This is a genomic window from Peribacillus aracenensis (genome assembly GCF_025175645.1).
In the GTDB taxonomy this organism is placed as follows: domain Bacteria; phylum Bacillota; class Bacilli; order Bacillales; family DSM-1321; genus Peribacillus; species Peribacillus aracenensis.
In genome coordinates this window covers 173,015-256,017 of the sequence record NZ_JANZMJ010000004.1, presented here as the reverse complement: position 1 = coordinate 256,017, position 83,003 = coordinate 173,015, and the positions used below count along the sequence as shown (strand labels likewise).

Sequence of the window (83,003 nt, the reverse complement as noted above, 5' to 3'; positions counted from 1 at the left end):
ATATTGTTTTGTATATGAAATACTTAATATGGAAAAATTATGATTTTGCAGAATATATCGATGTATAATTCTTTATTTGTTTTCATTTGTAATATTCGTTATATTTGGTTGTATCGAGCTTTTCTATTGATACGTCAATTAAGCTAGACTTCCACATAGTTTTATATATGTAAATATGCTTTAATTGACACATATACACTATTCTATTTTAAACAAATGATCTTCCAGAACTTCCAGAAAAAAATGTACATATACTGCAAGTTCTTCTTTGTAGGTATGAAGAAAGCTTTAATGAATGGGTTATATTCAGGAGGAAATGAGATTTATTTACAACGGGGGGAATTCTCGAATGGCAAGCGAAGAAAAAGAGAAAGAGAAATATAGCGCTAATTCATTGGTTAGAGGATTGGAAATCATAAAGCTCTTTAATGAAGTACAGCCGAGTTTGTCTCTTTCAGAAATTGCAAAACAACTGGGAGTAAGCAGAACGGTACCATATCGTTTATTATTCACATTACAAAATATCGGTTATTTGTCTCAGGATGAACATACCAAACGTTATAGTTTAACCCCAAAGGTTCTTGAATTGGGATTCAGCTATTTGAATAGCTTGAAGTTCCAGGAAATTGTCCAACCATATATGGAGAGCTTGCGTGATGAAATCGGAGCCTCCTGCCATCTATCCATTTTGGATGGGCAGGAAGTTGTTTATGTTGGAAGTGCCCCAATCAGAGGTGTATCCGCTGTCAATGTGAACATAGGTTTACGGCTGCCGGCACATGCATTGGCCAATGGAAAATTACTTTTGGCATATCAACCGAAAGAAATGTTAATGCAAATGTTCAAAATTTCAAACCTGACACCTTATACAGACAAAACACTCACCGCGCCGGGTGAATTTCAAAAACAGCTGGATTCAATCCGGCAGAATGGTTATTCGATGACAAGCGGGGAATTCCACCCTGGCATCCGTTCTGTTGCCGCTCCGATTTTTGACCGGACTGGGAAAGTATTAGCTGCCTTGAATGTCGTGGCAACTGAGTCTGCTTACCAGGAGGATTTCATCGATAAAATTGCCTTGCCGAAACTTTTGGAAGTTTCTCGGCAGTTATCCGTTTATATGGGATATAGCGGGGTAAAGCCGTATCAACACGAAGATGTCTGACCTTACCTGAGGCCCAATCTATTAATAAGTTAATAACCTTTTTCGAAAGTGTGGATCTCCCAATAGGGTATCCACACTTTTTTTTGTTTAAGAAAAGCGAATATTAGATTAAATCGTTATACGTTTATCCCGAAGCGCCAAGCGTTCGAATTATAAAAATAGTTTTAAATATTCTAAAAATTAATTGACATTGAAGCGGTTTCATTTTAGACTTAATTCATAGACAAAACATTGTTTTGCTTGTAAAACATGATTCGTTTTAGTAACAACCAATAAGGGAGGAATTTTAAAATGACAAAAGAAGCTTTTTCAGTGAAGGATTTTGAAAAAAAATATGTTGCCCGATTGAAAGACCGTTCGCTTGATTGGGATGTCTTGAAGTTCCAGGAAGAAATCGATCCCGCTTATCGACGCGCACAGATGAGATATATCGGACGTGGTGCCACTGCCAATAACGATACGAATGTAATTGCAGGTGAACATTTCACTTTAAGTACAATGGTGCTGCCTCCGGGATGTATCGGTCCTTTGCACCTTCACGACGATGTTGAGGAAGTGTTTTTCATTCTAGAGGGTGAAGTCACGGCATTAATTCAAGAGGATAGCTACAGCGAAGTGCATGAAATTAAATTAAGTGCGAGAGATTGCATCAGCAGCCCACCAGGGGTTTATCGGGGAATTAGAAATGACGGGGATGTGGAGGCGCGCATGCTCGTGATGTTAGGGGCAGTGAAGCCTAACTTACCGACATATCCTGAAGGCAGTGACCTGGAAGAACTGCGTAAACAGCGCGCTAAAGAAAGAGAAGCCATTATTAAAGACTGATTATTTAGCCGAAAAGGGCACCTGCATTATGAAAATTAATGAGGCGCCCTTTTCGATTAGATTGTTAAATATGGCCCATGCAATTTATCTAAGGGCCAATCTAAATTATGGGAGGTATAAAAAATGCTTGGGATTACTCATTTACGGCATATAAGCATGATAACTCCGAATTTCGATGATCAAGCAAAGTTTTATGAAAAGGTTTGGGGACTGGATAGAGTGGATGTTCCGGAAGAGGAGAATACGGTTTATTTCCGCGGGGCTGGACCGGAACATCATATTTTAAGCCTTCACAAGGGAGAAAAACGTGGTTTGCATCATATAGCTTTTGGGATGGTCGATAAAAATGCGGTGGATCGTGCAGCAGGGATATTACAGTCGAAGGGCGTTCGAATTATTGAACCGCCTGGATATTTGGATGAAGCAGGTGCCGGTTATGGCCTGCGGTTTATTGATCCGGAAAACCGCGTAATAGAGCTTTCGGCTTGGGTGGAAGTACAAACGTCTATATGGAGCAAGAAAAATGTTGATCCAGTGAAACTGAACCACGTTGTAATGAACACGAAGAACTTGGATATGATCGTCGAGTTTTACACGGATGTACTTGGGTTTAAAGTTACTGATTGGAGTGAGCACCAAATGTCATTCCTGCGATGCAACAGGAAACATCATTCCATTGCCTTCAATCAAGATGAGCATGCGTCAGTCAATCATATCGCATACGAGGTCGATTCCGTGGATGAACTGATGCGGGGAATAAGCAATGTGCGAAAAGCGGGCTTGTCAGAACTTTGGGGACCTGGACGTCATGGGCCTGGAGACAATATATTCTGTTATTTTCAAGACCCAGGCGGTTTTGTTATGGAGTATACATGTTATCTGGAAACGATCGAAGATGAATCGGAGTGGAGAGCACGTGTATGGAAACGGGTTCCGCATTTAATGGATCAATGGGGGATTGCAGGTCCGCCGAAACCAGAAGCCCGCAAAGCAATGGGAGGAGATCCCGATCCAGGCTGGGTTGATTCTCGGATAAATGATTCAATCATGGCGGAAAAATGAGGAAGATATTGATTTCCTCCCATTATTCTTGTGTGTAGTTAGGAAAAGCGTTTAAGGAAAATGGTTTAGAAAAGGAGTGACGAGAGTGGATTTAGGATTGCAAGGGAAAGTGGCTGTCATAATGGGCGGCACGTCGGGCGTGGGATTAAAAACAGCAGAAATGTTTCTGGCTGAGGGAGCGAAAGTGGCTATATGCGGCAGAAGTGCAGAGCGTATGGAGAGTGCACAAACACAATTGCTTTCATTTGGTGAAAAGGCAGATATTTTTGCATCAACATGTGATGTTACCTCAAAATCGGATGTGGATTCTTTCATTAATGGTACCGCTGAGAGGTTTGGCGGAATCGATATATTGGTGAATGCAGCCGGTCAAAGCGTGATGGGTCACTTTTTTGACATAACGGATGAGCAGTGGGAAGAACAGATTCAGTTAAAGTTCTTTGCCATCATATATGCCGTTCGTGCATCGCATCCTCATTTATTGAAAAGGGGAGGAGGGCGAATCATTAATATTAATGCAACGCTTGCTAAAGAACCTGAACGTCATATGGTAGCGACTGCAGCAGCAAGGGCTGGTCTCCTTAATTTAAGCAAAACCTTGTCTCAGGAATTGGCTTTTGACAATATATTGGTTAATTCAGTGAGTCTTGGATTGATCCGGACGGATCAATGGGAGCGAAGAAGATTGAAAAATGCGCCTGATATGGACCCGGATGAGTATTACGGAGACCTTGCGAAAAAACGGAACATCCCTCTTGGCCGCGTTGGTGAAGCGGAAGAAGTTGCAAGTGTCATCGTTTTCCTTGCTTCAGACAAAGCAAGTTATGTAGCGGGTTCGACGATTGAGACGGCAGGAGCGATCGGAAAGGCACTATAAATATATTACTAAAAAAGGTAGGATAACGAGATGAAAATACAAGAAGAACTAGAGTTTACGACCGCCGATTCCATCGTAAAGGAGCTTGTTCATGCAGGAGTGGAAGCTGCTTTCGGGATTGTCAGTATTCACAATATGCCGATCTATGATGCAATTCTTAGAGAAGGGAGCATCAAACTCATTTGTTCACGCGGTGAGAGCGGTGCCGTAAATATGGCTGATGGATATGCCCGCGCCACAGGGAAATTGGGTGTAGTGATTACAAGTACCGGAACAGGGGCAGGAAATGCTGCTGGTTCACTAGTGGAAGCATGGGCAGCTGGTGTCCCCCTTCTTCATCTTACCGGTGAGGTGGCTTCTTCTTATCTTGGTACAGGCAAAGGATACATACATGAGTGTAAAGACCAGCTTTCAATGATGAGAGGAGCTTGTAAAAATGCAGTGAGGCTTAGAAACCCTGACCAATCTGCAGCAGTGGTAAGGAAGGCGATCCAAGAAGCCTTAACTGCACCAACGGGTCCGGTTACATTGGAAATCCCGATTGACTTTCAATCGGCAATCATAGAAGATCTTTCACTCGAGGGGCTACGGGCCTCAACATCTGAAACAAATGCATTGCCATTTATTCCTGAAAAAGCCGTGCAAAAAATCGTAGGCGCACGCCGTCCTGTAATATGGGCAGGTGGTGGAGTCATTAGTGCCAATGCATCGCAAGAGCTGCAAAAATTAGCGGAACTCCTTGGTGCAGCGGTTATAACAAGTCAGTCAGGAAAAGGGTCGATTCCAGAAAACCACGAACAATGCATCGGACATTTTGCAGCATATGAAACAACAAAAGAGTTTTTAAGAAATGCAGATTTATTGATTAGCGTAGGTGTAAGGTTTAGGGGGAATGAAACATCCAACTGGAAAGTGCCGGTGCCACAAGAACATATAGCGATCGATGCGGATTGGCAGGCCATTAACAGGAACTATAAAGCCACGTTAGGATTGGTTGGTGATGCAAAAGGCATGTTAGCTGCCATCATTCAAAAACTCGAAGAACAATCAGTTCATGCGGAGCCTTCTTATTTAAAAGAAGTTCTTTCGCTTAGAAATGAAGTTCGCGCTCAACTCAGGGAAACGCTTGGACCTTTTGAGCAATTTGTAGATGGCATGAGGGAGATATTACCAGACGATACCATTTTAGTTCGTGATGTAACCGTACAGGCAAACGTTTGGGGCAGCCGTTTATTTGAAATCTATGAACCGAGAACATCCATTCATGCATCAGGCGGCGGAATTGGTCAAGGTCTTCCAACAGCAATCGGTGCCCAAATGGGGTGTCCGGATAAAACCGTTGTTCTTATGGCTGGAGACGGTGGATTTATGGTGAATGTCGGGGAAATGGTTACTGCAGCCGAAGAAAACTTACCAGTTATCATCGTATTGTTCGATGACTCAGGCTATGGGGTTCTTCGCAATATTCAATCAGCCGCATATGGTCGGCAGGTAGCCGTGGATTTATTGAGTCCTGATTTTGTGAAACTGGCTGAGTCCATGCATTTTGATGCTGTCCGTATTGGTTCTGGAGATGAATTCATATCCCAACTGAAAAAGGCGAAGGAAAGACGTAAACCCTCAATGATCGTTGTTGATATGGAAGCTGTGGGCCCTATGGCCAAGCCATTTGGCGGACCTCCAGGAGCTGCGGAAGCGTTCAAGCCCAAAAAACTATAAGGAGGATTGACAATGATTTCGACATACCCATTTGTTTCAGGAAAATACCTAGTTAATGGAGAATGGAAAGAATCGGCGGATAAAGTCGATGTAGTAAATCCGGCATATACATTGGAAGTAGTTGGCCAGGTGGCGAAATGCTCTGAAGAAATCGTGAATGACGCGATTGAAGCGGCAGAAAATGCTTTTGAAACGTGGTCTCGCTCTGATATCGGGGAACGGGCCAATCGGATGAACACTGCGGCAGAAGAACTCTCAAAAGTTATTGAGGAAAATGTTACAGTGTTTGTACGTGAAAATGGCAAAACACTTGTTGAAGCTAAAAAGGATTTACTGCGCTGTGTTGAAGTCATGAAGGGCTGTGCAGCAGAGTTACTTGATTGGTGGAAGCCTGAAGCGCTCCCTGGAAAACAAAAAGTCCAGATCCGAAGAAGGGCAAGAGGTGTCACGGCAATTATCACACCGTGGAACTCTCCAATGATATTAACCTTTAAACGGGTCATACCTGCTGTTTTGGCAGGCAATGCCGTTGTTGTAAAACCTGCAACGAATTGCCCGTTAACGATAATGACCTGTTTAAAAGTAGTTGCTGAACATTTTCCTCCAGGGGTCATCAATATAATCTCGGGATCAGGAAAAGCGATCGGCGACAAACTATGTTCCGATTCACGCGTACGGACTTTGGCGTTTGTCGGAAGTACGGAAACCGGAAAAGATATCATGCAGAAATCAGCTGGAAATCTGCAAAAGGTATATATGGAACTGGGCGGAAATGATCCTGCCATCATTTTGGAAGATGCCAATATGGATGAAGCAGCCATCAAACGTTTGAGGATGGGGATATTACGAGCAGCGGGTCAAGTCTGTTCTGCAGTAAAAAGAGTGTACGTCCATGAATCACGTTATGATGAGGTTGTGGAAAAGCTGACCAAAGAGTTTAGCCGGATGGTAATTGGTGATGGCATTCAGCCTGACGTGACAATGGGTCCATTGAATAATAAAGCACAATATGACTTTGTGAATGGCTTGATCGAACGTACCGCTAAATCAGGAGGAAATATAATCACGACTGGCATCCAGCTGAATCCGGAAACTTGGGATAAAGGTTATTATATGTGTCCTTCCATTATTACAGGCGTCGATCAGCAGAGCGAATTAGTTCGAGTGGAGCAATTTGGACCCATCATTCCAATTTTACCTTTCAATGGTATTGATGAAGCTGTAAAATTAGCGAATGATAGTGAGTTTGCCTTGCGTGCTTCTGTTTGGACCGAGAATGAAGATATCGCTGTCGAAATGGCAGATCGCCTTGAAGCTGGTGCTGTTTTCCATAATAATCATACCGTATTCAGCGACTTGGCTCTGGATTTCCCAGGATTAAAAGAAAGTGGTGTTTCCCGGGAAACAAGACATTGCGGGCTGGAATTTTTTGCGGACTCATACGGGTTTGCTGATTGAGGAAGGATGAAACTACATGAAATTAGGTTTAATCGGGTGCGGTAATATCGGTAAATTTCTGCTTCAGGCCATTAATAAGGACGGGCTTCTTCCAGGTGGGAAAATCGTTGCGATTTATGCCCGCCGTGAAGAAATCGCGGCACAACTAGCTGAAGAATTCAGGACTCAGCCATATAGTGATGTCGATGAACTCCTTCAATCCGATGTAGAATTAGTCATAGAGGCTGCAACGATCGAAGCAGCTGAAGAGTATGCATTGAAAGTGCTTAAAAGCGGGAAGGATCTCTTGCTGAGCAGCATTGGCGTGATGGCGAATCGTGCCTTTGAAGAACAATCAAATCAGATTTGCAAAATGAATAACGTGAATATTCTCCTTCCGTCTGGTGCGATTGGAGGTCTCGATGTACTTAAGTCGGCAAAGGCGGTGAATGGCCTTGAATCTGTTTGCATCACCACAAGAAAACCGCCAAACGCATTGCCTGCAGGTTCTACAGTGACAGAAGAAACGGTATTATTTGAAGGGTCTGCTGCAGAAGCGATCAAACAGTTTCCGAGAAACATTAATGTTGCGATTGTGCTGTCCATGGCTGGTCTTGGATCTGAAAAGACGAAAGTGAAAATCATTGCCGATCCGAATGTGTTAAAAAACAATCACCTGATAGAAGCGTCAGGTTCGTTCGGGAAACTGAAATTGGAAGTGGAAAATGATCCGATGCCAAATAATCCGAAAACGAGTTATCTAGCGGCATTAAGTGTTTTGGCTACTCTGCAAAATAAGGAAAAGAGCGTTCAAATCGGGTAAAGACTTATGGTGTAAAGCTTGGAAGGGAGAGAAAAAGTATGCTTAAAACTGATAAATCCTTAGAAGAAATGTCGAAACAGCAAGTTATTGACTATCTGAATGAAACGGTTAAACCAGAGGAAGGCGCTATACCTGCATACCTCCTTGGAGACCCAAAGGTTTATGATATAGAACATGAAAAAGTGTTTCTGAAAACATGGGTTTTTATCGGTCATGATTCTGAAGTACCCAACAAAGGAGACTTCATGACCCGTGAACTGGCTGGCTACTCGCTCATCATCACTCGTGATGGTGAAGGGGAAATCAGGGCGTTTTATAATATGTGCACACATCGCGGAATGAAACTATGCCGTGCAGATAAAGGAAACAAGTCATTATTTACGTGTCCCTACCATGGGTTTAATTTCAAAAACACTGGTGAGCTCGTAGGGGTGCCATTACAAAAGGACATATACGGGGGAAACCTTGACCGGTCGGAAATGGGCCTTCACAAAGTGAAGCTTGAATCCTATAAAGGTCTTTTATTTGGAACTTGGAATGAAGATGCAGAGCCGCTTGAAGAGTTTCTTGGAGACATTAAATGGTATTTGGATATACTCGTAGGTCGTGCAGAAATGGAAGTAATCGGGGTTCCGCAAAGATTCGTTGTCAATTCCAACTGGAAAGTTGGTTCCGATAACTTTGTTGGTGATTCCTATCACACGATGGTCACACACGGTTCCATTGCCAAACTGGGCATGGTTCCAAATGCTACCTATTCAAAGCGCGGTTTTCAAATCCATACAGATAACGGGCATGGACTGAACTTAGGGACACCTAACCCTGAATTCGCTTTCCCGGAAGAATTGAAAGAAGAATTTAAAACTAATTTGTCTGAAGAACAATATGGAGTGTTATCAAACTTAAAGAATATGATTGGGAACGTTTTCCCCAATTTATCATTTTTAATATCCCATACAAAAATCAAGGACCAATTCATCTCCAACACTTCAATTAGAATGTGGCGGCCAATCGGTCACAATAAAATGGAAGTGATCGCTTGGATGCTCGTGGAAAAGAACGCCTCCCAAGATTGGAAAGATAGATCAAGAGATTCATTTATATTGACCTTTAGCCCATCCGGTATTTTCGAACAGGATGATACGGAAGTGTTTACGGATATTACTGAAGCAGCCCAAGGCCCAATGCCTTTCCTAAAGAATTTAACCTACAATTATACAATGGGCCTTCATCGTGAACCAGTTGATTTTATAGGACCGGGTGTTGCTTACGATGATAAATTCACTGAAGCGAGCCAAAGGAATTTTTACAAATACTGGCTTGAGTTAATGACGAAATGATAAGCGGGAGGGGGAACGGAAATGAATGTGGAGAAAATGTTGCTCAAATGTGAATTTGAACAGTGGCTGTATGATGAAGCTCAACTATTGGATGATATTGAATTTGATGACTGGTTCGATTTAATGCACTCGAGCTTGCGTTATCAAATGCCTGTACGTGTAAATAAAGAAGGTGTGGAACGCCCGGATTATTCAACGGAAATGTTTACATTTAATGATGATATTGAGCTGCTTAAACTGCGCGTGGATCGTTTGAAAACGGATTATGCTTGGGCGGAAATACCGCCGTCAAGAACACGGCGTTTTGTCTCTAATGTACGCGTTAAAGACTATGTTGAAGGTGAAAAGGCAGTTGTAAAGAGCTATTTGCTTATCTATCGAAGCCGCAGCACGGATATTCAACATGATTTGATTTCGGGGGAACGAAATGATGAATTCATTTTCGAAGAAGGTAAATGGAAACTTTCCAAACGGATATTCATTGTTGATCAATCAACGATAAATACCAGAAATCTTGCTATCTTCGTATAATATTGACTTGGGTAAAAAGAGATAACAAGGAGGCTGGTTTCAATGGCAATGGCGTTAAAGGATAAAGTAGTGTTGATTACCGGGGGCAATTCAGGTATCGGAGAGGCTGTCACTAGACGTTTTATACAAGAAGGGGCAAAAGTCAGCATCATCGGCCGCTCGATAGAAACGCTAAAGAAAATGAAAGAGGAATTTGGTGAAGAGATTCTCATTAACCAAGGCGATGTAAGCAAATATGAAGACAATGAGAGGGCTGTACAGGCCACAGTCGAGCAATTTGGAAAGCTGGACGTTTTCGTTGCTAATGCAGGTGTCTTTGATGGATTTGCTAAATTTGCCGATGTAACTCCAGATGCACTTTCCGAAGCATATGATTTTTTGATCGATATTAACGTTAAAGGATCTTTTTTCGGTGCTAAAGCCGCTCTTGAAGAATTGCAAAAAACGAATGGCAATATTATTTTCACCGTATCCGGTGCCAGTTTTTATCCGGATGGCGGCGGGGTGTGGTACACAGCAAGCAAGCATGCCCAAATTGGATTGATGCGCCAACTTGCCTTTGAACTTGCTCCTAACATCAGGGTGAATGCTGTAGCGCCTGGCGGCACTCTGACAGCATTATCGGTCATTCCTCCCCTGCGTCCATTCGTTAAAATCGTGGATAATGAAACGAAGGCAAATAGCATTAAAAAAAGAAACCCTCTTCAGCTTGCACAGATGCCCGAAGATCATGTAGCCGCATATGTCCTGTTAGCATCGGACGCAGCGCGTGCAATTACCGGCGAAGTCATCTCCAGTGATGGAGGATTGTCAGTTCGCGGATTGGGTTGAGTTCATTTCAAAATAAACTATGGGAAGAAGGTTTATAAGTATGGCTGAATCACTATTGGGCAATAGGAAGATTAATCAACTCGCATTTGTTGTAAAAGATATTGAGGCTGCTAATCTAGCTTTCACAAGACTGCTGGGCATAAAGAAGGCAGAACCATTTCTAACCGGTGACAGTTCTGTTTCGAAAGTCACTTTTAGAGGTGTACCAACGGGATCACAATCCAAACTGGCTTTTCTGAATACACCAACCGTACAATTCGAACTTATACAACCCGATAAAAATCCAGGAACGATGCGAGAGTTCCTGGATGAAGTAGGTGAGGGGATTCACCATATAGCGTTTGATGTAGACTCTATCCAAAAGAGGCTGGCAATCATGGAGAATAGCGGCTACCCAGCTTTGCAAACAGGTGAATTCACTTCAAGTGACGGCCGATATGTATATGTGGATACACTGGATGATCACAAAACATTAGTTGAACTGCTTGAAAGTGCAGAGCCAAGAAAAACGGCATGGGAGAGACCGGAGGATGCAAGCGTTCAGCCGCTATTAGGGACCAACAAAGTGGAACAGCTAGCCTTAGTTGTAAAAGACCTGGATGCGGCTGCAAAGGCGTATTGTAAGTTATTAGGTATTGAAAGACCTCCCATCATTCATTCTTGTTCAACCGATATTACAAACGTGATATACAAAGGGAAGCCCACTGAAGGGAAATCAAAATATATGTTCATCGATACCCCGTTAATTCAAATTGAATTGATCGAGCCGGGCGAATCACCTAGTACGTGGAAAGATCATCTTGAAACATATGGTGAGGGTGTTCACCATATCTCTTTTGTCGTTAAAGACATGGAGGATAAAATGAAGATGTTAGAAGAAATGGGCTATCCGGTCATACAGACAGGTAACTTTTTTAACGGAAAAGGCCGATATGCCTATATGGATACCACATCGACCTATAAAGTCATTATTGAATTGTTAGAACGTTTTGATGAGTAAACATGTAACGATGGATCAATCAAAAGGTTTCAGCAGAGCACTTGTAAAGAAATAACGAACTCCAGTGGACATTAAATCGAAATCCTAGCCATTTACCCTCCTATTCAGCTGATTAACTTACTGTACTAGTGAAACCGTAAAAAGCATATACAAGGCAATGGGCAGGAAGTGGACTTCAACCATGGCCTTGTACGGTTGGCATAATAGTGACAAATTTAACAACAAAACGGAAAAAAATAATTGACAAACAATTCAGAATATAAATATTATTGAAAGGAGTTATTGGCTTTGAATTTTTTTAAATTAAGATGTATACATGTATGCAGATGGAAATGTTATTTTTTCTAGGGAGCAAAAAGTTAAAAAGATTTGTAAAAATTGGGGGCTGGAAAAATGGAGATATCCGGAAAAATAAACTTTGATTATAGCGCAGAAGTGATTTGGGAAGCCATGCATAATCCGGAATTGCTGAAGAATGCCATTCCAGGATGTCAAAACCTTTCATTGGTTGCAGCTGGCGAATATGATGTTGAACTTAAGCTTGGTGTTGCAGCTGTAAAAGGTGACTACACGGGAAAGGTGAAATTGAAGGACTTGGAAGTTCCTTATCAGTATATTTTAAATGCTGAAGGCAGCGGGAAGCCAGGTTTTGTTTCTGCTGAAATGGACTGTAAAATCATTCCTGATGGTGATGGTTGTCAATTGATTTGGGAATGCAACGCAGATATAGGTGGAATGATCGCTGGTGTGGGAAGCAGGGTTATTGGTGGTATTGCAAAATTCATGGCAGGTAAATTCTTTAAAGATATGGAGAAACAGTTAAAAACTCATCAAAGAATTTAATGCCGGTCATTCAAAGCATTTAAACGGTGTATCACGAATGGAGGGGTTCCTATCAAACCAGCTAAGTTTAATTACCTTCGGCCTTCGAGTTTGGAAGAAGCTGTACACTATTTATCAGAATACGGGGAAGATGCGAAGATTTTATCCGGCGGACAAAGTTTGATCCCATTATTGAATATGAGACTTTCAACGCCAAAATACCTTATTGATATAGGCAGGGCTGAGGGGTTGAGCTATATTCAAGAAGAAGGTGAATCACTGGTCATCGGTGCTTTGACGAAACACAGGGAAATTGAAAAATCAGAGTTGGTTAAGGAGAAGTGTCCATTGTTATCGGAAGCAATACGGTGGGTAGGCCATGAACAAATACGCAATCGGGGAACTGTTGGTGGCAGTATCGCCCATGGTGATCCATCTGCGGAGCTACCATGCGTTTTAACCGCTTTAAGAGGAGAAGTAGTCATTGCCGATGTAAACGGCGAAGAAAAAGTAAGCCCTGAAGATTTCTTCCTAACCTATATGCTTACATCCTTACAGCCGGATCAATTGGTTAAAGAGATTCGGTTCCCGATATTAAGGCCGACTAGTGGATCGGCATTTGTTGAAGTGGCCAGAAGGCATGGGGATTTTGGTTTGGTCGAGGTGGCTGCAGTAGTTGATCTAAGTGAAGATGGAAGTTTTTCTGAGGTTAAATTAGCCATAGGTGGCGTGAATTCTGTTCCTACAGCTTTAGGGGATGTAGAAAGGCTTTTGGTTGGAAAGGAACCGACTGAGGAAATATATAAGGATGCGAGTGTTTTAACAATGGAGATGATCGAACCTGAATCCGATCTCCATGGTACTGCTGAATATAGAAGGGAACTATCTGGTACGATGGTCATCCGGGCCTTAAAACAAGCGACCATTCGTGCACAAGGGGGCAGGGTGATGTGATGGATGGAGTTAAGATAAATCTAAAAGTAAACGGACAAGATATATCGAGGGAAGTAGACTCTAGATTGCTATTATCGGATTTTATCAGGGAGAGCCTGTACCTTACTGGAACACATATTGGCTGTGAACATGGAGTTTGCGGAGCTTGTACAATCCATGTTAACGGTGATCCCGTCCGCTCATGTTTAATGCTTGCAGTCCAAGCGGATGGATGTGAAGTCAAGACGGTGGAGTCACTTATCCAGGATAATGGGAAGCTTAATCACCTTCAGCAAGCATTTTCGGATAATCATGCCCTGCAATGCGGATTTTGTACACCTGGATTTTTGATGACGGTTTCAAGGTTCCTGGAAGAAAATTCAAATCCGGGTGAAGAAGAAATAAGAACATGCATTTCAGGAAATTTATGTCGATGCACCGGTTACTCCAACATTATTAAAGCTGTGAAGCAGGCTGCCCAAACTGTGTCCAATTAAGGGGGGAATAGGCATGACAAAATACGTTGGTCAAAGTGTTAAGCGGAGGGAAGATTATCGTTTGGTTACTGGTACAGGGCAATTCGTGGGAGATATCCGAATGGCCAATATGGTTGAAGCGGTCTTTGTCCGCAGCACACATGCACATGCCACAATAAAAGGGATTGATATCTCCGAAGCTCAGGCATTGGAGGGGGTGCATGCCATTCTCACCGGAATGGATATTGATGGAATCATAAAGCCTCTTGTCCAATTTGAATCACATTGTGCTTTGCCGCCAAATCTAGAGGAAGCGATCAATCCCACTATCCATTTTTGTTATGAAGATGTCCTGGCAAAGAATAAGGTGATGTATGTAGGGCAACCCATTGCAGTCGTCGTTGCAGATAACAGGTATGTGGCCGAAGATGCAGCAGATTTAATAAAAGTGGAATATGAAACGTTACCAGTGGTTGTCGATCCATTCAAGTCATTGGAAAAAGGCGCACCATTGATTCAAGAGCATTTACAGAATAACGTCCAGTCAGACTTCCATCTTACGACTGGAAATGTTCAACAGTCGCTTAAAGATGCAGATCATATTCTTAAGGCAAGAATCCGAACGCCTAGAGTTTCTTCCAACCCGCTTGAAACGAGGGGGGTCGTTTCCACCTATGAAAACCGTACAGACCAATTTCATGTTTATTCTTCCACTCAACTTCCTTTTGAAGTTAGAACATATATTGCTAGATCATTGGATTTGGTTGAACAGCAAATCAGGGTGACCGCACCTGACGTAGGGGGTGGTTTTGGCCCAAAAGGTGGTGTTCACCCAGAAGAAATCCTAGTTCCATATCTTTCGAAGTTATTGAAGAGACCTGTCAAGTGGGTTGAAGACCGTCTAGAACATATGACAAGTGCCCGCCATTCACGGGATCAAATCCATGATGTTGAGGTTGCTTATAATTTGGATGGCACTATTTTGGGAATTAAAGATCACTTCATTATAGATAGTGGTGCTGTAAATTATTTTGGATTAACATGTGCCTACAATAGTGCCTACCATTTAAGGGGAGCATATAAGATTCCAAATTATGATGTTACTTGCCAGATTGTCTTAACGAATAAAACACCAAATGTTCCATTCCGGGGGGCAGGAAGACCAGAGGTGGTTTTCGTAATGGATCGAATTATCGATATGGTCGCTAGAAGATTGAAAAAAGATCCAGTGGAAGTAATGCGAAAGAACATGATTCAAGCGGAGGATATGCCTTATGACCAAGGGATATTGGTTAAAGATGGTGCGAAGCTGATTTATGATAGCGGGGACTATCCCGCTGCATTGGATCAAGGGTTGAAAATGGTTGATTACGAAGGATTCAGAGAGCAGCAAAAAGAGTTGAAGAAGCAAGGAAAGCTAGTCGGTGTCGGCATTTCCACTTATGTAGAAGGAACCGGTGCTGGTCCTTTCGAAAGTGCCTATGTCACGATTGATGGTAGCGGTCAGGTCGTGGCATACCTTGGATCATCTCCGCAGGGGCAGGGTCACGAAACGGTATTCTCCCAAATCTGTGCGGATGAATTAATGCTTAGTCCAAATGATATTACAATAAGGGTCGGCGATACAACGAACTTGGCCTTTGGGGCCGGAACATATGCAAGCCGGAGTGCAGTGAATGCTGGATCGGCCATTCAAATTGCTTCAGCGAAATTAAGGGGAAAAGTATTGGCCGTCGCAGCTGCCATGCTTGAAGTTGAATCCTCGGATTTACAAATGGAAAATGGCAAAGTCTTTGTTAAGACCAATCCTGAAAAATGTGTGACCTATAAGGAAATTACTAAAGCGGCTCGTCCAGGAAACGGATGCAAGGTGCCTGTTGGAATGGAGCCAGGCCTGCAAGTCACACATTATTTCGTTCCGCCTACTGTTACTTTTTCATCTTCCGTACACATAGCCATGGTGGAAGTGGATAAGGAAACAGGTTTAGTCGAGTTGAAAGGATATAGTCTTGTTCATGACGCAGGAAAGGTCATCAATCCAATGATCGTGGATGGTCAAGTGCAGGGTGGCATAGCCCAGGGAATTGGTGCAGCTCTATATGAAGAAGTCGTTTACGATGAGAAAGGCCAACTTTTGACCGGATCTTATATGGATTATTTATTGCCGACATCCATGGAAATCCCGACTGTAGAAAAGTCCCATCAAGAATTCCTCTCTACCAGGAATCCACTTGGCATCAAGGGAGTAGGTGAAGGTGGAGCCATTTCCCCGCCTGCAGCCATTGCGAATGCGGTTGTTGATGCGCTTGATCCATTAGAAATCACGATCAATCAATTGCCCATTAGCCCAAGCAAACTCCGTAATTGGATTAAGGAAGCGGAAAGTAAAAAGTTCAAAATCGAAATAGGTTAAAAAATTCGTTTAGCAGTTCAGATTCATTGTTGATGGATTACACCCTATACCATGACAGAAAGACAGACAAGCATGAAAATGGAAGGTGTAAATAGGGGATTACACTAGTTACGAAAATTTTCATGATAATAGGGGCTGATTTTTTTGAATAATTTAAATCCACAACTGCATGATCCATCGGGCAAAATGACGAATACCCGTTGGTTCTTCACGGCTTTTCCTTTGCTTGTTCTTTTCACTGTTTCCATGATGGATAAGGCAAATATTAATATTTTGCTTGCCAACAAGCCTTTTCTAACTGATTTGGGTATTGACGGTAATTTAGTGAAAGGAACACTTAGCAGCATATTTTTAGTGACTTATGCTTTTGGTCAATTGGCTTGGGGCTTTATCGTTGATAAGATAGGTGCACTGCGCAGCGGTTTCATCGGGATAGCTCTGTGGGCATTTGCGATGGTTTTAGGTGGAATGGCCGATTCCATCAGTGCGATTTTATGGTCCAGGGCCATATTGGGAATCGGTGAAGGAGTCCTGTATCCAATGGCATTGAAATTGACCTCAAGCTGGTTCCCGCAGAATGAACAAGCAAAGGCACAGACAACTTGGTATAACGGAAATGCGATAGGACCGGTTCTTGGGCTTCCGCTAATAGCAATCATAGCCTCCACATATGGCTGGCGGGAAAGCTACTTCATACTTGCGTCATTATCTGTCGTTTGTTTGATTTTATTCTTGATCATGACAAGAGATAATCCGGCTAAGCATTATGCGGTTAATTCAATGGAATTAAACTATATTCAAAGTAATCAAAAAGTGGGGGGAACTCCAACAGCAAGTAAAGATAATGTTAAAGCGGTTCTTGCGAGTCCGATGTTCTGGATCTTAACGATTGTTTATTCTTGCATTTCCATTGCCTACTATGGGATTTCGACCTTTTTACCAAGTTATTTGACAGAAGAAAAAGGGATTGCTTTTGTAAATTCCGCTGTTATAAATGCCGGTGGATTCGCATTAGCCATTGTTGTACAAGTGGTGGCTGGGTTTCTATCCGATCGATTCATGAAGAGGGCGATTTTTGTAGGCGGGGCATGTGGGCTTATCATCATTTTCATGCTTTTCTCCCTTTTCACTGCTAACAGCACAGTTGCTGCCGTCTTGAGCATTTTATTGATTGGTCTTTTGTTTATGCCAGCTGCGCTGACCATGACCATGCTTCACCGTGTCGCATCACCCGAGGTAATGGGGAGCATCAGTGGGGTTTTCGGCTGTGTATCTTATTTAATTGCAGCTCTTGGACCCATGGTTGTCGGTTTATTCAGTCAAATGAGCGGTTCATATAATGGCGGGTTTATTGCCCTTTTATGTTTTGTTGCCCTCTCCCTTTTTTTAAGTGTTTTCTTAGTCAGAAAAGGATATTAGTGCTCTGATTTAAATCATTGAAAATGAATGGGGAAGAGAGACAAATACGGCATTTTCGATTTGTCTCCCTTTTTCTGCTTCCCAATATGTGAATACCAGATTTAGAGGAGGGGTTAAGGATGTCAAGGTTACAAGAATTAAAAGACGTGCTGGAAAATATAAGTTCCGCATGGGAGCGGCACGAAAAAGCAGCAATGGTCATGCAGATAGGTGTCAAGGGTTCAGCATATAGACTTCCAGGTGCAAAAATGATGATGGCATCGGACGGCCGTATGTTTGGTACGATAAGTGGCGGATGTTTGGAAAGCGATTTATATGGCTGGGCGGAAAAAGCCATGGAATCCAACACTTGCGTTATACACCAATATGACTTGAGCGAGAATGAAATTTGGGGGTTGGGAATAGGTTGCAAAGGTAAATTGGATATATTTATCCTCCCTATTGACCCAGATGACGAATTCTGGATGATGACATATCAAATTGTCCAAAAAGGTCAGAGTTTCACCATGATATTGGATGTATCCTCCGGTAATGGTTTAATCGTCGATAAATATGGTAACCTCATTGGAAATCATGGAAGTGTGCCATCTGAAGTCGTTGAAAAAGCAAGGATGGTAATGGATACACAAACTCGGGCAGAATTGGTGAATCTGGAGGGAAAACGATATCTAATTGATGCTATTAAGCCCAGTGAACAATTGATTATTGCCGGGGCTGGCATGGATGCTGTTCCAGTTGTCGAATTGGCAGCAAAAGCAGGCTTTTCCGTAACGGTATTGGATTCACGCAAGAGTTTCAATAATGAGCGGTTGTTTCCATTGGCTTCGAATTTGCAAAAATGCCCAGATGAAATAGACCCTTCTGAATTTACTGGATCATGGTGGGTAGTCATGAATCATATCCAGTCAATAGATGAGAAAACCCTACAAGTGGCTTTGAAAAGTGCCCCACGATATATTGGGGTGCTTGGCCCAATATCCCGTACAACGGAAATGCTTAATACAATTGGAGCAGACTTCAACAGCGGTCCAATCCACTCACCAATTGGTTTGGATATCGGTGCTGAAACGATGGAAGAAGTTGCACTAAGTATTGTGTCGGAATTGATGTCTGTTAGAAATGGAAGATTTCCTGCACCCTTGCATGGCAAAGTGAAGATTCATGCTTAAAGTAGGCGCAATCATACTTGCGGCAGGCATGTCGATTCGAATGGGTGAACCTAAACTTTTACTTCCTTTGCGGGGCCAACCTCTATTTCGTCATGCCATTGATTCTATCCTTGGCAGCCCCGTGCAGCCCATTTATTTGGTTGCCGGTAAATATATAGAAGAAATCCGTCAATATAGTGAAGACTATCCAGAAATGAAGATTATTCATAATCCGAATTATGCTGATGGAATGTCCACTTCTCTAAAACTTGGAGTTCAATCCATAAAAGAACATGTGGATGCAGTCATGATCTTCCTTGCGGATCAGCCCCTTATTTCCCGTGTCATCATACAATCTTTAATAGATAAATATATTGAGTGTAAAGATGAAGGAGTGCGGATCGTTCGACCAAAATATAAAGGGGAAGTAGGACATCCGATACTAGTGGATGAAGTATTACTCAGTGAATTCCATTCAATAAATGGTGATCAAGGCGGTAAAAGCATCATCAAAAAATATGAGGCGGTGACAGAGACCGTTTCTTTTGACAATTCGATGTGGGGATTTGACATTGACACGCCTGAAGACTTCCAAAAAGTGAAATTGCATTTGGATTCATAATGCAAAACAGTTGATATGAAATAAATGATCCTGAATGGAATACCAAGTTCGGACGAATGCATCATTGGAAGGTTGGAAAAAGCAGCGGAACAGCCGGAAAAAGTGAGGGAAGGCCGATATAATCCCAGAATCGTTCGCAATGTTGCCTTGAAGAGTTATATATTAAAAGGGTTCCTACAATTGCGGACTGAATACTCGCAATTAGGCACCCTTTAATGTTAATTTTTATTCGGATACATGTTTTATGTAATCAAGATAATAATCATAGTTTTTTTGGATATGGATCGTGTTGACCTTTATTGCTTTTTCTACATCTTTGTCACGAATGGCATGGATTAGTTGTAAGTGCTCATTGTTTCGTTCCTCATACCAAGATTTATCAACCATTGTAACTTCTTCATTACGGGCCGATAAAAAGGAAATTCGAAAAGATAACCATAACGAATCCGTAGTTTTTTGGAGAAAGGTATTTCTCGAGTAGGAATATAATAAGCGGTGAAATTCAATGTTTGCTCGACTTGCCGCTATTCGGTCATTACTATTAATTGCTTGTTGCAGTTTATCCGTTGCCCATTCCAGTTTTTTTAATTCCTCTTCCGTAATTCCTTCACAAGCTTTTTGTATCGAATAGTTTTCGAGCATTTTCCTGATTTCCAATTCCTGCTGTAAAAGTTCAATATCCACATTGGAAATGACCATCCCTATACCAGGTTTCACCTGAAGCAAATTTTCCTGTTCCAATTTCCTCAAAGATTCACGAACCGGTGTACGGCTACAATTGAATTGTTGAGCGATATCATCTTCCGTTAAACGGTCTCCAGGCAAAAAAATCCCTTCAATGATCGCATTTTTTATAACAAAAAATATAGCTTCCCTTAAGGGCTTAGAAGAATAATGTTCTATTTGTTCTGTAATATATTGATAGTGATTGGTTTCCATGGTGCTCCTTTCTACAATCCAATTATATACAAGTATATTTATTTTATCTTAAAAAACGATTGAAGTCATTGCAATGCTTCAGACTTTTAATTATTTATACTATTCAATCGGAGGGTCCGTTTCTGTTTTGGCACAACAAAATGATTTAGAGTTTTAGTTCATATAAAAATGTGGTTTAAATGATCTATGAAACAATTATAACCAAACACGCTCACAAGGCTATCTTTCCTCATTGGCAAGGTATAAAATTCGGAAACCCCACCCGTCCTGAAACTGGGGAACTGCCTGATAATATTAGGGGAAACAAGGGTGTCATAGAATAAGCGGAAGCAAACTTACAGTGAAAATCGGTTTTGATATGTGTCACTTTGCCGCGATGATTGTTGTATATGGAGAATTCTATCCTGCTAGAAGTGCATTGAATTTGCTCGATTACCCAAAGATGCTATGATGGAAAAGGAACATTTGCTATTATTTATTATCTAAAGTAAAGAGAACATCAGATTGATATTCTTTTTTTCTTTGTACAACAGAGAATACAGGAGGAGTTTTTGAATGAATTTAGCACAATTTCCCAGAAAGCGATATACACCAACAAATACACCGATTGAAAGGTTAGATCATTTTTCTGAAGTTCTTGGGGGCCCATCCATTTATGTTAAACGCGATGATATGCTTGGTTTGACGGCTGGGGGAAATAAAACAAGAAAACTGGAATTCCTTGTTGCCGATGCATTGGAAAAAGGCGCGGATACGTTGATTACATGTGGAGGCATTCAATCCAATCATTGCCGCTTGACACTAGCTGCTGCCGTTAAAGAGAAAATGAAATGCATCCTTGTGTTGGAAGAGGGACTTTCAAAAAATTCAGAGCCGGATTTTAACGGGAACTATTTTCTCTATCATTTATTGGGGGCTGACCAAATTATAGTTGTCCCTAATGGTGCGGATTTAATGAAAGAAATGCAGAAAGTGGCTAAAGAGGTATCAGAGAAAGGTCAGCGACCTTACTTCATTCCAGTTGGGGGATCGAATGTCATTGGTGCAACGGGATATGTGGCTTGCGCACAGGAGATCTTGGCACAGTCCTTTGACCAAGGGATTGATTTGAAAGCAGTTGTTTGTGTAAGCGGCAGCGGAGGAATGCATGCTGGTTTGGCCGCAGGATTTCATGGAAATCAAAGTGGAATATCAGTGATCGGGATAAACGTAAGCAGAGGAAAAGCCGAACAAGAAGAGAAAGTTCATCAGCTAGTTAACGAAACGTTAGCACACATCGGGATTCCACATTCAATTCCTCGTGAGGAGATTACTTGTTTTGATGAGTATGTCGGACCGGGTTATGCTTTGCCTACACCTGAAATGGTGGAAGCAGTCAAGTTAATGGCAAGAACGGAAGGGATTTTGCTGGATCCGGTATATACGGGTAAAGCGGCAGCGGGACTCATCGATTTAATACAAAAAGGCACCTTTAAGCCTGAGGATAACATTCTATTTGTTCACTCTGGTGGAGCTTCATCGTTATACGCCAATACTTCTCTCTTTAATGGATAAAATCTTGAGAAATTCGTTAAGAAATTTCTCACAGTTATTTTATGTGTGTTTCACATTATATAATGTACTTTAAGTAATTATCTATCGAAATAGGGGAGGCATTATATGTATATTACCGTTGCGGATTTTATTAAAGAATGGAATAAAGAAGCCATACTGACTCAAAATGTTTTGGATGGTTTGACTGATGATTCATTAGATCAACAAGTTTATCCTGAAGGTCGCACTTTAGGAAGAATTGCATGGCATTTCACCACGAACATTCCAGATTATCTAGCCCATTTCGGTTTAAAGATAGAACGGATAGAAAGTTCGGAAAACGTTCCATCTTCAGCTCGGGAAATTGCCATCACTTTTAAAAATGTAAGTTCTCACGTAGCAAAAATAATTGAACAGCAATGGACAGACGAATCCCTGGAACAAATACAAGAAGCGTTTGGAAGACAGGAAACAAATGCTTCCATTCTTATGGGGCTAATCAAGCATATTGTTCATCATCGCGGACAAGTTACGGTTCTGATGCGTCAGGCAGGAATAAAACCTTCTGGGGTTTATGGGCCGCCAAAAGAAGATTGGATTCATCTAGGTGTGCAAAATCCACCACTTTAAAACATGTGCTACCTTAAAGAGTTAGAGCAACAGACAGGCTCTAAATTTTATTAATATCCCAATTTCTCATTTATATCACTGAGAGATTGGGATATTTAATTTTTGCTTTCTTTTCCTTATAATTAATTCAGCATAGATAGACGAGCAAATAAAACCCTATCGGTAAGGGTAAAGAGACGAGAAGAATTACAAATATTCTATGGAATCTTAAAACGTTGTTATCACAAATATTGGTGTAGATGATTTTAATTATTTTCAGAAAAGAACGATATAATGAAATGAAATATCGATAAAGTCTTTTCTTTGATTAAAAAAGGGGAGATTACTGGATTTCTTAATTTCGCTAAATTGTAATAAACTAGGAGTTGAACGATGTTAATGGGTAACGCTAATGATACAATCTAGTTAACAGCAGCAATGAATAGAGAGAGGAGCTTTAATAAGTGCTCAAAAATAGAAAAGTAATCGTAACAGGCGCAGCTTCTGGAATAGGAAAAGAAATAGTGAAACAATGCTTATTTGAGGGGGCTTCAGTACTTGCATGCGATATTAATGAACATTCTTTAAATGATTTAATGCTGTCACTGGACAATCGATATCCCCTGCATACATATCAGTTAGATGTAAGTAATCATGAAGAGGTGGTTAAATTTTTTGTATATGTTGAAGCAGAACATGCTGATGTAGATGGTTTAGTAAATAATGCTGGAATTTATTTGGCGAAAAATATACTGGATTATCAAGTAAATGAAATTGATAAAGTCCTGGATATAAACGTTAAAGGGTTTATTTATCTCTCACAAATGTTCGGTAAAAGATTGTTCCAAAGCCAAAGTGAGGGAGTTATCGTTAATATGTCTTCAGTGTCAGGAATAGAGGGCAGTTCAGATGCAATCTATGGGTTATCAAAAGCTGCCATATTAGGTTTAACGAAAAGCTGTGCCATGAATTTTTCACCATACATCCGAGTTAATGCTGTTGCCCCAACGATGGTTAATACTCCCATGATGGGTACCATACCTGAATGGAGAAAAGAGGAGTATGTAAGTCACCAACTTATCCATACACCTGTCCTGCCTGGAGATGTGGCCGATACTGTTGTCTTCTTATTATCAGATAAAGCCAAGCATTATACAGGCGCAACGTTTGATATTAATAATGGGGGGTATCTAAGATAGTTCTGTTTCCTTGTTCGTTGCCCTTTGTAGTAGTTTTAAATTGATTTTAACATGTATAAAATTAGCTCTAAACCTATCAATGGGTTTACATACAGCATTAATAAGCGAGCATGCTTCTCAATGATCATCCTATCGGCTTTGCTTTCATAGGCCATTTTTTGTTTAATTCAGTTATGAAAGTTTTGACATTCTTTTTATCTTCCATAATTGGGGAATAGACGTACGAAAGTGTTCTGTTAAAGAATTCATTTTTCACCTGAATAATAGAAAGGATTTTATTTTGTACATCCCTTTCAATTACACTTCGGGATAGAAGGGCCAGCCCTGCGCCGTTTTTTATAAGTGTTTCTTTAATTCCTTGATTACTGCTTATCGTGAGTATCGACTTAATTTTCAATCCATTTGAACGTATGACGTGATTAAGGTATTCACGTGTCCCAGATCCAACTTCCCTTGTTACCCACGCTTGGTCATGTAAATCAGTAATCCCGACTTCGTCTTGATTAGCGAGTTCATGATTGTTAGAAGACACAATGAATAGCTCATCTTGCATGAATGGGTGAACAGAAAGCTCTTTTTCATTAGTTTGACCTTCGATTAAACCAATATCCACTTTGTATAGCCGAACGGCTTGGACGATTTCTTCCGTGTTACCGATTACTACTTGAAGTTCAAGTTCAGGATAGTCCTCTTGAAGGTCGATGAGTAAAGAAGGGAGGATATACTCTCCTATTGTAAAACTTGCTCCGATCTTCAATTCGCCCTTGATGGACCTATCGTGTTCCTGAATGTCTTGTCTGGTCTGTTCATAGATTGTGATCATTTGCTTGGCCCGGTCGTAAAGAATTTCTCCCGTTAAGGTGACTTTCAGGAATTTTGGAGAACGGAGAAATAATTTGGTTTGGAACTCTTCTTCCAATTTTTTTATATGCAAACTAACACTTGGTTGCGACATAAGAAGCATTTCTGCTGTTTTAGTAAAATTCTTGACTTCCACTAGGGTCACAAATGTTTTTAGAGCATCATAGTACATAGAAATTTCTCCTTATTATTAATATTCTTAATAGTTACAATAAATTATATATATTTTACTAATGATGCGCCTTCCAGTAAAGTTTTAATGAGAAACTTATTTTAGGAAGAGTATAAGCTGGGGAAGGTTAATGTCCTTTATAACCTTATTTTTTATTTGTAGCGTGCTATGAACCTATAATGTCTGTATTTTCAATTTTTTTTGGAGTTAAAACCGACTTCGTCTATAGGAGTAAACGAATTAATTATTTTATGGATGGAAATAAAAATGTTTAACCCACTCGTTATACCTAAGAATCAACTAAGATAAGTTAATATCCCTTTGTGAGGTGGAAATCGTGCAACTTCAGGTAAGTAACAGTCCCTTTAATCATGAGCAGGCAGAGCTCCTTAACAGCCTCCTGCCTAGTTTGACAGAAACACAAAAAGTTTGGTTGAGCGGTTATCTGGCTGCATCTTTGTCAGTTTCGAATACGAGTTCAGCCGACGCTCCGGTATTGGAGGCTCAAAGCAGCGGAAAGACAGTATCAAAAGAGGTGACCATTCTTTATGGTTCACAGTCGGGCAATGCTCAAGGGCTGGCAGAAAATGCGGCGAGTAAGCTTGAGGGTAATGGCTATCAGGTTACCATTTCATCCATGAGTGACTTTAAATTCAACAATTTGAAAAAAGTCCAAAATCTCCTCATTTCCGTTAGCACGCATGGAGAAGGTGATCCGCCGGATAATACATTGTCTTTCCATGAGTATCTTCATGGCAGGAGGGCTCCGAGCCTCGAAGGTCTCCGCTTTTCAGTATTGGCGCTTGGGGACAGTTCATATGAGTTTTTCTGTGAAACGGGAAAACAATTCGATAAACGCTTGGAGGAACTAGGCGGGACACGGTTATTTCCGCGAATGGACTGCGACCTTGATTATGATGAGCCTGCTTCCGAATGGCTGGAAGGAGTCATTTCTAGTTTAAATGAAGGGCAAGGCAGTTCTGTTGCTGCAGTTCCTGCAACGGTGGCTTCAGTAGGTGAACAAACGTATTCGAGAACAAATCCGTTTAAAGCGGAAGTGCTTGAAAATATAAACTTGAACGGTCGCGGCTCCAATAAAGAGACAAATCATCTCGAGTTATCTCTTGAGGGCTCTGGTCTTGCATTCGAACCTGGAGACAGCCTTGGTATTTATCCAAAAAATGATTCGGATTTAGTGGATATGCTTCTTAAGGAACTCAATTGGGACCCAGAAGAAATCGTGAAGGTCAATAAACAGGGAGATGTTCGTCAGCTTAGGGAATCGCTCATCTCCGATTTTGAAATTACGGTTTTGACAAAATCCCTCATTGAACAAGCGGGTCAGCTTTCAGATAACGAAGATTTAAAGGAGCTTTTAGTGCCTGGTAATGAAGAAAGATTAAAAGAATATCGTGAAGGCCGTGATTTGCTGGATTTTGTCCGTGATTTTGGCTCGTGGGGTGAATCGGCGCAAGAATTCGTATCGATCCTCCGGAAAATTCCAGCCCGCCTATATTCAATTGCGAGTAGCTTATCCGCATATCCGGATGAAGTGCATTTGACAATCGGGGCTGTCCGGTATGAAAGTCACGGACGAGAAAGAAAAGGTGTCTGCTCCATTTTATGTGCAGACCGATTACAGCCTGGTGACATGCTGCCTGTTTACATTCAGCATAACCAGAATTTCAAGCAGCCGAAGAACCCAGACACTCCAATAATCATGATTGGACCGGGAACGGGTATAGCTCCGTTCAGATCCTTTATCCAGGATCGCGAAGAATCGGAAGCGAAAGGGAAAACGTGGCTCTTTTTCGGCGATCAGCATTTCGTCACGGATTTCCTTTATCAGACTGAATGGCAAAAGTGGTTGGAAACAGGCGTACTTACGAAAATGGATGTTGCCTTTTCACGTGATACTGATGAAAAAGTGTATGTTCAAAACCGGATGCGCGAGCACAGCGGGGAATTATACGAATGGCTTCAAGAAGGGGCAGCAGTATACATTTGCGGTGACGAGAAAAACATGGCACATGACGTCCATAATACGCTTATTGAGATCATTGAAAAAGAAGGCAATATGAGCCATGCTGATGCGCAAGCTTATCTTGAAGAATTACAACAAAATAAACGCTATCAACGTGATGTGTACTGAAAATTTGGAGGAAAAGGAGATAACAACATGGTGAACCCACTATTGAAAGCACTATTGAAAGCACCAGAAGGCCCGCCTAGTGATGTTGAGCAAATTAAAGACAAAAGCGATTATTTGCGAGGTACACTTGGAAAAGTGATGCAGGATCGGATTAGTGCCGGTATTCCGGATGATGACAATCGACTAATGAAACATCACGGCAGTTATTTGCAGGATGACCGGGATCTGCGCAATGAGCGTCAGAAACAAAAACTGGAGCCTGCCTATCAGTTTATGTTGCGTGTCCGCATGCCCGGCGGGGTGGCACAGCCTTCTCAATGGCTTGTTATGGATGACCTTGCTCAAAAATACGGTAACGGGACCTTGAAATTGACCACAAGACAAACATTTCAAATGCACGGTATTTTGAAATGGAATATGAAAAAAACCATTCAGGAAATCCATGCTTCCATGCTGGATACCATCGCTGCATGCGGAGATGTAAACCGGAACGTAATGTGCAATTCGATTCCATTTCAATCCGAAATCCATTCCGAAGTATATGAATGGTCGAAAAAATTGAGTGATTACCTCTTGCCACGTACAAGGGCGTACCATGAAATCTGGCTGGATGAAGAAAAAGTGGTCGGTACTCCTGAATTGGAGGAGGTCGAACCAATGTACGGAAAGCTTTATTTGCCAAGGAAGTTTAAAATCGGCATTGCGGTACCTCCATCCAATGATATTGATGTCTACTCCCAGGATCTTGGCTTCATAGCCATTGTTGAAAATGGAAAACTCATTGGTTTTAATGTGGCGATCGGCGGCGGTATGGGAATGACCCATGGTGACAAGGCGACATATCCCCAACTGGCAAAGGTAATCGGCTTTTGCAACCCAGATCAAATACTGGATGTGGCTGAAAAAGTCATTACGATTCAGCGTGATTATGGAAACCGTTCCGTACGGAAAAATGCACGGTTCAAGTATACGGTTGACCGGCTTGGGCTCGAAACGGTAAAGGCTGAATTGGAAAATCGTTTAGAATGGAAGTTGGATGAAGCGAGAACTTATCATTTTGATAATAATGGTGACCGCTATGGATGGGTAAAAGGCATGAAAGGAAAATGGCATTTTACACTATTTGTCGAAGGTGGCCGAATTGCCGATTCCAATGATTACAAGCTGATGACCGGTTTGCGTGAAATCGCAAAGATTCATACTGGTGATTTCCGTTTGACGGCCAATCAAAACCTGATCATTGCAGATGTATCAAGTCAGAAAAAGAAAAAAATCATAGAATTGCTTGAAACATACGGTTTGACGGATGGTGCACATCATTCGGCGCTCCGACGCAGCTCGATTGCATGCGTGGCACTTCCAACATGCGGGTTGGCAATGGCCGAAGCAGAGCGCTATTTGCCGGTTTTGCTTGATAAAGTCGAGGAAATCGTAGATGAAAACGGGCTGAAGAACGAAGAAATTACGATACGCATGACCGGTTGCCCGAATGGCTGTGCCCGGCATGCACTTGGGGAAATAGGTTTTATCGGTAAGGCACCTGGCAAATATAATATGTATCTCGGTGCTGCATTCGACGGAAGCCGATTAAGCAAAATGTACCGTGAAAACATCGGTGAAGAAGAGATATTGAAAGAGTTGCGTGTACTTCTTTCCCGATATGCAAAAGAACGTCAGCAAGGAGAGCATTTCGGTGACTTTGTCATCAATGCGGGCATCGTTAAAGAAGTGACGGATGGAATGAATTTTCATGATTGATTAAATACAGCGAGAGACAGGTATATTTTCCTGTCTCTTTTTATATTCAAAAGTTTTTCAGCGGACAAAGCCCGGAACACCGGTATTGAAACATGACCATTCACTCTCATCGTCTTTTTTTTTGACTTGCTGTTATTTTTATAGGTTACCTCTGTTTCAATCTCTATAAGATAATCCGGCGGAACCAGACTTTGCACCCCTACTGTGGAACGAGCGGTTTTTACTGAATTTTCCTTTGTATTAAAGAACAGGACATAGGCAATCAGCGAGGGAAAGTCCCTTAGTTTTCAAATCTGCTTTTAATGATTCTAAGATTCCGATTGCCTGCCTTTCTGTATTGCTATACCTCTCCAGAGGAGGGACTGTTCCACTAAACTATAACCGGTTATAATTTTGAGGTACAGCAACTGAACTGGAAATCGCAGAAGACGGGAAGACAAAGAAGGTCACTTTATCTGAGTTCAATTCATTTTTATTGTTACCTGCGGAAGCAAAGCAAAAGAGATTCCTGTGATTAAACTTATACCTAACACTGAAGTTGCAATGACTGAAATTTCATGTTTTTTCAAAAAGTCCGCTCCTTTCGAAAAGGATTCCTAAAAAATTTATTATTCAGAGACCCCGGTTTGGAGAATGTCAACTTTGGTTTCTATTTTAATGTCCATCATGGGATAGATCTTTTTCCATTGTTCATAGTTTATTTTTTTATTTTTGGAGTGATATTTTTCATTCAATCCAATCGGGTCAAGGGATTTTTTCTGAAAACCTTTAATAAGACGGTTTGCTTGCTTGGATATATCATCTTCCATTTCCTTTTCAATTTTTTTTATCATCTTTCTATTGGTAAGGTTGTCACTTCGCATGGATTCCTTGATTTGTCCTTTAATTTTGAGCTTAATCGTAATGGACGGATTTCTCTCTGAGGAGGATACATCAAAACTTGATCCGCTTCGTATACTTTCCACTACGATATTGCTACTTTTATTGTCTTTTAATTTGAATTTGTAAATTCCCCGCCTATGGTTTTGAACTAACGTCTTGAAAATGAACATATCATCCGTTCGAACTTTACTGACCATTTTATTTTCATGAAACAAGGCCACTCCTGATACTGCAACTTCTTTATTAATTAACTTAAACAAAGGAAGAAACGAATCGCCGCCTGTTTCTAGAGAGTTTCCTAAAAAAAGATGGAGGTTTGTTTCCGGGCCGTTCCCTGTTTCAATTTGTTGATTGATCAAATCCGATAAATAGACTCCAATATTTACATTCGTATTTGGTGGTTTTGTATTTACGAAATCCTTGACCTTTCCTTCAACGATGGCCAAAAAGACCCTGTTTCCAAGTTGAGGCTCACGGTAGAGATAGTCGGTCAGTTCTGTCATTCCTATTTCATGTACGATTTTTTCGCTAAATAAAACGATGCGTGTTTGTCCAAGCATCACCGGCTTATCCGCTTTTTTGGATACGATGGCCTGAACATCACTCGTTGTTGTTGATGTTCCAGTTAAGATTTGATACATACCCATCTTGTCCTGTTGGAAGATAGGGATGATGAACATTCCTTCGATTATTTTATCCTTTCGTATATCGTAGCCAATGGCTTGGGACATATTGACTTCATCAACCACTCTTGGCTCGGCACAGCTGCAAAGGAGGGGAAAAGCCAAGATGACAAGAAATAATTTTCTCATAAATGTTTCCTCCTTTTCTTTATATAAACGATGGCTAAAAGAAGAGGCAAATATAATAAAAGGAAAAGCACGGCGTATGGATTGATGATTTTATTCAATATATATAGGGAATCTTGATCAAAAACAAATATATTAGTAAGCAGGATAATAATGGATATCGCCCATAATGGATACTTTTGCTGAACATTGAATATGCGCTTGATACCCCTGCTGGCAGCCCACAAGCAGATAGTCATGTTGGGTATGACAAAAATGGCCCACCAAGAAACTTCTATATATTCAAATCGCTGGATAAAGGGCAGTTCGACAATGCTGGTCATTGTAAGTGTCGGCCAGATAGTCAGCTCCAACTGTTTGTGTGAATAAAAAATCAGTGAAACTAAATAAGTGAAAACGGTTAATAAGGTTGTTGTTAATGCCCCTCCATGAGCATATTTTTGTGATGTTTTAGCATCTTTGATGAACGGATAAAACATCAGGATCATTTCAAAACCAAGTAAAGTTAAGGAAGTACTTCTGGTTCCCTTCAGTATATCCAATAGAGTGTGGTCGAATATAGGGAGCAAATTGGTGAATTCAGAGTATTTCATGGCATAAAATAGGACAAAGAAAATCCAGTAAGACAAAATGACGCTTAAAAAGGCAATTCCCGTAATTGTACGAAAGCCTCCCGTATTTATATAATAAATCAGAAGCAAGAAAACCACTGTAAACTCCCAAGAAGCTACCGCTTCAAACATCCAAACATGTATGACATTTATATAGCTGATAATCATATCCATCCCAAGGATCAAAAAGTAAAAAATGAATAATAGACTGAAAAAATTCCCAATCCATTTTCCGAATGCATGATTATTGGCAGAAATGATATCACCTGGGACGATACTTAATATTTTATATATGATCCAGATCAATATATGAACGATCAGTCCGGCAAGTAGTATCGAAATCCAGCCATCAGTTCCCGCCGACTTTGCTAAAACTCTTTGAAAACTTAAAACGCCTACTCCCGTTTGCATGGCATGCACTAAAAAAAACACATAGAACGGTGATACCTTATATTTTTCATTAACACCAGCTTGGTTCATACAGGCCCCTCATTTAAGATCATTCATTAAAATCATTTTTTTTGATTCTTGCTTTTTTTGGCTGTGGCTGTCTGGACGTATCATCAGGACGTAAATTCACAGGTCGTGACTTGAAAACATTAAAGGGAAGACGTACAAAGCTGTCTTTCCAATCTCGCAAACGAAATGGGTATATGGGTTCAAGGTACGGGTGTCCCATTGACGTTAATTTGATAAGGTGGGTCATCAAAAACACAGCCGTAATGATTATGCCAAGTCCCCCCCAAATTTGGGCTCCCATTAAAAAGGGGAACCGCAGCAGCCGTATGGCATTACCCATTTTGTAAATAGGAGTAACAAATGATGCCAATGCCGAGAGGGCAACGATGATCAATAAGATATTACTGGTCAAACCAGCAACAACGGCTGCTTGACCGATTACAATACCGCCGACGATACCTAATGTCTGACCCACCTTCGTTGGCAGCCTGGCAGCCGCTTCCCGTAATAGCTCTATGGAAATCTCCAAGAATAATGCTTCGATCAATGGCTGAAATGGGATTAAGTTCCTTGAAGTGACGATCGTTTCCAAAAGATCTTTAGGGATCAGTTCATAGTGATAAGTAAGAACGGCTACATAAATAGGAGTGGCAAATATCGAAAAAGCGACCGCGAATATCCTTAATAACCGGAAAGCGGATGCCGGAACCCAAGGCATATTATAATCTTCCATGGTGATAAAGTATTCCAACAAAATGGTCGGAGTAATGAGTACTGAGGATGACCTATCGACTAACAAGGCTACTTTACCTTCAGCCAGTGCACTTGCGATGCGATCAGGCCTTTCCGTATTTAGAAAAAGGGGAAATAAGGTATTTGAATTATCATATAGCATTTGCGCGAGATTGGACCCATCCAATATTTCATCAAATTCTATGTCATTGATCCTTTGTATAACATTATCTACATTTTCCTGATCAACGATCCCTTCTATTGATAACACTGCCACTTTTGTTTTAGACAATGACCCCACAGTCTTTTCACTTACTTGCAATCCAGGGATAGGCAGCCTTTTTCTAACTAGATTCAGATTAATATCAATATCCTCGACAAACGCTTCTTGAGCACTGATGATCCCAAATTCGAGTTCAGGCTTATCAACTTGTCTTCCTTTTTGGGCTGCAACATTGATTAATAGGCATTCATCAAGATTTCCATCTAAGCGAAGTGCAATTTCGCCTCTCATGATCCTTTCTTCGATTATAATCTTGGTGCTGGTAATCAGTGTATTTTCAATAGGTACGTTTTCCTTTATTTGCTCCAAATTTATCGTTTCCAGAGTCGGTATGACAGAAAGAATACTTTCGTGAAGCTCCTTTGCATCGATTAAAGAGCGATAAAAGGATACCCAATATCCTATGCCATTATATGTTCCTTGATGGTTTACGAAATCAGTGGAAGAAGAAAGGGTATTGAAAAGGTCCCTTACTTCCGAAGCTTTATTTAATTCATCATTTTTATCGTTTGGTTGATTGGGTTTTTTTTTGAACTTTCCGCGGTTGAACAAAATGTTGTCACCTCTAATCTAAGGCTAGTTATCCTAGCATTTGCAATTTAATTACAAATTAACCATTTCTATATTAAATTGGATCAAAAGAAGGACAAATAATTGAAATCTGAATTGGATATGCAGGATGATGTAGTTTTTAAACAGATTTTCATCTCGGTTATGGAGTTTCGGATTTTTCGTATTTGTCTATGGAACGATGGATTATCCAGCATTCAATGAAATAGTCCTGGATTTATCGGCTGCGCAGGTCGAATCAAGGCACACGGTTTCCAACGTGATGCTGGTCATTTCAAAAATCTGTTCAGTCAGGGAACAGGATGTGGAAACATACGAAACAGCCAAAGAGCATATTTTTGACGGAAAAACGCTTTTATTTATAGACGGAATGGCAAATGGTTTTGTCTTGTACCTGGAAAAGGAAAAAACGAATGTTTGGTGAACCTTCTACGGAGAGGGTAGACCTTTGCCATTCAGGCCGTTGATATTGGGGGCGGGAAATTAATTTTGGAGGGTGCAGGGGTGATCAACAATTCAAAGTTGGTCGGGGTCATGAATGATGAAGATATAGCTGCATTAAATTGGTTGAATGGTGAGGTAAAGGGAGGAATAATCGAAGCGGTCCAACACGGTAAACCATTAAGTGTTGAAGTGATCAATAGGACAAGGAAGAAAATCAAGACGGAATTGAACGGGGATCAATTGACGATCAATATTAGGTGTGTGGAAAATCAGCATCCAAAGTTTTGGGAGAAAAATAAGAAGAAATGGGACGAAATTTTCGGTAATGCTGTCATTCATCATGAAGTGGATATTAGGGTCGTAGACGTCGTTTCAAAAGGAGGGATAAAGTGACTGGTCAAAAGAAAACCTTCCAAATGGGAAGGTTTTATGTCAAGTGCCTTTTAGTTGATTGATTGGTTATTTTAAAAAGGCTCACTGAATGTTCTAGGCAGATTCGTCACTTCATGTGCAACCCTGATGCCGGATTGAATGGCTCCTTCAATCCATGCTGGAACGGTTGATGTATGCTCACCGGCGAAGTGGACCCTTCCTTCAGGTGTTGGGATATATGGAAACAAGTCCGTTTCCTGACCAGGTTTAAACATGGAGAAAGCACCGTATGAATACTGATTCATTGTCCAGCTATAAGAAGCCCCTGATAAAAAATGATCGTATACTTGTTTTCCATGGACCTGGGCCAAATTTTTCAATGCGTGTTGTATACGGTCATTCTCAGGAAGCATATCCCACAAAGTGGCATCATCTTCCCATGTATAGCTTGCTAAGATGAGACCGGATTCACTCTGGTTGCTCGTTTGCCTGGGATAATAAGAAAATCTAATGGGTAAATCGGTGGTCAATTTACCACCGAAGATTCCTTCCTTTTCCCAAAACCTATGTGTAAACTGAAGTCCGATTTTCGTGGACGCAGCATAATGGAGCTCCCTAATTGCCTTCCACTTATTATGGGAAAAGGAGTTCCGGGGTTCAATATCTATAAATTGCAACAATTGAAGTGGGATAGTCACGATGGCAAGGTCACCGGTAACCGTTAAGGGGTTTTGGCTTTGAGTATGTTTAGAGTGGATGGTTACTTGATTATCATGTTGGATGATCTTTGTCACTTCATATCTGAAGTTGAGATTATTCTTCAATTCCGGTACAAAAGCATAAGGAAGCCGATCGTTTCCCGCTTCGATTGCAAAAAATTCTATGTCTGGTTTAAAGAGTGGCATAAGCTCCCGAAGTAGGGCAGGAAAAGAAAGTTCCGGGAATCCTTCTAATCCCATTAGGACTTTGATGCTTTCAATCGCCCCTGTTGAAAGACTTATACCTACTGGGTTGTACTGCAAAAAGAAGCTCATGGAGTATTTATCAAACTCTTTTATGACTATTTCCCAATTTCTACGTGGGTTTTGATTGATGAAGTCAGTCACAGGCTTAATTGCCATGTTGAGTAATTCTTCAGCTGTTTTACCTCTTTCATGGGGAGCTACAGGGTACCTGAGTATATCCGGGTTCCGTTGATATACGGCAGCGGTTGTCTTGATTCCGTTGGCATAAATGGGATCATTAGGAGTCGCATTAACAAAAGTGTTGAGTCGTAAACCATACTTCTTGATGTATTCAACAACTAAGTAATGATAATTCGGAATGCGCATCGCACCGGCTTCAAGGTAGGAACCTTCTGAAAATGGTTCACGTATAGTCAAGATACGTCCCCCGACCCTCCCGGTTGCTTCCAATATCGTAACCTCATGCCCTGCTTGTTTTAAAAGGGATGCTGCAACCAATCCAGACATGCCGGCACCAATGATAATGATTTTTTTGGGGATCTGGGAAGACCCCAGGCCATTTCTGATAACAGCAAGCATTTGATCTGGTGATAGCGGATCTTTGAAAAAGGACAAAGTGTTGCTCTCCTCTCTAATTACACTTCCTTTATGGGATTTATGCTATCTTATTCCTATTGGGTTACCAATTATGAAGAATCTTCAATAATTTGTCATGATTGATTATTGCTATCATATTCCTCTAGGTTTATCCTTTATGTGGAATACTCAATTTTTAGAAAATTTAAAGGGGAAGAAGATGAAAATGTTGATATATTGTTAATAAATAAGTGCCGTTTTTTGGGAAGCTAACTATCTAAAGACTACGATTTATAATCGGGACGAATTTAATTTAGAAAGTTATAGGAGAAATGTTCAGCTTTTTTGAACAATAACGAAGAATCTATTCGCAACCTTATTTCGAAAAAAACAGAGGTTTTTATTATAGTATTCCGTATTTCTATTACGGAAAATCAAACGATAGAAACATAGAGTGAACTTTTGCCCTTAAGGATTCTTTTCTAACGGCTGTTTGCTAAAAGATTGTTGCTCTCAGGATAAAAAACTAACAACTTGAATTTTATGGTAAAATATAAGCGGTTCTTATTCAATAAACGGGCAGATTAATAGAGTTGCATATTAAACGTTTGTACATAGGAGTTAACTGGGGGTTGTTAGTATCAAAACACAAAATATCAACATTCAAAAGCTTATGGAAGATTATAATGTAACTGGATTAAGTATTGCAGCAATTGATGGTGGTAACATAATAAGTACAGAATGCTTCGGTTTACTTGAAGTGGAAACAGATAAAAGAGTGGAAAGTAATTCCATTTTTAGTGCTTGTTCAATCAGTAAATTTTTAACCTCAATTCTAGTGATGAAATTGACGGAACAAAGGATTCTTGATCTAGATGAAAATATTAATGAAAAACTTTTATCGTGGAAAGTTCCTCATAATGAACTAAATAAAAATAAGAAAGTTACCTTAAGAAATTTACTGAGTCACCAATCTGGTGTTATTGACCCCGAAGGAAGTTTTATTGATCTCAATTCGAGGATGGAAAATCCCACAATGGTCGAGATATTAGAAGGAAGAACACCCTATTGTAAAGCTCCTATTGAAATTAAGTATGAGCCTGGGAGCACCTTTCAATATTCAGACGCAGGTTTTTGCATTATACAGCTTTTGATAGAAGATGTTACTGGAAAACCTTTTAAGGAAGTAATGAATGAACATATTTTTCATCCATTAAATATGGAAAATAGCATATTTGAACTTCCAACATCAGAAGCAACCAAAAAATATTTCTCTTGCGGTCACAACAAAAGAGGAGAATTAGTAAATGGAAAATATCCAATTTATCCATATCCAGCAGCTTCTGGGTTATGGACAACGCCTACAGATTTAGCTCTTTTGGTCATTGAATTAATGAATGCTTTACATGGTGAAAGTAAGCTTAAGCTTTCAGTATGTAAAGCAATTGAAGTTATAAATCCCCAAGGTTGTAAGGAGTGGACTGGGCTAGGAGTTTTCCTAGATAAAAACGAAAAGGGAATTGAAATTTCATCACTTGGTTGGGGTGTTGGTTTTCAATGTATGATGGTGGCTTATCCTTATTTAGAAACGGGATTAGTCATAATGATAAATACCGATCTAGGTGTTCATCAATTAGAAGGTATTATTGGTGAAGTCTACAATGCTTATCCTTTTTAAATATTTGCTATTCAGCTAACAAGGGCTTAATGGAGTAACCGGATCACTTGCATTTATCATGCTTAGAGTAAAAATGCTCTGAGCGTTTTTTATTACACCGAACCACGAAAGCTGGTTAACTTCTGAACGTCTCAACAGGATGATGATAATTAGATTTTTGGAGCTGAAATAAGCATTTGTTCAACTTGTTTATCAAATGTAATATTTTCCCTATTTCTAGCCGGCGAAACCAGTAAAAGTTATCAAGATCTTGGATAAAGTAACACCCTCAATCAAAAACCTCATATATTCCACCCTTTTTCTGGATATTTAGAGCCTGAAAATGGAGTTTTAGTCATATCATTGTAGGATTTATTGCAATCCCTACATAAATAGCGTTGCCTAAAACATATTTCCCATTACTTTTTACAGATGTACTTCCAGATGATAAGCAAGCTGCGCATTTCTCGGAATACTAAGCTACGTACGCCGAAGAAAGTGTTTTAAGGATAAAAAGCTCAAAATTGCATCATAATATAACCATATACTAAAAGTTTACATAGGTGATGATTTCAGCTCCCATGTTTTAGGAGGACGGGTTTATAGAAGCAAAATATTGCAGAGAATCAAGGGTGATAAGAACGAGTCGTATATTTCCAAATGATGTGAACAATCATAATACATTATTTGGCGGCAGATTAATGAGTGATGTCGATCAAGTAGCATCGATTTCGGCAGCACGTCATAGTCGAAGTGAATGTGTAACTGCTTCAACAGATTCCGTTGACTTTTTACATCCCATTCGTACAACAGATTCAGTGTGTTTTATATCTTATGTAGCATGGACTGGCACATCTTCAATGGAGGTTTTTGTAAAAATTATTGCTGAAGATTTAAAAAGCAGTGTTCGTAGAATTGCAGCGACTGCTCTATTAACATTTGTTGCACTTGATGAACATAAACGTCCAACACGTGTTCCAAAAGTTATTCCGGAGACAGAAGAAGAAAAAAAATTACATGAAACGGCATTAGATCGGGCAAGTATGCGGCAACAGAGAAAACAAAAAAGCAAAGATGTGGCTATGTTTTTAAGCGTAGATTATCCTTAACTTTCATATAGTGACTTATAACCTATGAGGTGCATGGAAGGAAAGTGTAATCCTCATCAATATCGATCAAATTGAAAACTCCAGCAAAGACACACATAGACTACTATATTATGTGTGTCTTTTTTATTGAAAGAATGATAAAAATGAATACATGGTCCTTTAGAGAACTTTGAAGAATTCGCTGCAATCCTCGATAGTGTTATCAATGGTGTTTGTACGGTGATCCGTTCGTTGCGCGGAACCATAAATTAACAGATGGTTCTGGCAATCCAAAAGTGTGGACGGAGGTTTTTATGTGAAATCTATTATCTTTGCTGATGTGACGAACGAAATAACGATATAACAAAAAGAGATCTTTCGACCGGTCTGCATAATGTTTGTTTTTGACGGGTCCGAAGAAGCAATTAAGATTGCAAACAACACACCGTATTGATTGGCAGCCTATGTACCAAGCGGGGAAATATAGAAGGAACGTGCAGTATATTGTATTCGGGGCAGACAGGTGTATTGGTGGAAGCGGAGTAAACATCTTCGAAATGACGGCAAGCAGGATTAGGAAGCGATCAAACGGAGTAGGTATATCCCAATAATAACCTCGATAGAATATTTAAATAGAACAATCAACAAAAAACATCATCAAGTAAAATACTGTCTTTCTACAAAACCATGAATATTTAGTTTGTGGAATATTATTAAATATTTTCCTTTACAGAGGAGATACTACCAAGAGACAAAGGTTGGAAAGGAAGACAGTATGGATCATATACAAATGGCCCGTGCGATGTTCGGGACGAATATGGCTGTACATATCATATTTGCAACGATCGGCGTCGGGTTGCCGATGATGATGTTGGCAGCGGAATTGATGTATCAAAGGACAAAGGATTTACAATATGTTGTCATGGCTAAACGCTGGACCAAAACACTAGGGGTTTTGCTTGGGGTCGGGATTCCGACTGGTACGATCGCGGGTGTGCAACTGTCTCTATTATGGCCTGGGTTCATGGAGGTGATTGGACGTGTCATGGCGCTTCCATTCCAAATCGAGATTTATGCATTCATGGTTGAAGCGCTATTCATGTCAATCTACGTGTATGCTGCTGAAAAAATTAAGCCATGGGCCCGTATCGTAAGTTTATTCTTTGTTGCATTCGGCGCAATGGCTTCGGCGGTTTTGATTTCTAATGTCCATGCTTTTGAAGGGACACCGGCTGGGTTCCGGTTTGAAAATGGGGAAATTGTCGATGTCGATCCTTGGGCGGCATTTTTCAACCCAAGTTTCTTGGTGACGGCAGGTCATACGGCCCTGACTGCATATACGACAGGTGCTTTTGTCGTAGCGGCAGTTGCAGCTTATAAGATGCTCAAAAATAAATATGGCACTGCTGAATTTAATTTTCACCAAAAAGCACTGAGGCTCAGTATTGTATTGGGTTTGGTTTTTTCTTTTTTGACGGCATTGAACGGTCATGCGACTACACAGCATTTATATAGGGAACAGCCGGAGAAACTGGCGGCGGCTGAAGGGTTGTTTGAAACAAAGGACCATGCCGGGCTTACCTTGTTCGGTTATACCGATAGGGAAGCCCAGGAAGTGAAGTATGGGATTGAATTCCCTTGGTTATTAAGCTTTCTATCCGGAAATAGCTTCGATACGGTCGTGACCGGCTTGAACGATTTTCCTGAAGAGTATTGGCCCCCGCTTTATGTCCATATCTTATTCAACGCCATGGTCATCATCGGTTCCGGCTTAATCGCCTTAGCACTGTTTGCATTGGTATGGAATAAATGGCTGAAAAAGGAGACTTATCCGAAATGGGTTCTCTGGCTGTTTGTAGCTGCAGGTCCGCTTTCGGTGATTTCGATTGAATGCGGCTGGATTTTTGCTTGTACAGGCAGACAGCCATGGACGATATACAGGATGCTGACTACGGAGGATTCGGTCACTTCGTACGAAAACCTTGGATTTTTATTCACGATGTTCATTATTGTATATATCATTTTATGCGTTTCTGTCGTATTTACACTTTTGTATTATTTTAAACGACATTCCGTTATGGATGATATTTATAAAGCAGAACAGAAAGATGTAAGGCATTTTGATTCGAATTCATAAAAGGGGGGAAGGCGGTTGAGTGATGCTCTTCTTGCAATAACATTGGTCTGGGGCTTTATTTTTCTTTATGCCATCATGGCCTCTATGGACTTTGGCGCTGGCTTCTGGGCGATGACTTACATTAAAAAGGAAGAAACGAATGCTACGAAGATTGCAAATAGCTATTTATCGCCGACTTGGGAAGTGACCAATACATTTGTTGTTGGTCTTGTTATTGCGATTTACAGTTTATTTCCAGGTGCGGTTTTCCCGATTGGAGTAGCCTTGATCGTTCCTGCGAGCCTGATATTGGTCCTGCTATGTATTAGGAGCGCTTTCTTGGTTTTTTCGCATAGCGTAGACAAATATGAAAAAGCGTTAACATATATCTCAGGATTGACGGGATTAATCATACCCGGGCTATTAATCAGTGTATTGCCCATCACCCACCTTGGATTTGTCGAAGGCGTAAGAGGAAGTGAAGAATTGAATCTATCTAAACTTTTCACGAGTCCGAATGAGTATGCATTTGTGGGGTTTGGAATCATGAGCACGCTTTTTTTATCATCTTTGCTACTGTCTGATTACTCAAAACAGGCTGATGAAATGAAAGCATACAAAATATATCGCAGGGATGCGATGATAACGGGACCGCTTATGTTAGTCATGGCTCTGTTGGTTATGCTCACGTTAAAAAATGAAGCGTATTGGATCTACCAAGGAATGATGAAAAACTCGGCATTGTTATTCGTCTCGCTAGTTTTTTTCATCATTAGCGGGATAGCACTGTACTTACCCCATTTTTCTAAGCAGGAGGTTAAAGGAATGCCTCGCGTCGCTGTAATAGCGATTATCATTCAGTATTTAATCGGTAGTTATGTTTATGGTATCGCACATTTACCTTATATCATATATCCAAATGTCACGATTCTCTCAGGATTTACCGATCCAACATCTTTCCGGGCTGTTTTTGCCACATATATCGTGGGCTTTGCGATATTAGTGCCAGGGTTCTATTATTTCTGGTCCATCTTCATGAAAGATCAGCGTCGAAAGTTCAAACGGCGGCAAATGTCAAATTAGTTCATCTTGGAAAAGAGAGGTTTTCACTATGAAAAAGTTAGATCTGCTAAAATATGCGGTTTTAGTCATCTCACTCTTTTTGAGCTATCAAGCAGTTGAAGCACATGATAAAAATTTTCAGGTCGATGGCACTTATATTTCAACAAAAAGAGATGTAACAGGTGACCAGAAAATAGACATCATCCAGGTTCAGGGGTTGCCATATGAAGAAGGAAGCAAGTTTCTGAAGAAAATCGAGTTAAGTGTGGAAAGCAATCGCCGTACAATCAGCGTCCCCCTTAAAGCTGGATATAATCCAGATCTCAAGGTTGCCGACTTGAATAATGATGGGGTCCAGGATGTATTGGTCACGGTTTTGATGGAAGGTAGAGAGCGGTTGATAACCAGTTATGCCTATACGTTCAAGGATGGAAAAGTGAAGGAGCTGGAAATCCCTCCATCCGTTCCTGTAATGGCCCAATTTCTTGACGGATACAAAGCTGAAGTCATTATTGAAGGTCAAAAGCCTGTGGTGATAGATGTCAGTTCCAGAAAACAAGCTTTTGATGAAATGGGCATTTATCTAAATGGAAAACTAAATGAACCGACAGAGCTTTTGGTTGATCCATACTCTTCATTAAACTTAAAGAACGTTTTTGGAAAAGGGAAAGCGCTTGTGGGAGTCCAAAATGTAAAAGGGTTCGATGAACGTGATTCGATAATGGAAATCAAATCAGTATGGAAGTATAACCATGGATGGCAGCTTGTAAAAGCCCAAGTTAAACCGGTCAAGGGAAAAAATAAATAGTGAATGGCATTAAGGGTTAGCATCGAATGAGTCATATTCAAGCATAAAGTAGGTTGACAGCTCTTGGTATTGAGGGCTGTTTTTTGTTTATATTTAAAAATTGACAATTTTAAAATATTTGGTAAAATTTAAATAAATCCAGTTTATACATAATAAATCTCTTTATTCTGGATTAAATGTAAGCGGATACAAGGGAGGTGCAGTCTTACGGAGTTAAAAGAGAAAATAATTGAAACATCGTTGGCGCTCTTCGATCAGCATGGTTTTCATGGTGTCTCCGTCAACGAAATCGTTAAGGCATGCGGAACTAGCAAGGGGGGGTTTTATCACCATTTCTCTTCCAAGGATGAACTCCTATTTGTCATTCATGATTACTTTATTTCATATGTTTTAATAAAAGCACAGGAAGCCATTTCAGAAAGTACCCATCCAACAGAAAAAATGCAAAAGATCATTCAATCATTCGTTAAAGTTTTTGACCTCTATAAACCACACATCTCAGTTTTCTATCAAGAAAGCATTTACTTAAAGCCACCTTATGTTGAAGCAATCAAAAAAAAGCGTCAATTATATAAAGAAATCATTTTTTCCGTTATCAAAGAAGGCATTGACAAGGGAGTATTCCGCAGCGAATTGCCAGTGGAAATTACCGGAATGTCAATTCTGGGCATGGTCAACTGGTCCTACAAATGGTACAAAAGGGACGGTGGAAAATCGATTGATGAAATCGGTGATATTTACGTAGATTTAATTCTGAATGCCTTATTGACTGATGAACAAAAAGATGCGGAAATCACCCAGCCATTTCTACTGAAGAACAAAGTTGTAGTCGATTAAACAATTAACTTGATTTGTACAGACCAACTAGTCGGTCTCGATTGAAAGGGGAATGAATATATGGATTTTTCACTTACAAAAGAACAGCAGATGATTAAGGAAATGGTTAAGGAATTTGCCGAGAAGGAAATTAAACCCATTGCGATTGAGCTGGATGCAAAGTCCATGTTTGCGGAGGATGTTTTCAAAAAAATGGGAAAACTCGGGTTGCTTGGAATTCCATTTCCTGAAGAATATGGCGGTTCGGGCGGAGATACGATTTCATATGCCATTGCAGTTGAAGAGGTTGGCAAAGCGTGCGGGGGAACCGGCCTAAGTTATGCAGCAGCCGTTTCGCTCGGAGCAAGTCCAATTTACTATTTTGGAACCGAAGAACAGAAGCAAAAATATCTGGTTCCAATCACGACCGGTGAAACTCTGGCAGCTTTCGGGTTGACGGAGCCTAATGCGGGTTCCGATGCTGGCGGTACTAGAACCACTGCCGTGTTGGAAGGTGATGAATATGTGATCAATGGTGAGAAAACATGGATCACCAATGCCAGCTATTCAAGAACCGTTACCGTCACTGCTGTATCGGGCAAAGATTCCAAGGGCAAGAATATCATCTCGGCATTCATCGTGCCAACCGATACCCAAGGTCTTACGATCAATAGCAATTATGAAAAAATGGGAGTGCGGGCTTCCAATACTTGTGAAATCATTCTGGATAACGTCCGGGTACCAAAGAAAAATTTATTGGGAGATCCAGACAAAGGGTTCAAACAATTCTTATTCACACTGGATGGGGGAAGGATTTCCATTGCAGCTTTGGCCGTCGGTATCGCTCAGGCTGCCTTTGAAAAAGCTTTAGCTTTTTCAAAAGAGCGCATACAATTCGGTAAATCCATATCAAATTTCCAGGCCATTCAATTCAAGCTGGCAGACATGGCGATGGAAATTGAACTGGCGAGGAATATGGTATATAAGGCGGCGTGGTTAAAGGACAATAAAAAGCCTTTTGCAAAGGAAGCGGCATACGCCAAGCTATTTGCAAGTGAAACCGCTTTCCGGGCCAGCAACCAAGCGATTCAAATACACGGTGGCTCTGGTTACATGCGCGAATATGAAGTGGAACGCTATTTAAGAGATGCTAAGTTATTGGAAATTGGTGAAGGCACATCCGAAATTCAAAGAATCGTTATCGCCAGACAATTAGGCTGTTAATCTTTATGGAACGTAAAATGAACGGTGATGCTTTGGTTCATTTTGGTGAAAAGCAGATGTTATCTATACAGCAAAACGCGTTCATTCTTACTTTTATTTGATTAGGAGGAGTTTGATGTCTGATTTGCTAGATATGACTATCGGGAAATTGCTTGAGAAAACAGCTGAACAATATGGTGATAATGAAGCGGTTGTGTATCATGAACTGGGCCTCCGCCATTCCTATCGCGAATTTGAAAAGATTTGCCGAAAGGCGGCCAGGGGGTTCATGTCACTCGATATAAAAAAAGGGGAACATATCGCCATTTGGGCGTCCAATAAACCGGAATGGCTGATATCCCAATTTTCCACTGCTAAAATGGGCGGGGTGCTGGTTACGGTCAACACTAATTACCGTACAAGTGAACTGGAATATTTGCTTAAGCAATCGGATGCGACGACGATCATCTTGATGGAACAATATAAGGATCATTCATATATGGATACGCTATACGAAATCGTACCTGAATTGAAAAATGCAGAACCTGGAAAATTACAATCTGAGAAACTGCCAAAATTGAAAAATATCATCGTTTTAGGTGAAGCGCGTTATCCCGGAACGTTTTCGTGGGATGATGTCATAAGCGGAAGCGAATCCATTTCGGAAGAGTCACTTGACATGAGGATGGAGGAATTGGCTCCAGATGATGTGATTAATATGCAATATACATCTGGGACGACAGGATTTCCAAAAGGAGTGATGCTGACGCATTCAAACTTGGTCAACAACGGATTGAATGTCGCGGAATGCATGAAACTTACCGAAGTTGACCGGCTTTGCATCCCGGTTCCGTTTTTTCATTGTTTCGGCTGTTCCCTTGGTACGATGGCCTCGGTTTCTGTTGGGGCAACAATGGTGCCGATCGTGGAATTTAATCCACGAGTAGTCCTTCAGACCGTTGAAGCCGAAAAATGTACGGGACTTCATGGTGTTCCGACGATGTTCATCGCTCAACTTAATCTCGATGACTTTGACAAGTATGATTTACGTTCGTTGAGGACTGGAATCATGGCAGGCTCCACATGTCCGATTGAAGTCATGAAGAGCGTGGTGAATAAGATGGGAATTTCGGAAATCACGATTACTTATGGTCAAACGGAATCGTCTCCAGGAATTACGATGACAAGAACGGACGATCCGATCGAACTTCGTGTCTCCTCAGTGGGAAGGGCTTTGCCGAAAGTGGAAGTGAAAATTGTCGATCCAGTTACCGGGGAAGAAGTCCAGCGGGGCAAACAAGGGGAACTCTGTTCGAGGGGATACCATGTAATGAAGGGATATTATAATAACCCGGAGGCCACTGAGCAGGCGATTGACCGGGAAGGCTGGCTTCATACGGGAGATTTGGCCGTGATGGATGAAAGGGGTTATTGCAAGATTACCGGCCGGCTGAAAGATATGATCATTCGCGGAGGGGAAAATATTTATCCCCGGGAGATCGAAGAATTCCTCTATCAACATCCTGCAATTGTCGATGTCCAGGTACTCGGCGTTCCAGATCAGAAGTATGGGGAAGAGGTAGCGGCATGGATCATTCTGAAAGCGGGAGAAACCCTCACGGAGAAAGAATTGGTAGAGTATTGCAAAGGGAAAATATCTTTTCATAAAATTCCCCGTTACATTCAATTTACCGATGCTTATCCCATGACTGCATCCGGGAAAATCCAAAAGTATAAGCTTCGGCAACAAACTCTTGATCTACTATCGGAACGCACTAAATAAGGAGGGGATCGAATGATTCGAAAAATTCTTATCGCAAACAGGGGAGAAATAGCATCACGCATTATTCGTACATGCAAAAAGATGGGAATACTTACTGTCGCCGTCCATTCGGAAGCAGATGCGGATTCGCCATTTGTGGGATTGGCGGATGAGGCATATTTATTGGGTGGTCCGAGAGTACAGGAAAGCTATTTAAACGTCAATAAGATTTTGGAAATAGCTAAGAAAACGGGAGTGGAAGCCATTCATCCTGGATACGGATTTCTTAGTGAAAATGCAGATTTCGCACGTTCATGCGAAGAAGCCGGCTTGATATTCATTGGCCCAAAACCAGAAATCATCCAGCAGATGGGCAATAAAGTCGAGGCACGGAAAAAGATGGAACAAGCGGGACTCCCATTGGTTCCTGGATTTTCACGTCCGTTAATTGATAGTGCAGAAGCGGCAGCCGTTGCCGAAAAGATTGGCTATCCAGTCATGTTAAAAGCAGCAGCAGGCGGCGGGGGAATCGGCATGCAGGCCGTTGCTAATGAAGATGAACTGACCAAGGCCTTCGAAGGGAATCAAAAACGTGCCCAATTGTTTTTTGGCAATGGAGATATGTTCATAGAAAAACTGATTGAGAAGCCTCGTCATATCGAAATTCAGGTATTGGCGGATTCCTTTGGGAACGCTGTTTACTTATGGGAAAGGGAATGCTCCGTTCAAAGGCGCCACCAGAAGGTCGTGGAAGAGGCTCCCTCTTCTTTCCTTGACGAAGAAACAAGAAACAAGATGGGAATGGCTGCTGTGAAAGCGGTAAAATCCATCGGTTATAGCAATGCGGGCACCCTAGAATTTTTAGTTGATGTTGATAAAAACTTTTATTTCCTGGAAATGAATACACGTCTCCAGGTTGAGCATCCTGTCACCGAAGAAATTACGGGACTGGATTTAGTCGAACAGCAAATTAAAATAGCATCGGGCAATAAATTGGAATTCACTCAAAGTGAGATTAAACAGGATGGACACTCCATTGAAGTGCGCATATACGCTGAAGACCCGAAAACGTTTTATCCAGCACCGGGGAGAATCACCAGCATGGAACTTCCGGAAGGGGAAGGGATCCGTCATGAATTGGCGGTACATGGAACTTCCATCGTATCCCACTTTTATGATCCGATGATCGCCAAATTGGTAGTGAGCGGCGATTCAAGGGATAAAGCGATCAAGAGATTAAGAGAAGCGCTGGCAAACTATAAAATAGAAGGAATAAAAACAAACCTTCCTTTGCTTTTGGAAATAATTTCTCATGAAGCTTTTTCCCAAGGAGATACGACTACGGATTTCATTACGAAATATATTAAAAAATTGACTGTATAACGCATATTTTAAAACATAATGATCAGGAGGAATGTAAAATGGCAGAATTAAAGGCAAGCATGGCAGGAAGCGTATGGAAAATCGTAGCGAATGAGGGGCAAAGTGTAACAGACGGACAGGACATCATTATCTTGGAATCGATGAAAATGGAAATCCCCATTGCAGCCGAAGAAGCTGGCACCATCAAAGAACTTAAAGTGAATGAGGGGGATTTCGTAAATGAGGGCGACATTTTGGCCGTCATTGAATAAAAGGACGGAGGGGTAAGATGAATTGGCCTGAAAAAGTGACAATTAAGGAAGTGGGTCCGCGTGATGGGCTGCAAAATGAAAAGGTCATGATAACTGCACAAAGCAAAATGGATTGGATCGATCAGCTCTCTGATACGGGATTATCTTATATAGAAGTGACTTCTTTTGTCCATCCAAAGTGGATCCCCCAATTGAGTGATGCCGCCCTTGTGGCTAAGGGAATAAAGCGCAATCCCGGTGTCACTTATGCGGCCCTTGTACCCAATCAAAGGGGATTGGAGTCGGCTCTTGAAGCTAATATCGATGAAATTTCCGTGTTCATGTCATCCAGTGAAACGCATAATCTTAAAAATATTAATAAATCGATCTCCGACACCTTTCCAATAATGAAGGATGTCATCGGGACAGCAGCAAACAGCGGAAAAACGGTCAGGGGCTATATTTCAACCGTTTTCGGCTGTCCTTATGAAGGGGAGATTTCGACGGAACAGGTTTTCCGTGTTTGTGATCAACTGTTTGAATATGGAATCGATGAGGTTTCATTGGGTGATACCATTGGGGTCGCATCTCCAAGACAAGTTGCCTTGTTCCTTGAACAGGCAGTAAAAAGATATGATACAAGCCGAATTGCCCTCCATTTTCATGATACAAGGGGTATGGCACTCGCAAATGTCCTTGAATCACTGAATTATGGTATTGACACTTTCGACTCTTCGCTCGGAGGTCTAGGGGGATGTCCGTATGCACCAGGTGCGAGCGGTAATGTGGCAACAGATGACCTGATCCATATGCTACATAAAATGGGAATTCAAACGGGGATCAATCCAGAAAAACTAATGAAGGCTGCGGCCATGATGCAAAGCTTTTTGGAAAAACCATTGCCTAGCCATCAGATGGCTGTTTATAACGCACAATAAGAGAAATTGAGGTGGATTTATGACTTCATTAGTGGAGATCAGTCATGAAGATAAGGGAATTGCCCTCGTGACTTTGAACCGGCCGGATGCTGCTAATGCTCTATCCACGGAACTTCTTCATTGCTTAGTCGAAGGGCTGTATGAATTGAAAAGAGATTCAAATTTACGAACGGTCATTTTAACGGGAGCAGGTGAAAAGGCGTTTTGTGCAGGTGCGGATCTTAAGGAACGAGCAGGTATGAATGATGATAAAGTCAGGGAGACAGTCAAGTTGATTGGTGACACGATTACGGCTGTAGAAAACCTTCCAGTTCCAGTCATCGCCGCGATTAACGGTTCGGCTTTTGGCGGAGGGCTGGAGTTGGCACTCGCATGTGACATACGCATCGCATCGGAAACGGCTAAGGTTGGACTGACAGAAACATCTTTAGGCATCATCCCAGGCGCCGGTGGTACTCAGCGTCTTCCGCGGATAGTAGGGATGCCGACAGCGAAAGAACTGATTTATACGGCAAGGAGGTTGGATGCAAAAACCGCACATGCCTTGAAAATCATCAGTCATGTATATTCACCCCAACATTTACTTGAGGAAGCGAAAAAATTGGCTGGGGAAATTGCGGTCAATGCCCCATTAGCACTCAGGGCTGCAAAAGCGGCGATCAATCAAGGGGCTGAGACTAATTTGAAAACAGGATTGCAAATTGAAAAAGACTGCTATCAGACAACTTTAAAAACCCGTGACCGACTGGAGGGTCTGTCAGCATTCAAGGAAAAGCGCAAACCGGTTTTTAAGGGCCAATGATTTCAATTGAAGGAGGAACAGGGATGGTAACGACGGATAAACTAACCGAAACGGTTGAAACGATTAAAAAAGGCGGTTTAGAAAAATATCATCAAAAAAACGCTGAAAAAGGAAAGCTTTTCGTTCGTGAACGGCTAGAGCTGCTTTTCGATGAAGGGGTTGAAATAGAGGACGCTTTTTTTGCTAATTGTACCAGTGATGGATTGCCTGCTGATGGTGTAGTTACAGGCATCGGGAAAATCAATGGTCAAAGGGTCTGTGTCATGGCCAATGATTCGACTGTAAAAGCTGGTTCCTGGGGAGCAAGGACCGTCGAGAAAATCATTCGCATTCAGGAAACAGCTGAAAAGCTGCAGTTGCCCCTTCTTTATTTAGTCGATTCTGCCGGGGCACGAATTACGGATCAAGTAGAAATGTTTCCGGGACGCCGCGGAGCAGGACGAATCTTTTACAACCAAGTGAAGTTATCAGGAAAAGTCCCGCAAATTTGTCTATTGTTCGGTCCATCTGCCGCAGGCGGGGCATATATCCCAGCTTTTTGTGATATTGTCGTAATGGTTGATGGCAATGCATCCATGTATTTAGGTTCGCCGAGAATGGCAGAAATGGTCATTGGCGAAAAAGTAAGCGAAGAGGAAATGGGCGGGGCGAAAATGCATTGTTCTGTGTCAGGATGCGGGGATGTGCTTGTCAAGTCGGAGGAAGAATCCATTGCGTTTGCGCGCAGATACTTAAGCTATTTTCCAGGAAATTATCAAGAAAGACCTAAAAGCGTAAAACCTGAGCTGCCTGCGGATTTCGAAAAAACATTGGAAGAACTGATTCCCAAAAATCAGAATGCACCCTTCAATATGTATGACTTGATCGATAGGGTTATAGACAGGCAATCGTTTTGTGAAATCAAGAAACTATTTGCACCTGAATTGATTACTGGGCTTGCAAGGCTTAATGGACAAACGATAGGGATCATAGCCAATCAGCCGCGTGTCAAGGGCGGCGTCCTGTTCCATGATTCAGCTGATAAGGCAGCCAAGTTCATCAATTTATGTGATGCTTTCCATATTCCGCTGTTGTTCCTGGTGGATATTCCAGGATTCATGATTGGGACGAAGGTCGAGCAGGCGGGAATTATTCGCCATGGTGCGAAAATGATTTCGGCCATGAGTGAAGCCACCGTTCCCAAGATTTCTGTCATTGTCCGTAAGGCTTATGGTGCGGGACTATACGCGATGGCTGGTCCCGCTTTTGAACCTGACTGCGTTCTTGCCTTACCGACGGCATTGATTGCGGTCATGGGGGCAGAGGCTGCGGTCAATGCAGTCTATGCCAATAAAATAAATGCGATGGAACCAGAGGAGCGCCCAGCATTCATCGAACAGAAGCGCAATGAGTATAATGAAGATATCGATATCTACCGCTTGGCCTCCGAAATGATTGTTGATGGCATCATCCAGCCAAATGACTTGCGAGATGAATTGAGTGCCAGATTTGAAGCGTATAGCAGTAAACAATTGACATTTACCGATCGTAAACATGGAGTCTATCCCGTTTAAAGAATACAATAAACAAGCCCGGTCATCATGACCGGGCTATTGATATGTATGAAAATAAATGGTTTTTTAAATAATTAGAAAATTTTTCTGATTTTGAGTTGCTAAATTACACAAGGAAGAGTACTATAATTAGTAATTAATGATTTACTAATTACTTACCCCATACTTAGTGAAAGAAAGTGAGAGTTGCCATGGCTCAGCAGGAAAAAAAGAAATATATTACTCCAGATGGATACACAGCAGATATTGCGATCTTTACGATTACTGCGAAGAAAACGGCAGAGAAAGCCCCGCCTGAAATGTTTTTGAAGCTATTATTAATCAAACGTGCCACAAAAGATAAGGAAGGAAGCCCCAATGTTGAAGGAGATAAATGGGCCTTACCTGGAGGCTTTGTCAATGCTGGCGAGACTGCTTATGAAGCAGCCAAAAGAGAATTGAAAGAAGAAACGGGTGTAGCTGGATTCCATGTCAAGCATTTCGGGGTTTATGACCAGCCGGGACGCGATCCCAGGGGATGGATCATCTCCAATGCCTTTTATGCAATTGTCCAGGAAGAGTTTCTTCATCAAAGAAAAGCGAATGACGATGCAGCCGAGGTTGAATTGTTCACGATTCAGGAAGCCTTACAATTAGATCTTGCATTCGATCATTATACAATTATAAACGATGCGATGAATTTAATGAAAAAAGAAATGGTGCAAACGACGATAGCCCAAAATTTCCTGCCGGATGAATTTACGCTTTCTGAACTGCAACGGGTTTTGCTGACAGCCAGAGATGATGCGAAAATCAGCGCAGACTCACTTTTTTATGCAAAAGCGCCGAAACTCCCGTTTTTGGAGAAAGTCCTGGATGAAAAAGGAATGCAGAAGAAAACGAAACGTAATTCTTATCGGCCTTCACAGCTTTACCGATTTAATGCAGAGGTTGTCATGGACTCTATTTACTACTGAGGGGGGAATCGTGCCATGGGAAAAAAGGCATTGATCAATATAGATTATACGTATGACTTCGTGGCAGACGGGGGTTCATTGACCTGCGGGAAGCCAGGCCAGGATATCGAAAAGGCTCTTGTCAGTATAACCAAGGATTTTATCGAACAAGGTGAATACACAGTATTCGCGATTGATTTACATGTAGAAGGAGACCGCTTACATCCCGAATCGAATTTGTTTCCACCGCATAATATTAGCGGTACAATGGGTAGAGAACTCTACGGGGCGTTAAAAGAGGAATATGAAACAAATAAAAATCAAAAGAATGTTCATTATATAGATAAAACACGTTATTCGGCCTTTGCAGGAACGGACCTTGATATTCGCCTGCGGGAACGCCACATTACCGATGTATATTTGGTCGGGGTTTGTACAGATATCTGTATTTTGCATACGGCAATCGACGCTTATAATCTAGGCTATAAAATCTTTGTATATGAAAATGCTGTGGCCTCGTTCAATGATGCCGGTCACCATTGGGCGCTTGGACATTTTAAAGGATCTCTTGGAGCAACCATTCTATAATATCCATAAACGCAACAGAATAGAAGGGAAGCGAATGCTTCTCTTTTGGGAGGAACTATCCATGGAAAAAAAGTACAATGACGACAGTTACGCATTACACACTGACCTATACCAAATCAATATGGCACAAACTTATTGGCAGGACAAAACACATAACCGAAAGGCAGTTTTCGAAGTGTTTTTCAGAAAGCTTCCATTTAACAGCGGATATGCGATTTTTGCGGGACTTGAAAAAATTGTCCATTACCTTCAAAACTTTTCCTTCTCGGAAAGTGATATCGACTATTTAAAAAATGATCTGCACTATGATGAAGAATTTTTGAATTATTTGCGTAACATCCGTTTCACAGGAGCGATTCGCTGCATGAAAGAGGGAGAGCTTGTCTTCGGCAATGAACCGATTTTACGTGTGGAGGCACCGCTTGGTGAGGCTCAACTCATAGAAACTGCGCTGCTTAATATTGTGAACTATCACACACTCGTGGCAACAAAAGCTTCGCGCATCAAACAGGTCATCGGTGAAGAATCTGCCCTTGAATTCGGTTCAAGGCGGGCACAAGAAATGGATGCTGCAATTTGGGGAGCGAGAGCGGCCTATATTGCTGGCTTTGATTCCACCAGTAATGTACGTGCTGGAAAGCTGTTCGGCATTCCGGTTTCAGGGACTCATGCACATTCCATGATCCAAGCTTATAAAGATGAATATACCGCTTTTCATAAATACGCTGTTTCCCATAAAGACTGTGTCTTCTTGGTTGATACTTACGATACATTGCGCTCTGGCATCCCGAATGCAATCCGTGTTGCCAAAGAACTGGGCGATAAAATCAATTTCATTGGCGTCCGTCTTGACAGCGGTGATTTAGCTTACTTATCAAAAGAAGCGCGACGTATGCTTGATGCTGCAGGATTCCATGATGCGAAGATTGTCGCTTCCAATGACTTGGATGAATATACGATCATCAACCTGAAACAACAAGGAGCAAGAATTGACATTTGGGGCATCGGAACCAAATTGATTACGGCTTATGATCAGCCAGCTCTCGGTGCCGTTTATAAAATGGTTTCAATAGAGGGCGAAGATGGGAATATGAGAGATACCATCAAAATTTCTTCTAACCCTGAAAAGGTTACGACACCTGGTTTAAAACGAGTTTATCGCATCATCAATAAAGTGAACCATCATGCTGAAGGTGATTATTTGGCGATGGAATATGAGAAGCCGCAGGAACAGGAAAAATTAAAAATGTTTCATCCTGTCCATACCTTCCTAAGTAAATTCGTCACGGATTTCGATGCTGTTGATCTGCAAGTGGATATTTTCAAGGATGGAAGTTTGATTTATGAATTGCCAACCATAGATGAAATCAAGGCATTCACGCAAAAAAATCTCCATGTATTATGGCCGGAGTACCTGCGTGCACTTAATCCTGAAGAATACCCGGTAGATCTAAGCCAGGATTGTTGGGATAATAAAATGAGGAATATAGATGAAGTTAAAGCCAATGTAGAAAGAATGCTTACGAAATGACAATCCTATTTTATTAGAAAGCGGGGCTTTGCCAATGCGTCCATTACAAAAAGAAATCGTAAAAAAATTACTTGTCCAACCAACGATCGACCCTGAAGTTGAATTCAGGAAAAGTGTTGATCTATTAAAAGGGTATATGAAGAAAAATACGTTTCTGAAAAGCTTTGTACTTGGAATATCTGGAGGGCAAGATTCAACACTGGCGGGGTATATTGCCCAAACCGCTGTCAACGAATTGAACGAAGAAACGAATGGCAGCGACTATAAGTTTGTTGCTGTAAGCTTGCCATATGGAGTACAGGCTGATGAAGATGACAGGCAGCTTGCATTAAAATTCATCAAGCCAAGCCAAACGGTTACAGTCAACATCAAGGAAGCTGTGGATGCATCAGTAAAAGCTGTGGAAGAAGCAGTTTCTGAAAAGCTAACGAATTTCTTAAGGGGAAATGTTAAAGCACGTGAGCGAATGAAGGTACAATATGATTTAGCCGGACTTTATAAAGGCGTCGTGCTGGGTACGGACCATGCAGCAGAAGCGATCACAGGTTTCTTTACGAAACATGGGGACGGAGCAGCGGATATCATTCCATTATACCGTTTAAATAAAAGGCAAGGAAAAGAAATCCTGAAATTCGTCGGTGCACCTGAGCGTCTTTATAAGAAAATACCAACGGCCGATTTGGAAGATGACAAACCGTTACTTCCTGATGAAGCGGCTTTAGGCGTTAGCTACGATGAAATCGATGATTACCTTGAAGGCAAGGAAATCAGAACGGAAGCTGCTGAAATCATCGAAGGTTGGTATACTAAAACCGAACATAAACGTAATGAAGCCATTAACGTTTATGATACTTGGTGGAAATAAGAAGCTGATAAGTTATCCCGCATCACATAAGATGCGGGTTTTTTTTGCAAGACATAACAAGCACCTTGGTCAATACATAAGTAATGAAAATTTTACCGGCAAAGGGGGAAACCAAATGTCAACTCTACATATGGATATATCCAGGAATATTGAAGAAACGAGCAAGAAAATTGAATTCTCGGGTGTAATTGGTGTGAAAGCGGGAGATGACCTGATCCATAGTTCAGCATATGGCTATTCCAATCGAGCGGATGAAATCATGAATACGACCGAAACAAGGGTCGGAATTGCTTCCGGTTGTAAACTGTTTACCGCGATAGCCATTTGCCAGTTAATACAAAAAGGGAAACTTAGGTTTAATTCCAAGCTGAAAGACTGTCTTCCGAACGTGTTTCCTGATTTCAACCAAAATGTAACCATACATCACCTCTTAACACACACTTCAGGCATTCCTGATTACTTTGATGAAGCAGTGATGGATGATTTTGAAGAGCTTTGGCAGAAAAATCCGATGTACCATATAAAAGGATTAAAAGATTTCCTGCCAATGTTTCAAGATAAGCTGATGATGTTCGAACCCGGGGAAAGATTTCATTACAATAATGCAGGCTATATTTTATTGGGGTTGATTGTTGAGGAAATAACCGCTCTTGAATTTACTGAATATATCGACAAGAACATCCTTCTGCCTTGTGAAATGAAAAATTCCGGATATTTTTCCATGGATCAGCTACCTAAAAATACTGCATTAGGGTACCTTGACGAAGAAAATGGAGCATGGAGAACAAATGTTTATTCCCTTCCAATCAAAGGTGGTGCGGATGGAGGGGCGTATATTACAACATCGGATATGTTCAGATTTTGGGAAGGGTTACATTCAATTGTTCGATTGTTTCCAGTAATTCAGGATATTATAGTGAAATTACTTCACCTGTACCTTTATTTAAGACGTGGCGTATCATTTTCCATTTCTTGTCTTAGGTAGACCTTTAAGTTCAAGGCTTTTCCAAACAAAGAATTTGTATATTTAGATATCTTGAAGTAGAGTATATTTAATAAACATTATTTTAACCGGTATTTTCCGATGGAGGTTCTTTTTACTTTATGAAGGCAAGATATGAACTCGCGAACATGAACTTAACAGTAAGCAATGTGACTTTACGTAATGCGGCGGATAGTTATGTCCTCTTGAAAGCTGCAGATGATCAAAATAATGAAATCACGATCAAGCTCTCCCATGAACAAGCGGAATTTCTGGAAGCGGAATTAAGGGAAGTGAATCGCCGCCGCAGGGAAAATAGTCCTGATATATCCGGGAATGACCAGGAACAAATGAATGACGACGATTCTTTCAATCTGTTCAGCATTGATTTATTCAATGAAAGTGAACCGAAGTAATTGATAGTATATGCTTATTTACCCCGAATCAAATTTTCTTCTCTGTAACTTTCCTTCCGGTTTAAGATGATGCTACAGAGAGTTTATCATTCCCGCCAATACAAAATCCGAATTTAAGGTTATTGAAAGGCCATTTGGAATGTTTTATGCAAGGTGAACTATCGTTACCTTTATTTTGATTGCTTGAAAAAATTCTTCACCAAAAGGAAAATGGATGATAGTACAGCAAAAACCATGAAAAATACGATGAACCCCCAAAGGCCTACCGCCGCATCCTGAAACTCCATATTCCCCCTGCTGGTAAGGGCTTGCTGTATTTCAATGGCAAATACTAAAACAACCATGACTGTAAAGGTATAAAGGAAAGAGAGTATCGTTATCCCAAAACGCATCCGGGAAATTAAATTAGATAAAAATAACACGAACAAAAATATGATGATACCGATGATTCCCATTATCCAAAAATGCAAATCTTTGTCCGTTGCATTTGAATTTAATGTGTCACTCACAAAGAACAGGATGAAATCGTGAAGATTATTGACGATTTCAGCTAATATTTGGATGATTTCTTTCATTTTTCACACCTCCAATCCTTAGATTATAGCAGGTTATAAATCTATATAGAAGAGGGCGTTGCCAGACTGACCTTCGATGGGAATAATATGAAATCATAGACATGTTAAGAGAAGTATATGCCGGGTAACGTAAAAAACATAAGGACATGCAACGCCAGTATGAGTAAGATTATAGTTAATAAATCAACCAAAATACATAAAAAAATAAAGTAAAAGCGATTCAGGGAAAGTATGTTTAATGCCTTTAGCGATCTTAACCATGGTTTGTTGTTTTGATCGTTTTCTTTATAATAATACTAGTAAAAAATATCTTTACTTAATGCTTTCATGGGTGGAGGAAAAAAGAATGAGTGATGTACATGATCATGCTTTAACGGTAATTGATTTTATGAAAACCGGTCACAAAACTTGCTTTGTGAAAGTCATCGGTTTTGATGGTGAATCCGGACAGGATTTTGAAGGCGAAGTTAAGTTTGTCGGTGATTTGCCTTTTGGAGATTTGATACATCCTGAGCGGTCACATCTATCTTCGACTTGCAGGGAGTTCGTTCGGGATGATTTGTTGCACAGATACAATTTAGGGCAGTTTGAATGAAGTGGGCAATATTTTAGGGAATCCAATGAGTTGACATTCTGCTCACTTGTTTAAAATTGGTAAAATGCAGGGTATATAGAATATGGTATGTAGGAACTTTTCTATGCCAATCTTCTCTTTTAACCGACAAAATAGCATATTTCTCCCTATTTAACTCTCGGACTTTAATCCTTATAATATTAAATAGGAAAATATGACATTTAGTGTAGGATTATACTGTTTCTGAGGTGAGTTTCATGGTTTATGCAGATATTTTGAGTAATATACACTCTGCTATCTCCAGTAAAAAAGCTGATTTGAATGTGAAAATTGAACGTTTAGAAAATGCGAAGAACGATATTATAAAAGAGCAGAGCATGTGTCTGAACGAGATTAGGAAAATAAATGACCCTGAGCTAGGTGGCAGCTGGACAGGGAATCGCTCGGATCAATTTCAGGAAGCACGTCATGATGCCTATAATGTGATGTTCAGTATCATTCATGACGATTATGACGATTACCAATGGAAAATCGAGGCGATGATTACAAAGCTGAATGCCGAGAATACGCTTCTGAACATAGCGGGGAATATAGCCCACGAAGCCGACTCCCTTTTGAACAAAGGCGAAGAGGCATTTGAGCAGCTGGAAAGTAAAATATCCGATTTAAAAAGGCGGTTGTTTTAATGACGACAATCAAACTGAATCATCCTGCCGTAATGAAGCAAGTCGATCAGGTGAAGACGGCACTTGGTACAGTCACGCTTGGAAATTTGCCGGCAGGCGAGCTTGGCAGCAATAAATTGGAATTCACTTCGAAATGGATCGACCGGGAAACGAACCTGGAAAAGGTCTTCGAGCAATATATCAAAATCGTCCAGAAAAATGTGGAAGATACCCGTGCCAACATTGACTTATTAAAAGAACAGGATGAAGCCATCGCCCATGTGTCTTCACATGGGTATCCTACGCGATGAAAATATATGAAGCGAAGACATTGACGGCCGCAACCAAGTCGCGCGCCAAGCAATATGAAGAACTAAAGAAGGAAGTCGCAGCCCTGAAAAAGGAATTTCAGGGCATCGTCGGCTTGGACAACGAGTTTCAAGGGGCCGGTGCCACTGCCATCAAAAGCTTCTATGAAGCGCAAATCGAGGTGGCGGACGCCTGGATGGAACTATTCACGACCCAAATCAGTTTTTTGGAAGGCATTCCGGCCAGCCTGGATGAGGCGGACCTCTCCGGAAATACGGTAGTCGAGGTTCCCTTTTTAGATGGGGAAGTCTCGAACGGCATCAACCAAGCGAAGTCGCTTGTCGATGAACAAGCGAACGATCTCCAAAGGATCCTCGACAGCATTGACGATATCCTGCCTCTTGATAGGTTCGACCAAAAGGACTTTAATGAAAAAATCACGCTGGCCGGACAAAGGCTGGATGATACCATGACAAAGGTCGAGAATGTCGACCGGCAATTGGTCGAGGAATATGATGTGTCCGTCGGGCAGGAAAACGTGGCCGTTGGCCTCTTCCGCGCCTTGCTTGATGCCACCAAACAGGACGGCAACGTTTCGCCGATGACGTTCAACCAATCGGCATTCAAGAATAGTGACGTCTATCAAGTGAAGGATGAAGTCGCCAGTCAGATGAAAGACTATCAAACCTTCAAAAAGCAGCAAGCCGAAGCCCGAAAAATCGAACAAGAAATGGAAGAACTCGAAAACCGTCCATGGTACGAAAAAGCCTGGGATACGACAAAAACCTTTACAGGTGAATTCACGGGATATTATGATTCAATCAGGGCATCAACCGGAGTCGATCCAGTAACCGGACGCAAGCTGTCCGATGCCGAACGAATCGCCGCCGGCGCCATGGCCGCCGCTGGATTCATCCCCGTCGTCGGCTGGGCCGGCCGGGCCATCAAAGGCGGCAGCGCCATCTACAAAACCGCCAAAGGACTCAACGCAGCGGACCATGCGCTCGATGCCTATAAAACGACAAAAAGCTTTAGCCTCCTCCAGAAAACCGAATACGGCATATACGGCCTCCTCGCAGCCAACGGTCTCAGCGAAGCGGTCACCGGCAAAGACATGTTCGGCAACCAGCTAACCGAGGATCAGCGCCAGAACGGGCTGTTGATGGCACTCGGAATCGGCGGTGTGGCAGGTGCGGCGAAGGTCGTTGATAAAGTGGCGAGTGGTACAAAGTTCGTCCCTTACAGCAAGGAATTTGCGCAAAAGCAGGTTCAGTACGCAAAAGCATTCGGCCGGCAAATCGGCAATGTGGAAGTACCTCTTCGTATCAGAGTCGAAGAGTTAGCCACGGCGTATGGAAACAACTACAAGCATGTCACTTTTGATAAAACGACTATTAAGGAAATTGTACTGAAGTTTGCGGTGAAGAGTGATGGCGGTAAGGGTACAGGCAAAGTAGTGCTAGCAAACGGATCCATTGAAATTACAAAAGTGGAGTATGGAAAGCATTATACAAGAGAGCGAATGAAGAAAGTTTTAAAACCGAATATTGAATATACATCCCCTAGTGGTCATCTATATAAAACAGACGAAAAGGGTCGGATAACAAGTGTAGAAGGTTCTCTCGACTTAGGCAGTGGTAAACGAAACAATTATGCACAGCGGATTGCTGGAAGGGAAGATCGCTTGCCAGATGATCAAGGGGGCCACTTAATCGCCAGCATATTTAAAGGGTCTGGTCATCTAGACAACCTTGTTCCTATGAATGCCAACCTGAATATGGGAGAATGGAAAAAACTCGAAATATCTTGGGCAAAAGCTTTAGACAGTAATCCTCCTAAAACAGTTGAAGTAAAAATTTATCCTGTGTATGAGGGAAGTTCAACTCGACCTACAAGTTTCGACATAGAGTATAAAATTGACGATGGTCGTTGGGAGTTAAGAACATTTGAAAATAGAGCAGGGGGATAAAAAATTGAATGACTCAAAACTAAATGATTATTATCAGAATATAGCTCAAACTGTAAATGAGATGATTCCAGAAGAATGGAGTAATGTAATTTTGTATGGAGAAATTACTGAGGGGACAGGGACTGCGTTCTTTTTCTATCAGTCTAATATTAATGATACACTCATATATAGCCATGATATCCCTGAATTATATAGTATTAGTAGAAGGGAGTATAGAGATACCTGGCGGAGGTTAATAAAGGTCTTAAAAGAATTATCAGATGAATTTAAAAAAAATAATCAAGAACAATGGACCAATTTAACTTTTACTTTAGAAAGTTCAGGAAAATTTAAAGTTGACTATGATTATGAAGATCTATCAGATGCAGATGATCACGAAAGAAGGGTTATTTGGGAATATACTCGTTTGGGTCTATTACCTGAATCTGAATATGATAAGAGTATTTTAGAAGAATACCTTAAGAAAGAATGATGTAGGGCAAGAAAAGCTTGTTCGTATGACCTTAACGCAAAAGTTAAGGTCTTTTCATTGTTGAAATAGAATATGTATCATCTTAGTTATATCGGTTACCTCAGAAAAAAGGCCGTCAGGTCAAGAAAAACTTTCTTTAGAAAATATATGGATTTACTGACCTCAGGCAAGGTGCCTTGAATATAGTAGCGAGTGGTACAAAGTTCGTCCCTTACAGCAAGGAATTTGCGCAAAAGCAGGTACAGTACGCAAAAGCATTCGGCCGGCAAATCGGCAATGTGGAAGTACCTCTTCGTATCAGAGTCGAAGAGTTAGCCACGGCGTATGGAAACAACTACAAGCATGTCACATTTGATAAAACGACGATTAAGGATATCGTGCAGAAGTTTGCGGTGAAGAGTGATGGTGGTAAGGGTTTAAATGGAACTGGGAGTAAACCGGGTTTTAACATAGGGAAAGAGGACTTGGAAACTCTTAGAATAAAACTAGGTGTTCCTGAAACTCAAACAATTGCTATTGGAAAAACAGATGTAAAAGGTTTAGAAGGTAAAATATTTGAGGGTGGCTCACCTAAAGTTAGAAAAGAAGCAGGTTTACCTGATTTAGACACAGTAATGCCCAATAGGCCAATTAAGTCACCTTCTTCCCATCCTTTATCTACTAGACATGCTGAGGAAGGTGTAATTAATGAATTCATTTTGGAGGTTGAAAGAGTAGGTTTGAAGGCAGAGGAGGTTACCGGTACATTAAATTTACATCAATCTAATCCAAAAGGTGCCTGTACAACTTGTATACAAGGAATTATTAATCCAAATGTTAAACCAGGAATATTCATGCAACTAAGTAAAAGGTACCCTGAGTTAACCATAAAGTTATCTTCTGAGACAGTAGAAGGGGTTAAACCTGCAGGGAAATTATCCTTTATTTTGAAAAATGGAGTTTTGATTGAATAAGGAGGAAAAGTTTGTGATAGAAAAAATTAATGAAATGAACGCCGATTTACAGGTAGCATTTCTTTTAACTTTGTCTGAAAAAGTTATTGGCATGCTTTCGAACTCTTCTGGGTATAAAGATGCAGTAGGAGCAATTGACTTATGCTGGAGTTGGGTAGAAAACAAAAACATTTCTGGAGATACTATCTATCAATTTTTAGATAATGCTGATGAAACAGGTCTATTCATTCTAATGCAATTTGAGGAGAACGAATTAAAGGTGAAGGCTTGGAACTGCATTATTGATGCAATTGCTTTTGCTGATTGGAAAGCTTACATTGAGCAAGGGGAAAAATATTTACCTGCTCCAATAGAATCAGTGGATGAAGATCTATTTCATCATTTCTTAAATAATTTCTTAGAAATTAACCAAGGAACGGATGAAATGATCTATCGTTTAATTGATATTTTACAAGATAATTATTCAAAGAATAAAATTGATGCAAATATAAGAAAACAAATTTTATCTAGCATTGAATAAGTAGTTATACAAAGGGTTGTTCAGCTTTTCCCTTTAAGTTCTTGTTTTACACGCGCTAATAAAGCAACAAAGTAGGTTATGTAAATTGTTAGCGGATGGGTTAACTATGATTATGAAGATCTATCAGATGCAGATGATCACGAAAGAAGGGTGATTTGGGAATATAATCGTTTAGGCCTTTTACCTGAATCTGAATATGATAAGAGTATTTTAGAAGAATACCTCAAGAAAGAATAATGGAGGATAAGAAAAGTTTGTATTTTTTATAAGACCTTGACGGTAAAGTTAAGGTCTTTTCATTGTTGAAATAGAATATGTATCATCTTAGTTATATCGGTTACCTCAGAAAAAAGGCCGTCAGGTCAAGAAAAACTTTCTTTAGAAAATATATGGATTTACTGACCTCAGGCAAGGTGCCTTGAATATAGTAGCGAGTGGTACAAAGTTCGTCCCTTACAGCAAGGAATTTGCGCAAAAGCAGGTACAGTACGCAAAAGCTACAATAACAGACATAGCGAGATCAGGAAAAACCACGTTAAAAAATATAGGTGAAGAAATAGGTAAAAATGAAATCCCTAAACGGGTAAGTATGGAACAAGTATCCCTCGGAGGACAACCCCTTCGCCAAGTTATGATGGAAAAGCAGACAATTAAGGAAGCCTATCAGAAATTTACGGTGAAGGATAGCAAAGTAGAGGGAGTTTCAGGGGAGAGTATTTCTAAGGGTATAGATAATGTTAGAAATGGTGATCAATACACGAAAGTAAATCGTAAGAAGACCTTAAAACCCAATGTAGAGTATACAACAAAAGAAGGATATAAATATACCACTGATGATAACGGGCGTATTGCAATTGCTGAAGTTAAATTAGAATTTGGTAAAGCAAAACAAAATCCTTATGCCCAAAGAAAGGTTGGAGGAGGCGATAGACTATCAAACGATGATGGTGGACATTTAATTGCAATTATCTTTAAAGGTTCTGGTGAAATAGATAACTTAGTACCCATGAATGCTACTTTAAATAGGAGTGAATATAAGACTCTAGAGAATACATGGAAGAAGGCTTTAGTAAAGGGGAAAGAAGTAACCATTAAAGTAAAACCCATATATGAGGCACACTCAGCTAGACCAAGTGAGTTTAAAATCAACTATGTAATAGATGGTAAAAAATATTCCGATAGATTAACTAATTATTTAGGAGGTAAGTAGATGGAAAGCAAAATAATGGAGCAGACATATCAACAAATTGCGAATACATTAATTAATATAATTCCAGAGGATTGGAAACAAATCTTTTTTTTTACGCTGAATTTAGAGAAGGTTATAAAAAAGTTTTTCTCTATTATTACCCTAAAACTGGAGGGGAACCAGTATATAGTCTGGATATAACAGATTTATTTAATGTTGATGAGGAAGAGTTTGATGGGCTTGATGATGATTTGTATAATTGTTTTTCGAAATTGCGTGAAGAATTTAAGGAGCAAGGACAGGAACTATGGACAAACCTAACTATCATTTTAGATAACACAGGAAAAATGAAAAAAAATTATGGATATGAGGATATTTCAGAACTTAGCCCTGTAGAAAAACAAGATAAATGGGAAGCTGAATATCTAAAGTAAAACATAATATAGAATGAAACCCCTTGATTGGCTAAATACCTTTCAAGGTTTCTTCTTTTGAGGGCTACCTAATGCCGAAAAAATAGTCCCCCAAGCTCTTATTCTGGGGGAACATTAAACGCACTTCAATATTCTTCTAAAATCCGCTAAAAATATTGATTCCTGCGGGCGGATCTAATTATATACTTAGTAAATTCCCACCGAATCAAATCCGGCAGCAGCTGCAGCCTCTTCCTTGCTGCCTTCACCATAAATATCAATTGCAGACTGAACAATAGCCTTACGAGCGTCACTAAAATCGGAATTTGGCGTTAAATAAATGCTTATTGCACGATAGTAGATTTGTCCTAACTTGTGCCTTCCAATTTCTTGACCAATCTTGTATGCAGCGTGGTTTGTAATCGAGGAGTTAACATGGACACCGCCGCCATCTACCGAAGTTGGCATGTGATAAAATTCATCCATATGAGCCGGATAGACTCCACTGCCATATGCAGCTCTTTCCGCATTACTTACTACAACACTGTTTGGATTACTCAAGCTGCGCAATCTCGTTACACCGTCAGCTTTAGCAGCTGGTGCCATAATATCCTCACCCATTTCCCAATCATCGTCGTCAACAAGTGCACCAAAGACGTCAGCAAATGATTCGTTTAGTGCTCCAGATTGATTGCGGTAAACTAAATTTGCTGTATGAGTGATGACGCCATGAGTCATTTCGTGGGCAGCAACGTCAAGACCGGCTGATAGTGAAATAAAGAACTCACCGTCACCATCCCCATAGGTCATCCAACGCCCATTCCAGGATGCATTGTTGTAATTATTGCCATAGTGGACCTTGGAAATGATTGCCATCCCTTCACCGTCAAGAGAATTTCGGTCATGCTCATTAAGGTAATAATCATATACCTTTTCCGAATTATAGTGTGCATCGACAAGAGCCCGATCATAGTCGCTGATAAATGCAGCAGAATTCCCCACATATAGAGTATCATTACTGGAACTATTATCATTTTTAGCATCAAACGTAAGTATTCCATCAAGACCATTATGAGAGTAATCAGCTAACGCAAACTGAGTTCCAGATTTAGGTTCCTTCACTTGGGTAATATGTAATTCCCTGTGAGCACCATGTACCCCTTTTCCAGCACCTTTTTGTGTTTTCATTTCATCAGCATGCATTAAACCATTATACTTATCGATGATTTCACCCGTGTTTGCATCCACAAAGACAAACCAGTTGCCAGGCTCATCCCCCATGAAGTTAACATTCACTTTATAAGCTGTATGATTCTCTCCTTCAAAAGGATAGACTACAAGCTCAGAAGTTGGCTCATACGTTAGCTCTTCAGGGGCATTGACAGATGATAGTGCCTGATTTAGTGCTGCATCACTGCTTAAGGAGGCAGTCGTGTACACCGCATCATCGGCAATCGTCTGATTTACTCTTCCGTTGACGGATACGACTTCATTATTCTTGTTAAAATGAACAATAACTTCGGTTCCTTCTACGTTCACTCCATTTATTGATTGATTAAAGCGAACGTGGGTCATACCGAGTTTATCTTTTTGTGAATCTTTTACTTTTAAGTTTTTATCTGGATTTTTAATTCCAGTTTTACCTTCGTTTTTCTTTAAATAATTTAATGCATTGGAAGGGTTGCTAGAAGAGAATTTCTCAGCAAATCGCTCCTTCACAAAAACAGGAACGCTTGCCTTCTCATTCCACTTTTTAGAAGCTTGTACACTACTAGCCACCTTCGAATCAACCGGCTTCGCAAATACATTACCGGCTGGGATAGAACCTACCAACAACGCTGACGATAGAACTGCAGGAACAATAAACTTTTTCTTCAAATCGATACCCCCCCTAATTTTTTTCATCTACTTTATTATAGATTAATAAAAGTTAATTCGCATGAATAATTAGAATTATTATAATTTTATAAAAACTATTAAAAACCCAGATGCTATCTTGTGGTAGGTATAATTTACCGCTTGATATTGTGATGAAATTAAAAATACTTCTAAATTTATTGGATTTTCTATACTTTTTTTGTAGTTAATTTAAACTAATTATAAAAAGTAGGATCTTAGCTAGTTAATGAATATGCATTATAATAGGTATAATGATAGTCGGTTTGACACGGAAGCTTTGCGGGCATGATGCACGGCCATGCCGTCAGGTTTTAGATTACTACCGATAAACTTGGGCGTATTGTAAATGTAGATGCTACTGAACTTGTATTGAAAAAGGCTGAAAGAAATAAATATGCTCAGGCAAATGTAGGTGGAAAAGACAAATTAGCAGATGATGATGTCGGACATTTAACAGGAGCACAATTTAATGGACCTCCTGATATTGATAATCTTGTACCACAAAATAGTCAAATTAATAGGAAGGGTGGAGTTTGGTACGAAATGGAGACTGAGTGGGCCAACGCATTGAAAGAGATATGCCCAAGGAAGTCTCTGTTAGCATTGAACCAATCTATTCTAATAATTCAATGCGACCTGATTCCTTTATAGTTAAATATGAAATTGAAGGCCAATTCCCAGTGATTCGTGAGATCGCAAATAAATCAGGAGGCTGATGTTGATGAGTATTGAAATAGAATTAAACAAGCTATAAAGTGAAATTGCACAACAGATTAATGATATGATTCCATAATTTGTGTTTTAATGGTGAAGTTAATGAGAGGGAAGGAGGAGTTTTCTTCTTTTTTAAGCCCAAAGGTGAGGAGCAACACGTTTTTTCACATTATATTCCAAAACTATATAGTGTAGATAAGAGAGCTTACAATAAAGAGCTACATAAGTTATTTCAACTAACTGCAGAACTCCAAAAAGTTTTTACTTATAACGATCAAGTACCTTGGTTTTCGGTGACATTATTAGTAAATGATACAGGAAGGTTATACAAATTGGCTTGAAAGTGAATTTGGTCCAACAGCTAGAATTAAGTATTTTGAATATAAATATATAAGCGACAACAAAGAACAGCTAGATTTAGATTTAATAGAGAGAATGAAAGAATTTGAAGAAAATTAAACAAAAAGCACCTGATTTTGCCATTTAGGCACAGGTGTTTTTTGTTTTTCTAAGAAGAAATTCAAGTATAAACCACATTAAAGCAGGAATTCTTATTTAAAGAATTCCTGCTTTGCATACTATTTGTTAAGAAAGGATTTTTCGAAAAATTCCAGAAGGTGTTCTAGAGTGATTGGGTCACTGTATGTGGATGCTTTACTATTTATTTCAAATATACGATCGTTCTTAACTGCAGGTATATTTTTCCATGTGTCGGTCTCCACAAATGAATTAACCACATCCGGGTTTTTACTAAAGATAATATAATCTCCAGTATACTCAGGAAGCACTTCCGATGAGAGGACATAAATGCCGGACTTAAGGGCTTTTTCTTTTACTTTTTCAGGCATTTTCAACTCCATTGCTTGATACAATATTTCTGTCCCACGCGCATAATTATTTCCGAATACATAAAACTCTTTAGCATCATTTTCAATGACAGAAACGGTTGCATCTTCACCAATTTTTGCACGTATCGCTTTTCCTGCGGATGCTGCACGCGTTTTGAAATCATTAACCCATTCTTTTGCTTCCTTTTCTTTATTTAAGAGTTTTCCGATTTCTATTTGCTGTGATAAATAATCTAATTTTCCCCAAGTGAATACTACAGTTGGAGCAATTTCATTTAGCTTTCCAATATTTTTCATCTCGGATCCCGCTATGATAAGGTCCGGTTCCAGTTCAATGATTTTCTCCAGGTTATCTTCTGATACGACTTCCACTCCCTTTAGTCTTTCTTTAAAAAGGGGATTCATATTAGTCCATTGATCTATCCCGACGACATTACCTTCTAAGGCCAATACATTAGGTCCATTAGAGAGAGCAATTATTCTTTTTGGGTTTTTAGGAATCTCAACAGGACCTGTTTCTGATTGATAAGTAATTGTTTCTTTTTTAGTCTTGGATGCATTATTATCGTTCGCTGTCTCTTTGTTCCCGCAGGCACTAAGAATAAGTGCAAACAAGAGCAGGAAGGGTATGAATAGCTTTTTCATTCTGATTTTCTCCTTACTAATTATAGTGTAGGTTAAAAACATATCAAAAAAATACGTGTAATTAATAATGATATTCATTTTCAATGACTACTTCAACATATTAATAGGAATGATAATCATTGTCAATAACTTTCGGGAGATTGCCAAACTCCGTGAACCAAACTGTCAATCTACTTGTAAAAATATGTTTGGACCTGGTTGGAGAAAAGCTATGACATTACATGGAGGAATAGGGTACTCATATATTAATGAAGGAAAAAAACTATCCGGTAGTTGGTCTAAAGGTAGCCAAGGAGGAGAGGCAAGGTAAGGTCAGGGATTTTTGATAGATAAGAACCATTTTCAATTGGCATACTAGAAGGATACGCTGGCTACGCTAATTTGGAAATCCCTGCTTATCCAAGCGACAAAGACCGAACAAGCCTTTTCCGAAGAAATGCTAAAAAAATTGGCTGATTTTCTCATTCTTTCGTTAGTGCAACCCTTTTTTTCTCATTTACATGATGATAATCATCATACCTTTCCTAAAACGGCTTCTTCACTTTTTAATATAGCGAAATTGTTTATCAAGGATAATTCAACACAACCTTCGAGTCATTTGAATATGTTCGGTCGGCACTTGTCTCTAATATTAGTCTTGGAATTAGCGCCTGTATCGAAATGTTTAGTTATGAAAGATATTTATTCCTTTCTGTACTATAGTTATACTTCCAAATTTGAGTTCAAATATATATGACATTTCTTTTAATATCTCATAATATAATTATGTAAATAGAAAGGGAATGCAAAAATCGGCAAAAGAGTTCAACTATTCTATTCCTGACCCTTCACTGGACTCAATGGCAACACCGTTAAGTTGGAAATATGAAAATTGAAGCATACATCCCCGGAGAAACCCAACATGGCTGCCAAAGTATAATTTATTTATTTGGTGATATGATTTTCTTGCTGGAACAAAAGAATTTAGGAATCAACGATGAAGCAAACAAGGAAGCATGGCCAAATACGATGAAAATTTTATATATATATATAAAATTCGAAAATCACCTCATACATATTGAAAATTGTGCAGAATCATGGAAAATGAATTAATTTGCATTCATTTCTAAACTTTAAGCAACTTGTCCACACCTTCCACCAATACATGCATATACAATAGTAAGGAGGGTGTTAGGATGGAGATAAATTGTTGTTTTGAGGAAAAATGTTTTGTGGACAATGATCCCCGTACAGTATGGTTCCCTGGGAAACATTGTAAATGTAAATGTAAATGCAAAAAGGACAAGCGCCGTAAACATTAAGTGAATGATAAAAGTTGTTCAACAGAGGCAGTCCTTGTGGCTGCCTTTTTTATTTGGATATGCAGGTACGATTAGTAAATTTATTAAGGACAATTTTGTAGCCTTAAAATAAAGATCGATTAAAAATAAGTCTTAAGCTTATTTAATAGCAAATGTAAAAACCCCATTTTGAAAAAGGAATGATTCAAAAATGGAGTAACACTTTTTACCTAAGTATAAGATTTTTATAAGTTTGATTAAATATCCTTTTTCCACTAAAACACACGTTTGTTTTAGTGCATTTATTCACAAATCCTCTTTAATTGAAGGATAATTAATCAAGGTGTATTCAATATTAAATTATAGTCTAACCTTAACCTCAGTACCGTCCTTAGCTTTGACATCTACTAGCACGATCCCTTTATAATTTTTTAGTTCCTTGACGATAGGCTTTAGCGTTTTTTTGTCTATTAGCGGAAAGGTAAAGTCCAGTTTTTTCCTTTCGAAGTGCTCTTTTGTCCATTTGTTTGCATTTTGCTGGAAAAATTTTGAAGACAAAATTGAAATAACAATGTTTAAAAAAGCATATGGAATTGGGATGGATAACCGAACGTCTTTTGCTTTCACTTTTACATGCATCATAAGCAAATCACTAATCAATGATGACCGAAACGGTATCACCGTTTGCCGATTTAATATCAACTATCTGGCCATCTAATTCGTTTTCGATTGCTTCAATAATAAGGTTTATGTTTATATCTTTAACGTATTTTTCCGATTGCGGAATACTAGCTGCGATGCTGTGTCCAGCCATTAATACGACCTTGACGAGTTTTATAGGCAAATTGACCGTGACGTTATCATTTTCGGCTGATACAACACGAATTTTTAATGTTTTATCTAAATATTTAGTCGGTTTTTCAAAAAGCTTATTACCTGTTTCTTCTTTCTCTTTTAATACTTGAATCAGTTCTGATCCCTTATTCGCATCAATCTTCCCTTCTTGAACCATTGTTAACACTCTTGTAATTTCATCTTTCATGATAAATGCCTCCTTATTCCTCTTTTAAGAGTTTAATAGCTTCTTCTGGTGTGATTTCTCCACTCTCTAACATGGTGACAACTTTTTTCTCGTCTACTTCATTTTTCTTCTTCTGCACATATCCAAGGGATGAAATGATGTCTGTTAGCTTACCTCGAACCGTTGGATATGAAATCCCCAGTTCCTTTTCAACTTCCTTGATATTCCCTCTGCATGTTAAAAATACTTCCACAAAATGAAGCTGATCCTTTGATAAAGATGCCAGCTTAGATAATTCAAACTCATTTTCAATCGTGGTGTGACAATGAGAGCACTGTAATTTTGTAATTTTCAATGTTTCACTGCAAACAGGACAATTTGTAATTACTTTATAAGCCATAATGAAATTCCTTTCTTTTGTGTGATTCGATTATATAACAAGGAATTAAAAATATAAATAATTAAATTTATGTTTTTAACTAAAAAAATCAATAATATTAATTTACCATTTAATATTATTGATTATCTGTTTCCGTTATTCATTCAAGAATTATATTTACCATAGTGGTGGATTGGTGAAATCCCCAGTTACATATTGAGCACGATCACTTAGGCTATGAGATGCTGATTAATAATTTCTGGATATTCGATATTAATATTCCACCTGAGGATGATTCAGCAGTCGTAGGATTGATGTATTATTAAATGATTTAGAACTTGAAAATTACTTCGTCTATATTTTAGTTAATCGAAGGTGCTATCATTGAATAAAGCTTAGATTTTTAAACGACTTTAATGTTATATTTTTTAAGTACAGTGAAGGATATTATATCGAAAATTATACGACTATATTTTAATCCCGTCCTAAATTTTGAACGGGGTCTTCTTAGCCTGTTTTTCCTGTATAATAATACTATATTTTACATTCAGGAGGGATTATTCATGGACCACGTCAGCAGTTTAATAGGGCTTTTTGCAATCATACCGATTTTGTTTTATCTGGGACTTATTGTTTTAAGTGTTTATTTCATAATTAAGGTAATAAAATTCATCAATGCAAAGACAAGATTAGATCAAGAAAGAAATGAAAAGCTGGATGAATTGATAAAAGCTATTGACAAAGAAAAAGAAAATCGAAATTAGCCTTTATAAAATAAAAGCACAGTCCCATTAAGGGTTGTGCTTTTGTTATTTTACAAGAATTGTATGGATGATGAATCCATAATAGGTCCACTTAAAAGGGCGTTTTTTTTGTAACGTCAAGGGGGGTGTACAAGCATTTCCTAATAAGTTCCATAACATATTAGGAGGTGATAAAATTGCCAGTTAAATTAGAAACTTTATTGAATCGTTCGGAAAAGAATATGGGCAGCGGAATTCATCCAGTCGTAAAAGAATCAGCATTGGAAATGGTTAAACGGGCATACGAAGAGGGCATTTTTGTCCAAATCAGCGCAGGTTATCGGTCTATGGAAGAGCAAGCAAAGCTATATGGTCAAGGACGCCTGGGTTATATCTACGATGGAAAAAACTATAGTGATTTATCGAAACCGAGAGTGACCAATGCGATGCCAGGTCAATCTTACCATAACTATGGACTAGCCATTGATTATTTCATTGTCAGCGATGATGGAAAGAATGCCATTTGGACAATTGATGCAAAATGGAAACGGGTAGCGGAAATTGGTAAATCCTTGGGCTTTGCATGGGGCGGGGATTGGTCAAACTTTAAAGATTATCCGCACTTGGATATGACGGACGGACTAACTTATTCCCAGTTAAAGGCGGGAACAAAGCCTAAACTGATATCAAAAGTGAATGGAACCACTCCACCAGCAACACAAGTCGAATCGGATGTCATTGTTAAAGATACGCCTGCAAAGGACAGCGGCAATCAGACTATCAAGTCCATCCAAAGGACATTAAATAGCCGGTATAATGCAAAGATAGATGTGGATGGTTATTATGGTCCTAATACTAAAAAAGCTTTGATAAAGGGTTTCCAAACCGAATTGAATAAACAATATGGTGCAAAGATTAATGTTGATGGAATATGGGGACCCCAAACAAAAGCGGCATCACCTAATGTTAGGGAAGGGGCGAAAGGGAATATCACCTATATTCTTCAAGCTGCACTTTATTTGGAAGGGCAAAATCCACATGGCATAGATGGTATCTTTGGAAGCGGAACGGAAATAGCGGTTAAGGCATTTCAAAGGGCCAAGGGAATACCTGCAGACGGTATTGCAGGTGAAAATACCTTTGCAAAACTATTGGGATAATATATGAAAATAAAACGATAATGCTTAAATCTTAAATGCAATTGGCTTAGAAAAAAAGCCCTAAAAATGAGGGCTTTTTTTGTTTGAATAAAAAATGGTTTTATAATAGCAGTTTTTTTAAAAGTGAATATTCCAATCGTTCAAGAAACGTAGTATAAGAAAGGTAAGAATACATACTGGGACAAGAAATGTGACCGCATTTACGATATGGAAGTACTTCAATGTGGGATGCTTTATACCCTTGACTTTAATCACTAAATAAAAGAATGATAAGGTTGCGATAATTGGGCATAGCAAACCAAGATCTGTTAAAATCCTTGATATTGGATAGTTCATGATACTAAGTCCAATAAGGAATGAAGCAAGGCAGATAATATTGATAACCGACAAAATGGTTGGTATTAATAATAAGTTCTTTTTTACTGTCTCCATAATTTTCACCTCCAAAGTGATAATCCCACGCGTTAACTTATACTATCCACTGATTAGGTAGCAAGGCAAGGTTAAGGCTTTGTTAAAAGTAAAGGTTGATTTACTAGTGCAAAGAGAAAATATCCAAAAGTTGTCCTTTCACAAATATGAATTGTAATATTTTTCGAGCATTTATACTCATTTTTGTTCACTTAAAATTGACTGAAATATAATGGTCTTTTTAATTTTCCATCACATTTGGACAATAAAGTTAAAGGAGGACATAACTTTATTGGAGGAAAAATATGAAAAGAATATGGAAAAAGCCAATTTTGCCTATCGCCTCTATTAGTCTAGCGTCATTGATGATTGTAAATGCGATTCCTGAAACTCCAGTTCAAGCAGAATTGAATGTTCAATCACAGGTGAAAATGAAAAGTCATGTGCTTCCGCTGGGAACGTCTTATTTGCATGAGCGAAGAACTTCCATGAATCCAGCGCCTGGATTGACGTATACCAAAATCAATCGTGGTGAAACATCTTCTAAAGACTATTTCACAGTGGATGTGGCATTTGTAGAAACACAGAAGCAGGCAAAGATATTGTTGGGAGGTTTAAAGAGAGACGGTTTCAAAAATGCCCGCATTATAAGGGAACCGGATCGGGCCTTGGATGACCGGGAAAAAGGTCCACTTGGATACATTGTTCGCATCGGCCAGTATCAGCAGGAAGCGGATGCAGCCGAAATGAGAAACAAGTTATCGGATAAGGGATATTCGGGTCTACGGACTGTGTATACGGGTGAAGACGGTGAGAAAACAACAGGACCTTGGGTAGTGAACGTACTTGAAGTGGATCAGGATCGATTTCAAGGGCATGTGGTGCCTGAATTAGCAAATGACGCAGTGATAGGAAAAGAAACATTGAGCCAAATGGCTGATAGAAATGATGCCATTGCAGGAATTAATGCTGGATACTTTGTTGTTGGAGCCAAGGATGGAACACCAGGCGATCTTGCCGGTATATTCGCTAGCAAAGGTCAACTTGTCAGTGAAGCGATAAATGGCCGTTCAGCTCTGATTTTATCTTCTGTTGAAGAGAAGGCCAACATTGCATCTGTTTCCACGTCCATTCAGGCTACTTCATCCGATGGTGCGGTTAGGGAAGTGGATGGATTAAATCGTAAGCCGGGATTGATCCGCAATTGTGGCGGTGTTGGAGGAGATACGACAACAGAACGCCCGAAACATGATTATACTTGTATGGATGAAAGTGAGCTTATCCAATATACATCCGTATTTGGAGAAAAGACGGAATCGGGCGATGGTGTGGAAGTGGTAGTGAATCATGCCGGGGAAGTGGCAGAAATCCGTAACCATCGTGGGGGAATGATTCCAAGCAGCGGTTCTGTTCTTGCAGGAACGGGGGAAGCGGCAGAATGGCTTCGTGACCATGCCCAACAAGGAATGAAGATTCAGGTGAAAAGTGAAATCATCGGGGATGGAAAGCCATTAAAATTAGACCAAACCACTAGCATGATTAACGGAGGTCCTCGATTATTGGAAAACGGAGAAATTTCCATTAATGCCGTAGAGGAAGGTTTTCACTGGGAAGAAGATCCTGGGTTTTATTATCGTTTTGGGGAACGTCGTAATCCGAGAACGCTTGCAGGAATAAAAGAGAATGGAAATCTATTATTTGTCACTATAGATGGGCGCTCACCGGGATGGAGTGTGGGGGCAAATTTTGAAGAAAGTGCAAAAGTCATGAAGTCATTAGGAGCCGTAGATGCCATCAATCTTGACGGCGGCGGATCGACGACCATGACAGTTGGGGCTGACCGAGTCACAAGACCATCTGACGCAACAGGTGAACGCCCGATTGCCGACGGAATATTGTTAGTAAAATAATAGATGAACATGTAAAGAAGGTAAAGGGTAACTTCTTCATATATTCAGAAGATATCTTTAAGCAGTGATAGTAGTTTTAGTTCAAACCGGCCATCACGAATAAACTAAAAAATCTCTTCAGATAGGTTTCTGAAGAGATTTTTTAATAATGGGATCATCCGACCCAGATCAATTTAATATAAGGATTTTGAAATACTTTCAGCAGTTTTTAACAATAAAGAGATATGTTGTTCCATCGATTCCTTATTCCAGCGAAAGACAGGCCCGGAAATGGAAATAGCTCCAATGACTTTTCCTTTAGCACCGAATACTGGTGCTGATAATGCAGCTACATTCTTCGTGATTTCTTCCTCATTAATTGAGTAACGGGTATTTACTATAATTTCTAATTGCTGTTGTAGCATTTTTCTTTCTTCCTCTGGAAGGTGGTTTAATACTTGTGCCTGTAAGCCTTCGTTTAGAAATGCCAATATTACCCGTCCGCTTGAGCCAAGTTGTAGCGGAATCCTATTGCCAACCCCTGCTCTTCTGCTTATTTCCTGATTACTGACATGTTCAATTACACACATCCTAACCATATTTGTTAACATATAAAACCCTACCGTTTCCTGTGTCTCGTCTCTTAATTTAATTAGTTGTGGATCGATTATTGAGACAAAAGGTACATCGGTGATTATTTTATTTGCATAATCAATAAACACCGTACCAAGTGAATATTTTTTAGAATCTGCATCTTGGAATACCAAACCGTCCATTTTTAAAGTAGTAAGCAGACGATGAGTGATAGGGGGGGAAATGTTAAGGTTTTCGCTAATATTTTTAATTCCTTGTGGACCGGTTGTTTCATTTAAATAATTGATGATTTTGATTGCACGCTGCACCGTAGAAGAAATCTTAGTATTCATAAATAAATCCTCCAAATAAAATTTCAAATTAATTTAATTATTAAAAATATTATATCATAGTGAAAAAAGGGCCAATCAGTAGCTAGAATAGTTTCCGTTATCATTATTATGAATTGAAAGGGGTGATTCAGAAAGTTCACCAAAAGTGAACTTTTTGGATCATCCCATTTTTGAAAAAAATTATATTTATATAAATTTTGGAGAAGAAAAAGTCAATTTTTCTGCAAGGTGAGGTCTTGATAAATAAATTGACTTTTCTGAAAACTAACTTTATATTCATAATATAGGAATTGGTATTCCTTTATTATGAATAATAATTTATTGCAATGTTGAAAGGAAGTGAAATAGTAACCTGAAAAATGAATAACTTGTACGATCCTGATTCGGTAAACCGTATAAAAAAGTATAAGGAGGGATAACGGAAAAATTCTTTATTATTAAAAATGAAAACAAGGGGGATTAATATGTCCGTGAAATTAATAAACTCTAATTCAAGAAAAGCCTATTCTGGTTCGATGCCCGACACAAAGGGATTAAACTTTTTTGAAGAGGATCAAAATTTGTCTTTTATACTTAAGCATTATCTTTCTTTAGAAAATTATAATCGGGCCCTTCCTCACTTAAAGGAGTTGGGGGAAATAGCCGGAACAAGGCTTGATGAATTATCCCGGATGGCGGATAAGCATACTCCCGAGTTAATAAATTATGATGCAAAAGGGGAACGAGTAGACGAAGTTGCCTATCATCCGTCCTATAAAGAGATGGAATCTTTAGGATATGGAAAGTTCGCACTGGTTGCTATGTCTCATAAACCTGTGCTGGGATTTCCTACTAAACTACCGCACGTGTTAAAGTACGGATTTTGGTATTTGTTTGTCCAATCCGAGTTTGGTTTAGCTTGCCCGATGAGCATGACTGACTCTGCCGCTAGGGTCTTAAATAAATTTGGTGATCAAGGTTTAAAAGAAACCTATTTGTCTCGTATGACGAGTACTGATATGAAAACATTATGGACAGGTGCCCAATTTATGACCGAAAAACAAGGCGGGTCTGACGTTGGCGCAAATACGGTAACAGCAAAAAAAGTTGATGATCATTGGGAGATTTGGGGTGATAAATGGTTTTGTTCCAATGTTTCTGCAGATGTAGCATTAGTTTTGGCTCGTCCTGAAGACGCCCCGGAGGGTACTAAAGGTCTTGGAATGTTTTTAATGCCAAGGAAACTGCCAGATGGATCTCTTAATAATTACAAAGTTAATCGCCTAAAAGATAAATTCGGGACCCGCGATATGGCTTCTGGTGAGGTGACTTTTGAAGGGGCCGTTGCGTATGTCGTAGGGGATATTACAAAGGGTTTTAAACAAATGATGTCAATGGTGAATTCTTCACGGTTATCGAACGCCGTACGTTCTAGCGCGATGATGCGAAGAAGCTTTTTAGAAGCGCTCGTTTCAGCTCAAGGGCGTGTCGCATTTGGCAGCTCATTGTATGAAAAACCCCTTATGAAAGAAACTCTTTTTGAACTATTGCTAGATTGCGAAGCAGCTGCGTCCATCACATTCTACACAGCTTCCGTTTATGATAATTCCGATCAAGGGAACCAGGAAGATGAAAAGCTATTACGAATTTTGACGCCATTGCTAAAAGGATTCATTTGTAAACGTGCAAGAAATTCTACCTCGGAAGGGATGGAGGCCAGGGGCGGAAATGGATATATCGAGGATTGGATAGATTCGAAACTTGTACGTGATGCTCATGTGGGTTCCATTTGGGAAGGCACCACGAATATTGTTGCTTTAGACGTTGTAAGAGCGTTAGTGAAAGATGAAGCAGGAAAAATCTTTTTTAAGGACCTTTACAATCGATTGGATGGGATTACGAATTCTTTGACTAAACAGATTGGGAAGATCCTTCTGCAAATATCAAAAAAAGTTGAATCGCAATCAAAGAGGATAATGAGTCTGAATGGACCAGAAAGGGAATTGCCTGCTAAACAATTAATGAACCGGATGTATCATATATTCACTGCCAGTCTTCTGCTAAATGAAGCGGAAGTACAAATTACAGCCCAAGAAAACTATCGAAAATTATACATGGCTTTACAGTATATCCATCGTTATTTGCTTTCAAGTGGCTTGGATGAACTTAATTACTTTGATTCATCACTATTAAAATGGTTTGATGCTATTGTTGACTTTGACCAAGTATCAAAAGGGGCGGTTGAAGGTTTGTTGGAAAACGTCCAACAGGCCGTGAAACTCTAAACGTCAAAGGGGAGGTGAGAACAATGAATGGAGCATTAAGCCGGATAAAAGTTCTTGATCTAAGCCGAGTGGTGGCTGGGCCTGTCTGTACAAGTATTTTAGGAGATCTGGGTGCAGATATTATTAAAGTGGAAGGGCCGGATATCGTGGATGAAACAAGAACATGGTTTCCTCCGGACATTGAAAATATTAGTTTGTATTATATGGCAGTTAATCGAAATAAACGTGCCATAACGGTGAATTTAAAGACAAAAGAAGGAATTCAAATCATAAAAAAGCTCATCCAGGAATCTGATGTTGTCGTAGAAAATTTTAAGACAGGAACGATGGAGCGGTTAGGATTGGGATATGAAAACTTGAAAGCGTTAAACCCTAAAATCATTCACTGCTCCATTACAGGGTTTGGTCATACAGGACCGTATAAACAATTACCTGGATATGACTTTCTTGCTCAGGCAATGAGTGGGTTTATGAGTGTGAATGGCGCATCCGATGGTGCACCTGTAAAAGCAGGGATTGCGATGGCCGATTTATATGCGGGACTATATGCAACCATTAGCGTATTAGCCGCTTTGGAGGCTAGGAATCATTCCGGTCGTGGTCAGCATTGTGACATCTCCCTTATGGACTCGATGGTTGCTTCATTGCTGAATATAGGAACAGGTTTTTTAAACACAGGAAATCTGCCTAAACGATATGGAAATCAGCACCCGACACTAGTTCCCTATCAGAATTTCCAAACAAAAGATAAAGAGATCATAATTGCAGTAGGCAACGACAGACAATTCCAGCGTTTTTGTTCATTAATAAATGCAGAGGAATTACCCCAGGATGAGCGTTTTGCAACAGCTAATGCAAGAATCATATATAGGGAAGAGTTAATTCCTATATTACAAGAAGTGATATTAACAAAAACAGCAGATGAATGGCTTGGAATTTTCCAAGAAAACAATATTCCATGCGGCCCCATCAATACTTTAGAAAGAGTTTTTATAGATGAACAAGTACTTGAAAGGCAAATGATTCAGGAAGTTGAACATCCCTCAGTTGGAATTGTTAAACTTTTGGGATCACCATTAAAACTCTCTGATACACCAGTCACGATCGAGAGGCATCCCCCTTTACATGGGGAGCATACTGAAGAAGTACTGATGGAATTAGGGTACGATAAAGAAGAAATTAAATCGTTTATGGAAGATAAGGTTATTTGAAATGACTAAGTCATCTAGATATCTCGTTAATGGTAGCTGGAGTAAGATTTCTGTAGTTAGCTTTAAAGAAATCCTCTAATAATTCAATAATACGATCGAAGCTAATACCATGTTAATTGAACAATATTAGTTTGGGAAAACGAAGCAGTGATGAATAAAGTCTTCATTAGATTCCTATCATCCGATGACTTTTCAACTTCAAATTGATGACGCTTACATCGAATAGATGTTTACCGTTGTTACAAGTAGATAATCCAAAATCAAGGGGGGTTAGTATGAATAATGGTACGTCAGATCGGACTTGGCTTGTGGTATTCGTCGCATGCTTTTTAGGTCTTATGGTAGATGGCATGGATTTAATCATGCTATCTATCACGATGCCTAGTCTAATGGAAGAGTTTAATATTGGTAAAGTAGATGCAGGTCTCATCGCTACATGGTCCTTAGTGGGTATGGCCGTTGGCGGAATCGGCGGCGGTTGGTTATCTGACCGGTTTGGCCGGGTAAGAATGGCAACCTGGATGATGGTTCTATTCTCCATTGGAACGTGTTTACTTGGATTTGCCCAAACGTATGAACAATTTATCGTTATTCGTTTCATTTCTGCTATCGGGATTGGGGCCGAATATACTATCGTTACGATGCTCATGGCTGAATATGTACCTACAAAAAAAAGGACGACGATCTTAGGTACACTACAAGCAGCTTATTCATTAGGATATTTAGTTGCGGCTTTATTGGCTGGTGCAATCTTGCCTGAATACGGATGGAGGCCTCTTTATTTTATCGCTGTTGTACCTGTTCTATTGGCAATTTATATCAGATTCAAAATTCCTGAACCTCAAGGGTGGAAAGAAAGGGCTCAAGCTCAAAAACAAATGGGTAGGGGTAATAAGAAAAATGAGTGGGCTGCGATTTTCAAAGATTCAAAAACAAGAAAGATTTTTATATTTTGGGGTCTTACTGCGACCTTCTTACAATTTGCTTATTATGGCATTGGTACCTGGCTGCCGACGTATATTGTTTCTGATTTAGGTTTTGATTTTAAAAAAATGACAGGGTATATTGTAGGGACATATACAGCGGCGATCTTAGGTAAAATCATTGCAGGTTGGCTGGCAGATCGATACGGTCGTAAAACGCTGTTTGTATTTGGTGGTTTCTCCACTGCTATTGTCTTACCAATCGTTTATCTTTATAATTCACCGTCTAATATTATTCTGTTACTTACTTTACTAGGTTTTCTCTATGGTATACCTTATGCGGTTAATGCTACTTACATGGCTGAGAGTTTTCCTGCACATATTCGTGGTACAGCTGTAGGGGGATCATATAATGTTGGTCGAGTCGGATCAGCTATGGCTCCATTTCTCATTGGTATCATGGCGGAATCCTATTCAATTGGGTTCGGATTGGCTACACTTGCTATTGCGTATGTGGTATCAGCGTTAATACCTGCACTGTTTATTCGGGAAAAAATGTACGATCCATTTGGGAAGGAAGAAAATTCCGCAACCAATCAAAAAGAAAGCGTTTACGAGAATCAAACTATATAAATTATATTATTAGCCTTTGTTAATGCAAAATGTTGGTCGATGGTTTAAAGGAAGAACTGATTAAAAATGAATATCAGCAAAGTGTGTACATAATGGTAAAGAGGAAGTGTTATGAAGGGCGAAGGAGGTTATTTTTACATCGATTATCGTGGTGGAGTATGAATATTTATCCATAGAAGTCGAGGGTGTCCTCTACAAGCTTACAGATGTTAGAAAGGAAGCAGAAGTTGGTAAGCAACCAAGTGACCGGAGAATTTTCAGAAAATAATTTTAAGAAGGCTGCCCAAAATGACTGAAACATCATTTTGCGGTCAGCCCCTTTTTTTCGTTCTAGCAGGATATGTCATGCCCTAAGGTTGCCTAATTAAATAAAGTGTCTACCTTTTTGTGTTCACTTCTATCTCTTTAAGACCATTTTACCTCCAGATTGCTGAAGTTCCTCATTTAATCTTTATTCAAGATATGGCCTATCAAACGGTAGACTAGTTACAAAACTCCCGTATAATCTGGTTCTTTATTTCTTCTACCGGAAACCCATGTTGGTAGGTGGAAATCATCAACATAATCCCTTGTAGCACAGATGAAAAATATAACGATCGTTTCCTTGGTTCCTTTTCCCCCATACTTTCAAATATCTTACATTGAAACTCAAATTGTCTAGCATTTTCTTCAATTATGAGATGACTGTATTTTATCAAATCTTCATCAGCCTCTGGCTGAGTTTGCAGGTGTAGATAGAACCGGTGGACTTCCGGGTTTTTGTGGATATTATCAATGGCACCATTGATAATATGTTCAAGCTGTTCACGAGGAGTATTTAAGGTGAACGCTTCTTCCATGACTTCAACCACTTCCTTGATTCTGGCCACGACCATTTCAGAAAGAAGTTCTTCTTTTCCTTTGTAATAGTTATACAGTAACCCTTTAGAAATCCCGGCCTTCTTGGCAATATCGCTTATAGAAGTAGCGTAATATCCTTGTTTCATAAATAACTCCATGGCTGCAGCACGGATTTTTTCTTTGGATGCTTGGCGAATGCGGTCATTCTCTTCGGGTGTACGTGGCATTTTAACTTCAATCCTCCATAAAAGCAGTGAATTCTTGATATAAAACTTCAGAATGGGTGAGGGGCAGCATATGATCGGCATCCTCCAGCTCGATGAAACGGATGTTTGGAACCTTGCGGAAACAATCGGCAACCCGAAAATTGTCTGCCAAGTCCTTTTTGCCGATAAAAAATAAAGTTTCGGGTTTCAATTCTTCTAATCGTCCCATTGCTGGAGGCTGAGGCCATATCATGCAGAAATCAGCGGGCCACTTAAGCATGCGCCCGAAATGATGCCTGAGCATTTGAACAGCGAGATCTTTGTACGGACTATCGATAACAACTTGATATGTTGGAGAAAGAAGGGCAAGATCCAACATCTTATCTATATTGGGGGCACTTTCCAATATTTTGTCATGATATTGTACAAACTCCTTTGAATAGGGAAAACCAGTTAAAGAAGGAGCAATTAATACAAGTTTCGATACTCTTTCAGGGTGATTAAGGGCGAAATCAGTTGCAATCTGTCCGCCCATGGAATGACCTATAAGCGTTGCCTGATTAAGTTCTAGGTAATCCATTAATGCCAAAACATCGTCAACATAGTTTGCATGTTTTATAGGGGATGGTGATTTACCAGCACCACGTCCATCAAAAGCAATAACTTTGTAATCCTTAGATAAAAGAGAAGCCAAAAATGTCCATTGCCTCAAATCAGCACCACCGCCATGAATAAGAACAACAGGATGACCACTGCCAGTAATCTCAAAATGTAAATCCAATGCAACCCCTCCATTTTTAACTGAATTTTCAGTATTATTTTATTATTGAATGAACGTTTAGTCAATATAAAACACGGATTAATTTTAAATGATTTTAGATTTTATATCCATTCCGCATAATGGCGCTAATCAATAGTAAATCCGATGGCTTCAGCTTTACTCTGAATAAGATTGTTTATGATGCTGGAACAGAAATAAAGCATCAGAATCTGAATAAAATACATTACAATCCGCACAAAATGAAGCGAATTATGATAAATATTTTGAAGCAATTGAAAACAACTCGGCATATCCTTGTGGTGTTGGTAATCATGGACATACACCAGAAAGATTCATTAGAAACGTTCGTATTAAAGATCATGCATTTGAAGGTTGTACTTTTGCAGGAATTCGACCTTACAAATTTGAAAATACTTGGATCAAGAATAATACCCTTGATAACTGTGATTAGGGAATACGTCTCTAATCCTGATGGTAAAGGTACAAA

At 40.0% G+C, this 83,003-nt stretch carries 83 protein-coding genes and 1 pseudogene (1 of these 84 cut by a window edge); 67 read left to right on the top strand and 17 right to left on the bottom strand.

Features of this window, described 5'->3' with window-relative positions; translation table 11 throughout:
• Positions 1-349 precede the first annotated feature (349 nt).
• The 18 genes from N0M92_RS06950 (at position 350) to N0M92_RS06865 (ending at position 19,443) form a co-directional block, all read left to right on the top strand.
• Positions 350-1,165 carry an IclR family transcriptional regulator gene (locus tag N0M92_RS06950; protein ID WP_260285049.1) on the top strand — a complete coding sequence of 272 codons (816 nt, stop codon included), beginning with the start codon at positions 350-352 and terminating at the stop codon, positions 1,163-1,165.
• 291 nt (positions 1,166-1,456) lie between these two features.
• Positions 1,457-1,990: a cupin domain-containing protein gene (locus N0M92_RS06945; protein ID WP_192204609.1), complete on the top strand. Its 534-nt coding sequence runs from the start codon at positions 1,457-1,459 to the stop codon at positions 1,988-1,990.
• A 123-nt stretch (positions 1,991-2,113) separates the two neighbouring features.
• On the top strand, positions 2,114-3,052 hold the full coding sequence (locus N0M92_RS06940; protein WP_260285048.1) for a VOC family protein: 939 nt from the start codon (positions 2,114-2,116) through the stop codon (positions 3,050-3,052).
• Positions 3,053-3,137: 85 nt separating this feature from the next.
• Positions 3,138-3,929 carry an SDR family oxidoreductase gene (locus N0M92_RS06935; RefSeq protein ID WP_260285047.1) on the top strand — a complete coding sequence of 264 codons (792 nt, stop codon included), beginning with the start codon at positions 3,138-3,140 and terminating at the stop codon, positions 3,927-3,929.
• Between the two features lie 30 nt (positions 3,930-3,959).
• A complete protein-coding gene (locus N0M92_RS06930; protein WP_260285046.1) occupies positions 3,960-5,648 on the top strand; it encodes a thiamine pyrophosphate-binding protein in 1,689 nt (562 codons plus the stop codon).
• 12 nt (positions 5,649-5,660) lie between these two features.
• Positions 5,661-7,106 carry an aldehyde dehydrogenase family protein gene (locus tag N0M92_RS06925; RefSeq protein WP_260285045.1) on the top strand — a complete coding sequence of 482 codons (1,446 nt, stop codon included), beginning with the start codon at positions 5,661-5,663 and terminating at the stop codon, positions 7,104-7,106.
• Between the two features lie 16 nt (positions 7,107-7,122).
• Positions 7,123-7,908 carry an aspartate dehydrogenase gene (gene nadX / locus N0M92_RS06920; protein WP_260285044.1) on the top strand — a complete coding sequence of 262 codons (786 nt, stop codon included), beginning with the start codon at positions 7,123-7,125 and terminating at the stop codon, positions 7,906-7,908.
• A 38-nt stretch (positions 7,909-7,946) separates the two neighbouring features.
• Entirely contained in the window at positions 7,947-9,248 is a 1,302-nt protein-coding gene (locus N0M92_RS06915) for an aromatic ring-hydroxylating oxygenase subunit alpha (RefSeq protein WP_260285043.1), read from the top strand.
• Between the two features lie 21 nt (positions 9,249-9,269).
• Positions 9,270-9,779: an aromatic-ring-hydroxylating dioxygenase subunit beta gene (locus N0M92_RS06910; protein ID WP_076371322.1), complete on the top strand. Its 510-nt coding sequence runs from the start codon at positions 9,270-9,272 to the stop codon at positions 9,777-9,779.
• A gap of 42 nt (positions 9,780-9,821) precedes the next feature.
• Positions 9,822-10,610: an SDR family NAD(P)-dependent oxidoreductase gene (locus tag N0M92_RS06905; protein WP_228467396.1), complete on the top strand. Its 789-nt coding sequence runs from the start codon at positions 9,822-9,824 to the stop codon at positions 10,608-10,610.
• A 40-nt stretch (positions 10,611-10,650) separates the two neighbouring features.
• Positions 10,651-11,610: a VOC family protein gene (locus N0M92_RS06900; RefSeq protein WP_260285042.1), complete on the top strand. Its 960-nt coding sequence runs from the start codon at positions 10,651-10,653 to the stop codon at positions 11,608-11,610.
• Positions 11,611-12,003: 393 nt separating this feature from the next.
• Entirely contained in the window at positions 12,004-12,453 is a 450-nt protein-coding gene (locus N0M92_RS06895; protein WP_260285041.1) for a CoxG family protein, read from the top strand.
• A gap of 30 nt (positions 12,454-12,483) precedes the next feature.
• Complete coding sequence (locus tag N0M92_RS06890; protein WP_311202523.1) at positions 12,484-13,386, top strand: FAD binding domain-containing protein; 903 nt, start codon at positions 12,484-12,486, stop codon at positions 13,384-13,386.
• Entirely contained in the window at positions 13,386-13,862 is a 477-nt protein-coding gene (locus N0M92_RS06885; RefSeq protein ID WP_260285075.1) for a (2Fe-2S)-binding protein, read from the top strand. The genes N0M92_RS06890 and N0M92_RS06885 overlap by 1 nt, the downstream gene beginning before the upstream one ends.
• A gap of 13 nt (positions 13,863-13,875) precedes the next feature.
• Positions 13,876-16,254 (top strand): xanthine dehydrogenase family protein molybdopterin-binding subunit, encoded by a 2,379-nt coding sequence (locus N0M92_RS06880; RefSeq protein ID WP_260285040.1) that lies wholly within the window; start codon positions 13,876-13,878, stop codon positions 16,252-16,254.
• Positions 16,255-16,398: 144 nt separating this feature from the next.
• Complete coding sequence (locus tag N0M92_RS06875; RefSeq protein ID WP_260285038.1) at positions 16,399-17,673, top strand: MFS transporter; 1,275 nt, start codon at positions 16,399-16,401, stop codon at positions 17,671-17,673.
• Positions 17,674-17,792: 119 nt separating this feature from the next.
• Positions 17,793-18,842 carry an XdhC family protein gene (locus N0M92_RS06870; protein ID WP_260285037.1) on the top strand — a complete coding sequence of 350 codons (1,050 nt, stop codon included), beginning with the start codon at positions 17,793-17,795 and terminating at the stop codon, positions 18,840-18,842.
• Positions 18,835-19,443: a nucleotidyltransferase family protein gene (locus N0M92_RS06865; RefSeq protein WP_260285036.1), complete on the top strand. Its 609-nt coding sequence runs from the start codon at positions 18,835-18,837 to the stop codon at positions 19,441-19,443. Before N0M92_RS06870 ends, N0M92_RS06865 begins: the two co-directional genes overlap by 8 nt.
• Positions 19,444-19,668: 225 nt before the next feature.
• On the opposite strand, the gene N0M92_RS06860 is transcribed toward N0M92_RS06865, so the two are convergent.
• The gene (locus N0M92_RS06860; protein ID WP_260285035.1) at positions 19,669-20,382 is read right to left on the bottom strand and encodes a GntR family transcriptional regulator; all 714 of its coding nucleotides are present in this window, start codon (positions 20,380-20,382) and stop codon (positions 19,669-19,671) included.
• A gap of 555 nt (positions 20,383-20,937) precedes the next feature.
• On the opposite strand from N0M92_RS06860, the gene N0M92_RS06855 reads away from it, so the two are divergent.
• From N0M92_RS06855 to N0M92_RS06845, 3 genes are all read left to right on the top strand, one after another.
• Complete coding sequence (locus N0M92_RS06855; RefSeq protein WP_260285034.1) at positions 20,938-21,936, top strand: D-cysteate sulfo-lyase; 999 nt, start codon at positions 20,938-20,940, stop codon at positions 21,934-21,936.
• Between the two features lie 105 nt (positions 21,937-22,041).
• Positions 22,042-22,545 carry a DinB family protein gene (locus N0M92_RS06850; protein WP_260285033.1) on the top strand — a complete coding sequence of 168 codons (504 nt, stop codon included), beginning with the start codon at positions 22,042-22,044 and terminating at the stop codon, positions 22,543-22,545.
• A 443-nt stretch (positions 22,546-22,988) separates the two neighbouring features.
• Positions 22,989-23,723: an SDR family NAD(P)-dependent oxidoreductase gene (locus N0M92_RS06845; protein ID WP_260285032.1), complete on the top strand. Its 735-nt coding sequence runs from the start codon at positions 22,989-22,991 to the stop codon at positions 23,721-23,723.
• Positions 23,724-23,847: 124 nt separating this feature from the next.
• Here N0M92_RS06845 and N0M92_RS06840 read toward each other — a convergent pair whose 3' ends face one another.
• Positions 23,848-24,756 (bottom strand): LysR family transcriptional regulator, encoded by a 909-nt coding sequence (locus N0M92_RS06840; RefSeq protein ID WP_260285031.1) that lies wholly within the window; start codon positions 24,754-24,756, stop codon positions 23,848-23,850.
• Between the two features lie 337 nt (positions 24,757-25,093).
• Here N0M92_RS06840 and N0M92_RS06835 point away from each other — a divergent pair, with 337 nt between their 5' ends.
• On the top strand, positions 25,094-26,908 hold the full coding sequence (locus N0M92_RS06835; RefSeq protein ID WP_260285030.1) for an assimilatory sulfite reductase (NADPH) flavoprotein subunit: 1,815 nt from the start codon (positions 25,094-25,096) through the stop codon (positions 26,906-26,908).
• Positions 26,909-26,935: 27 nt separating this feature from the next.
• Positions 26,936-28,666: an assimilatory sulfite reductase (NADPH) hemoprotein subunit gene (gene cysI, locus N0M92_RS06830; RefSeq protein ID WP_260285029.1), complete on the top strand. Its 1,731-nt coding sequence runs from the start codon at positions 26,936-26,938 to the stop codon at positions 28,664-28,666.
• A 608-nt stretch (positions 28,667-29,274) separates the two neighbouring features.
• Here the strand turns inward: cysI and N0M92_RS06825 are convergent.
• From N0M92_RS06825 to N0M92_RS06815, 3 genes are read right to left on the bottom strand one after another with little or no spacing between them, the layout of a single operon-like run.
• Positions 29,275-30,360 carry a Ger(x)C family spore germination protein gene (locus tag N0M92_RS06825; protein WP_260285028.1) on the bottom strand — a complete coding sequence of 362 codons (1,086 nt, stop codon included), beginning with the start codon at positions 30,358-30,360 and terminating at the stop codon, positions 29,275-29,277.
• Positions 30,357-31,448 carry a GerAB/ArcD/ProY family transporter gene (locus N0M92_RS06820; RefSeq protein ID WP_260285027.1) on the bottom strand — a complete coding sequence of 364 codons (1,092 nt, stop codon included), beginning with the start codon at positions 31,446-31,448 and terminating at the stop codon, positions 30,357-30,359. Before N0M92_RS06820 ends, N0M92_RS06825 begins: the two co-directional genes overlap by 4 nt.
• Positions 31,449-31,467: 19 nt before the next feature.
• Positions 31,468-32,994: a spore germination protein gene (locus tag N0M92_RS06815; RefSeq protein ID WP_260285026.1), complete on the bottom strand. Its 1,527-nt coding sequence runs from the start codon at positions 32,992-32,994 to the stop codon at positions 31,468-31,470.
• 199 nt (positions 32,995-33,193) lie between these two features.
• Between N0M92_RS06815 and N0M92_RS06810 the strand changes: the two genes are divergently transcribed.
• Positions 33,194-33,436 carry a hypothetical protein gene (locus N0M92_RS06810; protein WP_260285025.1) on the top strand — a complete coding sequence of 81 codons (243 nt, stop codon included), beginning with the start codon at positions 33,194-33,196 and terminating at the stop codon, positions 33,434-33,436.
• An 80-nt stretch (positions 33,437-33,516) separates the two neighbouring features.
• Positions 33,517-33,849, top strand: a complete 333-nt coding sequence (locus tag N0M92_RS06805) for a Ger(x)C family spore germination C-terminal domain-containing protein (RefSeq protein ID WP_260285024.1) — start codon at positions 33,517-33,519, stop codon at positions 33,847-33,849.
• 71 nt (positions 33,850-33,920) lie between these two features.
• Here N0M92_RS06805 and N0M92_RS06800 read toward each other — a convergent pair whose 3' ends face one another.
• Positions 33,921-35,372 carry a flavin monoamine oxidase family protein gene (locus N0M92_RS06800; RefSeq protein ID WP_260285074.1) on the bottom strand — a complete coding sequence of 484 codons (1,452 nt, stop codon included), beginning with the start codon at positions 35,370-35,372 and terminating at the stop codon, positions 33,921-33,923.
• Between the two features lie 637 nt (positions 35,373-36,009).
• On the opposite strand from N0M92_RS06800, the gene N0M92_RS06795 reads away from it, so the two are divergent.
• Positions 36,010-37,047 (top strand): serine hydrolase domain-containing protein, encoded by a 1,038-nt coding sequence (locus tag N0M92_RS06795; RefSeq protein ID WP_260285073.1) that lies wholly within the window; start codon positions 36,010-36,012, stop codon positions 37,045-37,047.
• Positions 37,048-37,293: 246 nt separating this feature from the next.
• Here the strand turns inward: N0M92_RS06795 and N0M92_RS06790 are convergent.
• Positions 37,294-37,483: pseudogene (locus N0M92_RS06790) on the bottom strand (transposase); the annotation flags it as partial.
• Between the two features lie 145 nt (positions 37,484-37,628).
• Here N0M92_RS06790 and N0M92_RS06785 point away from each other — a divergent pair.
• The 19 genes from N0M92_RS06785 (at position 37,629) to N0M92_RS06700 (ending at position 56,104) form a co-directional block, all read left to right on the top strand.
• Entirely contained in the window at positions 37,629-38,135 is a 507-nt protein-coding gene (locus tag N0M92_RS06785; protein WP_192208262.1) for an acyl-CoA thioesterase, read from the top strand.
• 352 nt (positions 38,136-38,487) lie between these two features.
• Positions 38,488-38,568 (top strand): hypothetical protein, encoded by an 81-nt coding sequence (locus N0M92_RS29425; RefSeq protein WP_397443819.1) that lies wholly within the window; start codon positions 38,488-38,490, stop codon positions 38,566-38,568.
• A gap of 321 nt (positions 38,569-38,889) precedes the next feature.
• Entirely contained in the window at positions 38,890-40,251 is a 1,362-nt protein-coding gene (locus N0M92_RS06780; RefSeq protein ID WP_192204648.1) for a cytochrome ubiquinol oxidase subunit I, read from the top strand.
• A gap of 15 nt (positions 40,252-40,266) precedes the next feature.
• Complete coding sequence (locus N0M92_RS06775; RefSeq protein WP_260285023.1) at positions 40,267-41,313, top strand: cytochrome d ubiquinol oxidase subunit II; 1,047 nt, start codon at positions 40,267-40,269, stop codon at positions 41,311-41,313.
• 28 nt (positions 41,314-41,341) lie between these two features.
• Complete coding sequence (locus N0M92_RS06770) at positions 41,342-42,100, top strand: hypothetical protein (RefSeq protein WP_260285022.1); 759 nt, start codon at positions 41,342-41,344, stop codon at positions 42,098-42,100.
• 186 nt (positions 42,101-42,286) lie between these two features.
• Positions 42,287-42,937: a TetR/AcrR family transcriptional regulator gene (locus tag N0M92_RS06765; RefSeq protein ID WP_260285072.1), complete on the top strand. Its 651-nt coding sequence runs from the start codon at positions 42,287-42,289 to the stop codon at positions 42,935-42,937.
• Positions 42,938-42,997: 60 nt separating this feature from the next.
• The gene (locus N0M92_RS06760) at positions 42,998-44,140 is read left to right on the top strand and encodes an acyl-CoA dehydrogenase family protein (RefSeq protein WP_260285021.1); all 1,143 of its coding nucleotides are present in this window, start codon (positions 42,998-43,000) and stop codon (positions 44,138-44,140) included.
• A 124-nt stretch (positions 44,141-44,264) separates the two neighbouring features.
• Positions 44,265-45,902: an AMP-binding protein gene (locus N0M92_RS06755; protein WP_260285071.1), complete on the top strand. Its 1,638-nt coding sequence runs from the start codon at positions 44,265-44,267 to the stop codon at positions 45,900-45,902.
• Between the two features lie 12 nt (positions 45,903-45,914).
• Positions 45,915-47,264, top strand: coding sequence for an acetyl-CoA carboxylase biotin carboxylase subunit (locus N0M92_RS06750; RefSeq protein WP_260285020.1), 1,350 nt, complete (start codon positions 45,915-45,917; stop codon positions 47,262-47,264).
• A 38-nt stretch (positions 47,265-47,302) separates the two neighbouring features.
• The gene (locus N0M92_RS06745; protein ID WP_076371237.1) at positions 47,303-47,515 is read left to right on the top strand and encodes an acetyl-CoA carboxylase biotin carboxyl carrier protein subunit; all 213 of its coding nucleotides are present in this window, start codon (positions 47,303-47,305) and stop codon (positions 47,513-47,515) included.
• A gap of 17 nt (positions 47,516-47,532) precedes the next feature.
• Entirely contained in the window at positions 47,533-48,432 is a 900-nt protein-coding gene (locus tag N0M92_RS06740; protein WP_260285019.1) for a hydroxymethylglutaryl-CoA lyase, read from the top strand.
• Positions 48,433-48,451: 19 nt separating this feature from the next.
• Positions 48,452-49,234, top strand: a complete 783-nt coding sequence (locus tag N0M92_RS06735; protein WP_214786506.1) for an enoyl-CoA hydratase — start codon at positions 48,452-48,454, stop codon at positions 49,232-49,234.
• 23 nt (positions 49,235-49,257) lie between these two features.
• Positions 49,258-50,787 carry an acyl-CoA carboxylase subunit beta gene (locus N0M92_RS06730; protein WP_260285018.1) on the top strand — a complete coding sequence of 510 codons (1,530 nt, stop codon included), beginning with the start codon at positions 49,258-49,260 and terminating at the stop codon, positions 50,785-50,787.
• 191 nt (positions 50,788-50,978) lie between these two features.
• The gene (locus N0M92_RS06725) at positions 50,979-51,743 is read left to right on the top strand and encodes an NUDIX hydrolase (RefSeq protein WP_260285017.1); all 765 of its coding nucleotides are present in this window, start codon (positions 50,979-50,981) and stop codon (positions 51,741-51,743) included.
• Positions 51,744-51,758: 15 nt separating this feature from the next.
• Positions 51,759-52,310 (top strand): cysteine hydrolase family protein, encoded by a 552-nt coding sequence (locus tag N0M92_RS06720; RefSeq protein ID WP_260285016.1) that lies wholly within the window; start codon positions 51,759-51,761, stop codon positions 52,308-52,310.
• A 61-nt stretch (positions 52,311-52,371) separates the two neighbouring features.
• Positions 52,372-53,841: a nicotinate phosphoribosyltransferase gene (locus N0M92_RS06715; protein ID WP_260285015.1), complete on the top strand. Its 1,470-nt coding sequence runs from the start codon at positions 52,372-52,374 to the stop codon at positions 53,839-53,841.
• A gap of 34 nt (positions 53,842-53,875) precedes the next feature.
• Positions 53,876-54,706, top strand: a complete 831-nt coding sequence (gene nadE, locus N0M92_RS06710; protein WP_260285014.1) for an ammonia-dependent NAD(+) synthetase — start codon at positions 53,876-53,878, stop codon at positions 54,704-54,706.
• A 115-nt stretch (positions 54,707-54,821) separates the two neighbouring features.
• Positions 54,822-55,691: a serine hydrolase domain-containing protein gene (locus tag N0M92_RS06705; RefSeq protein ID WP_260285013.1), complete on the top strand. Its 870-nt coding sequence runs from the start codon at positions 54,822-54,824 to the stop codon at positions 55,689-55,691.
• Positions 55,692-55,810: 119 nt separating this feature from the next.
• Positions 55,811-56,104, top strand: coding sequence for a hypothetical protein (locus N0M92_RS06700; protein ID WP_260285012.1), 294 nt, complete (start codon positions 55,811-55,813; stop codon positions 56,102-56,104).
• Between the two features lie 170 nt (positions 56,105-56,274).
• Here the strand turns inward: N0M92_RS06700 and N0M92_RS06695 are convergent, their stop codons facing one another.
• The gene (locus tag N0M92_RS06695) at positions 56,275-56,679 is read right to left on the bottom strand and encodes a hypothetical protein (protein WP_230303505.1); all 405 of its coding nucleotides are present in this window, start codon (positions 56,677-56,679) and stop codon (positions 56,275-56,277) included.
• Between the two features lie 346 nt (positions 56,680-57,025).
• On the opposite strand from N0M92_RS06695, the gene N0M92_RS06690 reads away from it, so the two are divergent.
• The 11 genes from N0M92_RS06690 (at position 57,026) to N0M92_RS06640 (ending at position 63,764) form a co-directional block, all read left to right on the top strand.
• Positions 57,026-57,274 carry a hypothetical protein gene (locus tag N0M92_RS06690; RefSeq protein ID WP_260285010.1) on the top strand — a complete coding sequence of 83 codons (249 nt, stop codon included), beginning with the start codon at positions 57,026-57,028 and terminating at the stop codon, positions 57,272-57,274.
• A 236-nt stretch (positions 57,275-57,510) separates the two neighbouring features.
• Complete coding sequence (locus tag N0M92_RS06685; RefSeq protein ID WP_260285009.1) at positions 57,511-57,939, top strand: DUF5082 domain-containing protein; 429 nt, start codon at positions 57,511-57,513, stop codon at positions 57,937-57,939.
• Positions 57,939-58,229, top strand: a complete 291-nt coding sequence (locus N0M92_RS06680) for a YwqI/YxiC family protein (RefSeq protein WP_260285008.1) — start codon at positions 57,939-57,941, stop codon at positions 58,227-58,229. Before N0M92_RS06685 ends, N0M92_RS06680 begins: the two co-directional genes overlap by 1 nt.
• Entirely contained in the window at positions 58,226-60,196 is a 1,971-nt protein-coding gene (locus N0M92_RS06675; RefSeq protein WP_260285007.1) for a DNA/RNA non-specific endonuclease, read from the top strand. Before N0M92_RS06680 ends, N0M92_RS06675 begins: the two co-directional genes overlap by 4 nt.
• Positions 60,174-60,668, top strand: a complete 495-nt coding sequence (locus N0M92_RS06670; protein ID WP_260285006.1) for an antitoxin YezG family protein — start codon at positions 60,174-60,176, stop codon at positions 60,666-60,668. Before N0M92_RS06675 ends, N0M92_RS06670 begins: the two co-directional genes overlap by 23 nt.
• A 392-nt stretch (positions 60,669-61,060) precedes the next feature.
• Positions 61,061-61,621, top strand: a complete 561-nt coding sequence (locus N0M92_RS06665) for a hypothetical protein (RefSeq protein ID WP_260285005.1) — start codon at positions 61,061-61,063, stop codon at positions 61,619-61,621.
• Positions 61,622-61,634: 13 nt separating this feature from the next.
• Positions 61,635-62,141 (top strand): Imm6 family immunity protein, encoded by a 507-nt coding sequence (locus N0M92_RS06660; protein WP_260285004.1) that lies wholly within the window; start codon positions 61,635-61,637, stop codon positions 62,139-62,141.
• A gap of 84 nt (positions 62,142-62,225) precedes the next feature.
• On the top strand, positions 62,226-62,378 hold the full coding sequence (locus tag N0M92_RS06655; protein ID WP_260285070.1) for an antitoxin YezG family protein: 153 nt from the start codon (positions 62,226-62,228) through the stop codon (positions 62,376-62,378).
• Between the two features lie 181 nt (positions 62,379-62,559).
• On the top strand, positions 62,560-63,351 hold the full coding sequence (locus tag N0M92_RS06650; RefSeq protein ID WP_260285003.1) for a DNA/RNA non-specific endonuclease: 792 nt from the start codon (positions 62,560-62,562) through the stop codon (positions 63,349-63,351).
• Positions 63,352-63,531 carry an immunity protein YezG family protein gene (locus N0M92_RS29420; protein WP_397443814.1) on the top strand — a complete coding sequence of 60 codons (180 nt, stop codon included), beginning with the start codon at positions 63,352-63,354 and terminating at the stop codon, positions 63,529-63,531. It abuts the gene before it with no gap.
• Positions 63,522-63,764, top strand: a complete 243-nt coding sequence (locus tag N0M92_RS06640) for an immunity protein YezG family protein (protein ID WP_397443818.1) — start codon at positions 63,522-63,524, stop codon at positions 63,762-63,764. The genes N0M92_RS29420 and N0M92_RS06640 overlap by 10 nt, the downstream gene beginning before the upstream one ends.
• A 186-nt stretch (positions 63,765-63,950) precedes the next feature.
• Here N0M92_RS06640 and N0M92_RS06635 read toward each other — a convergent pair whose 3' ends face one another.
• On the bottom strand, positions 63,951-65,648 hold the full coding sequence (locus tag N0M92_RS06635) for a M4 family metallopeptidase (RefSeq protein WP_397443813.1): 1,698 nt from the start codon (positions 65,646-65,648) through the stop codon (positions 63,951-63,953).
• Between the two features lie 363 nt (positions 65,649-66,011).
• Here N0M92_RS06635 and N0M92_RS06630 point away from each other — a divergent pair, with 363 nt between their 5' ends.
• The 3 genes from N0M92_RS06630 (at position 66,012) to N0M92_RS06620 (ending at position 66,815) form a co-directional block, all read left to right on the top strand.
• Positions 66,012-66,293, top strand: coding sequence for a DNA/RNA non-specific endonuclease (locus N0M92_RS06630; RefSeq protein WP_260285000.1), 282 nt, complete (start codon positions 66,012-66,014; stop codon positions 66,291-66,293).
• Positions 66,294-66,436: 143 nt separating this feature from the next.
• Positions 66,437-66,697 carry an antitoxin YezG family protein gene (locus tag N0M92_RS06625; protein ID WP_260284999.1) on the top strand — a complete coding sequence of 87 codons (261 nt, stop codon included), beginning with the start codon at positions 66,437-66,439 and terminating at the stop codon, positions 66,695-66,697.
• On the top strand, positions 66,666-66,815 hold the full coding sequence (locus tag N0M92_RS06620; protein WP_260285077.1) for a hypothetical protein: 150 nt from the start codon (positions 66,666-66,668) through the stop codon (positions 66,813-66,815). The genes N0M92_RS06625 and N0M92_RS06620 overlap by 32 nt, the downstream gene beginning before the upstream one ends.
• 119 nt (positions 66,816-66,934) lie before the next feature.
• Here the strand turns inward: N0M92_RS06620 and N0M92_RS06615 are convergent, their stop codons facing one another.
• Entirely contained in the window at positions 66,935-67,849 is a 915-nt protein-coding gene (locus tag N0M92_RS06615; protein ID WP_260284997.1) for an iron-hydroxamate ABC transporter substrate-binding protein, read from the bottom strand.
• Positions 67,850-68,713: 864 nt separating this feature from the next.
• Here N0M92_RS06615 and N0M92_RS06610 point away from each other — a divergent pair.
• A complete protein-coding gene (locus N0M92_RS06610) occupies positions 68,714-68,941 on the top strand; it encodes a hypothetical protein (RefSeq protein WP_260284996.1) in 228 nt (75 codons plus the stop codon).
• Positions 68,942-69,489: 548 nt separating this feature from the next.
• On the opposite strand, the gene N0M92_RS06605 is transcribed toward N0M92_RS06610, so the two are convergent.
• The 3 genes from N0M92_RS06605 to N0M92_RS06595 are packed head-to-tail and all read right to left on the bottom strand — an operon-like array spanning position 69,490 to position 70,550.
• Positions 69,490-69,771 (bottom strand): hypothetical protein, encoded by a 282-nt coding sequence (locus tag N0M92_RS06605; RefSeq protein WP_260284995.1) that lies wholly within the window; start codon positions 69,769-69,771, stop codon positions 69,490-69,492.
• Between the two features lie 10 nt (positions 69,772-69,781).
• A complete protein-coding gene (locus tag N0M92_RS06600; protein WP_260284994.1) occupies positions 69,782-70,171 on the bottom strand; it encodes an SHOCT-like domain-containing protein in 390 nt (129 codons plus the stop codon).
• A gap of 13 nt (positions 70,172-70,184) precedes the next feature.
• The gene (locus N0M92_RS06595; RefSeq protein ID WP_260284993.1) at positions 70,185-70,550 is read right to left on the bottom strand and encodes a DUF2089 domain-containing protein; all 366 of its coding nucleotides are present in this window, start codon (positions 70,548-70,550) and stop codon (positions 70,185-70,187) included.
• Positions 70,551-71,092: 542 nt separating this feature from the next.
• Between N0M92_RS06595 and N0M92_RS06590 the strand changes: the two genes are divergently transcribed.
• The gene (locus tag N0M92_RS06590) at positions 71,093-71,293 is read left to right on the top strand and encodes a hypothetical protein (protein ID WP_260284992.1); all 201 of its coding nucleotides are present in this window, start codon (positions 71,093-71,095) and stop codon (positions 71,291-71,293) included.
• 176 nt (positions 71,294-71,469) lie between these two features.
• Positions 71,470-72,432: a peptidoglycan-binding protein gene (locus N0M92_RS06585; protein ID WP_260284991.1), complete on the top strand. Its 963-nt coding sequence runs from the start codon at positions 71,470-71,472 to the stop codon at positions 72,430-72,432.
• Between the two features lie 117 nt (positions 72,433-72,549).
• On the opposite strand, the gene N0M92_RS06580 is transcribed toward N0M92_RS06585, so the two are convergent.
• Positions 72,550-72,864 carry a hypothetical protein gene (locus N0M92_RS06580; protein WP_260284990.1) on the bottom strand — a complete coding sequence of 105 codons (315 nt, stop codon included), beginning with the start codon at positions 72,862-72,864 and terminating at the stop codon, positions 72,550-72,552.
• 284 nt (positions 72,865-73,148) lie between these two features.
• Between N0M92_RS06580 and N0M92_RS06575 the strand changes: the two genes are divergently transcribed.
• Positions 73,149-74,753, top strand: coding sequence for a phosphodiester glycosidase family protein (locus tag N0M92_RS06575; protein ID WP_260284989.1), 1,605 nt, complete (start codon positions 73,149-73,151; stop codon positions 74,751-74,753).
• 173 nt (positions 74,754-74,926) lie between these two features.
• Here the strand turns inward: N0M92_RS06575 and N0M92_RS06570 are convergent, their stop codons facing one another.
• The gene (locus tag N0M92_RS06570) at positions 74,927-75,658 is read right to left on the bottom strand and encodes an IclR family transcriptional regulator (protein ID WP_260284988.1); all 732 of its coding nucleotides are present in this window, start codon (positions 75,656-75,658) and stop codon (positions 74,927-74,929) included.
• A gap of 464 nt (positions 75,659-76,122) precedes the next feature.
• Between N0M92_RS06570 and N0M92_RS06565 the strand changes: the two genes are divergently transcribed.
• The 3 genes from N0M92_RS06565 to N0M92_RS06555 all read left to right on the top strand — a co-directional run bounded on the left by N0M92_RS06565 (position 76,123) and on the right by N0M92_RS06555 (position 80,689).
• Entirely contained in the window at positions 76,123-77,922 is a 1,800-nt protein-coding gene (locus N0M92_RS06565; protein WP_260284987.1) for an acyl-CoA dehydrogenase family protein, read from the top strand.
• A gap of 23 nt (positions 77,923-77,945) precedes the next feature.
• Positions 77,946-79,133 carry a CaiB/BaiF CoA transferase family protein gene (locus N0M92_RS06560; protein WP_260284986.1) on the top strand — a complete coding sequence of 396 codons (1,188 nt, stop codon included), beginning with the start codon at positions 77,946-77,948 and terminating at the stop codon, positions 79,131-79,133.
• A gap of 275 nt (positions 79,134-79,408) precedes the next feature.
• Complete coding sequence (locus tag N0M92_RS06555) at positions 79,409-80,689, top strand: MFS transporter (RefSeq protein WP_260284985.1); 1,281 nt, start codon at positions 79,409-79,411, stop codon at positions 80,687-80,689.
• Between the two features lie 482 nt (positions 80,690-81,171).
• Here the strand turns inward: N0M92_RS06555 and N0M92_RS06550 are convergent, their stop codons facing one another.
• Both N0M92_RS06550 and N0M92_RS06545 read right to left on the bottom strand, forming a co-directional pair.
• Positions 81,172-81,756, bottom strand: a complete 585-nt coding sequence (locus N0M92_RS06550; RefSeq protein WP_260284984.1) for a TetR/AcrR family transcriptional regulator — start codon at positions 81,754-81,756, stop codon at positions 81,172-81,174.
• Positions 81,757-81,763: 7 nt separating this feature from the next.
• Positions 81,764-82,516: an alpha/beta fold hydrolase gene (locus N0M92_RS06545; RefSeq protein WP_260284983.1), complete on the bottom strand. Its 753-nt coding sequence runs from the start codon at positions 82,514-82,516 to the stop codon at positions 81,764-81,766.
• 311 nt (positions 82,517-82,827) lie between these two features.
• Between N0M92_RS06545 and N0M92_RS06540 the strand changes: the two genes are divergently transcribed.
• Positions 82,828-83,003, top strand: the 5' portion of a protein-coding gene (locus tag N0M92_RS06540; protein WP_260284982.1) for a hypothetical protein. It continues 106 nt past the right edge of the window; only the first 176 of its 282 coding nucleotides appear in the window; its start codon is at positions 82,828-82,830; its stop codon lies off the right edge, out of view.

Excerpts from the sequence above, each read along its gene's own strand:
- N0M92_RS06950 (WP_260285049.1), top strand. The coding sequence starts at position 350 with ATGGCAAGCGAAGAAAAAGAGAAAGAGAAATATAGCGCTAATTCATTG.
- N0M92_RS06945 (WP_192204609.1), top strand. The coding sequence starts at position 1,457 with ATGACAAAAGAAGCTTTTTCAGTGAAGGATTTTGAAAAAAAATATGTT.
- N0M92_RS06940 (WP_260285048.1), top strand. The coding sequence starts at position 2,114 with ATGCTTGGGATTACTCATTTACGGCATATAAGCATGATAACTCCGAAT.
- N0M92_RS06930 (WP_260285046.1), top strand. The coding sequence starts at position 3,960 with ATGAAAATACAAGAAGAACTAGAGTTTACGACCGCCGATTCCATCGTA.
- N0M92_RS06925 (WP_260285045.1), top strand. The coding sequence starts at position 5,661 with ATGATTTCGACATACCCATTTGTTTCAGGAAAATACCTAGTTAATGGA.
- nadX (WP_260285044.1), top strand. The coding sequence starts at position 7,123 with ATGAAATTAGGTTTAATCGGGTGCGGTAATATCGGTAAATTTCTGCTT.
- N0M92_RS06915 (WP_260285043.1), top strand. The coding sequence starts at position 7,947 with ATGCTTAAAACTGATAAATCCTTAGAAGAAATGTCGAAACAGCAAGTT.
- N0M92_RS06910 (WP_076371322.1), top strand. The coding sequence starts at position 9,270 with ATGAATGTGGAGAAAATGTTGCTCAAATGTGAATTTGAACAGTGGCTG.
- N0M92_RS06905 (WP_228467396.1), top strand. The coding sequence starts at position 9,822 with ATGGCAATGGCGTTAAAGGATAAAGTAGTGTTGATTACCGGGGGCAAT.
- N0M92_RS06900 (WP_260285042.1), top strand. The coding sequence starts at position 10,651 with ATGGCTGAATCACTATTGGGCAATAGGAAGATTAATCAACTCGCATTT.
- N0M92_RS06895 (WP_260285041.1), top strand. The coding sequence starts at position 12,004 with ATGGAGATATCCGGAAAAATAAACTTTGATTATAGCGCAGAAGTGATT.
- N0M92_RS06885 (WP_260285075.1), top strand. The coding sequence starts at position 13,386 with ATGGATGGAGTTAAGATAAATCTAAAAGTAAACGGACAAGATATATCG.
- N0M92_RS06880 (WP_260285040.1), top strand. The coding sequence starts at position 13,876 with ATGACAAAATACGTTGGTCAAAGTGTTAAGCGGAGGGAAGATTATCGT.
- N0M92_RS06870 (WP_260285037.1), top strand. The coding sequence starts at position 17,793 with ATGTCAAGGTTACAAGAATTAAAAGACGTGCTGGAAAATATAAGTTCC.
- N0M92_RS06865 (WP_260285036.1), top strand. The coding sequence starts at position 18,835 with ATGCTTAAAGTAGGCGCAATCATACTTGCGGCAGGCATGTCGATTCGA.
- N0M92_RS06860 (WP_260285035.1), bottom strand. The coding sequence starts at position 20,382 with ATGGAAACCAATCACTATCAATATATTACAGAACAAATAGAACATTAT.
- N0M92_RS06855 (WP_260285034.1), top strand. The coding sequence starts at position 20,938 with ATGAATTTAGCACAATTTCCCAGAAAGCGATATACACCAACAAATACA.
- N0M92_RS06850 (WP_260285033.1), top strand. The coding sequence starts at position 22,042 with ATGTATATTACCGTTGCGGATTTTATTAAAGAATGGAATAAAGAAGCC.
- N0M92_RS06840 (WP_260285031.1), bottom strand. The coding sequence starts at position 24,756 with ATGTACTATGATGCTCTAAAAACATTTGTGACCCTAGTGGAAGTCAAG.
- cysI (WP_260285029.1), top strand. The coding sequence starts at position 26,936 with ATGGTGAACCCACTATTGAAAGCACTATTGAAAGCACCAGAAGGCCCG.
- N0M92_RS06825 (WP_260285028.1), bottom strand. The coding sequence starts at position 30,360 with ATGAGAAAATTATTTCTTGTCATCTTGGCTTTTCCCCTCCTTTGCAGC.
- N0M92_RS06820 (WP_260285027.1), bottom strand. The coding sequence starts at position 31,448 with ATGAACCAAGCTGGTGTTAATGAAAAATATAAGGTATCACCGTTCTAT.
- N0M92_RS06810 (WP_260285025.1), top strand. The coding sequence starts at position 33,194 with ATGGATTATCCAGCATTCAATGAAATAGTCCTGGATTTATCGGCTGCG.
- N0M92_RS06800 (WP_260285074.1), bottom strand. The coding sequence starts at position 35,372 with ATGCTTGCTGTTATCAGAAATGGCCTGGGGTCTTCCCAGATCCCCAAA.
- N0M92_RS06780 (WP_192204648.1), top strand. The coding sequence starts at position 38,890 with ATGGATCATATACAAATGGCCCGTGCGATGTTCGGGACGAATATGGCT.
- N0M92_RS06770 (WP_260285022.1), top strand. The coding sequence starts at position 41,342 with ATGAAAAAGTTAGATCTGCTAAAATATGCGGTTTTAGTCATCTCACTC.
- N0M92_RS06760 (WP_260285021.1), top strand. The coding sequence starts at position 42,998 with ATGGATTTTTCACTTACAAAAGAACAGCAGATGATTAAGGAAATGGTT.
- N0M92_RS06750 (WP_260285020.1), top strand. The coding sequence starts at position 45,915 with ATGATTCGAAAAATTCTTATCGCAAACAGGGGAGAAATAGCATCACGC.
- N0M92_RS06745 (WP_076371237.1), top strand. The coding sequence starts at position 47,303 with ATGGCAGAATTAAAGGCAAGCATGGCAGGAAGCGTATGGAAAATCGTA.
- N0M92_RS06740 (WP_260285019.1), top strand. The coding sequence starts at position 47,533 with ATGAATTGGCCTGAAAAAGTGACAATTAAGGAAGTGGGTCCGCGTGAT.
- N0M92_RS06735 (WP_214786506.1), top strand. The coding sequence starts at position 48,452 with ATGACTTCATTAGTGGAGATCAGTCATGAAGATAAGGGAATTGCCCTC.
- N0M92_RS06730 (WP_260285018.1), top strand. The coding sequence starts at position 49,258 with ATGGTAACGACGGATAAACTAACCGAAACGGTTGAAACGATTAAAAAA.
- N0M92_RS06725 (WP_260285017.1), top strand. The coding sequence starts at position 50,979 with ATGGCTCAGCAGGAAAAAAAGAAATATATTACTCCAGATGGATACACA.
- N0M92_RS06720 (WP_260285016.1), top strand. The coding sequence starts at position 51,759 with ATGGGAAAAAAGGCATTGATCAATATAGATTATACGTATGACTTCGTG.
- N0M92_RS06715 (WP_260285015.1), top strand. The coding sequence starts at position 52,372 with ATGGAAAAAAAGTACAATGACGACAGTTACGCATTACACACTGACCTA.
- nadE (WP_260285014.1), top strand. The coding sequence starts at position 53,876 with ATGCGTCCATTACAAAAAGAAATCGTAAAAAAATTACTTGTCCAACCA.
- N0M92_RS06705 (WP_260285013.1), top strand. The coding sequence starts at position 54,822 with ATGTCAACTCTACATATGGATATATCCAGGAATATTGAAGAAACGAGC.
- N0M92_RS06700 (WP_260285012.1), top strand. The coding sequence starts at position 55,811 with ATGAAGGCAAGATATGAACTCGCGAACATGAACTTAACAGTAAGCAAT.
- N0M92_RS06695 (WP_230303505.1), bottom strand. The coding sequence starts at position 56,679 with ATGAAAGAAATCATCCAAATATTAGCTGAAATCGTCAATAATCTTCAC.
- N0M92_RS06690 (WP_260285010.1), top strand. The coding sequence starts at position 57,026 with ATGAGTGATGTACATGATCATGCTTTAACGGTAATTGATTTTATGAAA.
- N0M92_RS06685 (WP_260285009.1), top strand. The coding sequence starts at position 57,511 with ATGGTTTATGCAGATATTTTGAGTAATATACACTCTGCTATCTCCAGT.
- N0M92_RS06680 (WP_260285008.1), top strand. The coding sequence starts at position 57,939 with ATGACGACAATCAAACTGAATCATCCTGCCGTAATGAAGCAAGTCGAT.
- N0M92_RS06675 (WP_260285007.1), top strand. The coding sequence starts at position 58,226 with ATGAAAATATATGAAGCGAAGACATTGACGGCCGCAACCAAGTCGCGC.
- N0M92_RS29420 (WP_397443814.1), top strand. The coding sequence starts at position 63,352 with ATGGAAAGCAAAATAATGGAGCAGACATATCAACAAATTGCGAATACA.
- N0M92_RS06635 (WP_397443813.1), bottom strand. The coding sequence starts at position 65,648 with ATGAAAAAAATTAGGGGGGGTATCGATTTGAAGAAAAAGTTTATTGTT.
- N0M92_RS06620 (WP_260285077.1), top strand. The coding sequence starts at position 66,666 with ATGATACAGGAAGGTTATACAAATTGGCTTGAAAGTGAATTTGGTCCA.
- N0M92_RS06615 (WP_260284997.1), bottom strand. The coding sequence starts at position 67,849 with ATGAAAAAGCTATTCATACCCTTCCTGCTCTTGTTTGCACTTATTCTT.
- N0M92_RS06610 (WP_260284996.1), top strand. The coding sequence starts at position 68,714 with ATGAAAATTGAAGCATACATCCCCGGAGAAACCCAACATGGCTGCCAA.
- N0M92_RS06605 (WP_260284995.1), bottom strand. The coding sequence starts at position 69,771 with ATGATGCATGTAAAAGTGAAAGCAAAAGACGTTCGGTTATCCATCCCA.
- N0M92_RS06600 (WP_260284994.1), bottom strand. The coding sequence starts at position 70,171 with ATGAAAGATGAAATTACAAGAGTGTTAACAATGGTTCAAGAAGGGAAG.
- N0M92_RS06595 (WP_260284993.1), bottom strand. The coding sequence starts at position 70,550 with ATGGCTTATAAAGTAATTACAAATTGTCCTGTTTGCAGTGAAACATTG.
- N0M92_RS06590 (WP_260284992.1), top strand. The coding sequence starts at position 71,093 with ATGGACCACGTCAGCAGTTTAATAGGGCTTTTTGCAATCATACCGATT.
- N0M92_RS06580 (WP_260284990.1), bottom strand. The coding sequence starts at position 72,864 with ATGGAGACAGTAAAAAAGAACTTATTATTAATACCAACCATTTTGTCG.
- N0M92_RS06575 (WP_260284989.1), top strand. The coding sequence starts at position 73,149 with ATGAAAAGAATATGGAAAAAGCCAATTTTGCCTATCGCCTCTATTAGT.
- N0M92_RS06570 (WP_260284988.1), bottom strand. The coding sequence starts at position 75,658 with ATGAATACTAAGATTTCTTCTACGGTGCAGCGTGCAATCAAAATCATC.
- N0M92_RS06565 (WP_260284987.1), top strand. The coding sequence starts at position 76,123 with ATGTCCGTGAAATTAATAAACTCTAATTCAAGAAAAGCCTATTCTGGT.
- N0M92_RS06560 (WP_260284986.1), top strand. The coding sequence starts at position 77,946 with ATGAATGGAGCATTAAGCCGGATAAAAGTTCTTGATCTAAGCCGAGTG.
- N0M92_RS06555 (WP_260284985.1), top strand. The coding sequence starts at position 79,409 with ATGAATAATGGTACGTCAGATCGGACTTGGCTTGTGGTATTCGTCGCA.
- N0M92_RS06550 (WP_260284984.1), bottom strand. The coding sequence starts at position 81,756 with ATGCCACGTACACCCGAAGAGAATGACCGCATTCGCCAAGCATCCAAA.